At 71.0% G+C, this 115343-nt stretch carries 96 protein-coding genes and 6 pseudogenes (2 of these 102 only partly in view); 51 read left to right on the forward strand and 51 right to left on the reverse strand.

The window, feature by feature from the left end:
- Positions 1 to 134, forward strand: partial view of a helix-turn-helix transcriptional regulator gene (locus tag K9S39_RS34115; protein WP_248867168.1) — the 3' end only. Its footprint begins 823 nt before the window's first position; the window shows 134 of its 957 coding nt (coding positions 824-957); the start codon falls outside the window, past its left edge; the stop codon is at positions 132 to 134.
- Here K9S39_RS34115 and ctaD read toward each other — a convergent pair.
- Positions 103 to 1782: an aa3-type cytochrome oxidase subunit I gene (ctaD, locus tag K9S39_RS34120; RefSeq protein ID WP_248867169.1), complete on the reverse strand. Its 1680-nt coding sequence runs from the start codon at positions 1780 to 1782 to the stop codon at positions 103 to 105. The two genes, K9S39_RS34115 and ctaD, sit on opposite strands and share 32 nt — an antisense overlap.
- A 546-nt stretch (positions 1783 to 2328) precedes the next feature.
- On the opposite strand from ctaD, the gene K9S39_RS34125 reads away from it, so the two are divergent.
- A complete protein-coding gene (locus tag K9S39_RS34125) occupies positions 2329 to 2544 on the forward strand; it encodes an I78 family peptidase inhibitor (RefSeq protein ID WP_248867170.1) in 216 nt (71 codons plus the stop codon).
- Positions 2545 to 2643: 99 nt separating this feature from the next.
- Here the strand turns inward: K9S39_RS34125 and K9S39_RS34130 are convergent, their stop codons facing one another.
- The gene (locus K9S39_RS34130) at positions 2644 to 3672 is read right to left on the reverse strand and encodes a phosphatase PAP2 family protein (RefSeq protein WP_248867171.1); all 1029 of its coding nucleotides are present in this window, start codon (positions 3670 to 3672) and stop codon (positions 2644 to 2646) included.
- Positions 3673 to 3950: 278 nt separating this feature from the next.
- Entirely contained in the window at positions 3951 to 5144 is a 1194-nt protein-coding gene (locus K9S39_RS34135; RefSeq protein WP_248867172.1) for a glycosyltransferase family 39 protein, read from the reverse strand.
- A gap of 211 nt (positions 5145 to 5355) precedes the next feature.
- Between K9S39_RS34135 and K9S39_RS34140 the strand changes: the two genes are divergently transcribed.
- Together K9S39_RS34140 and K9S39_RS34145 are read left to right on the forward strand one after the other, a co-directional pair.
- Positions 5356 to 6999 (forward strand): MFS transporter, encoded by a 1644-nt coding sequence (locus K9S39_RS34140; protein WP_248867173.1) that lies wholly within the window; start codon positions 5356 to 5358, stop codon positions 6997 to 6999.
- A 140-nt stretch (positions 7000 to 7139) separates the two neighbouring features.
- A complete protein-coding gene (locus K9S39_RS34145) occupies positions 7140 to 8348 on the forward strand; it encodes an acyl-CoA dehydrogenase family protein (protein ID WP_248867174.1) in 1209 nt (402 codons plus the stop codon).
- 116 nt (positions 8349 to 8464) lie between these two features.
- Here K9S39_RS34145 and K9S39_RS34150 read toward each other — a convergent pair whose 3' ends face one another.
- Positions 8465 to 8905: a cell division protein SepF gene (locus tag K9S39_RS34150; protein WP_248867175.1), complete on the reverse strand. Its 441-nt coding sequence runs from the start codon at positions 8903 to 8905 to the stop codon at positions 8465 to 8467.
- A gap of 306 nt (positions 8906 to 9211) precedes the next feature.
- Here K9S39_RS34150 and K9S39_RS34155 point away from each other — a divergent pair, with 306 nt between their 5' ends.
- The 4 genes from K9S39_RS34155 (at position 9212) to K9S39_RS34170 (ending at position 13294) form a co-directional block, all read left to right on the forward strand.
- Positions 9212 to 9478 (forward strand): hypothetical protein, encoded by a 267-nt coding sequence (locus tag K9S39_RS34155; RefSeq protein ID WP_248867176.1) that lies wholly within the window; start codon positions 9212 to 9214, stop codon positions 9476 to 9478.
- Between the two features lie 199 nt (positions 9479 to 9677).
- Positions 9678 to 10586, forward strand: a complete 909-nt coding sequence (locus K9S39_RS34160; RefSeq protein ID WP_248867177.1) for a S1 family peptidase — start codon at positions 9678 to 9680, stop codon at positions 10584 to 10586.
- Between the two features lie 211 nt (positions 10587 to 10797).
- Complete coding sequence (locus tag K9S39_RS34165) at positions 10798 to 11748, forward strand: slipin family protein (protein WP_248867178.1); 951 nt, start codon at positions 10798 to 10800, stop codon at positions 11746 to 11748.
- A gap of 478 nt (positions 11749 to 12226) precedes the next feature.
- Complete coding sequence (locus K9S39_RS34170; protein ID WP_248867179.1) at positions 12227 to 13294, forward strand: S1 family peptidase; 1068 nt, start codon at positions 12227 to 12229, stop codon at positions 13292 to 13294.
- A 186-nt stretch (positions 13295 to 13480) separates the two neighbouring features.
- Here K9S39_RS34170 and K9S39_RS34175 read toward each other — a convergent pair whose 3' ends face one another.
- On the reverse strand, positions 13481 to 13921 hold the full coding sequence (locus K9S39_RS34175; RefSeq protein WP_248867180.1) for a subtilase-type protease inhibitor: 441 nt from the start codon (positions 13919 to 13921) through the stop codon (positions 13481 to 13483).
- A gap of 496 nt (positions 13922 to 14417) precedes the next feature.
- Complete coding sequence (locus K9S39_RS34180) at positions 14418 to 15491, reverse strand: YhgE/Pip domain-containing protein (RefSeq protein ID WP_248867181.1); 1074 nt, start codon at positions 15489 to 15491, stop codon at positions 14418 to 14420.
- 226 nt (positions 15492 to 15717) lie between these two features.
- Here K9S39_RS34180 and K9S39_RS34185 point away from each other — a divergent pair, with 226 nt between their 5' ends.
- On the forward strand, positions 15718 to 19722 hold the full coding sequence (locus K9S39_RS34185) for a DNA polymerase III subunit alpha (RefSeq protein ID WP_248867182.1): 4005 nt from the start codon (positions 15718 to 15720) through the stop codon (positions 19720 to 19722).
- On the forward strand, positions 19719 to 20840 hold the full coding sequence (locus K9S39_RS34190) for a DNA polymerase Y family protein (protein ID WP_248867183.1): 1122 nt from the start codon (positions 19719 to 19721) through the stop codon (positions 20838 to 20840). The genes K9S39_RS34185 and K9S39_RS34190 overlap by 4 nt, the downstream gene beginning before the upstream one ends.
- Before the next feature lie 129 nt (positions 20841 to 20969).
- Here the strand turns inward: K9S39_RS34190 and K9S39_RS34195 are convergent, their stop codons facing one another.
- A complete protein-coding gene (locus K9S39_RS34195; protein ID WP_248869088.1) occupies positions 20970 to 21599 on the reverse strand; it encodes a pyridoxamine 5'-phosphate oxidase family protein in 630 nt (209 codons plus the stop codon).
- Between the two features lie 385 nt (positions 21600 to 21984).
- On the opposite strand from K9S39_RS34195, the gene K9S39_RS34200 reads away from it, so the two are divergent.
- Positions 21985 to 22977, forward strand: coding sequence for an esterase/lipase family protein (locus tag K9S39_RS34200; RefSeq protein WP_248867184.1), 993 nt, complete (start codon positions 21985 to 21987; stop codon positions 22975 to 22977).
- Between the two features lie 447 nt (positions 22978 to 23424).
- On the opposite strand, the gene K9S39_RS34205 is transcribed toward K9S39_RS34200, so the two are convergent.
- Positions 23425 to 24009: a TetR/AcrR family transcriptional regulator gene (locus K9S39_RS34205; protein ID WP_248867185.1), complete on the reverse strand. Its 585-nt coding sequence runs from the start codon at positions 24007 to 24009 to the stop codon at positions 23425 to 23427.
- Between the two features lie 204 nt (positions 24010 to 24213).
- Between K9S39_RS34205 and K9S39_RS34210 the strand changes: the two genes are divergently transcribed.
- Positions 24214 to 24696: an SRPBCC family protein gene (locus tag K9S39_RS34210; RefSeq protein WP_248867186.1), complete on the forward strand. Its 483-nt coding sequence runs from the start codon at positions 24214 to 24216 to the stop codon at positions 24694 to 24696.
- A 55-nt stretch (positions 24697 to 24751) separates the two neighbouring features.
- Here the strand turns inward: K9S39_RS34210 and K9S39_RS34215 are convergent, their stop codons facing one another.
- Positions 24752 to 26035: an APC family permease gene (locus K9S39_RS34215; protein ID WP_248867187.1), complete on the reverse strand. Its 1284-nt coding sequence runs from the start codon at positions 26033 to 26035 to the stop codon at positions 24752 to 24754.
- A gap of 80 nt (positions 26036 to 26115) precedes the next feature.
- Here K9S39_RS34215 and K9S39_RS34220 point away from each other — a divergent pair, with 80 nt between their 5' ends.
- Positions 26116 to 26583, forward strand: coding sequence for an Lrp/AsnC family transcriptional regulator (locus tag K9S39_RS34220; protein WP_248867188.1), 468 nt, complete (start codon positions 26116 to 26118; stop codon positions 26581 to 26583).
- Between the two features lie 148 nt (positions 26584 to 26731).
- On the opposite strand, the gene K9S39_RS34225 is transcribed toward K9S39_RS34220, so the two are convergent.
- Positions 26732 to 27796, reverse strand: coding sequence for a lytic polysaccharide monooxygenase auxiliary activity family 9 protein (locus K9S39_RS34225; protein WP_248867189.1), 1065 nt, complete (start codon positions 27794 to 27796; stop codon positions 26732 to 26734).
- A 503-nt stretch (positions 27797 to 28299) separates the two neighbouring features.
- Between K9S39_RS34225 and K9S39_RS43405 the strand changes: the two are divergent.
- Positions 28300 to 28497: pseudogene (locus K9S39_RS43405) on the forward strand (IS630 family transposase); the annotation flags it as partial.
- Between the two features lie 299 nt (positions 28498 to 28796).
- On the opposite strand, the gene K9S39_RS34235 reads toward K9S39_RS43405, so the two are convergent.
- Genes K9S39_RS34235 through K9S39_RS43160 form a run of 3 tightly spaced genes read right to left on the reverse strand, consistent with a single transcriptional unit; the run spans position 28797 to position 30777 of the window.
- Positions 28797 to 29894: an SPFH domain-containing protein gene (locus tag K9S39_RS34235; protein ID WP_248867191.1), complete on the reverse strand. Its 1098-nt coding sequence runs from the start codon at positions 29892 to 29894 to the stop codon at positions 28797 to 28799.
- A gap of 29 nt (positions 29895 to 29923) precedes the next feature.
- Positions 29924 to 30361 carry an NfeD family protein gene (locus K9S39_RS34240; protein WP_248869089.1) on the reverse strand — a complete coding sequence of 146 codons (438 nt, stop codon included), beginning with the start codon at positions 30359 to 30361 and terminating at the stop codon, positions 29924 to 29926.
- Between the two features lie 14 nt (positions 30362 to 30375).
- Entirely contained in the window at positions 30376 to 30777 is a 402-nt protein-coding gene (locus tag K9S39_RS43160; protein ID WP_406708065.1) for a helix-turn-helix domain-containing protein, read from the reverse strand.
- 417 nt (positions 30778 to 31194) lie between these two features.
- Between K9S39_RS43160 and K9S39_RS34245 the strand changes: the two genes are divergently transcribed.
- A complete protein-coding gene (locus tag K9S39_RS34245) occupies positions 31195 to 31671 on the forward strand; it encodes a GntR family transcriptional regulator (RefSeq protein ID WP_248867192.1) in 477 nt (158 codons plus the stop codon).
- 217 nt (positions 31672 to 31888) lie between these two features.
- On the opposite strand, the gene K9S39_RS34250 is transcribed toward K9S39_RS34245, so the two are convergent.
- Positions 31889 to 32818: a GNAT family N-acetyltransferase gene (locus tag K9S39_RS34250; protein ID WP_248867193.1), complete on the reverse strand. Its 930-nt coding sequence runs from the start codon at positions 32816 to 32818 to the stop codon at positions 31889 to 31891.
- A gap of 200 nt (positions 32819 to 33018) precedes the next feature.
- Here K9S39_RS34250 and asnB point away from each other — a divergent pair, with 200 nt between their 5' ends.
- The 5 genes from asnB to K9S39_RS34275 all read left to right on the forward strand — a co-directional run bounded on the left by asnB (position 33019) and on the right by K9S39_RS34275 (position 38142).
- A complete protein-coding gene (gene asnB / locus K9S39_RS34255) occupies positions 33019 to 34869 on the forward strand; it encodes an asparagine synthase (glutamine-hydrolyzing) (RefSeq protein WP_248867194.1) in 1851 nt (616 codons plus the stop codon).
- Between the two features lie 211 nt (positions 34870 to 35080).
- Positions 35081 to 35470 (forward strand): GntR family transcriptional regulator, encoded by a 390-nt coding sequence (locus K9S39_RS34260; RefSeq protein WP_248867195.1) that lies wholly within the window; start codon positions 35081 to 35083, stop codon positions 35468 to 35470.
- Positions 35471 to 35527: 57 nt separating this feature from the next.
- On the forward strand, positions 35528 to 36304 hold the full coding sequence (gene ddaH / locus K9S39_RS34265; RefSeq protein ID WP_248867196.1) for a dimethylargininase: 777 nt from the start codon (positions 35528 to 35530) through the stop codon (positions 36302 to 36304).
- 114 nt (positions 36305 to 36418) lie between these two features.
- Positions 36419 to 36892 (forward strand): hypothetical protein, encoded by a 474-nt coding sequence (locus K9S39_RS34270; RefSeq protein ID WP_248867197.1) that lies wholly within the window; start codon positions 36419 to 36421, stop codon positions 36890 to 36892.
- Positions 36893 to 37017: 125 nt separating this feature from the next.
- A complete protein-coding gene (locus K9S39_RS34275) occupies positions 37018 to 38142 on the forward strand; it encodes a baeRF2 domain-containing protein (RefSeq protein WP_248867198.1) in 1125 nt (374 codons plus the stop codon).
- 10 nt (positions 38143 to 38152) lie between these two features.
- Here the strand turns inward: K9S39_RS34275 and K9S39_RS34280 are convergent, their stop codons facing one another.
- The 6 genes and pseudogenes from K9S39_RS34280 to K9S39_RS34305 all read right to left on the reverse strand — a co-directional run bounded on the left by K9S39_RS34280 (position 38153) and on the right by K9S39_RS34305 (position 45246).
- Positions 38153 to 39265 carry a DUF5925 domain-containing protein gene (locus K9S39_RS34280; RefSeq protein WP_248867199.1) on the reverse strand — a complete coding sequence of 371 codons (1113 nt, stop codon included), beginning with the start codon at positions 39263 to 39265 and terminating at the stop codon, positions 38153 to 38155.
- A gap of 1027 nt (positions 39266 to 40292) precedes the next feature.
- Positions 40293 to 42888, reverse strand: a pseudogene (locus K9S39_RS34285) (lipopolysaccharide biosynthesis protein); the annotation flags it as partial.
- Positions 42889 to 42931: 43 nt separating this feature from the next.
- Positions 42932 to 43390 (reverse strand): annotated as a pseudogene (locus K9S39_RS34290) (polysaccharide deacetylase family protein); the annotation flags it as partial.
- 167 nt (positions 43391 to 43557) lie between these two features.
- The gene (locus tag K9S39_RS34295) at positions 43558 to 44532 is read right to left on the reverse strand and encodes a glycosyltransferase (RefSeq protein ID WP_248867200.1); all 975 of its coding nucleotides are present in this window, start codon (positions 44530 to 44532) and stop codon (positions 43558 to 43560) included.
- Positions 44529 to 44684 (reverse strand): annotated as a pseudogene (locus tag K9S39_RS34300) (glycosyltransferase family 2 protein); the annotation flags it as partial. The pseudogene K9S39_RS34300 and the gene K9S39_RS34295, both read right to left, overlap by 4 nt.
- A gap of 88 nt (positions 44685 to 44772) precedes the next feature.
- Positions 44773 to 45246 (reverse strand): hypothetical protein, encoded by a 474-nt coding sequence (locus tag K9S39_RS34305; RefSeq protein WP_248867201.1) that lies wholly within the window; start codon positions 45244 to 45246, stop codon positions 44773 to 44775.
- A gap of 266 nt (positions 45247 to 45512) precedes the next feature.
- On the opposite strand from K9S39_RS34305, the gene K9S39_RS34310 reads away from it, so the two are divergent.
- Both K9S39_RS34310 and K9S39_RS34315 read left to right on the forward strand, forming a co-directional pair.
- Entirely contained in the window at positions 45513 to 46319 is an 807-nt protein-coding gene (locus tag K9S39_RS34310) for an SGNH/GDSL hydrolase family protein (protein ID WP_248867202.1), read from the forward strand.
- Positions 46320 to 46587: 268 nt separating this feature from the next.
- Positions 46588 to 46851, forward strand: a complete 264-nt coding sequence (locus K9S39_RS34315) for a hypothetical protein (RefSeq protein WP_248867203.1) — start codon at positions 46588 to 46590, stop codon at positions 46849 to 46851.
- 299 nt (positions 46852 to 47150) lie between these two features.
- On the opposite strand, the gene K9S39_RS34320 is transcribed toward K9S39_RS34315, so the two are convergent.
- Positions 47151 to 48392 carry a type ISP restriction/modification enzyme gene (locus K9S39_RS34320; RefSeq protein ID WP_319949598.1) on the reverse strand — a complete coding sequence of 414 codons (1242 nt, stop codon included), beginning with the start codon at positions 48390 to 48392 and terminating at the stop codon, positions 47151 to 47153.
- A 276-nt stretch (positions 48393 to 48668) separates the two neighbouring features.
- Between K9S39_RS34320 and K9S39_RS43410 the strand changes: the two genes are divergently transcribed.
- Positions 48669 to 48740, forward strand: a complete 72-nt coding sequence (locus tag K9S39_RS43410; protein ID WP_454896497.1) for a hypothetical protein — start codon at positions 48669 to 48671, stop codon at positions 48738 to 48740.
- Between the two features lie 88 nt (positions 48741 to 48828).
- Here K9S39_RS43410 and K9S39_RS34325 read toward each other — a convergent pair whose 3' ends face one another.
- Positions 48829 to 49614 (reverse strand): GntR family transcriptional regulator, encoded by a 786-nt coding sequence (locus K9S39_RS34325; protein WP_248867204.1) that lies wholly within the window; start codon positions 49612 to 49614, stop codon positions 48829 to 48831.
- Between the two features lie 41 nt (positions 49615 to 49655).
- A complete protein-coding gene (hmgA, locus tag K9S39_RS34330) occupies positions 49656 to 50981 on the reverse strand; it encodes a homogentisate 1,2-dioxygenase (RefSeq protein ID WP_248867205.1) in 1326 nt (441 codons plus the stop codon).
- 369 nt (positions 50982 to 51350) lie between these two features.
- Between hmgA and K9S39_RS34335 the strand changes: the two genes are divergently transcribed.
- The 4 genes from K9S39_RS34335 to K9S39_RS34350 all read left to right on the forward strand — a co-directional run bounded on the left by K9S39_RS34335 (position 51351) and on the right by K9S39_RS34350 (position 58735).
- On the forward strand, positions 51351 to 53576 hold the full coding sequence (locus K9S39_RS34335) for a molybdopterin-dependent oxidoreductase (protein WP_248867206.1): 2226 nt from the start codon (positions 51351 to 51353) through the stop codon (positions 53574 to 53576).
- A gap of 132 nt (positions 53577 to 53708) precedes the next feature.
- The gene (locus tag K9S39_RS34340; protein ID WP_248867207.1) at positions 53709 to 55265 is read left to right on the forward strand and encodes a citrate:proton symporter; all 1557 of its coding nucleotides are present in this window, start codon (positions 53709 to 53711) and stop codon (positions 55263 to 55265) included.
- Between the two features lie 798 nt (positions 55266 to 56063).
- Entirely contained in the window at positions 56064 to 57506 is a 1443-nt protein-coding gene (locus K9S39_RS34345) for an aldehyde dehydrogenase family protein (RefSeq protein ID WP_248867208.1), read from the forward strand.
- Between the two features lie 128 nt (positions 57507 to 57634).
- Positions 57635 to 58735, forward strand: coding sequence for a Zn-dependent alcohol dehydrogenase (locus K9S39_RS34350; protein WP_248867209.1), 1101 nt, complete (start codon positions 57635 to 57637; stop codon positions 58733 to 58735).
- Between the two features lie 245 nt (positions 58736 to 58980).
- On the opposite strand, the gene K9S39_RS34355 is transcribed toward K9S39_RS34350, so the two are convergent.
- Positions 58981 to 59634 (reverse strand): TetR/AcrR family transcriptional regulator, encoded by a 654-nt coding sequence (locus K9S39_RS34355; RefSeq protein ID WP_248867210.1) that lies wholly within the window; start codon positions 59632 to 59634, stop codon positions 58981 to 58983.
- A 152-nt stretch (positions 59635 to 59786) separates the two neighbouring features.
- Between K9S39_RS34355 and K9S39_RS34360 the strand changes: the two genes are divergently transcribed.
- Together K9S39_RS34360 and K9S39_RS34365 are read left to right on the forward strand one after the other, a co-directional pair.
- Positions 59787 to 60938 carry an acyl-CoA dehydrogenase family protein gene (locus K9S39_RS34360; protein ID WP_248867211.1) on the forward strand — a complete coding sequence of 384 codons (1152 nt, stop codon included), beginning with the start codon at positions 59787 to 59789 and terminating at the stop codon, positions 60936 to 60938.
- A gap of 129 nt (positions 60939 to 61067) precedes the next feature.
- Positions 61068 to 61697 carry a TetR/AcrR family transcriptional regulator gene (locus K9S39_RS34365; protein WP_248867212.1) on the forward strand — a complete coding sequence of 210 codons (630 nt, stop codon included), beginning with the start codon at positions 61068 to 61070 and terminating at the stop codon, positions 61695 to 61697.
- Positions 61698 to 61983: 286 nt separating this feature from the next.
- On the opposite strand, the gene K9S39_RS34370 is transcribed toward K9S39_RS34365, so the two are convergent.
- A complete protein-coding gene (locus K9S39_RS34370) occupies positions 61984 to 62445 on the reverse strand; it encodes a MaoC family dehydratase (protein WP_248867213.1) in 462 nt (153 codons plus the stop codon).
- Between the two features lie 117 nt (positions 62446 to 62562).
- Here K9S39_RS34370 and soxR point away from each other — a divergent pair, with 117 nt between their 5' ends.
- Positions 62563 to 63021, forward strand: coding sequence for a redox-sensitive transcriptional activator SoxR (gene soxR, locus K9S39_RS34375; RefSeq protein ID WP_248867214.1), 459 nt, complete (start codon positions 62563 to 62565; stop codon positions 63019 to 63021).
- 133 nt (positions 63022 to 63154) lie between these two features.
- Here the strand turns inward: soxR and K9S39_RS34380 are convergent, their stop codons facing one another.
- The 3 genes from K9S39_RS34380 to K9S39_RS34390 form a co-directional block, all read right to left on the reverse strand.
- The gene (locus tag K9S39_RS34380; protein WP_248867215.1) at positions 63155 to 64615 is read right to left on the reverse strand and encodes an amidase; all 1461 of its coding nucleotides are present in this window, start codon (positions 64613 to 64615) and stop codon (positions 63155 to 63157) included.
- A 298-nt stretch (positions 64616 to 64913) separates the two neighbouring features.
- The gene (locus K9S39_RS34385) at positions 64914 to 65645 is read right to left on the reverse strand and encodes a 3-keto-5-aminohexanoate cleavage protein (RefSeq protein ID WP_248867216.1); all 732 of its coding nucleotides are present in this window, start codon (positions 65643 to 65645) and stop codon (positions 64914 to 64916) included.
- Between the two features lie 293 nt (positions 65646 to 65938).
- Entirely contained in the window at positions 65939 to 66553 is a 615-nt protein-coding gene (locus K9S39_RS34390) for a hypothetical protein (protein ID WP_248867217.1), read from the reverse strand.
- A gap of 304 nt (positions 66554 to 66857) precedes the next feature.
- Here K9S39_RS34390 and K9S39_RS34395 point away from each other — a divergent pair, with 304 nt between their 5' ends.
- The 4 genes from K9S39_RS34395 to K9S39_RS34410 all read left to right on the forward strand — a co-directional run bounded on the left by K9S39_RS34395 (position 66858) and on the right by K9S39_RS34410 (position 73131).
- Positions 66858 to 69740: a penicillin acylase family protein gene (locus K9S39_RS34395; protein WP_248867218.1), complete on the forward strand. Its 2883-nt coding sequence runs from the start codon at positions 66858 to 66860 to the stop codon at positions 69738 to 69740.
- A gap of 189 nt (positions 69741 to 69929) precedes the next feature.
- Positions 69930 to 70949 carry a LysR family transcriptional regulator gene (locus K9S39_RS34400; protein WP_248867219.1) on the forward strand — a complete coding sequence of 340 codons (1020 nt, stop codon included), beginning with the start codon at positions 69930 to 69932 and terminating at the stop codon, positions 70947 to 70949.
- Positions 70950 to 71368: 419 nt separating this feature from the next.
- A complete protein-coding gene (locus K9S39_RS34405; protein ID WP_248867220.1) occupies positions 71369 to 72283 on the forward strand; it encodes an ABC transporter ATP-binding protein in 915 nt (304 codons plus the stop codon).
- Positions 72280 to 73131 (forward strand): ABC transporter permease, encoded by an 852-nt coding sequence (locus K9S39_RS34410; RefSeq protein ID WP_248867221.1) that lies wholly within the window; start codon positions 72280 to 72282, stop codon positions 73129 to 73131. The genes K9S39_RS34405 and K9S39_RS34410 overlap by 4 nt, the downstream gene beginning before the upstream one ends.
- A 198-nt stretch (positions 73132 to 73329) precedes the next feature.
- On the opposite strand, the gene K9S39_RS34415 is transcribed toward K9S39_RS34410, so the two are convergent.
- Positions 73330 to 74604 carry an exo-beta-N-acetylmuramidase NamZ family protein gene (locus K9S39_RS34415; protein ID WP_248867222.1) on the reverse strand — a complete coding sequence of 425 codons (1275 nt, stop codon included), beginning with the start codon at positions 74602 to 74604 and terminating at the stop codon, positions 73330 to 73332.
- Positions 74605 to 74915: 311 nt separating this feature from the next.
- Between K9S39_RS34415 and K9S39_RS34420 the strand changes: the two genes are divergently transcribed.
- The 3 genes from K9S39_RS34420 to K9S39_RS34430 all read left to right on the forward strand — a co-directional run bounded on the left by K9S39_RS34420 (position 74916) and on the right by K9S39_RS34430 (position 78140).
- Entirely contained in the window at positions 74916 to 75689 is a 774-nt protein-coding gene (locus K9S39_RS34420) for an SDR family oxidoreductase (protein ID WP_248867223.1), read from the forward strand.
- Between the two features lie 107 nt (positions 75690 to 75796).
- Positions 75797 to 77497 carry an AMP-binding protein gene (locus tag K9S39_RS34425; RefSeq protein ID WP_248869091.1) on the forward strand — a complete coding sequence of 567 codons (1701 nt, stop codon included), beginning with the start codon at positions 75797 to 75799 and terminating at the stop codon, positions 77495 to 77497.
- Positions 77498 to 77534: 37 nt separating this feature from the next.
- Complete coding sequence (locus K9S39_RS34430; RefSeq protein ID WP_248867224.1) at positions 77535 to 78140, forward strand: TetR/AcrR family transcriptional regulator; 606 nt, start codon at positions 77535 to 77537, stop codon at positions 78138 to 78140.
- Positions 78141 to 78152: 12 nt separating this feature from the next.
- Here K9S39_RS34430 and K9S39_RS34435 read toward each other — a convergent pair whose 3' ends face one another.
- The 7 genes from K9S39_RS34435 to K9S39_RS34465 all read right to left on the reverse strand — a co-directional run bounded on the left by K9S39_RS34435 (position 78153) and on the right by K9S39_RS34465 (position 84348).
- Positions 78153 to 79367 (reverse strand): acyl-CoA dehydrogenase family protein, encoded by a 1215-nt coding sequence (locus tag K9S39_RS34435; protein ID WP_248867225.1) that lies wholly within the window; start codon positions 79365 to 79367, stop codon positions 78153 to 78155.
- Between the two features lie 9 nt (positions 79368 to 79376).
- Complete coding sequence (locus tag K9S39_RS34440) at positions 79377 to 80429, reverse strand: phosphotransferase family protein (protein ID WP_248867226.1); 1053 nt, start codon at positions 80427 to 80429, stop codon at positions 79377 to 79379.
- A 211-nt stretch (positions 80430 to 80640) separates the two neighbouring features.
- A complete protein-coding gene (locus tag K9S39_RS34445) occupies positions 80641 to 81654 on the reverse strand; it encodes an MBL fold metallo-hydrolase (RefSeq protein ID WP_248867227.1) in 1014 nt (337 codons plus the stop codon).
- A gap of 276 nt (positions 81655 to 81930) precedes the next feature.
- Entirely contained in the window at positions 81931 to 82284 is a 354-nt protein-coding gene (locus K9S39_RS34450; RefSeq protein ID WP_248867228.1) for a DUF202 domain-containing protein, read from the reverse strand.
- A gap of 3 nt (positions 82285 to 82287) precedes the next feature.
- Complete coding sequence (locus K9S39_RS34455) at positions 82288 to 82698, reverse strand: YidH family protein (RefSeq protein WP_248867229.1); 411 nt, start codon at positions 82696 to 82698, stop codon at positions 82288 to 82290.
- Positions 82695 to 83309, reverse strand: a complete 615-nt coding sequence (locus tag K9S39_RS34460) for an NUDIX domain-containing protein (protein WP_248867230.1) — start codon at positions 83307 to 83309, stop codon at positions 82695 to 82697. The genes K9S39_RS34455 and K9S39_RS34460 overlap by 4 nt, the downstream gene beginning before the upstream one ends.
- A gap of 145 nt (positions 83310 to 83454) precedes the next feature.
- On the reverse strand, positions 83455 to 84348 hold the full coding sequence (locus K9S39_RS34465; RefSeq protein ID WP_248869092.1) for a DMT family transporter: 894 nt from the start codon (positions 84346 to 84348) through the stop codon (positions 83455 to 83457).
- Between the two features lie 202 nt (positions 84349 to 84550).
- On the opposite strand from K9S39_RS34465, the gene K9S39_RS34470 reads away from it, so the two are divergent.
- The 6 genes from K9S39_RS34470 to K9S39_RS34495 all read left to right on the forward strand — a co-directional run bounded on the left by K9S39_RS34470 (position 84551) and on the right by K9S39_RS34495 (position 92837).
- Positions 84551 to 86206 (forward strand): FAD-binding dehydrogenase, encoded by a 1656-nt coding sequence (locus K9S39_RS34470; protein WP_248867231.1) that lies wholly within the window; start codon positions 84551 to 84553, stop codon positions 86204 to 86206.
- A 253-nt stretch (positions 86207 to 86459) separates the two neighbouring features.
- Complete coding sequence (locus tag K9S39_RS34475) at positions 86460 to 87425, forward strand: hypothetical protein (RefSeq protein ID WP_248867232.1); 966 nt, start codon at positions 86460 to 86462, stop codon at positions 87423 to 87425.
- Between the two features lie 72 nt (positions 87426 to 87497).
- Positions 87498 to 89129 carry an APC family permease gene (locus K9S39_RS34480; protein WP_248867233.1) on the forward strand — a complete coding sequence of 544 codons (1632 nt, stop codon included), beginning with the start codon at positions 87498 to 87500 and terminating at the stop codon, positions 89127 to 89129.
- A gap of 2 nt (positions 89130 to 89131) precedes the next feature.
- Positions 89132 to 91084 (forward strand): primary-amine oxidase, encoded by a 1953-nt coding sequence (locus K9S39_RS34485; RefSeq protein ID WP_248867234.1) that lies wholly within the window; start codon positions 89132 to 89134, stop codon positions 91082 to 91084.
- A 255-nt stretch (positions 91085 to 91339) separates the two neighbouring features.
- Positions 91340 to 92101 (forward strand): molybdopterin-dependent oxidoreductase, encoded by a 762-nt coding sequence (locus K9S39_RS34490; RefSeq protein ID WP_406708066.1) that lies wholly within the window; start codon positions 91340 to 91342, stop codon positions 92099 to 92101.
- Positions 92085 to 92837, forward strand: coding sequence for a cytochrome b/b6 domain-containing protein (locus K9S39_RS34495; protein WP_248867235.1), 753 nt, complete (start codon positions 92085 to 92087; stop codon positions 92835 to 92837). Before K9S39_RS34490 ends, K9S39_RS34495 begins: the two co-directional genes overlap by 17 nt.
- An 84-nt stretch (positions 92838 to 92921) precedes the next feature.
- Here the strand turns inward: K9S39_RS34495 and K9S39_RS34500 are convergent, their stop codons facing one another.
- The 3 genes from K9S39_RS34500 to K9S39_RS34510 all read right to left on the reverse strand — a co-directional run bounded on the left by K9S39_RS34500 (position 92922) and on the right by K9S39_RS34510 (position 95616).
- Positions 92922 to 94055 (reverse strand): sensor histidine kinase, encoded by a 1134-nt coding sequence (locus tag K9S39_RS34500; protein ID WP_248867236.1) that lies wholly within the window; start codon positions 94053 to 94055, stop codon positions 92922 to 92924.
- A complete protein-coding gene (locus tag K9S39_RS34505; protein WP_248867237.1) occupies positions 94052 to 95008 on the reverse strand; it encodes a response regulator transcription factor in 957 nt (318 codons plus the stop codon). Before K9S39_RS34505 ends, K9S39_RS34500 begins: the two co-directional genes overlap by 4 nt.
- Before the next feature lie 203 nt (positions 95009 to 95211).
- Positions 95212 to 95616 carry a (2Fe-2S) ferredoxin domain-containing protein gene (locus K9S39_RS34510; protein ID WP_248867238.1) on the reverse strand — a complete coding sequence of 135 codons (405 nt, stop codon included), beginning with the start codon at positions 95614 to 95616 and terminating at the stop codon, positions 95212 to 95214.
- A gap of 294 nt (positions 95617 to 95910) precedes the next feature.
- Here K9S39_RS34510 and K9S39_RS34515 point away from each other — a divergent pair, with 294 nt between their 5' ends.
- Positions 95911 to 97266 (forward strand): cytochrome P450, encoded by a 1356-nt coding sequence (locus K9S39_RS34515; RefSeq protein ID WP_248869094.1) that lies wholly within the window; start codon positions 95911 to 95913, stop codon positions 97264 to 97266.
- A gap of 322 nt (positions 97267 to 97588) precedes the next feature.
- Positions 97589 to 99289 (forward strand): ABC-F family ATP-binding cassette domain-containing protein, encoded by a 1701-nt coding sequence (locus tag K9S39_RS34520; protein WP_248867239.1) that lies wholly within the window; start codon positions 97589 to 97591, stop codon positions 99287 to 99289.
- A 139-nt stretch (positions 99290 to 99428) separates the two neighbouring features.
- On the opposite strand, the gene K9S39_RS34525 is transcribed toward K9S39_RS34520, so the two are convergent.
- A complete protein-coding gene (locus tag K9S39_RS34525) occupies positions 99429 to 99875 on the reverse strand; it encodes an NUDIX hydrolase (RefSeq protein WP_248867240.1) in 447 nt (148 codons plus the stop codon).
- Positions 99876 to 100009: 134 nt separating this feature from the next.
- Positions 100010 to 100429, reverse strand: coding sequence for an HAD family hydrolase (locus K9S39_RS34530; protein WP_319949599.1), 420 nt, complete (start codon positions 100427 to 100429; stop codon positions 100010 to 100012).
- Positions 100430 to 100732: 303 nt separating this feature from the next.
- On the opposite strand from K9S39_RS34530, the gene K9S39_RS34535 reads away from it, so the two are divergent.
- Positions 100733 to 101566 carry an MFS transporter gene (locus K9S39_RS34535; protein ID WP_406708067.1) on the forward strand — a complete coding sequence of 278 codons (834 nt, stop codon included), beginning with the start codon at positions 100733 to 100735 and terminating at the stop codon, positions 101564 to 101566.
- 148 nt (positions 101567 to 101714) lie between these two features.
- Here K9S39_RS34535 and K9S39_RS34540 read toward each other — a convergent pair whose 3' ends face one another.
- From K9S39_RS34540 to K9S39_RS34555, 4 genes and pseudogenes are all read right to left on the reverse strand, one after another.
- On the reverse strand, positions 101715 to 102020 hold the full coding sequence (locus K9S39_RS34540; protein ID WP_248867242.1) for a hypothetical protein: 306 nt from the start codon (positions 102018 to 102020) through the stop codon (positions 101715 to 101717).
- 250 nt (positions 102021 to 102270) lie between these two features.
- A pseudogene (locus tag K9S39_RS34545) lies at positions 102271 to 102525 on the reverse strand (peptidoglycan bridge formation glycyltransferase FemA/FemB family protein); the annotation flags it as partial.
- A gap of 50 nt (positions 102526 to 102575) precedes the next feature.
- Positions 102576 to 103754 (reverse strand): MFS transporter, encoded by a 1179-nt coding sequence (locus K9S39_RS34550; protein WP_248867243.1) that lies wholly within the window; start codon positions 103752 to 103754, stop codon positions 102576 to 102578.
- 365 nt (positions 103755 to 104119) lie between these two features.
- Complete coding sequence (locus K9S39_RS34555; protein ID WP_248867244.1) at positions 104120 to 105622, reverse strand: SulP family inorganic anion transporter; 1503 nt, start codon at positions 105620 to 105622, stop codon at positions 104120 to 104122.
- A gap of 398 nt (positions 105623 to 106020) precedes the next feature.
- Here K9S39_RS34555 and K9S39_RS34560 point away from each other — a divergent pair, with 398 nt between their 5' ends.
- A complete protein-coding gene (locus tag K9S39_RS34560) occupies positions 106021 to 106422 on the forward strand; it encodes a MerR family transcriptional regulator (RefSeq protein ID WP_248867245.1) in 402 nt (133 codons plus the stop codon).
- A 49-nt stretch (positions 106423 to 106471) separates the two neighbouring features.
- On the opposite strand, the gene K9S39_RS34565 is transcribed toward K9S39_RS34560, so the two are convergent.
- From K9S39_RS34565 to K9S39_RS34590, 6 genes are all read right to left on the reverse strand, one after another.
- On the reverse strand, positions 106472 to 106711 hold the full coding sequence (locus tag K9S39_RS34565) for a hypothetical protein (protein WP_248867246.1): 240 nt from the start codon (positions 106709 to 106711) through the stop codon (positions 106472 to 106474).
- 104 nt (positions 106712 to 106815) lie between these two features.
- Positions 106816 to 107055, reverse strand: coding sequence for a hypothetical protein (locus K9S39_RS34570; RefSeq protein WP_248867247.1), 240 nt, complete (start codon positions 107053 to 107055; stop codon positions 106816 to 106818).
- 19 nt (positions 107056 to 107074) lie between these two features.
- Positions 107075 to 107284, reverse strand: a complete 210-nt coding sequence (locus K9S39_RS34575) for a hypothetical protein (protein WP_248867248.1) — start codon at positions 107282 to 107284, stop codon at positions 107075 to 107077.
- A gap of 859 nt (positions 107285 to 108143) precedes the next feature.
- Positions 108144 to 108953, reverse strand: a complete 810-nt coding sequence (locus tag K9S39_RS34580) for a hypothetical protein (RefSeq protein ID WP_248867249.1) — start codon at positions 108951 to 108953, stop codon at positions 108144 to 108146.
- A gap of 146 nt (positions 108954 to 109099) precedes the next feature.
- A complete protein-coding gene (locus K9S39_RS34585; RefSeq protein ID WP_248862758.1) occupies positions 109100 to 110698 on the reverse strand; it encodes a peptide chain release factor 3 in 1599 nt (532 codons plus the stop codon).
- Positions 110699 to 110736: 38 nt separating this feature from the next.
- Positions 110737 to 111180, reverse strand: coding sequence for a MerR family transcriptional regulator (locus K9S39_RS34590; protein ID WP_248862757.1), 444 nt, complete (start codon positions 111178 to 111180; stop codon positions 110737 to 110739).
- A 315-nt stretch (positions 111181 to 111495) separates the two neighbouring features.
- Here K9S39_RS34590 and K9S39_RS43165 point away from each other — a divergent pair.
- From K9S39_RS43165 to K9S39_RS34610, 4 genes and pseudogenes are all read left to right on the forward strand, one after another.
- A pseudogene (locus K9S39_RS43165) lies at positions 111496 to 111624 on the forward strand (6-phosphofructokinase); the annotation flags it as partial.
- 231 nt (positions 111625 to 111855) lie between these two features.
- Positions 111856 to 113541, forward strand: coding sequence for a ribonuclease J (locus K9S39_RS34600; protein WP_248862756.1), 1686 nt, complete (start codon positions 111856 to 111858; stop codon positions 113539 to 113541).
- Between the two features lie 34 nt (positions 113542 to 113575).
- On the forward strand, positions 113576 to 113731 hold the full coding sequence (locus K9S39_RS34605) for a hypothetical protein (RefSeq protein WP_319949600.1): 156 nt from the start codon (positions 113576 to 113578) through the stop codon (positions 113729 to 113731).
- A 96-nt stretch (positions 113732 to 113827) separates the two neighbouring features.
- Positions 113828 to 115343, forward strand: the 5' portion of a protein-coding gene (locus tag K9S39_RS34610; protein ID WP_248867250.1) for a HelD family protein. It continues 488 nt past the right edge of the window; 1516 of the gene's 2004 nt are visible here — the first part of the coding sequence; the start codon lies at positions 113828 to 113830; its stop codon lies beyond the right edge, outside the window.

Consider the following 115343-nt stretch of genomic DNA (forward strand, 5'->3'; position numbering starts at 1 on the left):
CGGGGGCGCACGGCCTCGATGTGCTGGTGATCCATATCGTGCTGATGGGCTACGACTTCGAGGTCCGCGAGCCGCCGGAACTGCGCGACCGGGTACGGGAGATCAGGGACCGGCTCTCCCGGGCCCTGGGATGACGGCGGGCCCCTTGGTCGCTTCCGGGTGGTGCAGATCGAACGCGGGCGACTCGGTGCGGACCCTGGGAATGGTGGTGAAGTTGTGCCGCGGCGGCGGCGAGGAGGTGGCCCACTCCAGGGAGCGGCCGAAGCCCCAGGGGTCGTCCAGCCCGATCCGGGTGCCGTAGCGCGCTGTTTTCCAGACGTTGTAGAGGAACGGCAGCGTGGAGGTGCCGAGCAGGAACGACCCGATGGTGGAGACGGTGTTCAGGGTCGTGAAGCCGTCGGCGGCCAGATAGTCGGCGTAGCGGCGCGGCATGCCCTCCACCCCCAGCCAGTGATGGACGAGGAAGGTGGTCTGGAAGCCGACGAACAGCGTCCAGAAGTGGATCTTCCCCAGCCGTTCGTCGAGCAGCTTGCCGGTGAACTTCGGCCACCAGAAGTAGAAGCCCGCGAACGTCGCGAAGGTCACCGTTCCGAAGACGGTGTAGTGGAAGTGGGCGACGACGAAGTACGTGTCGGTGACATGGAAGTCCAGCGGCGGTGAGGCCAGGACGACGCCGGTCAGGCCGCCGAACAGAAAGGTCACCAGGAAGCCGGTCGACCACAGCATCGGTGTCTCGAAGGACACCGAGCCGTGCCACATGGTGCCGATCCAGTTGAAGAACTTCACCCCCGTCGGTGCCGCGATCAGGAACGACAGCAGCGAGAAGAAGGGCAGCAGCACCGCCCCGGTCGCGAACATGTGGTGCGCCCAGACCACCACCGACAGGGCTGTGATGGCCATCGTCGCGCCGATCAGCATGATGTAGCCGAAGATCGGCTTGCGGGAGAAGACCGGGATGATCTCCGTGATGATCCCGAAGAACGGCAGCGCGATGATGTAGACCTCGGGATGCCCGAAGAACCAGAACAGGTGCTGCCACAGCAGCGCACCGCCCCACTGCGGTTGGAAGACCACCGACCCGAACTCCCGGTCCGACTCCAGCACCAGCAGGGCGGCCGCCAGGACCGGGAACGCCATCAGCACCAGGATGGACGTGAAGAGGATGTTCCAGGTGAAGACCGGCATCCGGAACATCGTCATCCCGGGCGCCCGCATCGCGATGATGGTGGTGATGAAGTTGACGGCACCGAGGATGGTGCCGAAGCCGGCCAGCGCCAGTCCCATGATCCACATATCGGCGCCGATGCCGGGGGAGCGGACCATCGAGTTGAGCGGGGCGTACGCCGTCCATCCGAAGTTCGGGCCGCCGGTCGGGGTGAGGAAGCTGCCCACCACGATCAGGCCGCCGAAGAGGAAGAGCCAGTACGAGAGCATGTTCAGCCGCGGGAAGGCGACGTCGGGCGAACCGATCTGCAGCGGCATGATCTCGTTCGCGAAACCGGCGAACGCGGGGGTGGCGAACAGCAGCAGCATGATCGTGCCGTGCATGGTGAACGACTGGTTGAACCGCTCGGCGGTCACGATCTGCATTCCGGGACGGGCCAGCTCGGCCCGCATCAGCAGCGCCAGCAGTCCGCCGATCAGGAAGAACCCGAACGACGTGGTCAGGTAGAGGTGCCCGATCTTCTTGTGGTCGGTCGTCGTCAGCCAGTCGACCAGCACCGTCCCACGGCGCCGCGCCGTAGGCGGCCGGCTGCTCGCCTCGGTGCTGTCCGTGACCATCCGCTGCACCTCGTTCGTCGCGGGAGTACTGGGGCGGGGGCTGGGTGGGAACGTGCTGCCGGGGCTGGGCGGGGACATGGGGTGCCGGGGCCATGATGCTCGCGGGCCGGGCCCGGTGCGAGGGGACGCTCCGGTCCGTTCCGGTGCTCTCCGGGGCGCGCCGGCCGCGCGGCGCGATGGGGTACGGCGTGCCGGGCGATGTGCGGGAAATGTGTGTGGTGTGTGTCGCACCGGGCAATTAGCGGCTGGCTGATAAAGGGCTTCGATTACCGGGTTTTCACGGCCGGCCGGGATTAATTTCCGGTACCTGTCCGGATTTGCCCATGGCGTATCCGGCTGTTTTCGGAGGTGATCAAGGGGGAATTTCGCCGCTCTGTTTTTACACCCGGTTGCGGCAGGATTCGGCACGTTCGGGTGACCGGAGTTACCGCAAACGCACGAGCCCGCGCTGTGACACAAGTGTGACCAAGGAAAGACCGGGCGGATACCGACGTGTGCGCCGGAAGGGCCTTCCGTGTACTGGTGCGGACACCTACGGTGGCTGTCATGGCACCCGATCCCCTTCTCCCGAACGACCCCGCGGACGACCCCGAGACCTATACCGGTCTCGCGCGGCAGGACGCCGAGGAACAGGCCCGCGCACGCGGCTGGACCACCGTCCGCTCACTGGCGCCGGGCACGGTCATCACCATGGAGTATCTCAGCGGCCGGCTCAATTTCGAGGTCGAGGACGGGCGGGTGCGGCGCGCCTGGAAAGGCTGACGGGCCTGCGCACGGACGAAGGCCCCGGCCCCTCCGGAAGGAGCGGCCGGGGCCTTCCGCGCGGGGGAGGAGGTGTACGTACCGTCCGCGCCCGTGGGGTCAGCCGGAGCCGTTGCGTCCGCGCCCGGACGTCGGGCTGAGCGGCGTGCTGCGCGCGGCCCGGTCCGCGTGCGGCGGCCGGCGGCTGCCCGCCGGGGTGACCGGCGAGCGCTCCGAGCGGGAGGTGTGCGGGCGTGGCGGGTGGTGCGGCCAGCCGTCCGGGGCGCGGGTGGCGGCGACGCGGCCCGCGCCGATGGTCTCGCGTACGAGCACCTCGCCGTCCGGTGCGATCCGCTGCCGGGAGACCCCGGGCGCCAGCGCGTCGGCCGGCAGCGGGCCGCGCAGCGAATCGGGGCGCAGCCGCAGCCACAGCCGCAGCAGCATGCCCATCAGGCGGTCCTCCACCCAGGTGATGCCGGGCTCCAGCCAGGGCAGGGACAGCATCACCAGCAGACCGGCGGCCCAGCCGAGCAGCACATCGCTGACCCAGTGCGTACCGAGGTAGACGGTGGTCATGCCGACGCCGAGCGCGCCCAGCGCGGCGATCACCGACAGTGTGCGACGGCGCAGCGGCGTGGTCGCCAGATAGGCCAGGACACCCCAGGTGACCACGGCGTTCGCGGTGTGGCCCGAGGGGAATATATCGCCGCCCAGCCACATCTCGGTGGAGCCGACCTGCGTCGCGTAGTGCGGGCCGAGCCTGCCCATGCCGAGCTTGGCGGCGCCCACGGTGATGTTCAGCAGCAGCAGGGAGGCGCCGAGCACCAGCAGCGGGTGGAGGTTGTGCTGCCGCCAGCAGCGCCAGCCCAGCCAGGCCGCCACGGCCACCGCGGTCGGTCCGCGCTGCCCGAGCACGACGAAGTAGTCGAGGAAGGCATGGATCTCCGGCCATTGCTTGTACGGCCTGAAGAACATGACTTGCCAGTCGAATGTGACCAGCCATGAAGTCGTCAGCACTCCGACCACGATCGCCGCATACACCGCCAGCGTGCCGCCGAACAGCCACAGGCGGGTCCGGGTCATCAGGGGTGGTCGGGCGCGATCGGCCGGGCGCTCCTCCATCTGGTCGAGCTTGTCATCGGTACGCACTCAATCGACGTTACCGCGTGTGATGTAGCGGCTTGGTCAAACTGTGCGCTTTGTAATGACGATGTGATGTGGAATGGGTCTCAAACAGGGCGCCGGCCCGCGGATTTGCAAGGGAATTCCCGGCGATTCGGATTCCCGTGCCAGGCGTCCGCGTGTCGGCGCCGCGAGTGCTTTATCTGCTTTTCGCGGGCGGAGTTTATCCCGGATTCGCCCGGAGACTGCGCGGAGTTCCCCGGAGCGGCACCGACGATGAAGATCATCCGATGATGGGTGCCCGGTCACGGCGGGCCCGAACCGTTCAGCCAGAACGCCCCGTAGACCGCCGAGCCGGCCGCGATCAGCCCGATGACCAGCCAGGCTCGCGTACGGGGCCACCGCGCGACGCCCACCGCGAGCGGCAGCAGCAGCGGGTACGCCGGCAGCATCAGCCGTGGTTTCGAGCCGAAATAGCCCTTCGCGGTGAGCGCCAGCAGCAGCACCGCACCGCCGTACACCGGCAACGGCGGCGGCTGGCCCTGCCGTACGCCGCGCACATACAGCCAGACGACCAGCGCGACGCCGACGACGAGCCCGATCCCGGCGGGGAACGCGGGCCCGGACAGCTGGTGCCAGATGAAGGCGCCGAACGCGATACCGCCGTCGAAGCCGTTGCCCCACCCGCCCTGGACGTCCAGATAGCCGGTGAGGCTGCCCTGCCGTGCCGCCACCCACAGGACGTAGCCGAGCCAGCCGAGCGGCGCGAGCAGCACACCCGTCAGCATCCCCCGGTGCCGGCCCCGGAAGACCGCCCGCGGGCTCGCGCCGCCGGCCCGTTCGTCGCGTACGGTCAGCACGGCGGTGACCCACAGAGCCGCCACCACCGCGGCGCCCACCGGCCGGGTCAGACCGGCCAGCGAGGCCAGCACCCCCGCCCACACCCAGCGTCCGGTCAGTACGCAGTACAGGCTCCAGGCCGCGAGTGCGGTGAACAACGACTCGGAATACGCCATCGACTGCACGATCCCGACCGGCAGCACCGCCCACAGCGCCACCAGCGCCATCCCCGCGCGCGGCCCGTGCAGCCGCTCACCGGTCGCGTACAGCGCCCACGCCGCGCCCAGTGACGCCGACCAGGCCACCACCATCCCGGCATCGGCGGCGGACAGTGGTGAGACCGCGGACAGCCCGCGCTCCAGCCACGGCAGCAGCGGAAAGAACGCCAGGTCGGAATGGAGATCGCCGTTGGCCAGCTGGACGCTGTAGCCGTAGCCCTGCTCGGCGACCCGGGTGTACCAGAGCGAGTCCCAGCGGGCGGTGAGCAGCGTGTGCCAGTTCTTGCCGTTCGCCGCCGACCAGACCGCGAGCACCGTGACGCCGAGCAGCCGGACCGCCGCGTACGCCGCGAGCGCGGGAGCGGCACGGCGCAGCGCGGCGCGGACGGCCGGCGCGTACGGCGTCCGGCCGGGGGCGGCGGTGGAGGCAAGATCGTTCATCCGGACGATTATCCAGGTGGCCGAAGTACGACCGTCGACCGGCGGGTGACGCAACGGCAACCGCTGCGATGCGCGTCTCATCGTGAGGTGAGCCACGCGGGACCTCGGGCGACTCGCGTAGTCTGACGTCTCAACTCGCCCGTGCCGCCGGTTTCCCCGGGGCGTTTTCGCGCCCTGATCCGCGGCCGCGAGAGCATGACAGGAGGTTTGCATGTCCGGGACGACCACGTCCGGCAGTGGACGGACGACTGGTGTTCCCCGGCTTTCAGGCGGCGGCGTCAACCGCTGGACCGTGCTCATCGTGCTCTGTGTCAGCCTGCTCTTCGTCGCGCTGGACACCACGATCCTTTATGTGGCCGTGCCCTCCGTCACCGAGGACCTGCGGCCGGGGCCGGTCGAGCTGCTCTGGATCGTCGATGTCTATCCGCTGATAGCGGCATCGCTGCTGATCCTCTTCGGCACCCTCGGCGACCGCGTCGGCCGCCGTCGCATCCTCCTCCTCGGCTACGGCCTCTTCGGGCTGGCCTCCGCCGTCGCCGCGCTCGCGCCCAACCCGCAGGTCCTGATGGTGGCGCGGGCCCTGCTCGGCATCGGCGGCGCGATGATCATGCCCGCGACGCTCTCGATCCTGCGGCAGGTCTTCCCCGACCGCCGCGAGCGTGCCGTCGCCATCGGCGTGTGGAGCGCGGTGGCCGCGGTCGGCGCCGCCGTCGGCCCGGTCCTCGGCGGCTTCCTCGTGGAGAACTTCTGGTGGGGCTCGGTCTTCCTCATCAACATTCCGATGATGGCCGCGATGCTCCTGATAGGCCGCTGGCTGCTGCCGGAGTCCCGGGGCGAGCGCAACGGCCCGTGGGATGTGGTCGGCGCGATGATCGCGGCGCTCGGCGTCCTCGGCATCGTCCTCGGTGTCAAGCGGATCGGCAGCGGGATGGCGGTGTTCGGCCCGACCACGCTCCTGCCCATCGCCGTCGGCGCGCTGCTGCTCATCGTCTTCGTACGCCGCCAGCGCAGGCGGGAGCACCCGCTGATCGACATGCGGCTGTTCGCCCGGCCCGCGTTCGGCACCTCCGTCGGCTGCATCGTGCTGGCGATGCTCGCCCTGGTGGGCCTTCAGCTGATCGCCGTCCAGTACCTCCAGCTCGTCCTCGGACTGAACCCCCTGGAGACCGGACTGCGGATGCTGCCGCTGGTCTTGTCCGCGATGGCCGCCGGTCTCACCGGCTCACGGATGCTGCAGACCCTCGGCCCGCGCGCCATGGTCTCCCTGGGCTTCGTTCTCACCGCCTCCGCGGTGCTCTGTCTGACCGCGATGAACGACCAGGACACCCCCTGGCTGCTCGGCGCCGGCTTCGTGCTGCTCGGCTTCGGCTTCCAGTCCACGCTCTTCGGGGCGTACGAGTCCATGCTCAGCGAGGCCCCCGCGGAGCAGTCGGGCGGCGCCGCGGCCATCGGGGAGACCTCCTACCAGCTGGGCGCCGGCATCGGTGTCGCGCTGCTCGGCAGCGTCATGAACGCCGCCTACGCACCGGGCCTGGCGCATGTCGGCGGCGTCCCGGAGAAGGCCGCCGCATCGGCGTCGCATTCGCTCGGCGAGGCGTACAAGGTGGCCGCCGGGCTGGGCCCGTCCGCCGGGGCCGCGCTGCGCGAGGCCGCCCGGGACTCCTTCGTCCGCGGACTGCACATCACCCTGATCGCCAGCGCCTTGCTGCTGCTGGTCGGTGCGACGATCGCGCTGCGGCTGCCGCGCCGGGCGGCGGACTCCTCGGAGCGGGCCGAGAGCGGCACGGCCGTGGGGGAGCGCAGGGCGGGTGCCGGGTGCGAGACCGAACCGGCGCCGGCGAGCTCCGGCCGCTGACGGCATACGAGGGGACGGCGCCGATGGCCCAGGGCTGCCGGCGGTGACCCTTGCCCCGGCGGGCGGGCGGACCGTACCGTCGGACGCGCATAACTACCACTGCTAGTTTGCGCAGCGCCGCACCCGCCGGAGGCACCGTCATGTCAGCCGCCACCCCAGCACCGTCGTCCTCCTCGCTTCCGCCGTTCGACCCCGACGACCCGCTGGGCATCGACGACCTGCTCACCGACGAGGACCGCGCGGTGCGCGACACCGTCCGCCGGTGGGCCGCCGACCGCGTCCTGCCGGACATCGCCGACTGGTACGAGCGCGGCGAACTCCCCGGCATCCGCGAACTGGCCCGCGAGCTCGGCTCCCTCGGCGCGCTCGGTATGTCCCTGACCGGCTACGGCTGCGCGGGCGCCTCCGCCGTCCAGTACGGCCTGGCCTGCCTGGAGCTGGAGGCCGCCGACTCCGGCATCCGCTCGCTGGTCTCCGTCCAGGGATCGCTCGCCATGTACGCCCTGCACCGTTTCGGGTCCGAGGAACAGAAGCAGCGGTGGCTGCCGCGGATGGCGTCCGGCGAGATCATCGGCTGCTTCGGCCTCACCGAGCCCGATCACGGCTCCGACCCCGCCGGGATGCGGACCCACGCAAAGAAGGACGGCACGGACTGGGTGCTGACCGGACGCAAGATGTGGATCACCAATGGCTCGGTGGCCGGCGTCGCGGTGGTCTGGGCCCGTACGGACGACGGCATCCGCGGGTTTGTCGTCCCCACCGACAGCCCCGGGTTCACCGCCCCCGAGATCAAGCACAAGTGGTCCCTGCGCGCCTCGGTGACCAGCGAACTCGTGATGGACGAGGTCCGGTTGCCGGCCGACGCGGTGCTCCCCGGGGTCACCGGCCTGCGCGGCCCGCTCAGCTGTCTGAGCCACGCCCGCTACGGCATCGTCTGGGGCTCCATGGGCGCGGCGCGCGCCAGCTTCCAGGCGGCGCTGGAGTACGCGAAGACCCGGGAACAGTTCGACCGCCCCATCGGCGGCTTCCAGCTCACCCAGGCCAAGCTCGCCGACATGGCCGTCGAACTGCACAAGGGGATTCTGCTGGCCCATCATCTGGGGCTGCGGATGGACGCGGGGCGGCTGCGCCCCGAGCAGATCAGCTTCGGCAAGCTGAACAACGTCCGCGAGGCGATCGAGATCTGCCGCACCGCCCGGACGATCCTGGGCGCCAACGGGATCTCCCTGGAGTACCCCGTCATGCGGCATGCGACCAACCTGGAATCGGTGCTCACCTACGAGGGCACCGTCGAGATGCACCAGCTGGTGCTGGGCAAGGCGCTCACCGGTCTCGACGCGTTCCGGTGAGCCGGAGCGCCGGGTGGGTGAGGAGGGGCATCCGGTGAGCGCCTGGCTCGGCTCTGGTTGCTGCATCACCCCGGGGCAACCCCCGGACCCCCTGCGCGGAGCGCGTGTGGAGCCGCTCAGCTCTGGTTGAAAAATCCGCCGGTGCGGCGGCCTTCGCCGCTGACCACCTTGTAGTCGGCGGGGGTGAGCAGGAACACCCGGGTGGCGACCCGCTCGATCGAACCGCGCAGGCCGAAGGTCAGACCGGCCGCGAAGTCCACCACACGCTTGGCGTCGGCGGGCTCCATGGACGTCAGATTGACGATCACCGGGACACCCTCCCGGAAGAGCTCGCCGATACCACGGGCGTCACGGAACCCGTCCGGGGTGACCGTGGCGATGCGGGTGCCCTGGTCCTGGGCGGCCTCGTCGGCCACCCGGACCCGGGGGTCGGTCACCCAGGAGTTGCCCGGGTTTCCGGCCTCGGGGCCCTCGGCGTAGTCGTCGTCGTAATAGCGCTCGTCATCGTTGTCGTCGACGAGGCCAAGCCAGGCACTCGCCTTGCGTACCGATCCCATTGACGCCTCCTCTCACCCGTGGTGTGTCTGTGTTCCGCCTCTCTATGGTCGTCCATGATGCGGAGGGTGTGCCAAGTGGATAGCCGCCGCACGGGGGGTTCGTGACACATCTGGTGCAAACAGGTTGGCGTGTCATCAGATCCCGTGTCTTGGGCGGGAACTGACAGTGCGATGGGCGTCACAGTCGGTACGCGTCCGGCATGTCGACAGGTGGTCAGCGGAGTCAAGATCGTACCGTGAGGTCGGTTCACGCATGGGACCAGGGCATATGTCCGCGACCCGGATTGACGCCGACGCTATAGGCCGATGATCGGGCGAACGCCGGGATCGATGGTGGCCGGGGGCGGATGGCGCGGCGCGGTGGCGGCCCGGGCGGCCCACTGCGGCCCGCCTGGCCGCACCGGAGGCACCGGAGGCACCGGAGGCACCGTCCCGCGCCGCCGCACCGGCCCGTCGGTGACGGCCTCCGGCGTTCTCGTCCTGATGGCATCTCCGTCGTCAACTCCCTTCTCCGTGACGTCCTGGCAGGCCCCGCCGGCCGAACGGGGCCGCTGGGCGGTGAGTTGGGCGTAGGGGGTGACGTCCCGCGCTGTTGTGGGCGTCCGGCGAAAGACCTTGGTGTACGCCTCTTGCGCTGCGGGGCGGCGGGTCCGACACTCCCGACAGCGCTTGTCAGGGACACGCAGAAGCGAACGTGCGGATTTCCGCGTGTCCTTCGGCTGCGCCTCACGGGCCGCCCACCGGCAGGCCCCCGATCCCCTCGGAGGAATCAGTGAGGAACGAGCGCACCACCCCCCACAGCGGCGTAGCGAGACGCACCCGGCTGATCGCCACAGCGTCCGGACTGGCGGCCATCGGAGCCATCGCCATCCCCACCGCCCATGCCCAGAACCCCGCCCCCACACCCACGCTCAGCGCCACCCAGCTCGCCGCCGCCGGCAACGCGGTACGCGCCGCGGACATCGCGGGCACCGCATGGCACGTCGACAAGGCCACCAACACCCTTGTCGTCACGGCCGACCGCACCGTCTCGCAGGACGAGATAGCCACCCTCGAACGGGCCGCGGGCGCCAACTCCCGTGCGATACGCGTCGAGCGCACCGCGGGCACCTTCCGTAAGCTCATCTCCGGCGGCGACGCCATCCACGCGCCCAGCTGGCGCTGCTCGCTCGGCTTCAACGTCCGCAGAGGCAACACCTATTACCTCCTGACGGCCGGCCACTGCACCGACGGCAACCCGCCCTGGTACACCAACTCCGCGCGCACCACGAGCATCGGCCCGACCGCGGGATCCAGCTTCCCCGGTGACGACTACGGCATCGTGAAGTACACCAACACGTCCCTGTCGCACCCCGGAACGGTCGGCGGCCAGGACATCACCAGCGCCGGCACCCCGAGCGTCGGGCAGACGGTCATCCGCCGAGGCTCCACCACCGGTACCCACCGCGGCCGGGTCACCGCCCTGAACGCCACCGTCAACTACGGCAACGGCGACGTCGTCTCCGGACTCATCCGGACCACCGTCTGCGCCGAGCCCGGCGACAGCGGCGGCCCGCTCTACTCCGGGACCACGGCCCTCGGGCTCACCTCCGGCGGCAGCGGCAACTGCTCCTCCGGCGGTACGACGTTCTTCCAGCCGGTCACCGAGGCGCTCAGCGCGTACGGCGTGCGCGTGTACTGAACCGCGTACCGAACCGCGCGGTGACCGTGTGAGCGCCTGTTCCGCCGGGCGCACGGGCCCCCGTCCGCCGATGGGCGGGGGCCCGGACGGGGCGCGCGGGCCCGTCGTGCACCTCGACCGCCCTCCGAACCGGGCATACCATGATAAGTAACAGAGACTCGGGCGACGGACGCGGCGGACAGCGGCGGACGGCAGACGTCAGGGGGCCGTGATGGTCGAAGAACTGGTGGCGGCCGGAGTGGGGCTCGCCTGCGCCGGCAGCGTGTACCTCATGGCGGCGGTGCGGGTGGTCAAACAGTACGAACGAGGCGTGGTGCTCCGCCTCGGACGGCTGATGTCCCCGGTGCGCGAGCCGGGATTCAACATGATCGTTCCGATCATCGACCATATGCGCAAGGTCAATATGCAGATCGTCACGATGCCGGTGCCCGCCCAGGAAGGCATCACCCGCGACAACGTCACGGTCCGGGTCGATGCCGTCGTCTATTTCAAGGTCGTGGACGCCGCCGACGCGGTCATCCGGGTCGAGGACTACCGCTACGCGGTCTCGCAGATGGCGCAGACCTCGCTCCGGTCGATCATCGGCAAGAGCGAACTGGACGATCTGCTGTCGAACCGGGAGAAGCTCAACCAGGGCCTGGAGCTGATGATGGACAGCCCGGCCATCGGCTGGGGCGTGAGCGTCGACCGGGTGGAGATCAAGGACGTTTCGCTGCCGGAGACGATGAAGCGGTCGATGGCCCGCCAGGCGGAGGCGACGCGTGACCGGCGCGCCCGCGTGATCAACGCCGATGCCGAGCTGCAGGCGTCGAAGAAGCTGTCCGAGGCGGCCCAGACCATGTCCGGCCAGCCCGCCGCGCTGCAACTGCGGCTGCTGCAGACCGTGGTGGCGGTCGCCGCCGAGAAGAACTCCACGCTCGTCCTGCCCTTCCCCGTCGAGCTGCTGCGGTTCCTGGAGCGCTCCGGGCTCCAGGCCAAGGCGGAGACCGCGAAGGCCGAGGCGGAGCTGGGGCTCACGCGGGAGCCCGTGGTCACCGGGGCCGAACTGGGGCACCTGGAGGAGTCCGCGGCCGCCGAGGTGCCGCTGCCTCCTGTGGCCGTCAAGGAGGCCGATCTGCCGCCGGAGCTGGAGGACCGCCCCGAGGCGGAGAACCTGGCGTAGCCGTCTGCTGCCTCTGACTGATCGCCGTATATACCGGTAAATCCGGGCGTATACGGCGATCTTTGCTGTCCGGGGTCGGGGTGGGGTGGGGGAGTGCGGGAGCGGCCCGGAGGCCGGGAGTCGTACGCGGGCGGCATTTGTCCGGATCCCCGGGGACGGTTTCCGGACAGATGCCGCCCTCACATCGTGCGCACCGTCCGCCCTGCCGCGTGGTCGCCGGTTCCCGTACCGGGGGACAACGTGCGCGGATATCAGTGTGACCGTTGTGTGATGAATTGGTGAACTCCCGTACCCGAGACCGGAACTCGGTCTTGTGCACGAGTGAGAGGGATGGGAATACTCGGCTCCGCACGGTTGGCATGGACGCGTCTCTCCAAGGTGCCGCTACGCGGGGCGGATTCGTCCGTGCTCTTTTCTCACACTCTCAGGGTCCGTCTCTCCCCACAGAGCGGGCCCGTCCCCCACGGGAGGCTCTGAGTTGAAGCACCGACGCATATCCAAGCGACGCGCTGTTCTGGCCGGCGCGGGAGCGCTGGCCCTCGCGGCCACCGGCACCCTCACCCTGGCCAACGCCAACGCGGCCCCGGCCCCCACCCCCCTCGCCAAGCTCTCCGGCACCGCCGCGAGCACCCTGGCGTCCCAGTTCAAGACCGGCACGGCCGGTGCGTTCTATGACGCCAAGGCCAAGAAGCTCGTGGTCAACGTCGTGAACGAGGCGGCGGCCAAGACCGTCCGGGCGAAGGGGGCGGAGGCGAGACTCGTCAAGCACACGCTCGCCCAGCTCGACTCGGCCCGGCAGACGCTGAAGTCGAAGGCGACCATCCCCGGCACCTCCTGGGGTGTCGACCCGGTCAGCAACAAGGTCGTGGTCACCGCCGACCGCACGGTCAAGGGCGCCAAGCTCGACCGGCTCAGCAAGGTCACCAAGAGCCTCGGCGACAAGGTCGAACTCCGGCACACCAAGGGGGAGTTCAAGCCCTTCATCGCCGGTGGCGACGCGATCTGGGGGAGCAGCGCCCGCTGCTCGCTCGGCTTCAACGTCGTCAAGGACGGCCAGCCGTACTTCCTGACCGCCGGGCACTGCGGCAACGCCGTCCGGAGCTGGTCCGACCGGCGGGGCGGCTCGGAGATCGCGGTCACCGAGAACTCCTCGTTCCCGGGCGACGACTACGCCATCGCCAAGTACACGGCGAACACCCCGCACCCGAGCGAGGTCAATCTCTACAACGGCAGCACCCAGAAGATCACCAAGGCGGCCGAGGCGACCGTCGGCGAGCGGGTGCAGCGCAGCGGCAGCACCACCCAGCTGCACGACGGTCAGGTCACCGGTCTGAACGAGACCGTCAACTACCAGGAGGGCACGGTCTCTGGCCTGATCAAGACCACCGTCTGCGCCGAGCCCGGCGACAGCGGCGGCGCGCTCTTCGACGGCGATTCCGCGCTGGGTCTCACCTCCGGCGGCAGCGGCAACTGCTCCTCCGGCGGTGTGACCTTCTTCCAGCCGGTGCCGGAGGCCCTTGAGGCCTACGGCGCGCAGATCGGCTGACGTATCGCGCGGATCGGCTGAAGTGAACAGCACGGTGCACGGCGCCGGCCCCGGACATCCCGATGTCCGGGGCCGGCGGCCGTTTTGGAGCGGTCGGCTCGGTGGGATCCGCGTTCGGTGGGAATCCCGGCCTGTTCGGAAGCCGCGTCCGGTCAGAATCCGAACCTGTTCGGAAACCGGACGGGGTCAGAATTCGAAGACCTGCCCCTTGCCGTCCGTCATCGTGCACGCGTTGGAGAAGGTGTAGGTGTACGAGACCCGGCGGCCTTCGTAGACGCCGTCCGCGGTGACCACGATGGGGTTCCACTCCTTGGTGCACATCCGGTCCGTCACCACTCCGGTCACCTTGGTGAGGTCACCGGACACCGTGCGCAGTTGGGCGCAGGCGGCTTTCGGGTCCGGGTGGGTCCCGGTCGCGGTCGGTCGGCAGCTGAGCGTCACCGCCCGCTGGACCGTGGAGGTGGCACGGCTCTCACCCTTGCCGACGGTCAGCACCAGCTCCGTCGGGGCGTAGAGCCCAGCCGTTCGCGTGGGCTGCGTTGGTGCGGCGGTGGCCTGTGTGGTGGTGGCCAGCGTGCCGAGAACCAGCGCCGCGCCGAGCGCGATCCCCCCAGTGATGTACCGCATGACGAACAACTCCCTTGCTTGAAGGTGCAGATGCCGGACGGGAGTCTGGCCCAACTGCACTTCAAACGCACCCCGGCCGATCACTTTGAGTCGATAGCTTAAAGCTTTGAGTAATGGCGGGATCGGGTGCGGCGATTTTGTGGGGAAGCGGTGTGTCTACAGTGTGCGGCCAGCGGGGATGCGGTGCACGGGGTGGCCCGGTAGGGCAGCCGCCCATGCCCGGAAGGGCGTAATCCAGCCACCGACCGTCCGTTCGGAAGGGGATCGACCTCCGGTGATTGGCTGAAGAGTGCGGAGGACGACGCCTCCGGATCGATGACGGTGTGGCTGAGTTGTTAACGGATCGATGGCTCGGCGGGGCGACTGCGAAGGGATCCTCGGCTGGAAAGGAAATGTGCGGGCCTGCGGTGCCGTCCGTGTGGCGCGGCGTCGGGCCGATGGCCGCCGTGCGTTCCCGCCATGCGTCACTCCGTCGTCCGTGCGCTCCGTCCCTCGTCTACGCTTCCCTCGCTTCCTCGCCCCCGTTTCCCCGTTGTTTCGTCTCCGTGTCGTTGGTCTTGCGGAGCATCGCGAGGACGACGGTGAGCAGGGTGCCGCCCGCCGCCCAGGCGGAGAGGACCAGCAGCGGGCCGGTCGTCGCGTTGCCCCGGAAGTACGCGATGGAGCGCGCGACCCAGGTGCCCGCGCCCGGCGGCAGCGCGGGCCCGATCTCCCGCCAGAACGGCGGCAGCAGCGGATACGGATAGGCGCCGCCCGCGCTCGGATTGCCCAGCACCACGATCAGCAGGATCGCCAGGCCGATGCCGATGATGCCCATGAGGGCCTGGAGGGCGAGGGTCGTGGCACCCACCGCGAAGACGGTCAGGGCGCCCAGCCCCCACAGCCCGGCGAAGCTGCCGGGCACCGCGCCGAGGACCGGGCCCACGATGATCGCCCCCCCAAGCCCCGCGGCGATCGAGAAGAGCGTGAGCGCGGCCAGTCGGATGACCGCCCGCGCTCCGTTGGCGGGGCGCGCCCCGGCGCTGATCGCGAGGATCGCGGCGCAGAGATAGCCGCCCACGCACCAGCCCACGACGAGGTAGAAGGACGACAGGCTGCGGTTGTCTCCGCGGTCCGCCGGGACCACGTCCACCGTGCGGACGGTGCGCTCCTGCTCCTTCTCCGTGGCCGTGACGACCAGCTCGACCGCCTGTGAGAGCGAGGCGCCACCGCCGCTCGCGACGAGCAGCCGGTCGGTGGTGCCGCGTGGATCGACGATCAGCGCGGCATCGATCGTCCGGTCGTTGATCTGCCGTCGCGCCTTGCGTTCCGAGGGCACCGCGCGCGGATCCAGTGGCGAGCCGGGCAGGCGGTCCAGCCTGTCCACCAGCTGCTCGCCGGCCGGGCCGGGGGCGACCACGGCGATCGGCACATCGGTCGGCTTGGGGTGGTGGAAGGCGCCGGTGTACGACGTGATGAACGCGATCACCAGGCCCAGCACCCCGATCACCAGCAGCGCGGCCCGGGTCGTCACCGCGCTCTTCACCTCCCCGAGGAAGGTGGTGCGGGTGCTGCTGTCCAGCTCGGCCATGCGCCGCTCCTCGCCCCCTCGGGCTTTTCGTTCCGTATCTTCCGGTTGCCCCACATCTTCCGGTGGGTGGCGGGCTCGCGCAGATCGGGCGGGCCGATCGGCGGACGGGGCGTGCCATTGAGGTGCCCACGCCTTCCCGTTCGTTCGTACGAATGTTCGACATGGGGGTATGGTGAAACGAGGGGCTCAGGATCAACTGGGGGCGGATGAGGTGCAGGAGGTGCGGATGCCAGGGTTCACGCATCTGCACACCGCTTCGGGTTTCTCCCTGCGCTACGGCGCCTCCCATCCGGAGCGGCTCGCCGAGCGTGCCGCCGAACGAGGCATGGACGCCCTCGCACTGACCGACCGGGACGGCCTCTCCGGAGCCATCCGGTTCGCCAAGGCCGCCGTCGCGGCCGGTGTCCGCCCGCTGTTCGGCACCGAACTGGCCGTGGCGGGGCACGGGACGGCGCCCGTGGCACCGGTGCGACGGCGCACCCCGGTGCGCGGCGGCGCCTTCCTCGACGAGTCCGCCGCCCGCGCCGTCTTCCTGGCCCGCGACGGAGCGGCCGGCTGGGCCGCCCTGTGCCGGCTGGTCTCGGCCGCCCACGCGGACCGGGCCGGCAACCCGGCCCACGCCGGGCAGCCCGTCCTCCCGTGGAGCGCCCTGGAGACCGCCACGGACGGGCTGCACGTGCTGCTCGGGCCGGACTCCGAAGTCGGCCGGGCGCTGGCCGAGGGACGCCCGGACCGCGCCGCCCGGCTGCTCGCCCCCTGGCGCGAGCTGTACGGCGACGCGCTGCGCCTGGAGGTCGTCGACCACGGGCGGACCGACAGCGGCCCCGGCTCCCGGCGGCTGGCCGCCCATACCCTCGGCTTCGCCGTCGACCAGGGCATCCGCGCCGTCCTGACCAACGCGGTCCGCTATGCCGACCCCGGCCAGGGGCCGGTCGCCGACATCCTGGACTCCGCCCGCCGCCTGGTGCCGCTGGACCGGCATCACCCCGAGGCATGGGACACCGGCGAACGCTGGCTCAAGGACACCGCCGCGATGAGCCGCACCGCCGAGCGGATCGCCGAGGCGGCCGGATTCCGGCGTGACCTCGCCCACCGGCTGCTCACCATGACCGAGGAGACCGCCGCCGGATGCCTGGTCGACCCGGAGGACGACATCGGGCTCGGCCACATCCACTTCCCCGAATCCCGGCTGGTCGGCGCCGGACACCGCACCGCCGCACGGGTGCTGCGCTCACGCTGCGCCGCCGGGATGGTGCTGCGCGGCTACGACCGCGACCGCGAGCGCTGGGCGCGGCTGCACGACGAACTCCGTACGATCGAACGGCTCGGCTACCCCTCGTACTTCCTGACGGTCGCCCAAGTCGTCGACGATGTGCGGAAGATGGGCATCCGCGTCGCGGCCCGCGGATCCGGCGCCGGGTCCCTGGTCAACCACCTCCTGGGCATCGCCCACGCCGACCCCGTCGAACACGGGCTGCTGATGGAACGCTTCCTGTCCGAGCGGCGGGCGGCGCTGCCGGACATCGACATCGACGTGGAGTCCGCCCGCCGGCTGGAGGTCTACCGCGCGATCTTCGACCGCTTCGGCGCGGAGCGGGTCGCGACGGTCTCGATGCCCGAGACCTACCGGGTGCGGCACGCCGTACGGGACGTCGGCGCCGCCCTCGGCATGGACCCGGCCCATGTGGACCGCCTCGCCAAGTCCTTCCCGCACATCCGGGCCCGCGACGCGCGCGCGGCACTGGCCGAACTCCCGGAGCTGCGTGGCGTACGGGAGGCCGGCGGCGAGCGGCTGTGGCAGCTGGTCGAGGCGCTGGACGCGCTGCCCCGCGGCATCGCCATGCACCCGTGCGGGGTGCTGCTCTCGGACGCCACGCTGCGAGGCCGTACGCCCGTCGTACCGACCAGCGGTGAGGGCTTCCCGATGTCCCAGTTCGACAAGGACGACGTGGAGGACCTGGGGCTGCTCAAGCTCGATGTGCTGGGCGTACGGATGCAGTCCGCGATGGCGCACGCGGTCGCCGAGATCGGCCGGGCCACCGGGCGCCGGATCGATCTCGACGACCCCGCGCAGGTGCCGCCCGGCGACCCGGCCACCTACCACCTGATCCGTTCGACCGAGACGCTCGGCTGCTTCCAGATCGAATCGCCGGGCCAGCGCGACCTGATCGGCCGGCTGCAGCCGGCCACCTTCCACGACCTGGTCGTCGACATCTCCCTCTTCCGTCCGGGGCCGGTCGCCGCCGACATGGTGCGACCCTTCATCGAGGCCCGGCACGGCCGGAAGCCGGCCCGCTATCCGCACCCCGATTTGGAGGAACCGCTGCGCGAGACCTACGGGGTGGTGGTGTTCCACGAGCAGATCATCGAGACGCTGCGCATCATGACCGGCTGCGCGCGGGACGAGGCGGACGAGAAGCGACGTGCGCTGTCGGATCCGGAGGGCCAGGACGGGGTGCACGCCTGGTTCGCGGAGCACGCCGAGCGGCGCGGGTACCCGCCCGAAGCGATCGCGCGCACCTGGGAGATCGTCGAGGCCTTCGGCGCGTACGGCTTCTGCAAGGCGCACGCGGTGGCTTTCGCGGTGCCCACCTACCAGTCCGCCTGGCTCAAGGCACACCACCCCGCGGCCTTCTACGCCGGGCTGCTCACCCACGACCCCGGCATGTACCCGAAGCGCCTGCTGCTCGCGGACGCGCGGCGGCGCGGGGTGCCGGTGCTGCCGCTGGATGTGAACCGTTCAGGGGTGGAACATCGAATCGAACTGGTGTCTGATGGTGGGGTGGGTCCTGGTGAGGGCCGTCGTGGGGGCGCTGCTGGTGCTGGCGTTTCGAGTGTTGGCGCTGCTGGTGCTGGTGCTGGTGCTGGTGCTGATGCTGGGGCTGCTGGTGCTGGTAGTTCGGGTGTTGGCGCTCCCCGTTCCCGTGCCGGTGTCTCGGATGGTTCCGGTGGTTCCGGTGGTTCGGGTGCCGGTGATCCTGGTGCCGATGCTCCTGGTGTCGGTGAGTGGACGGGGGTGATGGAGGGTAGAGCTGGAGTGGGGGATGTGGAACCCCTAAGGGTCGAGGGCGGTGTTCCCCTAGGGGATGGCAGCGCCGCTCCCGGAGTTTGGGGGCTGCGGCTCGCGCTCTCCGATGTGCACGGGATGAGTGAGGCCGAGGCGCGGCGGATCGAGGCCGGACAGCCCTACCACTCGCTCCAGGACCTGTGGCAGCGGGCCCATCCGAGCCGTCCGGTGGCCGAACGCCTCGCCAAAGTGGGGGCGTTGGACGCCTTCGGCGCGAACCGCCGGGATCTGCTGCTGCACATCGCCGAGCTGCACCACCGTCAGCGGCATGCGCCGGGTGGACAGTTGACGCTGCCCGGCCGGGCCGTCGGCGCCGGCCGCGACGGATCCGCCGGTCGGGGGGCGATCGGCCAGGAGACGGTGACCGATGTGGTCGAGCCGGTGGGCCTTCCGGACCTCAGCGACGTCGAACGGCTCAGCGCCGAACTGGGTGTCCTCGGGATGGACGCCTCCCGGCATCTGATGGCCGACCACCGGGAGTTCCTCGCGGAGCTGGGCGCCCTGCCGGCCCGGATGCTGCGTGACGCCAGGAACGGCGAGACGGTGCTGGTGGCCGGGGCCAAGGCGGCCACCCAGACACCGCCGATCCGCTCCGGCCGCCGGGTCATCTTCACCACCCTCGACGACAGCACGGGACTGGTCGACTGCGCCTTTTTCGACGCTCCCCCGGGCCCTGGGGGCCCGGGAGGTACCCCCAGTCCCCTTGCGGCTTGCGCGCACACCGTCTTCCACTCCTGGCTGCTGCTGGTGCGCGGTACGGTCCAGCGGCGCGGGCCGCGTAGCCTCAGCGTGGTCGGCGAGGCCGCCTGGAACCTCGCCGAGCTGGCCGAACTGCGCCGTGAGGGCGGCCTGGAGGCGGTCACCGCCCGCCTCGCGGAAGGCCCGGAACGGACGGTCGGACGGCCGGGCGAGGGGGCCGGGGAGCCGGATGGTTCCGGCGACGGTTCCTGCGGTGCGGACGGCTCTGGTGAGGGCTCCGGCGGGCTCGACGCCTCCGGTGACCGCTCCGGTGAGGCGGAGAAGGCGGAGGATGCCGCTGCGGGGCGCACCATCCGGTTGGAGACCGGCTATGAAATGCACCCGTGGGCCGACCTCCAGCCTCCGGGCGAACGCGCCGCCACCGGCCGCAAGCTGTGGCACTCCAGCCCCGGGAGCGCGGGATGACCCCCACACCGCGCCCGCCCGCCACGCCGCCGGAGCCCCCCGACGGGCCGCGGCCGCCCGGCATGCTCTTCGTACGCTTCCGGGCCGCCGACGGCACTCCCGTCAGCGCCGAGGAATACGAGCAACTGGTACGGCTGCTGGCGCAGTTCACGCCGATGATCGAGGAGCTGCCGCCCGAGGCCGCGCTGGCCGATGTCCGCGGGGCGCTGCGCTACTTCGACCGGGACGCGACGGGCATCGCCGAGCTGATACGGCTGCGCGCGCTGGTCTGGCACGGCGTACGGTGCACGATCGGGATCGGCACCAACCCGCTGCTCGCGCGGATGGCGGCCCAGGAGGCCAAGCCAGGAGAGATCCGGGCCGTCCCCGGGGACACCGGATCCATCGCCGCGTTCCTCGGCCGCCGGCCGGCCTCGGCACTGTACGGCGTCGGGCCCGCGACCGTGCGCACCCTGCGCGTGTACGGGCTCGACAACATCGACCGGATCGCCGCCGCACCGCCCGCGACCCTGCAACGGATCCTCGGCGCGAAGACGGGCCGCGCGGTCTACGAGCGGGCGCACGGCATCGACCCGACGCCGGTCTCGCCCCATGCGTCCGCCCGCTCGATGGGCGCCGAACACCGCTTCGCCCACGACGAACTGGATCCGGTCAGACGACGCCGGGCACTGCTCTCGCTCGCCGACGACCTCGGGGCCCGGATGCGCGGAAGCGGGCAGGTGGCCCGCGCGCTCACCCTCACCGTCCGCTACGCCGACCGCTCCACGACGACCCGCACCCGACGGCTGGCCGAACCGACCGCGCACGGCCCCGCGCTGACCGAAGCGGCCTACGCGCTGCACGCCGCGCTCGGGCTGCAGCGGGCACGGGTGCGGTCCGTCGCGCTGCGCGCGGAGGACCTGTGCCGCGCCGAACGCGCCGCGCGGCAGCTGACATTCGATCCGGTCGATGACAAGGCGCATCGCATCGAGACCGCCGTCGACCGTGCCAGGGCGCGCTTCGGAACGACAGCGGCACAGCCGGCGTCGAAGCTCGGCGGCGCCGTTCGTCGGCCGCAGTGGTCGGCCGTGAACCCAAGCCCCAGGCCCGTGCCCGGGGGCAAGGGCAGGCGACGGTAAGAGCAGGCGAGCGTGAGAGCAGCCCAGAAGGTGCCGGCCCGTCGGCCCGTCGGCCCGTCGGCCGGTCGTGCCCGTCAGTGCCTCCGCTGCTGTCGGGGCCCTGCGAAGACCTTCCCTTCCCCCTTCCTCTCACCCGTAGAGCCGCTCCATATACCTCGGGCCGTAGTGCTCCTCCAGGGCTTCCAGGGGTATGTCCTTGGCCTCAAGGCCCTTGACTATCCGGGCGCGTGAGGGCAGGGCGTCCGGATCCCAGGTCTCCGGCTTCCACAGATCGGAGCGCAGGAAAGCCTTGGAGCAGTGGTAGAAGACCTCCTCGATCTCGACCAGCAGCGCGAGCCGCGGTCGATTGCCCTTGACGACCAGATCATCGAAGAACGGGGCATCACGCAGCAGCCGGGCGCGGCCATTGATGCGCAGGGTGTCGCCGCGCCCCGGCAGGACGTAATTCAGCCCGACATGCGGATTGCTGAGGACGTTCATCAACCCGTCCACGCGCTTGTTGCCGGGGCGGTCCGGGATCACGAGGGTGGTGTCGTCCAGGACGCGGGTGAAGCCCGCGGGGTCGCCCTTGGGCGAGACATCGCAGCGGCCGTCGGAGTCCGAAGTGGCTATCAGACAGAACGGCGACCGCGACAGCCACTGGCGGTCGAGATCGTGCAACCGGTCGCGGGTCTTGTTCGCGGCATGCGCGGTGGGCTCGCCGATCAGCTCACGCAGTTCCGCCTCGGAAGAAACCTCCGTGACCTCCACCAGATCCATCGTCTCCACCGGTCTCTCCCTTCCGTGCGTTTCCCTGGTCAGCGCACTGCCGACAGGGCTGCCAACCGGACCGTCGAACGGCCTGTCGACGGGCCATTGACACGTCACCGACTGTACGGGACACCTCTGACAATCCAGCCGGCTGTGACGCATGGGAGCCGGCCGTGACGCGTGGGGGCGGCGAGCTAGCACAGTTCGAGCGCGTCATATCCCGGACGTCCGGTGAGAGTTGTGTGTTGCTTCCTTCACCGTCACGCTGCTGGCCCGTACTGCTTACCCGGCCGTAACTTAACAAGTAGTCAACATCTCTGCCCTTGCGATCCGGATCGCAGGTGAACGGCTCACCGAGCTCTTCGGAGTCCCCTCACCCCGCAAGGAGCATCGTATGCAGCTGCGTTGGTCGCGTACGCTCACCGTCCTTCCCGCACTCGTCCTGGCCGTCGTTGCTACCACGCCCGCGTCCGCCGGCCCGTCGCCAGCCACCACCGAGGCCGGCGAGGCCTCGCGCGGCACCGCTCGGCCCGCCGACGCCCGCCCGTCGCGCGCCACCGCCCCGACCGGAGACTCCCCCAAACTCCGCCCGGGGGGACCCCCGCCGCGTCGTCCCGCTCAGACTGCCGTCAGCAGCGGCTGGAACAACTTCGACTGCAAACCGTCCGCCGCACACCCCCGGCCGGTGATCCTGGTCCACGGCACGTTCGGCAATTCCCTCGACAACTGGCTCGGCCTCGCGCCCTACTTGGTGGCCCGTGGCTACTGCGTCTTCTCCCTGGACTACGGCCAGCTGCCCGGCGTACCGCTCTTCCACGGCCTGGGCCCGGTCGACGCGTCGGCACGGCAACTCGCCTCGTACGTGGACCGGGTGCTGGCCGCCACCGGGGCGCGGAAGACCGATATCGTCGGCCATTCGCAGGGCGGCATGATGCCCCGGGTGTACCTGAAGTTCTACGGGGGAGCGGCAAAGGTCAACGCGCTGATCGGGCTGGCCCCCGACAACCACGGCACCGATGTGAACGGCCTGACCCGGTTGCTGGGCCTGTTGCCCGGTGCCAAGGACCACATCGACAAATTCACCCCGGGGCTGACGGACCAGATCGTCGGCTCCGACCTCCTCAACCGTCTCAACGAGGGCGGCGACACCGTCCCCGGCGTGCACTACACCGTCATCGCGACCCGGTACGACGAGGTCGTCACGCCGTACAAGAGCCAGTTCCTCGACGGTCCTGACGTGCGCAACGTCCTGGTCCAGGATCTGTGCCCGCTCGACATCTCGGAGCATCTGGCCATCGGGCTCGCCGACCCGGTCGCCTTCCACGAGACGGCCAATGCCCTCGACCCGGCCCATGCCACGCCGACGACCTGCATGCCGAGGGGCTGACGGGCGGTGACGCGGTGAGGGGTCCGGTCCGGGCCTGGCCTGGATCGGCCTGGGTCGGCCTGGCCTTGGATCGGCCTGCGTCGACCTGGCCCTGGATCGGACCGGATCGGATCCGTCCGGATTCGCCCGGGTCGGCCTGGCCAGGGCCCCTGCCGCCCACCCGCCCCTTACTTTGTTTTTCCCCGCCGCCCACCCCCCTTCGGGGGGTGGGCGGGTGTAGTGGGTCGGTTTTCCCTAGGAGGGGACGGGCGGCGGTAGGGCGCGCCTTCAATGGGGCCGTCGGGCACGGATGGGGCCGTGGGCCTTCCGGAAGCCAGTCGGCTGCGGATCGGGGCCGTGGGCTTCCCGGGGGCTTCCGGCTGTGGGCGGGGCCGTGGGCTCTCCGGGACGCTGTCGGCTACGATCGGGCCGTAGGTTTTCCGGCACCGTCGACTGGTGGCCCACCCCTCACCCGCCCAGCAGGGCCGCCGTGCACTGTTCCGCGAGTTCTTCCGCGTGTGGGGGCAATGGGGAGCCGCCCCGTAGGTGGCGGCGGACCAGTGACAGCGGGACGTCGATGAGGGCGAGGGTGATGCGCTCGATGTCCTGTGGGGCCTTCGCTCCCACGGTGTCGGCGAGTTCCCTGACGGCCGTGAGGACCCGCTGATTCCCCTCGGCCGCGCGTCGCCGATGCTCGTCCGACCAGTCCTCCTGGCCGAAGTCCCGGGCGCCGTACAGGAGCAGCGCGGCCTCCTCGGGGTGTGCGCGGCTCCACGCCACGATGTGCCGGGCCGCCGCCCGTCCCGCCGTGCGCGGGTCCTCGGAGGACTTCAGCGCCACGAAGTAGCCCTCCTGGAAGCCCTCGACGGTCCGCAGCCACACCTCGGCGAGCAGAGCGGAGCGGCCCGCGAACCGGTGATAGAGCGAGCCGCTGGGTGCGCCGGCGGACGCGGCGACCGCGGACATGGTGACGCCGGCGGGGCCCGACTCGGCGGCCAGCCGGACAGCGGCGTCGAGAAGCCGCGCAGTATCGAATCGGGGTGGCCTGGCCATGTTCTAGAGGGTACCCTCCAATTGTATTGGAGAGAGCTCTCTAGATGCAGGTCTCTAGTTGCAGTCCATTAGATGGCCGTTCTCTGGGCGGCCTCCTCTCCAGCGGTCTGCTCCGGAGCGGTTCGTCTGGAGTGTTCTCTGGAGAGTTTCTCTGGAACGTGGCCAGTCCTGCTCCGGGCTCGGCCCTTGGGAATGGAGCGTGTGATGGGCGTCTACAACGTGCACGAAAGAGTGCTGCCGGTACCGCCGGCAGATGTCGGGCGGCTGGTCGACGGCCTGTCCGGCAGCGCCGATCCGCTGTGGCCGCATGGTGACTGGCCTCCGATGGTGCTCGACGGGCCACTCGCGCGAGGGGCCCGAGGCGGTCACGGCCCGGTCCGCTACACCGTGGCGGCGTATGTCCCGGGCCAGTGGGTGCGGTTCACCTTCAGCGGCCCGCGTGGTTTCCACGGCTTCCACGAGTACACCGTGCATCCGCTCGACGGGGATCGCGCCCTGCTGCGCCACACCCTCGCGATGCGCGTCCGGGGCGCGGCCCGGTTCACCTGGCCGCTGGCCTACCGGGCGTTCCATGACGCGGTCCTGGAGGACAGCCTGGACCGCGCCGAACGCGCCTGTACGGGCACCGTCGCGCGCCCGTCCCGCTGGAGCACATACGTCCGCCTGCTGCGCCGGTTCGCCCGGTGACGGCCGCTTCGGCGGGTGGTCGTGCCCCGGACGGTCGGGTCGGAGACGGTCCGTTTCACCGCACGAACCGACGCAGCGTCAGGAAGCAGAAGGAGGCGAGCGCCAGCACCAACGGAATCAGCAACAGCCATCCGGAGAAGGCGAGTACGGCCGCCGTCAGCATGGAGCCGACGACCACGCCGCACCACAGGGGAGTGCGGCGCGGGAGCAGCACCAGCGCGGCGGCCAGTCCGGCGAGGGTCACCGCCGCCAGACAGGTGGCGGTCGCCCGCATCAGCAGATCCAGATCGGCGCCGCCGAGGCCGGCCGCCACGGCCAGGAGGACGGCCACCCCGCCCAGCACCGCGAGGGAGCGGCGCGGCACCTCGCCCGCCCCGCCGCCCTTGGCCAGCCAGCGGGGCGCCGCCCCGTCCCGGCCGAGGGCGGCGCCGAGCCGGGAGGCGCCGGCCAGATAGGAGTTGACCGCGCCGAAGGTGAGAAAGAGCGCCGCCGCGGCGGCCACCGGGCGGGCGGCGACGCCCACGCTCTGGGTGAGCAGTGCGGTCAGCGGGGTCTCGGTGTCCGCCGCGGCCGGCCCCAGCGCGCCGATCGTGGCCACCGCGAGGCCCAGGTAGAGCACGGTGATGACGATGAGCGTGTAACGGGTCACCCGGGGCAAGTCCCGTCGCGGATCCGCGAATTCGCCGGACAGATGGCTCGCCGCCTCCCAGCCCGCGAACGCGAAGAACAGCACCGCGGCCGCCGAACCGACCGACGACCAGCCGCCGGGCATGAAGGGCGTGAAGTGTGCGGCGGTCACATGCGGAGCGGCGGCCAGGACCGCGCACAGCAGCACAGCCGCCAGCAGACCGCCGAGCAGCAGCTGCACCCCTCCCGACAACCGCAGGCCGACCGCGTTGGACGCCAGTGCCCCGACGAGGACCAGCCCGCCGACGACCGCCGCGCCGGTGTTCCCCCAACCGACCGCGTCGGCCACGTACTTCCCGCCGATCCAGGCCGCCGAGACCACGCCGATCGGCACCGCCCCGTAGAACCACCACCCCACGACGGCCGCCGCCCGTGGCCCCATCGCCCGGTGCACGAACGTGGCCACGCCCCCGCCGTCCGGGAATCGCGCGCCCAGCGCGGCGAAGGCGGCGGCCACCGGCACACACATGGCCAGCAGTACGGCCCAGGCCAGGATTGAGGCGGGACCGGCCGCCGAGGCGGCCAGGGACGGCAGGGTCAGGACGCCGGGGCCCAGGACGGCGCCGGCGCACAGCGCGGTGCCGCTGCCGATGCCCAGCCGTCGTACATCCGGCCGTGCGGAAGCAGTGAGGGTTGTCTGTTGTACGGTCACAGTTGCCGAAGGTAACCGTAAGGTTGATCCATTTGGAGCTTGCCCGAATGAAATTCGGTGGCTGCGGCACCATGGAGGCCATGGACGACATTGATTCGGCGATTGTCCGCGAACTGCAGCGCGATGCACGGCAGACCAACCGCGAGCTGGCCCGCATGCTGAACATCGCCCCTTCCACCTGCCTGGAGCGGGTCCGCGCGCTGCGCGCCCGCGGTGTGATCACCGGCTACCGCGCGACCGTGGACCTGCGTGCCCTGAACCGCCCCGTACAGGCGCTGCTCACGGTCCGCATCCGTCCCATGAACCGCGAGGTCATCGAGCGCTTCAAGGCGTTCCTGACCTCCTTGCCCGAGGTCCTCAACGTCTTCGTCGTCGCGGGCGGCGACGACTTCCTCGTCCACGTGGCCGTCCCGGACGTCGACCGGCTGCACGCGCTCCTGATGGACCAGGTCTTCAAGCGCCGCGAGGTCGTCGACTGCCGTAGCTCGGTGATCTATCAGCATGTCGCCAACGACATCATCGAGGCGCTGCCGCCCAATGGGGCGTGAGGCCGCCATGCCCGCCCCGGGGAAGCCGCTACGCCGCCCCTGGGCGAAGAGGGGCGGCGTAACGGGCGGCGGGGGGATGGCGCGGTCGGCCCGGCGGAAGCCCTGTCGGCCGGACCGGCGGTGAGCGCGGTCCGGCCGGTGGACCCGATCAACCGCGCTGTCGGGTGGCCTTGCGGCGGGCGGTGGTGAACAGGAACGCGGCGCCCAGGGCCAGCACGGCGGCGCCACCGATGGCGATCGGGGCGGTGGAGCCGTCGCCGCCGGTCTCGGCCAGCCGCTGACCGTCCACCGGCTTGGCACCGCCGTCGGGGTGCGGGCCCTCGGCGCCCGAACCGCCGCCCGGCGCCGGGGCGTCCGCACCGGCCGCCTGGGCCGCGTCGGTGTGCTTGGCGCCGCCGTCGTGGCCGCCACCGTGGTCGTGCCGGCCCGTGCCGATGGAGGACTTGTCGGCGCCCTCGGCTATCTGGGTGTCGGTCGGGGCGGACGCCTCCGGGGCGGGCGCGTCGGCGGAACCGCTGTCCGAACCGGCGCTGTCTGAACCGCTGCCGTCTGAACCGCTGCCGCCCGAACCGCCGTTGTCCTTGCCGAAGACGACGTCGGAGCAGGTGTAGAACGCCTCGGGGCTGTCCGAGCGCTGCCAGATGCTGTAGACCAGATGACGTCCGGACTTGGCCGGGACCTTGCCGTCGAAGACATAGTCACCGTTGGTGAGCTTCGGGTCGGTGACCTTCGCGAACGGCTTGGACTCCAGGTCGGACCACTTCAGCGGCTTGGTCGGGTCGTAGCCGTCCTTGGTGATGTAGAGCTCGAAGGAACCCTTGTGCGGGGCGGTGGCCTTGTAGTGGAACGTGTGGTTGCCGGCCGTCATCTTGGTGGACGGCCAGTCGGCGCGCGGCAGGTCCAGGCCCTTGTACGTGGCGTCGTTGGCGCTGCAGAGCTTGCCGTCCGGGATCCTCTCCTTGGACCGGCCGCCGGCGTTGCCGTCGCGGACCCCGTTCCAGTCGTAGAGCGCCTGTGTGCCACCGGCGGCCACGGCGGCCTTGCACGCCGCGGACCGGGGGCTCTCCGGGCCCTCCGCGTAACAGGCCGAGACCCGGCTGACCGGGTCCGTCATCGAACCGTGCGCGGCGGCCGGGCTCGTGGCGAGAGCGGTGAGCGCGAGCGGGGCGATGCCGACCAGTGCGATCCCGGTGGCCTTGCGACGAGCGGTCATCGTGGGGGACTCCTTCATCGGGTACGTCGAACGGGGCGGGGGAGTGGGAGGCGGTGGTGGGGGGTCGGGCAGGCGCGACGGTGCCGCCCCCCGTTGAGCGGCGCCGACGGCACGCGAACCCGCCTTGCCAGACGCACGCTAGCCGCGCTGAACAGCGGATTTGAGGGCCGAAGGGGGATCCTGCGGATCTTTATGGTGCGGTTAAGGCGCTGCTAAGTGCGGGCACAGGTACGGGCGACGAACCCCGGCGCCCAGACCTGGTGTTGGGCCGTTGGTCGTCCGTTACAGTCCGCGCCGGTTCACCTGGATTCGCGTCCAGTGGCTCCCTGTCTGGCTCCCCGACGGCTCCCCGGGCGTCTCGCTAACGCCCCCTCCTGCCAACCGAGATGAGAGGCCCGGACAGTCCGTCCGGGCCTCTTCGTACTGGGCCCTTCACTCTCGACTCGGCGGAACCGACCGGTTCACCGGCCACGGGGGTTGACGGCGGCCAACACGAATTCCCCCTGCCACCGTATGCGCCGGATCTGAACCCGGCGGAGGGGATCTGGACGAATCTGAAGAACGGTCTGGGCAACCTCGCCCCGAGCACCCTCGACAGCCTCGCGGGCCTGGCCCGCAGCCGCCTCAAGGCAATGCAGTACCGGCCCGACATGCTCGACGGCTTCATCGCCGAGATCGGCCTTACCCTCGAACCGCCATGACGTCGGCCCCAGGCGAAAGCCTCAGTACCGGGATCGGATGGGATCTTGCCATCCTCGGCTTGGCGACTCATCCGGCGACCGGTGCGGCCCAGGATCCCAACGAAAGCATGGCGTGGTCGGCGACTGACGACGGCAAGAAGTGCATCACGCGCAGCAGTTGGCTATGAGCGGGGCGAGCATCGATGCCGGCACGGACCCGGCCGAGGCGCAGGGTGCTGCCGAACGGACGACGGCCTTCTACACCGCTGCCTGACCTGGTCCTGGCCGCCCAACGTCCCTGGCGACAGTCGAGGGTAGGCTCAATCGCCGGACGTCTGCCCCCGGCCCGGCGCCTGGGGCGCTTTCGCGGCCTCGGCCTCGGCCTTGGCCTCGCTCACCGCGGCGGCGGCCTGCTTCGCGGCCTCGTCAGCGCCGAGCGAAAGCGTCGAGCCTTCCTCGAGCTCCGGAGTCCCGCCTTCGTCCGACGTGTCGTCAGTTTCGGTAGTGGCTGCTTCCTCAGATTGCGCAGGTTTGGGAAGACCCATGGTTGACTGATCGCCGAACGCGCTGGTGACGGTGCGAACTGCCTCGGTCAGCTCCCCCGGGATCACCCAGAACGTGTTGTTGTCGCTCTTCGCCAAGTGCGGGAGCGTCTCGAGGTACTTGTAGGCCAGGATCTTCGGGTCGGCATTGTTGCGATGGACGGCCTGGAAGACGCGCTCCACCGCCTTTGCCTCGCCGTCCGCCCGCAAGATCATGGCTTGTTGCGTGCCCTGTGCTTCCAGGATGTCCTTCTGCTTCGTGCCTTCCGCGGTAAGGACCTTGGCTTGCCGCTCCCCTTCGGCGTGCAGGATGGCCGCGCGCTTGTCACGCTCGGCCCGCATCTGCTTCTCCATCGCCTCTTTGATGGTGTGCGGTGGGTCGATGGCCTTGATCTCGACGCGGTTGACCCGGATGCCCCACTTGCCGGTGGCGTCGTCGAGGACGGCGCGGAGCCGGTTGTTGATCTCCTCACGTGAGGTGAGCGTCCCCTCCAGGTCCATGCTGCCGATGACGTTCCGCAGCGTGGTCACGGTGAGCTGATCGATCGCCTGCAGGTAACTGGCGACCTCGTAGGCCGCCGCCCGCGGGTCGGTGATCTGGTAGTAGAGCACGGTGTCGATATTCACCACGAGGTTGTCCTGGGTGATCACCGGTTGGGGGTCGGACGAATAGACCTGCTCGCGCACATCGAGTTTGCTGTTGATGCGGTCCGCCACCGGCAGGACCAAGTTCAGGCCGGGTTGCAGCGTCCGGCGATATCGGCCGAACCGCTCGATGTTGTAGCGGCGCGCCTGCGGGACGATCCGCACAGTGGAAGCCACGAGGAAGACGACAATAATCGCCGCCACAAGAATGGGGATGACAACTGGATCCACAGTGCCTCCATTGCTCTGTGTTCAGCCGTTCATGGAAGGAGTTCGCGGGGGTAGACGATGGCTGTAGCGCCTTCGATCTCCATGACATCCACCAGCGCTCCCACCGGGATCACAAGGCTTTCGTCGAGGGCGCGGGCGGACCAATCTTCGCCGGAGAGTTTGATCAGGCCGTGAGTCGCGGTGACCTCCTGCATGACCTCGGCCCGCTTGCCGATCAGCGCATCACTGCCCTCTCGTGTGAGGGGTGGCTGTGCCATATGCCGCAGCGCGACAGGACGGACGATGAGAAGGCCCGCTGCCGCTGCCACTCCGAGGGCCACGAGCTGGCCAAGAATACCGACGCCCACACCGGCGACTACGGCGGCGACCAATGCGGCGCCCGCCAGCAATCCGAAGACCAGCGTCAGGGTGAAGAACTCCGCGGCACCTAGCGCCGCGGCGGCGATCAGCCATACGAACCACGGGATAGAATCGGCCTCCCTCAGAGGGACTCATTCACCAACCTACCTCCCGGAACGCCGAACAGAACAGATTTGACCCGCCCGGTTGCTTGGAGCGCATCCCACCGGACGAGACGAGGAAGCTGCAGGAACCCGCTTGGTCTGCGAGGGCGCCTGGACGGCGACAAGGAGATCCCACCCGCGTTGCCGGTGCTGGTCGCCGCCCTCCGCCAGACGGCCGCCTGCTTGTCGTCCCGCTCGGCCGCCCGGTGCACCACCACCTGCACGGAGAAGTCCATCTGCCGCAGGATCCGGCTCAACCGCCGGCTGAAGCAGACATGACAGTGCCGCGCCGCCAGCACCGAGATCCGCACCAACGTCCACCGTTGATCCTCCCCCAGCCGTGCGCTGCCGGACCGTGCCCCAACCCGGTCGCCGGCCACGCCCGCCAGGACGGCTTCATCCGCAACGCCCCCCGATAGCCCCTACGCGCGCACCCCCTCCGTGCCGCCCTCACACCAGGCAGACCGCCAGCCATAGGGACTACCGCGAGACCCGGAGGGCCCTCGCCACCTGCGTTCGCCTATGCACACCGCGAACATCTCAGCGGCCTGCACCGCACCCCCTCCCGCGGCCCCGCTGCACCGCGGTCAGGCCACCCCCATCGGGAAACCGCATGACACCGACGTACACCCGCCCGCGACCGGTGCGTCACCCCGAGGCGAAAGGCTCAGTAGCGGGGTCCGTCGGCCGGGTGAGGCCGACGTGCGAAGTTGGATGGGGTGATGAATCGCAGGGGCGATCAGCAAGGTCAGTGAAGGGGAGACTACGTGCCGCAGTCCAGTCCGCGAGGAACGTACTTGCAGATCTCGGAGTCTCTCCGTCAGAAGATCGAGAAAGGCAAGATCAGTGAGGCGCTGCCCTCTGAGGCGGAGCTGATGCGCACCTACGGTGTGGGGCGAAGCACGGTCGGTCGGGCGCTGAAAGTGCTGAAGGCCGACGGTGTCATTGAGTCGGTACAGGGCGCCGGGTGGTACGTGGCCGGCACGGGTGACCGTCGCCCGCTCGTCGAGAAGGTGCTCGACCTCCTGCGGGCCGAGGGAGCAAAGGTCGGCGACACCTTCCCCTCCGAGAGCCAGCTGTGTGACACGTTCGAAGTCTCCCGCACGGCCGTCCGGGCCGACACGACAGGCATCCCGGCGAGCGAACTTGCCTCCCTCACCGCGCCGTTGGCGAAGCGTACGTGTCTGGAGCGGCTGTCCCATGACGCCGCCCTCTGGGGGAGGGAGGTCAATGACGAGCGATACGCCATGGTCGTGCAGGGCGTTGCCTCATGAACCTCCGTGTGGGGTAAGCCTCGTGATGGTGCACGGTGTGCTGCGCCGAGATCGTCGCGCCCCACCACGCGCCGCTCGCCCCATGCTGTGTGTGCACTGTGATCGCTGTGGTGTGCGTGCACCGTGACCATCCGTGATGTGCGTGCACCGTGATCGTCCACGGCGAGTTCGCGCGGAGCCCCGCCCGTCGAGGTCGGCGAACGGTTCGCCACACGCCTCACTCTTGCCCGAGCTCGCGTACGCACCGCCATTCGCCGGCGGACGGCCGGTAGCCGAGGGCGAGGTTGATCGCGAGCATCGGGGCGTTGGCGGCGTCGTTTCCGGTGAAGGCTTCGGTGCAGCCGGCGTCCCGGGCGCGGTGGAGGGAGTCCGTCTTGGCGAGGCGGGCCAGCCCTTTGCCCCGATAGGCGCGGCGGGTGCCGGTCATGGCCGAGTAGTAGCGGCCGAGGCCGTCGGTCGCGGCCAGGGTGTAGGCCGCGAGCTCGCCGTCGACGGTCACCACCGAGGTGAGGCCCAGATCGGTATCGGGATGTTCCCAGGTGTGCAGCAGCCAGTCCTCGTAGGTCATCGCGTCGCTCGCCACATCACCCGGCTCGTCCGCGGTGGCCTCGGCGTCGGCCAGGAACAGCGGATGGGGGTCGGCGCCGAAGTCCGCGCCGGTGCACAGCCGGACGCCGGGCGGGAGGGCGGAGGGGAGCGGCCGCGGACCGGCGGCCGTGAGGTCGAGCCGCAGAATGCGCCCCGGGCGGGTACGTCGGTAGCCGCGGTGCTCCGCGAAGGAGAGTGCACCGGGCTCGTCGGCCACCCAGGCGAAGAGATGGGTGGCGCCGACCGCGTACAGATGTTCCTCGGCCGCCGTCAGCAGCGCGCCGCCGAAGCCCCGGCCCCGGTGGTCCGGGTGCACCTGAGGCGTGGCCGCGGCCTGGCCCGGGACGGTGCTGTCGTGCAGCATATGACTGTGCGCCGCGCCGACGACCCAGCCGTCTAGCTCGGCGACGAACAGCCGGTGGCGTTGCGCCGCCGGGGCGGTCCTGACCCGCCAGGCCACGCCCCGCGGAGTGGAGATCAGCCACGGCACCGCGGCGCGCCGCAGGTCGGCGACGGCCTTGGCGTCGGCGGGCCGGAAGTCGCGCACAGTGATCGTCATGGTCACGGACGGTACGCCGCCGGCTGCCTCGCCGCCTGCCCATTTCCGCTCCCCGTTTCCGCGGAGCGGTGTCCCGGTGACTCATTCCGGACGGCCCGCCACCAGCATACGTGGCATCTGCATCTATTTAGGCGTACGGTGATCCCCGCAGGCCACCGCCGCAGCGGCGGCCCGCCGTACAAGAAGGAGGAGCCGCCAGCATGTGCGGAATCACCGGATGGATCGCCTACGACAACGACCTCACCACACAGCGCCACACGCTTGACGCGATGACCGGCACGATGGCCTGCCGAGGCCCGGACGCCGCGGGCATATGGCTCGGCGCCCACGCCGCGTTCGGCCACCGCCGCCTCGCCGTCATCGACATCGACGGCGGCAAACAGCCCATGAGCGTCGAACACGACGGCCGCACCCTGGTCGTCACCACCTACAGCGGCGAGGTCTACAACTACCGCGAACTGCGGGCCGAGTTGGAGAAGCTGGGCCACGTGTTCCGTACGCAGAGCGACACCGAAGTCGTGCTGCACGCCTACCTGGAATGGGGCGAAGCGCTCGCCGAGCGCCTCAACGGCATGTACGCCTTCGCGCTCTGGGACCCGCGGACCGAAGAACTTTTGCTGGTCCGCGACCGGATGGGCATCAAGCCGCTCTACTACTACCCCACCCCCGACGGCGTGCTCTTCGGCTCCGAGCCGAAGGCGATCCTCGCCCACCCGGCGGTGCGGCCCGTCGTCGACGCCGAGGGCCTCGCCGAGCTGATCACCTTCACCAAGACCCCCGGCCACGCCGTCTACAAGGGCATGCACGAGGTGCGTCCGGGCCACCTCATCCGGGTCAGCCGCGGCGGCCTGACCGCCAAGCGCTACTGGGCGCTTGAGGCCCGCGAGCACACCGACGACCTCGACACCACCGTCGCGCACATCCGTGAGCTGCTGGACGACATCGTCGCCCGTCAGCTGATCGCCGACGTACCGCTGTGCACCCTGCTCTCCGGCGGCCTGGACTCGTCCGCCATCACCGCGCTCTCCGCCCGCGCGCTCACCGCAGCGGGCGCCGGCCCGGTGCGCTCCTTCGCCGTCGACTTCACCGGCTATACCGAGAACTTCAAGGCCGACGACCTGCGCGGCACCCCCGACGGCCCGTACGCCCACGCACTCGCCGAGCACGTACGCTCCGACCACCACGACATCGTGCTGGACACCGCCGCGCTGATGGACCCGGGCCACCGCGCCGCCGTCCTGGCCGCCCGCGATCTGCCCAACGGCTTCGGTGACGGTGACACCTCCCTCTATCTCCTCTTCAAGGCGATCCGCGAACAGTCGACGGTCGCCCTGTCCGGGGAGTCCGCCGACGAGGTCTTCGGCGGCTACAGCTGGTTCCACAACCCCGAAGCCGTGCACGCGGATACGTTCCCCTGGGCCGCGGCGGGCATCGCCGGCCGGTTCGCCGGCGGCGAGGCCACCCGCGAGGCGCTGCTGGACCCCGGGCTGCTCGGCAAGCTCGATCTGTCCGGCTACGAGGACGACCGCTACCGCGAGGCGCTCACCGAAGTCCCGTACCTGGACAGCGACGCCGGACTCCAGCGCCGGATGCGCGAGATCAGCTATCTCCACCTCACCCGATTCGTGCAGATCCTGCTGGACCGCAAGGACCGGGCCAGCATGGCCGTCGGCCTGGAGGTCCGCGTTCCGTTCTGCGACCACCGCCTGGTCGAGTATGTCTTCAACACCCCCTGGTCGATGAAGACCTTCGACGGCCGGGAGAAGTCGCTGCTGCGTGCCGCCACCCGCGACGTACTGCCCGATCTGGTCGCCGACCGGGTCAAGAGCCCCTACCCCAGCACCCAGGACCCGCGTTATGCCGAGGCGCTGCGCGCGGAGCTCAAGGAGCTGGTCGCGGACCGTGACGCCCCCGTGCGACCGCTGCTGGACGTCGGCGCCGCCACCGAAGCCACCAGCGACGGCGCGACGTCCGACATCCGACCCGGTGCCGAGCTCGTCCTCGGGATGGACGCCTGGCTGCGGACGACGGGGACGACGCTGGAGCTGTGACCACAAGGAACTGACCACAGCAATCTGACCCCAGCGGTCCGAGAGGTCTGACCACAGAGTTCTGTCGGCAAAGCCGCACGGCAGAGCTTGTGGCCCGGCTTCCGGCACGGTGGGCGCTCCTGGCGCACAATGGGTGCGACAAACCGCGCGCCGACGGGTGCGTGCATCTCGCGCACCCGCCCGCCCCACCACCAGCACCAGGAGCACCACCGTGTCCCCGCAGACCCTCACGATCAGTATCGACCCGGATGCGGCCGACGCGCCGTTCGAGCAGGTACGCACCCAGATCGCCGACCAGGCCCGGGACGGCGGGCTGCCGGTCGGCTACAAACTGCCCACCGTTCGCGGCCTCGCCGAAGAACTCGGCCTCGCCGCCAACACCGTCGCCAAGGCCTACCGCGCTCTGGAGACCGACGGTGTGATCGAGACCCGGGGCCGTCACGGCAGCTTTATCGCGGCGGCGGGCGACGCCGCGGCCAAGGAGGCCGCCGCAGCAGCCGAGAGCTACGCGCGCCGTGCCCACCGCCTCGGCCTGGACCGGCGCGCCGCCCTCGCCGCCGTCGAGGATGCGCTGCGCGCGACGTACGGAGCGGACGACTGAACCCTGACCCCCCGACCCCGGCCTCTGAGCCCACCCTCCCGCACTCCGAAAAGGCACATGCCCAGCCAGTACGCCCTCGTCCGCCGCCCCAGCCCCCGCCTCGCCGAGGGACTGGTCAGCCATATCGACCGGCAGCCGGTGGACCCCGGGCGTGCGTTGCGGCAGTGGGAGACCTACGTCCAGGTGCTGTGCGACCACGGCTGGCGGACCACCGAGGTGGCCCCCGCCGACGACTGCCCGGACGCGGCCTTCGTCGAGGACACCATGGTCGTCTTCCGCAATGTCGCGCTGATCGCCCGCCCCGGCGCCGCGCCGCGCAGGCCGGAGACCAGCGGCGCTCGCGCGGCGGCGGAGGCGCTCGGCTGCTCCGTCAACGAGGTCCGGGCGCCCGGGACGCTCGACGGCGGCGACGTCCTGAAGGTCGGGGACACCGTCTACGTCGGGCGCGGCGGCCGTACCAACGCGGACGGGGTACGCCAACTCCGCGCCGCCTTCGAACCGTTGGGTGCCCGCGTCATCGCCGTACCGGTGAGCCGGGTGCTGCACCTGAAGTCCGCGGTCACCGCCCTTCCGGACGGCACCGTCATCGGCTACCCACCGGTCGTCGACGACCCCGCCGTGTTCCCGCGCTTCCTGGCCGTCCCGGAGGAGGCCGGCGCGCATGTCCTGCTGCTCGGTGGCGGCAGACTGCTGATGTCCACCAGCGCGCCCAAGAGTGCGGAACTCATCGCCGACCTGGGGTATCAGCCGGTGCCGGTGGACATCGGGGAGTTCGAGAAGCTGGAGGGCTGTGTGACCTGCCTGTCCGTACGCCTGCGCGAGCTGTACGCCTGACCGGGCGGCCCCGGCCGTTCCGTGGCCCTGGCGTAGGGGCCATCGGCATGTTGTTTCGTGGGACGGGCGAGCCGGACACCCGTGGCCCGGGGCGGGGCGGAGTACAAAGTCCGGATGTACGACAGCGACGAATCAGGCGCCGCAGAGTTCGATTCCGGTTTCTGTGACCTGTGCGGCGCGCCCCTCTCTCCCACCTCGCAGATGTTCAGCCTCGTCCCGGACTCCTCCGTCATCCATCCGGACGATCCGGACCAGGACGGCCAACGACTCCTGGCCGCCTGCACCCCCGAGCACCTCGGTGAGCTCAGGGAGCGGCATCGGCAGCGGCCCTACGTCAAGGAAGAGCTCTGGGCCGGCAAGATCGACCGTGCCCTGCGCGCGCATCCCGAAGGACTCGACGAAGAACAGCTCGCCGAAGCCACCGGCCTGAACTTCATCCAGATCGAACACACCCTGTCCTGGGAGAGCGAACGCTTCCTCCGCCGCCAGGCATCGCTGGGTGACGTCGATACACCACTCGGCGACCTCGAAGGCCCGGAAGGCGACGCCGGTGCCGACGGTGACGACAGCCCAGGTGACAGCGATTAGCCGAGGCCGGGCCGTCAGCGCTGCCTGAGCCGATGTGCCAGCGGTTGCCCGCCCCGTGGCCGAGGATCACAGTGAGAAAGGGAAAGCCTCGCGGTGAGCGTCGATGACCGCCCCAGGGAGTGGCAATGCGACTTTCCTTCCTCGAACCCGTCTACAAAGAACCCGGCCCGTTCGCCTCGGTATATCTGGATACCTCGCGCGACGCCGCCATCGAGGATCCCGACGCCGCGATCGCGCTGCGCTGGCGGCGTCTGCGGGATGCTCTGGAATCCGAAGGCGCGGACGCGGACTCCGTGGCCGCCGTGGCGGGCACCGTGGGTGACGACGCGGATGTACCCGGTACGCACGGCCAGGCCCTGTTCACCGCGCACGGAAAGCTGGCCCTGCAGGACGAATTGCCCGCCCCGCCGGCACATGACACCGCCCACTACGGGACGCTGCCCGACACCATGCCGCTCGTCGTCCAGCATGCGCCCGAGATCCCCTACCTGGCCGTACGCGTCCGCTACACGGGCCGTCACACCACCGACGCGCCCGGCACCGTGCGTATCGACGCGGAGGCCGGGACATGGCCGCTGACCAAGGTCACGCCCGGCGAACGCCTCCAGAACGAGGTCCCGGTGGCCGAGTGGCCGCAGGCCGCCGAGCGCTTGGGACGGCAGCTGGAGGCGGTGGCGCGGCGTCTCGGTACCGAAATGCTGGTGCTCGCCGGGGACGTCTGGGCGCGGGGCATCCTGGCCCGTCGGCTCCCCAAGTACCTGCGCGGCCAGATCACCACCGTCGGGGGAAGCACCGCCCCACAACCGGGGCGCGCCCTCATGGAGCAGCAGCTCGACGATCTCTTCCGCGGACGCATGGCCGCACACGACCGCGAGCTCCTGGGGTCCTTCCTCGCCCAGCGGGCGCACGACGGTGCGTCCGCGGAAGGGCTGGCGGCGACCGTGTCGGCCCTGCAGCGCGGCCAGGTCAGAGCGCTCTTCCTCAACAACCACCCGGAGTCGGCGCTCCGCCTGTGGGTCGGTCCCGAACCCGGCCGGCTCGCACTCACGGAGGACGAGCTGCGCTCCTACGGCGTGCGCACCGTCCGCGAGGAACGGGCCGACGCGGCCCTGGTCCGTGCCCTGGTGGGGACGGGAGCGGAACTCGTCCTCGTGCCGGCGCGGCAAGTGCGGCTGCTCGAAGGGGTGGGGGTGCTGCTGCGCTACGCCGATCCTTCCGGCCTTTCCGCTCCTTCCGCGCAGTCGACCTGACCCGCGTCCTTCACAAGTACAGTCCCGCGTCCGCGCTCGGTTCCTGGGCCGGGACCGAGGCCGGGCGGGTGCCGCGGCGCAGCGCGTACAGCTCGGCGAGCGAGGCGCCCTCGCGGCCGATGCCCTCTTCCGTGCCGAGCCAGTTCACCGCTTCCGTGCGGGTCAGCGGGCCGACCTCGATACGGGCCAGACAGCGGCCGGGGCGGACCACCGCGGGGTGCATCCGCTCCAGATCCTCGTTGGTGGTGACACCGACCAGGACGTTGCGCCCCTGCCCCAGCAGTCCGTCCGTCAGATTGAGCAGCCGCGACAGCGCCTGGCCCGCGGTGTGCTTGGCCTCGCCGCGGATGAGTTCGTCGCAGTCCTCCAGGAGCAGCAGCCGCCAGCGGCCGTTGCCGGCGCTGTCGTCCTCGCCGATGGCGATGTCCATGAGATAGCCGACGTCGTTGAAGAGCCGCTCCGGGTCCAGTACGCAATCGACCTGGCACCAGTCCCGCCAGGAGCGGGCGAGGGTGCGCAGGGCGGAGGTCTTGCCGGTGCCGGGCGGGCCGTGCAGCAACAGCAGCCGGCCGGCGATCTCGTCCGGTGCCACCTTCATCAGCCGGTCCAGCGCATCGGCCACCGGGGCGGTGTAGTTGGGCCGGATCTCCTCCCAGGTGCCGGCCGTGATCTGCCGGGACGTACGGTGCGGGCCGCGCCGGGGCGAGTAGTACCAGAAGCCCATGGAGACGTTGTCCGGCTGCGGTTCCGGCGCGTCCTCGGCGCCGTCCGCCGACTGCCGCAGCACCTTCTCGGCCAGCTCCTCGTTGACGGCGGTGACCGTCACATCGGCGCCGCGGTTCCACCGGGAGATCAGCAGGGTGAAGCCGTCGCCCTCGGCCAGGGTGGCGCTGCGGTCGTCGTCGCGCGCGGAGCGCAGGGTCCGCGCGCCGGGCGGCAGCAGTGTCAGTCCGGACTTCACCCGCTCCACGGAGCGGCTGCGGGCGTACGGCTGGTCGCCCTTGGCGAAGCGCCCGAGGAAGAGCGCGTCGACGACATCGGAGGGGGAATCGCTGTCGTCCAGGTTCAGACGGATGGGAAGGGACTCCTCGGCGGCGGACGGCTGGACATGATCGGCACACATGCGACCATGATCCGTCACACCGGCCCACCGCGTACACGGATTATCCCGGCTAATCTTGTCCGCTGTGCGACGTCCGGGTGGGGAACGTCTGCGTGAGTGGGTCGGGGAACGGGCGCGTCGGCGTGGGGCCGTGGCGGTCGCGGTCCGGGGCGGGGGCATCGTCGGGGTGGGGTCCTGGCGATGGTGCTGGTGTGCCGATTTCTTGTTGACTCGGGGACACCGCATAGGGGTGGCCATGCCGCGCCGGACGGTATCGGCTGGGGTTTCACACACCCAATTCAGCACGGACCGTGGTACGGACCGTGCCGTCAAAAGGGCCGAACTACCGTTGTCCGCCCGTCCGATGCCGCGGAATCAGCACATCATGGGGGTGGGGGCACGTAATCCCGAACCGAGCGCTGGGACCACGAGGGATATACCCGCCACGATGTGGGGCGCTGGATCCGCCGGGAGACCGGGCTGCCGTTGTGGTGGGCCGAGTGGTACGTCGAGGTCGCGAACGAGAACGACAGGCGCGACGGGTGGAGCGAGCGGAAACGGATCGCCGCGCAGGCCACCGCGCTCATCGAGATGACGGCGGGCGGCGCCACCACCAGGTCGTCAACACCGGGAGCGGGCGGAGCTCGGTGACCGTCGACGGGCGGGTGTGGTGCGTGATCGCTATGAGGTGCGGTGGCTCACGCGGGGCTGATTCCTCCGCATGCCCGAATACCGTCGCTCCTGACTCCTCCACACGCCCGAATCCACTCGCTCCTGATTCACCCTCGCTTCCGACTCCTGCTCGTTCTCGACTGCTCCTCACGACATCGTCATGAATCGATGCATCAGGGAGAAGAGCAATGTGAGGAGCAGCGGTATCGACAGATGGAGCGAGACGCTCAGCCAGCGGCGTTGGCGCGCGCTGGGCACGCCGGTGACGCAAGAGACCCGAAGCGCCTCGCGGGCCGCCAGCAGCAGCATCGCCGCCACTGCCGCCAGCGCGCCGATCACCGACCAGGGCGTCCAGGTCACGTTCGGCCCGGCCGGGCCCGGACGCGGCCGAGGAGACATTGCCGCCGATGCCCCCGAGGCCGCCGAACAGCTCGTCGAAGTGGCCGGACCAGTACGGCTCGGCCAGAAATCCCACCCAGGACACCACCATGACGCCCAGCAGCAGCGGCAGACCGCGGAGGGTGCAGCGGCGGACCAGCACCAGGAGTGTCAGCACGCCGAGCATCACGAACGGGGTGAGCTGGTGACCCGCCACCGATGCGGCGAACAGGGCGATCAGGACGGCCAGGAGGAGGGTGCGCAGGGCGCGGTCGGTGCGCGGTGTCGCGGTGTGCGCCGGCCGGCGGAACCACGCCAGCAGGATCGCCACGAACGCCAGATGGAGGAGATGGGCCAAGCCCTGGGGCGAGAAGTAGTCCTGGCCCACCCAGCCGCACAGAACGAACAGCCAGGCCGCGCACCACTGTGCCTGCCAGCTCGCCCGCAGCCCCTTGGCGAGGAGGAACAACGGGGGCAGGGAAAGAAGTTGGAGGAAAATTGGCCACCAGCGCAGGACCTCGGTGAGGTCGGTGACGCCGCACGCCTCGGCGACGAACTGCGCTGCCGCGAAGAACCCCGGCCAGCTCCAGCGTGCGTCCAGGTCCGGCACCGCGGAGCCGGTTCTGCCGAGGTGTTCGAGGAAGCCCAGATGCTGCCAGGCCGTCGGGAAGCGCGGCTCGGTTTCGAGTACGGCGGGCAGGGCGTGCAGCGACACCAGCGTCAGCAGCGGAACGATGGTCAGCAGGGCGCGTCGCGGCCGGGGCAGCCACAGGGCGCAGCCGAACGCGGTGACCAGCAGGGCGAGGCCGGCCAGGGTGGCCGGGGGGGACGGAGATCAGGCCGAGGCCGGTCATCCGGTCCAGGGCCGTGTCGTTGAGGGGGCGGAGCGGTAGCCAGAAGAGCGACGCGGCGATGGGGGGTAGGGCCCATAGAGCGGGTCCGCCGCGCATTGCCTGCGCTGATCGGGTTCCCGCCCGTTGCCGGGTGCGGCGCCGTCGTGGTGGGGGTGGTTTCGGCGCTGCGCGGCTTGCGGGTGCGGTGTCGGGCCTCCGGACTCCGTCCTGCGGCCCTCCCCCATAGCCCGAAGGGCATGGGAGGTGCTCCCATCCTCCCGTGGGTTGGGTGTCGAAGGTGGGTCGGGGCTCGCCGTGTAGGTCGGCTTTCCCGTGCGGGACCGCACAGTCGTCCCCCAGGCCCCATGCACCGCCAGGTCCGCCAGATCGCCGTCCGGGGCCAGGTTCTCCGCCGGGACGCGGGTGACGGGTGCGTACGGATGGCCGTGCAGCACTCGGCGGAGGCGTACCGCGGTGATCGAGACGATCACCGTCAGGGCGCAGACCTCGGCGAGCCCGGCCCCCGCCAGCCCTATGCGCGGCAGCAGCATCAGCGTGAGCCCGAGGCCGAGGGCGCACAACAGGCCCTGCATACACGCGAGTCCGCTGGTACGGCTCTGTGCGTGCAGTACCGCGAAGTGGACCTCCATCACGACCCGCAGCGCCGCGCCCACGGCCAGCAAGCGCAGGAGTGGCGTCGCCGCGTCCGCGTACTCCGGGCCGAAGACGCCGAGGAGGTGCGGCGCGAGGACGACCAGGAGGAGGCAGGCCGGGATCATGATGCGGGCCATCCGCCGCAGCGCGGCCCGGGTGTGCCGGGCCAGTCGCGCCGGATCGTGCGCTCCCTCGACGGTCAGCGAGGCGCCCATGTTGATGGCGAGCAGATTGACCGTTCCGCTGATGGTGGCGGTGACATAGAAGTACGCGTTGTCCGACGAGCTGACCTGCGAAGCCACCAGCACCGGGACGAGATGGACCACGGCGAGCGAGAACAGCGAGCCGGTGCAGTCGCCCGCCAGGAAGCGGCCGATCTCGCGCAGGGACGGCGGCCGGGCGGTGCGTTCCGTGGCCCGCGCATGCAGGGGGACCAGCCGCCGGAACACCAGGATGCCCAGCGGGATCACGGACACCGCGATGGCCGCGACCCAGGACACGAACACACCCAGCGTGGGGATCGCGGCGGCGAACACCACCAGCAGCCCCAGCTTAACCGCCGAGAAGAGAGCGTTGCCGACCGGCACCCACAGCGCCCTGCGCAGCCCGGTCAGCACGCCGTCCTGAAGGGTGAGGAGCGACCAGGCGATCACGGCCACGACGAAGACGAGGCCGGTGAGCGGGCCCTGGAGAAAGTGGTACGAGGGGCCCCAGAGGTCGAGGGTGAGCAGGAATGAAGATCGCGACTACCGCGACCAGGGCCGAACTGCCCGCGTAGGTACGCAGGATCAGCCGTCCGGTGGCACGGCCGGCCACTGGGAGGAAGCGGGCCAGCGCGCCGGTCAGGGTCAGCGATGTCAGCCCGGCCAGCAGCTTCATCGCGGCGATGGCCGCCGAGCCCTGGCCGACCGCCGCCTCTGTGTAGTAGCGGGCCGCGACCAGCCAGAACCCCAGGCCGAGCAGCCCGGACAGGCCGGTGTTCAGCATCAGTGCGTAGGCGTTGCGGAACAGCGGGACACCCGCCGCCCGGCTGCGCTTCGCCCCGTCGTGGTGCCGCTCCTGTCGCGTGTACGTGCGTTCATCGGGCTGTGTGGTCGTGTCGGTCACGGGCTCCGCTGCCCTCCCTCCGGCGGAGGCGTCGGTACGGGGCTCAACCGGGCAGCACACACCGCCGGGCCGCCTGCCGCGTCCTGCGGACCATCGCGTACCCCTTGGTCAGCACCCGGTCCCGGGCGTAGACGCGGGAGATGCCGCGGCCCTCGACGATCCGTGCGAACTCCTCGGTGCGCACACTCCGTCGTACCGTCAGTCCGGCCAGGGCGTACGGCCCCTGGTGGGGGTCCGCGAGCGCGTTGCCCACCGCGACCGCCTGCCGGAAGCCCGGCCCCCGCACCATCCGCCGCACCCGCCGGGTGGAGTAGCCGAAGGGATACGCGAAGGACCGCGGTACCGTCCCGGTCTCCTTGCCGATGATCTCCTTGCAGCGCAGCACCTCCTGCCGCAGCCGCTCGTCGCCGAGCCTGTCCCGCCGCGGATGGCGGTGGCTGTGCCCGCCGATCTCCACACCGGCCGCGGCCAGTTCCCGCACCTGGGCCCAGTCGTGCAGCGTGATACATCAGGATCGGCACCCGGCGCCGGCCCCCGGTCATCCGGTCAACTTCCTGCCGAAGGTTCCCGGTCCGTCCTCAATGGCTTTGACGGATAAGGGTGTTCGCCTCAAATGGGCCTCTGCCGTGCCCCATAGATGGCCGCCGGCCGCGCAGGCCGCGCCCGCCACTATCGCGCCCGCCCGTCCGGCGCCGCCCGGCCGCCCCAGCAGCGCGTCCCGGACCCCGCGCAGCACACCCGCCGGCAGTACCCGCGCCGTATAGCGCCGTTCCGCCGCCAGCCCGTCCCGCGCACCGACACGGCGCGCCACCCGCGCCTTCGAGAGCCCTCCGCGTATGTACGTCTCCGGAAGTAGTCGAAGCGCTGCCGGGCCGCCGGGACCCGGTGGTGGACGACCGACCGGTCGTCGATCAGCAGCACCGCGCCCGGTCGCGCACGGCCGATCCGGATGCACAGCTCGGTTTCCTCGCCGCCCAGCGGCCGCCGGTCGCCGTCCCGGCCGATGCCGTGGGTGAACCCGCCGACGAGGTCGAACGCCGCCCTGCGGAACGAGGCGTTGCCGCCCAGGACATTGCGGACCCGCGTCTTCCCCACCGGCAGGCCCCGATACGTACAGCCCACCACCCAGTCGAACTCGGCGGGGAACCACACCGGTCTGCGGCCCGACTGCCACACCGGTTCGGTGCGCCCGCCGACCGCCAGTACCGCCGGGTCCGCGTATCCCTCGGCGAAGTGCCGCAGCCAGTCCCGCTCGGCCACCGCATCGTCGTCGAGGAAGGCGATGATCTCGCCGCTCGCTGCCGCGATACCGGTGTTACGGCCGGCGGACAGTCCGCGAGGGCCCGAATTGGCCAGTATGTGCAGACGAGTTGATGCCAGGGGAGTTGAAGTCAGGTGAGGTGGTGCCGAGTGAGGTGGATCCAGGCGAGTTGGATCCGGGTGGGTTGGCGGGGTCGGGGCCGGAAGGCTCTCCCTTGCGAAATGGTTTCGCAGCCGAGCTTGCAGCGCCGGGTGGTGGTCCACCACCAGCAACAGTTCATGGGCGGGATACGACTGGCCGGACACCGAGTCCACCGCGGCCAGGATGTCGGTCCAGCGCTCCTCGGTGTGGACGCAGATGATCACGGAGATCCGAAGGCTCACCGCGCGTCCCCGGTGATCGGCGCGGGCCGGGCCGTCCGCTTCGGCCTGCCGCCCCGCTCGCGCAGGATCACCTTCAGTACCCGCAGCCCGTCGCGCACCGCCCGCAGATTGCTGACGCCGTGGATGCGGTGGTACTCGTGGTTCGCCAACTGCGCCGCTCCCTGGGCCGGAGCCGGTGACTGGAGGGCGGCCCGGTCGGCCCCGGTCGGCTCGCCGGGGCGGTGCACCGTGATGTCCACGTCAGTCCGCCCGGTTCGCCGTTGCCTGGCCGGTCCGTCCGGTCCGAGGGCGGCCGGACGCCGCCGCCCCGGCCCGCCGCGCTCGTTTCCGGATGGCCGTCAGCAGGAGCACGGCACCGCTGAACGCCGTCACCGCGACCACTCCACCTCGCACCGACCACATGTGCAGCGCCAGCATCGTCTGTGCCACCAGCAGATTGAGGGCCGGCGCCGTGGCCGCCGCGACGACGGCGCGGCCGAGCGGAGCCATCCGGGGGAGCGCCGCTCCGATCGCGAGGGCCGGCGCCACCAGGAGAAGAAAGAGGGTGCACGGCGCGCGCAGCGGTGAGTCGACGTCAGCCAGCGCCAGCACGGCCCCCGTCGCGGCGATACCGTACGCCGCTCCCGTGAGCAGCCGTACGGGCCCGTTCGGCGGCCGGTCATCGGACAGCGGCATGCCCTCCGGACCGTCGCTGTCGAGGGTCTTGGGGTGCATTGGCGGCGTTGCCTCCCATAGGCGCCGGATGCCGGCCGCCTCAATGTCACGCAGTGCTCAGACGCCCGTCAAGACGCCCCGGGAGGGTGGACGCAGGGCGGCGATCCGCGGTGCCGCCCGGCACCGTCAAGGGTTATGCGTCGTGAAGATTCATGCACAATGGTGGATTTGCCGTGAACTCTCCATCAGTTCTGGCATGGACACTTCCAGCTACTGGCGGGTTTTGCTACGACAGATGAGGCAGAGATCCTGCTATGGGAGGTTCCATGAGACTGTCCCGTTTCGCGGCCATCACATCCGCTTTCTCCCTCGCTTCGGCGCTCGCGCTCACCGGCGCGAGCGCCGCCGCATCCGCCCAACTCACCGCCGCCACCGGCTATGTGGCCCTCGGCGACTCCTACTCCTCAGGCGTCGGAGCCGGCAGCTACGACGGGGGCAGCGGTTCCTGCAAGCGCAGCACCAGGGCCTACCCGGCTCTCTGGAGCGCCGCTCACGCCCCCTCCTCCTTCTCCTTCACCGCCTGTTCGGGGGCCCGTACGGGTGATGTCCTGAACGGGCAGCTCGGCCCGCTCAACGACTCCACCGGACTGGTGAGCATCACCGTCGGCGGCAACGACGCAGGGTTCGCCGACACCATGACGACCTGTGCGTTGCAGGGCGAGAGCGCCTGCCTGGCCCGCGTCGCCCAGGCCGTCGACTACATCCACACCACACTGCCCGGCAAGCTCGACACGGTGTACCGCACGATCGCCGGGAAGGCCCCGAACGCAGATGTCGTCGTGCTGGGCTATCCGCGCTTCTACAAACTCAACGGCAGCTGTGCCGCCGGCCTCAGCGAGAAGTCGCGCGCCGCGATCAACGGCGCCGCCGACGAGATCAACGGCGTCACCGAGAAGCGCGCCGCCGAGCACGGCTTCCTCTTCGCCGATGTCAACCGCACCTTCGCCGGCCATGAGCTGTGCTCCGGATCCCCCTGGCTGCACAGCGTGACCTGGCCCGTCGAAGAGTCCTACCACCCCACCGCCGCCGGTCAGTCCGGCGGCTATTTCCCCGTGCTCGATTCCGCTGCGTGACGCACCACACTTCCGGCGCCGGGGAGGGGCCGAACCGGGCCCTCCCCGCACCGTCCACCGGCCCATCAGACGCCCCGAAGGCCCTCCGGCCGGTGCCGACGCGTGGTCAACTCGCCCTGGTCTACGCCGTGTACGCGACGTTCCGTATGGTGTTCGACAACATCAAGGCGAGGCAGGTGAATCCGTTGACCGGTCTGCACGCGTGTCCTCCGAGAGAGATAGGGTTACCCTGCCCGGGGCCGGTGCCCTCGTACGGGTGGGGAGAGTCATGGAACAGATAACAGTGCGCAGCAGGGCGCGAGTCCCTGCGATCAACTGCGGGAGCGGCGCGTCCGGCGCGCGTCTGGAGCGTCATCTCTCGGTGCTGGGCGGTCCGGCCGTCCCGCAGCGTGAGGTGGAGGGCGCGACCTCGCTCATGCAGGAGCTCACCGCTCGTGACCACTCGCACACGAGGAAGAGCCGCGGCGCCCGGGTGTCGCTGTTCGCGCCGCTGCGCAGGCTGCGGCGTTCGCTGTTCGGCGGCCGCGACTGACACTTCCCGAAGCGGTACCTCAGGCGACCACACCGTCCCGGCGCGGCGCTGTGATCCGATCGCCCATCAGCTTCCGGGCGTCGGCAGCGCGTCGGTGTGCTCGCCGGAGGCAGGGATTCCTGCCTCCGGGCCCCGGCCCGACTCTCTTGCCCGGTGCGTGCTCCGCCCACGGCCGACCGGGGCCCTCACCGCCCGGTGCGTGCTCCGCCACGGCCGACCGGGCCCTCACTGCCACCCGTCCTTCGCGGCGGGTGGTTTCTTGTGTTCCGCGACCGTTCCATGACGGGGACCCGCACCGCTCACAGGAGCGCGAACTGGCCCTCCGGCCCCTCTTCGTGATGGTCGAGGACGGACGCCGGCCGGCGCGCGGCGGACGGCGCCGGGACGATGCCCGCCGCGCGCAGCTCCACTGCCCCGATCGCCGGCCTCTCCGCCGTCCGCTGCCTCAACCCCTCGGACTGCGGCTCCAGTTCGGCCAGCAGTGCCAGTACGGTGATCAGCTCCAACAGCTCCGACGTCCACTGCCGGGGCCAGGCCGTGGGACGCAGCGCCGCCAGCGAACCGGGCTCCGGCGGCTCCGTTCCCACGCCGGTCCGCTGCGCGAACCATGCCTCCAGGACGCGGCCCCCGCTCGCGTGGAAGTCCCAGGCACCCGGCGGCACCGGCGAGATCCGGCCGCTGCCCAGCAGCAGCGCCTCGTCCTCGGCGTCGTAGCCGATCGTCTCCGGCAGGCCACGGGCGGGCAGTGCGGCACGCACGTACGGACGGCGGCCGCCCGGCATCCGCGGCCGCTCACCCGTGTGTTCGCGGGGACGGAATCGGCCATGGGTGTGCAGCCACAGCAGCCGTTCGCCGAGCGCGACGCCGGTGTCCCAGAGCGCGGGGTCGGCGGTGAGCGGCACCGTGCAGCCGTCGGGGGAGTGGTGGGCGTTCGCCACGATCCAGGCGAGGACGTGCACCGGTTCCACCGGACGGTCCAGGCGGCGGGCGAGCAGGCCGAGCAGGCCCGGCGCGAGGTTCGGTTCACCGCCGCCCGGCCGCCGGTAGAGCGGATGGATCCGGCCGGGGCGCCCGGCCGGCGACCGTCCGTCGGGCAGCAGCGCGGAGCACACCACCGCGGGGCCCGGCACCTGCGGCACCTGACCCAGCTCCACCGCGAACAGCTGCTCCTCGTCGGCCACCCGCCACAGCTCCGGCCGCGCCGCATCGATCAGCCGGTGATCGGGCAGCAGCCACTGCCGGTCGAAGGGGCCGTGCAGCATCCGCACCGGCTCGGGGCAGGGGCCGCCCGCGCGGGACAGCCGCCCGGTGGGCGTCGCCTGCCCCGGCAGCTGTCCGACGGCGGAGTGCAGGGTCCTGGACCGGGACGGCCCGAACAGCCGCTCGCGCACCGCCGTGTCCTCGGCACCCACCAGCGCGTTCCAGCGGGCGCGCAGCACCTCCGGATCCGGCCCCCGCACCCAGGAACGGCCGAGCCGCAGCGGCGCCACGGACCACGGCATCAGATCGGACAGCCGTGGCGCGTCCAGCTTCGCCGTCACGTGCAGTTCCTCCCCGGACCGTTCGGTTGCCCCCGGCATGGTAACCACGGGCCGCGCGGCGGTACCGCGGCCCGGGTGCCGGGCCTCGGGCCCTGCCGGGGCAGGCGGTCGAGGTCCGCAAGCTCAGCCGGAATCGGGCCGAGGACATGACCAAGAGCGCCGAAGGCACGGCTGACGCCTCCCGGCCACAAGGTTGCCCAGAAGGCCGCGCCGAACCGGTCGATCCTGGACAACGCCCCGGGCGGGCGGCGGCGTCGGCTCGAGTACAAGTGCCGCATGTACGGGGCGGAGCTGATCGCGGTTCCCGCGTTCCACACCTCCCAGACGTGCGCCGCCTACGCGCGCTGAAGGGAATCTCCCGGTTTCGGCCGGAAGAGAATCGTCAACAGACAGAGATCTTCCCGACCGGCCCGCGCAGCGCGTGCCCCCGGACGCCTCAGATCCCGTCCTCCGGAGCAGGGCCGGAAAAGCCCTGGTCCGCGTCGAGCGTCACCGTGAAGGAGAACCGGTCGCCGCGGTAGTGGATCCGGGCGACATCGACCACCCGGCCGGACTCGTCGTAGGTGATGCCCGTGTAGTGCAGGATCGGGCTGAGCAGTGGGACCTGGAGGAGCCTGGCGGTCTCCGGGTCCGCCAGCCGCGCCTCGACGGTATCGGTGATCCGGCTGATCCGTACGCCCACCGCGTCCCGCAGCACCTTGGTCATCGGCCAGCGCTCCAGGTCCGCCGGGTCGATCCGGGCGGCGACATCGGGCCGGACGTAGTTGTGTGCGTGGTTGGTCGGCTCGCCCGTCTCCTCGTCGCTGCGCAGCCGCCGGAAACCGGTCACTTCCGTCAGCTCCGGGAAATTCAGGGACAGTTCGGCGGGTACCGGCACCGGCCCGTGGTCCAGCAGCTGCGTGCTCATCCCGGACTGCTGGGCCACGATCGCGTCCACCGAACCGAGCAGCCGCACCGGCGCCCCGCGTCGCGCGCCGGGCTCGATAAAGGTGCCCCGCCGCCGGTGCCGGCTGATCAGTCCCTCCGCCTCCAGCTCCTTGAGGGCCTGGCGCATGGTCAGCACGCTCACGCCGTAGTGCGTGGCGAGCGCGTCCTCGGTGGGCAGCCGCAGCGGCGCGTCCGGGGAGCGGCCCAGTATGGAGGCGCGCAACGACTGCGAGACCTGGTACCACAGCGGCAGCTTGCGGTTGAGGGCGAGCGAGTCGGGAGCGAAGGTGGTCACAGAGCGTCCCCCGGGGCTGAATGTGCAGGGCGGGCCCGGTGTCACGGGCGGAAGTGGCGCTGGAGACCCTGCCATACGTCGTCGTAGCCGCGCTGCAGATGTCCGGCATCGCGGGCTTGCGCGGTGAGCGTCAGCGGCCAGCGGGTCTCGAACATGAAGGCCAGCCCGTCCTCGATCTTCTGCGGCCGCAGCTCGGCGGCGCTCGCCTTGTCGAAGGTCTCCCGGTCGGGGCCGTGCGCCGACATCATGTTGTGCAGCGAGCCGCCGCCCGGCAGGAATCCCTCGGCTTTCGCGTCGTAGGCGCCCTCGATCAGTCCCATGTACTCGGTCATCACATTGCGGTGGAAGTACGGCGGCCGGAAGGTGTCCTCGCCGACCAGCCAGCGCGGCGCGAAGACCACGAAGTCCACGCCGGCGAGGCCCGGGGTGTCGGAGGGGGAGGTGAGGACGGTGAAGATGGACGGGTCGGGGTGGTCGTAGCTGATCGAGCCGATGACGTTGAAGCGGTGCAGGTCGTAGACGTAGGGCACGTGGTTGCCGTGCCAGGCGACGACGTCCAGCGGTGAGTGGTCGTAGGTCGCCTGCCAGAGGTTGCCGCAGAACTTGTTGACGACTTCGCAGGGCCCCTCGATGTCCTCGTAGGCGGCGACCGGGGCGAGGAAGTCCCGTGCGTTGGCCAGGCCGTTGGCGCCGATCGGGCCGAGGTCGGGCAGCTGGAAGGGCTGGCCGTAGTTCTCGCAGACATAGCCGCGGGCGTCCGCGTCCAGCAGCTCGACGCGGAACCGGATGCCGCGCGGGATCAGCGCGATATGGCCGGGCCTGGCGCGCAGCAGGCCCAGTTCGGTACGGAGCAGTAGTCCGCCGCGCTCCGGGACGATCAGCAGTTCGCCGTCCGCGTCGCTGAACACCCGCCTGTTCATGGGGGAGTTGGCGTAATAGAGGTGTACGGCCATACCGGTGCGCTGGGTGGCGTCGCCGTTGCCGCCCAGCGTCCACAGGCCGTCCAGGAAGTCGACCGGACCGGTGGGCTCGGGGAGCGGGTTCCAGCGCAGCCGGTTGGGGTCGGGGACGCACTCGGTGAACGGCGCCGAGCGGATCGCGCCCTGCTCGGCGCGGACGAACGGCGGATGCGCGGCCGACGGGCGGATGCGGTAGAGCCAGGAGCGGCGGTTGTGGTGGCGCGGCTCGGTGAACGCCGTGCCGCTGAGCTGTTCCGCGTACAGTCCGAGGGGGGCGAGCTGGGGGGAATTGCGGCCCACCGGGAGCGCGCCTATGACCGCCTCCGAGCTGTGTTCGTTGCCGAAGCCGGAGGAATAGCTCAGCCCTTCCGCCGTCTTCCTTGCCTGCTCGTTGCCCGTGGCCGTCATCGCGTGCTCCCGCCGCTCAAGGAATCCTATGCAAGACCTTAGGATTGCGGCTGCGGTGCGTCAATGATGGGGGTACCTCCCTGTTCATGGGAGTCCCCCGCCGAGCGAAGTCGAGAGCGGGGGAGAAGCCGAGAACTTGGGGGATCCCGGCCGCGGTGGCCGGATCGCCCCGCCCGGCGTATACGGGCCATCGTCGCCGAGAGCAAGGTGCTGTTGCGGGCCTGTCCGGCGCGGTATCTGGACGGGGCGGGACAGCGGTGTCGGGACGGTGCGGGACAAGGGGCTGCCCTCCATGCGTACTGGTCGGTATGGTCGGTCCCGTACGCGTACCGCCGCCACCGGCACCGTCCCCGTCCCCGGGAGAGACCGATGAGTCGTACCGCCCTGCGTATCTGCCCGCTCTGCGAGGCCACCTGCGGTCTGAGCGTCACCGTGGACGGAGACCGGGTGACCGCCGCCCGCGGCGACCGTGACGATGTCTTCAGCAAGGGGTTCATCTGTCCCAAAGGCGCCGCGTTCGGCCAGCTCGACGCGGACCCCGACCGGCTGACGCGCCCGCTGGTGCGCCGGGACGGGGTGCTCCGGGAGGCCACCTGGGACGAGGCGTTCGCCGCCGTGCAGGCCGGGCTGCGGCCGGTGATCGAGAAACACGCCCCGGACGCCGTGGGCGTCGTCCTCGGCAACCCCAATGTGCACACCGTCGCCGGCGCCCTCTACCCGCCCGTCCTGCTCTCCGCCCTCCGCACCCGCAATGTCTTCACCGCCTCCACTGTCGACCAGATGCCCAAGCACGTCTCCAGCGGACTGCTCTACGGCGACGCCCTGGCCATCCCCGTACCGGATCTGGACCGCACCGACCACCTCGTCGTGATCGGCGCCAACCCGCTGGACTCCAACGGCAGTCTGTGCACCGCCCCCGACTTCCCCGGCCGCATCAGGGCGCTGCGCCGCCGCGGTGGACGGCTGACCGTCATCGATCCACGGCGCACCCGTACCGCCCGGCTGGCCGACGAGCATCTCGCCATCCGGCCCGGGACCGACGCGCTGCTGCTCTTCGCGATGGTGCGGGTCCTCTTCGAGGAGGGCCTGGTGGACCTGGGGGAACGGGCCGAACACATCGGCCGGACCGATGAGGTGGCACGGCTGGCCGAGGACTTCCCGCCGGAGGTGGTCGCCCCGGTGTGCGAGGTGCCCGCCGAGCGGATCCGGGGGCTGGCCCGCGAACTGGCCGCCGCGCGGACCGCCGCGGTATACGGGCGGATCGGTTCGACGACCGTCGAGTTCGGCACCCTCACCAGCTGGCTGATCGATGTGCTGAACATCCTCACCGGGAACGTCGACCGGCCCGGCGGCATCATGTTCCCGCTCTCCGCGACCGGCGCCGCGCCCCGCCCGCCGAGGCCCGGCCGCGGCTTCGCCCTGGGCCGCTGGCGCAGCCGGGTCTCCGGCCACCCCGAGGCCAAGTCCGAACTGCCCATCGTCGCCCTGGCCGAGGAAATCGACACCCCCGGAGAGGGCCGCATCCGGGCGGCCGTCGCCATCGCCGCCAATCCCGTGCTCTCCGTCCCGGACGGTGACCGCCTCGACGCCGCGCTCGCCTCCCTGGACTTCATGGTCAGCGTCGACCCGTATCTCAACGAGACCTCGCGGCACGCCGATGTCGTCCTGCCGCCGCCCCCGCCGTCCCGCAGCGCCCACTTCGACTTCGCCTTCAACGCGCTCGCCGTCCGCAACCAGGTCCGCTACACCAGGCCCGTGCTGCCGCTCGCGGACGGGCGGCCCGACGAGTGCGAGATCCACGCCCGGCTGATTCTGTGCGCCGGCGGCCAGGACGGCGCGGACCCCGGCCTGGTCGACACCATGGTGATCGACACGGCGCTCGGCAAGGCCGTCGCCGACCCGCACTCCCCGGTCCACGGGCTTCAACCATCGGACTTGTCAGGGGAGTTGACCGGCCAGACCGGCGCCGAACGCCGACTCGACATGATGCTGCGGCTCGGCCCGTACGGCGACGGCTTCGGCGCCGACCCCGAGGGGCTGACCCTGGCCCGGCTGCTGGACCATCCGCACGGCATCGACCTCGGCCCGCTCACCCCACGGATCCCCGGCGTCCTCAAAACCCGCAGCGGCACCGTCGAACTGTGCCCGGAGCCGATCGCCGCCGAAGTCGCCCGGCTGCGATCGACCCTCACGGCCCGCCCGGACGAGCTGCTGCTGATCGGGCGTCGGCATCTGCGCTCCAACAACAGCTGGATGCACAACGTCCCCGCACTGACCGGCGGCAGCAACCGCTGCACGGTCCAGGTGCACCCCGACGACGCGACACGGCTCGGCCTGACCGACGGTGGCCTGGCACGACTGAAGGGGGACGGCGGCGAGCTGGAGGTGCCGGTGGAGATCACCGACACGGTGCGCCCCGGCGTGGTGAGCATGCCGCACGGCTGGGGGCACGACCGGCCCGGAACACGCACCGGGCACGCCGCCGCCGACCCCGGCGTGAACGTCAACCAGCTCAACGACGGATCCCGGCTGGACGTCCTCTCCGGCACCGCGGTGCTCAACGCCCTGCCCATTCTCCTCACGCCCGTCCCCTGAGACCGTTTTGACCAGGGGTTTTGCTCGTATTGCTCGCGCGTCAAGACCTTGTTGACGAAACTTCGCGGCACCTAACGTCACCCCGACCGCCACTCCCGGCAGATGTTCAAGGGCGAACGTGAGGTACCCGTCATGCTGACAGTCCTCGGATTTGTCATGATCGCCACCTTCCTGGCGCTGATCATGACGAAGAAGATGTCACCGATGGCAGCGCTCGTGCTCATCCCCGCGCTGTTCTGCGTCCTGGTCGGACAGGGTGCGCATCTGGGCGACCATGTCCTCAAGGGCATCGGCGACCTGGCCCCCACGGCCGCGATGCTGATGTTCGCCATCATCTACTTCGGGGTGATGATCGACGTCGGGCTCTTCGACCCGGTTGTCCGCGGCATCCTGAAGTTCTGCAAGGCCGATCCGGTCCGTGTGGTGGTCGGTACGGCGCTGCTCGCCACGATCGTCTCCCTCGACGGCGACGGCTCCACCACCTTCATGATCACCGTCTCGGCGCTCTACCCGCTCTACAAGCGGCTGAAGATGAGCCTGGTCGTGATGACCGGTGTCGCCGCCACCGCCAACGGCGTGATGAACACGCTGCCTTGGGGCGGCCCGACCGCCCGCGCCGCCACCGCGCTCAAGCTCGACGCCGGCGACATCTTCATCCCGATGATCCCGGCACTGGCCGTCGGCCTGGTCGCGGTCTTCGCCCTCGCGTACGTCCTCGGGCGGCGCGAGCGCAAGCGGCTCGGCGCACTGACCCTTGGCGAGGCGCGGACGGTGACCGGGACCATCAAGCGGACGGACACGGATACGGAGGCGGCGACCGAGACGGACACGGTCCTGGTCGGCGCCGACACCGGCGCCGAGGGCGGCGCCCAGACCGCCGGGCAGTCCGCCAAGGGCGCCCCGGCCGCCACCGGCTCCTCCGACGACAACCAGGGACCGCCCTTAGAGGGACGCGCTTCCGAGGGACCGTCCTCCCCGGGACCGGCTTCCGAGGGACCGTCCTCCCAGGGACCGGCTTCCGACGGGCCGGCCTCCCAGGACCTGGGGATTCAGGTCCTGGACCCCCGGCGCGCCACCCTGCGCCCCAAGCTCTACTGGTTCAACGCCGCGCTCACCCTCGCCCTGCTCACCCTCCTCATCCTCCAGACCCTCCCCATCCCGGTCCTCTTCCTCCTCGGCGCGGCCATCGCCCTCACCGTCAACTTCCCGCACATGAAGGATCAGAAGGCCCGTATCGCGGCACACGCCGAGAACGTCCTCAACGTCTCCGGCATGGTCTTCGCCGCCGCCGTCTTCACCGGTGTGCTCACCGGCACCGGCATGGTCGAGCACATGGCCCGCTGGCTGGTCTCCGGCATCCCCGACACCCTCGGCCCGCACATGGGCATCGTCACCGGCGTCCTCAGCATCCCGCTGACCTACTTCATGTCCAACGACGGCTTCTACTTCGGCATCGTCCCGATCCTCTCCGAGGCGGGCGCGGCGCACGGCGTGGCCCCGGTCGAGATCGCCCGCGCGTCCCTCGTGGGCCAGGCCCTGCACATGTCCAGCCCGCTGGTCCCGGCCGTCTACGTCCTGGTCGGCATGGCGAAGGTCGAGTTCGGCGACCACACGAGGTTCACGGTGAAGTGGGCGGCGCTGACGTCACTGGTGGTGCTGGGGGCGAGCCTGGTCTTCGGCATCGTGTAGCGGGGCGCTGCGCGTTCGCTGCGCTTTGCCTGGGCCGGCTTGGGTCTTCGCTGCGCTTTGCCCGGGCCGGCTTGGTTGCTCGCCGTCGTCGGCTGGCCCGCCGTGGGGCGCGCCTGCGGCGGGCGGTCCGGTTCTGGCTTTCCCGCCGCTGTGCGTGTCCGCTGCGCTACTGGCGCTGTGTTTTGGCTCTCTCGCCGTTGTGCCTGCGGCGCTGTGGTCGCTGCGCGGCTTTCGGGTGCGGTGACCGGCCTGCGGACTCCGTCCTCCGGCCGGTCACCTCCCGTTGGTTGGGTGGGAGGGCCGGTGGGTGGCGTGCCTTGTGGCCCCCCGCTGCCGGGTTGGTGGCGTCCTGCCGACTACGTGGCGTGTTCCGGGAATAGCGGCCCGTACCCGCGCCGGACGTCGGAACAAAACGACCGGACACCCCGCCCCTCAGGGCGTCCTCACACAACGGATGGGCGAAAACCGGCCGAAACCACATCTCACCTCCTTCCCACCCCCAACGGGAGGTGACGGGCCGCAGGACGGAGTCCGGAGGCCCGTCACCGCACCCGAAAGCCCCGCGCAGCGGCAACAGCCCGCCGCAGGCGACACGGCGCCGCACTCGGCAACGTACGGAACCGAATCGGCCCAGGCCGAGCGCAGCGGACAGCCCAGGCCGAGCGCAGCGGACAGCTACCGTGACTGAGGGCACGTGACGGCGCCCTGGCGCCTGCAAAACTACCGTCGCTAGTTTAGGTCCTCCCCCAGGGCTGTCCCCGAGGGGACGACTGCCCCGCCCGGTCAGGAGGACACGACGTGAAGCCGCACAACGCGCTCTACATCGGCGGACGCTGGCACCCCGCCGAGGGGGCCACCGCCGAGGGGACCACCCCTGAAGGGACCACCCCCGAGGGGACGACCAGCACCATCGACGTCATGAACCCGGCCACCGGCCAGATCATCACCACCGTCCCGGCCGGTTCGCCGAAAGACGTCGATGCCGCCGTGTGTGCCGCCCGTGCCGCGCTGCCCGGCTGGGCCGGCACCCCGCCCGAGGAGCGTGCCGGTCTGCTGGCCGCGCTGCGTGACCAACTCGTGGCGCGCACCGAGGAGATCGCCGAGACGGTCACCGCCGAGCTGGGTGCGCCCCTCCCGTTCAGCAGGACGGTGCACGCCGGTGTGCCGATCGCGGTCTGTGGCGCATACGCCGAACTGACCCGCTCGTACCCGTTCGAGGAGAAGATCGACAACTCCACGGTGCTGCTCGAACCGGTCGGCGTGGTGGGCGCGATCACGCCCTGGAACTACCCGCTGCACCAGATCGTCGCCAAGGTCGCGCCGGCGCTCGCGGCGGGCTGCACGGTCGTCCTCAAGCCGGCCGAGGACACCCCGCTGGTCGCCCAGCTGTTCGCCGAGGGTGTCGACGCGGCCGGCATCCCGGCCGGTGTGTTCAATCTCGTCACCGGTCTCGGCCCGGTCGCCGGCCAGGCGCTCGCCGAGCACGAGGGTGTCGATCTGGTCTCCTTCACCGGCTCGACGGCCGTCGGCAGGAAGATCGGTGCCATCGCGGGCGCCCAGGTCAAGCGGGTGGCGCTGGAGCTGGGCGGCAAGTCCGCCAATGTCATCCTGCCCGGCGCCGACCTCGCCAGGGCGGTCGGCGTCGGCGTCGCGAACGTCATGGCCAACTCCGGCCAGACCTGTAGCGCGTGGACCCGGATGCTGGTCCACAAGGACCAGTACGCCGAGGCCGTGGACCTTGCGGTGGCCGCCGTCGCCAAGTACGTCCCCGGGGAGAGGATCGGGCCGTTGGCCAGTGCCAAGCAGCAGGACCGGGTGCGCGGCTATATCGAGCAGGGCATCGCCGAGGGCGCGAAGGTCGTGGCGGGCGGTCCGCAAGCGCCCCGCGACACCGGTTACTACGTCACCCCGACCGTCTTCGCGGACGTCACGCCGGAGATGACCATCGCCCAGGAGGAGATCTTCGGCCCGGTGCTGTCGCTGCTGCGCTACGAGGACGAGGAGGACGCGGTCCGGATCGCCAACGGCACCGTCTACGGTCTCGCGGGCGCGGTCTGGGCGGGCGACGAGGACGAGGCGGTGGCCTTCGCCCGCCGCCTCGACACCGGGCAGGTCGACATCAACGGCGGCCGTTTCAACCCCCTTGCCCCGTTCGGCGGTTACAAGCAGTCCGGCGTCGGCCGCGAGCTGGGCGCACACGGTCTGGCCGAGTACCTGCAGACCAAGTCGCTGCAGTTCTGATGGGGGACCGGGCTGACGGGCGGCTTCCCCGTCCACCCCCAGCCGTCCACCCCCTCAGCCCCGTCGCCCCGCCCCCGCCCCCGCCCCTCCCGTCCCTCTCCCGTCCGCCCCCGCCCCGAGGAGACCCCGTGGTCCGCGCCGCCGTACTCCCCGCCGTCAACGCCCCGCTCCAGGTCACCGAGATCGACCTGCCGGAGCCCGGCCCCGGCCAGGTCCGTATCCGCCTGGCCGCCGCCGGCGTCTGTCACTCCGACCTGTCGCTGTCCAACGGCACCCTGCGCCAGCCCGTCCCCGCCGTCCTCGGACACGAGGGCGCGGGCACCGTCACCTCCGTCGGCCCCGGTGTCACCGATGTGGCCCCCGGCGACCAGGTCATCCTCAACTGGGCGCCGTCCTGCGGCGATTGCCACTTCTGCGGCCTGGCGGAGCCCTGGCTGTGCACCCGTGCGGGACGTGCCGGGAACGCCCCGTACGCCAAGCTCGCCGCCGACGGCAGTGCCCTCTACCCCGCCCTGGGCACCGCCGTCTTCGCCGAGGAGACCGTGGTGCCGGCGCACGCCGTGCTGCCGCTGCCGGACGGGGTACCGCTGACCGACGCGGCACTGCTCGGCTGTGCGGTGCTCACCGGCTGGGGCGCCGTGCACCACAGTGCCCGGGTGCGGGCGGGGGAGTCCGTGGTGGTCTTCGGGGCCGGCGGCGTCGGCCTGGCCACGCTGCAGGCGGCGCGCATCGCGGGGGCGGGCCCGATCGTCGCCGTGGACGTCTCACCGGAGAAGGAGGAGCTGGCCCGCGCGTCCGGCGCCACCGAGTTCCTGGTGGCCGATGACGCCGCGTTCTTCGAGAAGGCGGGCGCCCAGCGGATCCGCGAGCTGACCGGTGGCGTCGGCGCCGATGTCGCGGTGGAATGCGTGGGCCGTGCCGACACGATCCGTACGGCCTGGTCGTCCACCCGGCGCGGCGGCCGGACGACGGTCGTCGGAATCGGCGGCCAGGACCAGCGGGTGACCTTCTCCGCCCTGGAACTCTTCTACTTCGGCCGGACCCTCTCCGGCTGCGTCTACGGCAACAGCGATCCCGCGCGCGACCTCCCCGTCATCGCCGGGCACGTCCGTTCCGGCGCGCTCGACCTGTCCGCACTGGTCACCGGACGGATCGGCCTGGACGGCATCCCGGCCGCCTTCGACGCGATGCTCGCGGGCAGGGGAGGGCGGGCGCTGATCGTGTTCTGAGCGGCGCGCCGTCCAGCGGGGGAGCGCGCGGTGGACGGCCGGGGTGCGGGGAGGCCCCGGCCCTGGTGCGTCCGGAACAGTAGAAACCGATGGTGCGCGCGATCCGTTGACGACGTGCTGGCTGGTCGTCAGGGGTTCGTCGCGCTCTTTGGGTGGGCTGACAAGGGGAGGTGACGTCCAGTCGGCAATGACGGACGCGGTGCCTCGGTCCCGCCCAGCACACGCGACCGGGTGGCTCGTCCTCGTCAGCCCTCAGGCGGTACGCGTTCCGGATGCTGCAGCGCCAGCCCGTCGATCAGGGCACGCAGCCCGGTTTCGAACGCGCCCTCGTCCACCTGTCGTTGATGCTCCGCCAGGAGGTGGGCCTGCCCCAGGTGCGGGTAGTCGGCAGGGTCGTACGCGCTGGGGTCGTCCACGAAACCGCGGGCGAACGAGCCCAGCGCGGAGCCCGCCACGAAGTAGCGGACCATCGCACAGACCCGGGTCGCCTGCGCGGGCGGCCAGCCCGCCTCGACCATGCCGCCGAACGCCGCGTCGGCCATCTTCAGCCCGGCCGGCCGGCGGCCCGGTCCCTGCGCGAGGAACGGCACGATGTGCGGGTGCGCGGCCAGCGCCGCGCGGTAGGAGCGGGCCCAGTCGCGCAGGCCCGCCCGCCAGTCGCCGCCCGCCTCCAACGTCGAGACATCGACCTTGGCGATGACCATGTCGGCGACCGCGTCGAGGATCTCGTCCTTCGTCGTGAAGTGGTTGTAGAGAGACGGCCCGCTCACCCCCAGCTCCGCCGCCAGACGCCGGGTGGAGAGCGCCGGCAGCCCTTCCGCGTCGATGAGCGCCAGTGCCGTGGCGACGATGCGCTCGCGGCTGAGCAGGGGCTTGCGGGGGCGGGCCATGAGGCACATAGTAGAGCCGACAACAGAAAACTAGCAGTGGTAGTTAATGGAGACGCGTGGGCGGCGAGGACGTCACCCCGGCGAGGGCCGCGCCGACCCGACCCGCCCCCAACCGACCCCCGACATTCCATGAGATTCCACGACATTCCCGAGAGGCCGAGATGAACCTGGAACTCAGCGAGGAACAGGCCGCCGCACGGCAGCTCACCAAGGACTTCGTCGACCGTGAGATCACCCCGCACGTCACCGCCTGGGACCGCGCGGAACAGGTCGACCGTGGCATCGTGAAGAAGCTCGGCGAGGTCGGCTTCCTCGGGCTGACCGTCCCGGAGGAATACGGCGGCTCCGGCGGAGACCATCTCTCCTACGTCCTGGTCACCGAGGAGCTGGGCCGCGCCGACTCCTCGGTGCGCGGCATCGTCTCCGTCTCCCTGGGCCTGGTGGCCAAAACCATCGCCTCCTGGGGCAACGAGGCACAGAAGCGCGCCTGGCTGCCCCGTCTCACCTCCGGCGACGCGGTCGGCTGCTTCGGCCTCACCGAACCCGGCACCGGCTCCGACGCCGGCAGCCTGACCACCCGGGCGGTGCGCGACGGAGACCACTTCGTCATCGACGGCGCCAAGACGTTCATCACCAACGGCACCTGGGCCGATGTCGTGCTGCTCTTCGCCCGCACCGGCGGCGCGCCCGGCCACCAGGGCATCAGTGCCTTCCTCATACCGACCGACACCCCCGGCCTGGAACGCCGCGAGATCCACGGAAAGCTGGGGCTGCGCGGCCAGGCCACCGCCGCGCTGGTCCTGGAAGGCGTACGGGTCCCCGCCGGCGCCATGCTGGGCCCCGAAGGCAAGGGATTCTCCGTCGCGATGTCCGCGCTGGCGAAAGGCCGGATGTCGGTCGCGGCCGGCTGTGTGGGCATCGCCCAGGCCGCCCTGGACGCCGCGCTCGGCTACGCCGGTGAGCGCGAGCAGTTCGGCAAGCCCATCGCCCGGCATCAGCTGGTGCAGGAGCTGATCAGCGACATCGCGGTGGATGTGGACGCCGCGCGCCTGCTCACCTGGCGGGTCGCCGATCTGATCGAGCGCGGCGAACCGTTCGCCACCGAGGCGTCCAAGGCCAAGCTGTTCGCCTCCGAGGCCGCGGTGCGCGCGGCCAGCAACGCCCTCCAGGTCTTCGGCGGCTACGGCTACATCGACGAGTACCCGGTCGGCAAGCTGCTGCGGGACGCCCGGGTGATGACGCTGTACGAGGGCACCAGCCAGGTCCAGAAACTGCTCATCGGCCGCGCCCTGACGGGGGTCTCCGCCTTCTGATCCGCGCCGGCCGATGGCTCGGCCGGGCGCCCGGCCGCCGCCCACGCCCCTAAGCGCTTGCTCAGCAGCGCGGTATGGTGTTCGATCCGTCAGAGGAAGGTCCCTGGCGGTCGAGGAGCGGGGTACGCGATGGGTGCGGCGGCTGAGCGGGCGGCGGAGGAGAGCGAGGAATGGGGCGGCGTGAGCCCGGACGCCGCGCGACGGCTGGTCCGCGCCGCCGTCGAGGCGTTCGCCGAGCGCGGCTACCACGCCACCACCACCCGCGACATCGCGGGCCGCGCCGGCATGAGCCCCGCCGCGCTCTACATCCACTACAAGACCAAGGAAGAACTGCTCTACCGCATCAGCGGCATCGGCCACGAGAAAGCGCTGCGCATCATGGGCGCCGCCGCCGAGGCCGAGGGCAGCGCCACCGAGCGGCTCCGCGACGCCGTGCGGACCTTCGCCCGCTGGCACGCCGAGCACCACACCACCGCCCGGGTCATCCAGTACGAACTCCAGGCCCTGAGCCCGGAGCACTACGCCGAGATCACCGGCCTGCGCCGCCGGACCGACCGGTTGCTGCGCCAGATCATCCAGGACGGCCAGGACACCGGCGAGTTCCGGACCGACGATGTGCCGGGCACCACCCTCGCGGTGCTGTCCCTGTGTGTGGACGTCGCCCGGTGGTTCACCGCGGACGGCCCGCGCACCCCCGACGAGGTCGGCGCGCTCTACGCCGGACTGGTGCTGCGGATGGTGGGGGTGGAGGCGGACTGAGCCGGCCGCTTTCCCCTGGAGGTGGGCCGGGGGTCCCTGTGGGGTGGGGGATTGTCCCCTAGGGGTAGGCGAACAGAACCCTTAAGGGTTGCGCGTCCCCCCTTGTGGCCCACAACGCCCTGGGCGTGGGCGGGTATTCCCGCGGCTCGGGATCCGAGGGTGACGGATTGCGCGCGCAGCCACGCACGCTGTGCGCCTGGCCTCAGAGACGGATCCGTGACGGATCCGGAGTGACGGATCCGCAGTAACCGGTTCCTCATAGACCGAGCCCCTCGGAGACGGCCCCTCAGAGATGGAAACGGCTGACCGCCTCCGCCACGCAGACCGGCTTCTCGCCGCCCTCGCGCTCCACGGTCACCGTCGTCGTGAGCTGCACACCGCCGGACACCTCGGTGACCTCCGCGATCCTGGCCGTGGCGCGCAGCCGGGAGCCGACCGGGACGGCGGCGGGGAAGCGCACCTTGTTCGTGCCGTAGTTTATGCCCATCTTCACGTTCTCGACGCGTATCAGCTGCGGTACGAGAGCGGGCAGCAGCGACAGCGTCAGATAGCCGTGCGCGATGGTCGTGCCGAAGGGGCCGGCCGCGGCCTTCTCCGGGTCCACATGGATCCACTGGTGGTCGCCGGTGGCCTCCGCGAACAGGTCGATCCGCTTCTGGTCGATCTCCAGCCAGTCGCTGGTGCCCAGGTCCTCGCCGACCGCGGTCCGCAGCTCGTCGAGCGATCGAAACACTCGGGGCTCTGCCATCTCCGTCTGCCTCCTCGGGATCCGGGCATTACTAAGCGCTTGCTCAGCATATGACGAGGGTGTCCGCTGTCAACGCCTCCGAAGGTCCCGCGATGCGGTGCGATTAGGGTTGTAGTCGTGCCTCAGCTTCCGTACAAGGTTCATGAACTCACCGTCGGCCAGCTCTCCGCGCGCAGCGGCGCCGCGGTCTCCGCGCTGCACTTCTACGAGTCCAAGGGGCTGATCAGCAGCACCAGGACAGCCGGCAACCAGCGCCGCTACACCCGTGACGCGCTACGCAGGGTCGCCTTCGTCCGGGCGGGCCAGCGGGTCGGGATCCCGCTCGCGGTCATCCGTGACGCGCTGGCGGAGCTGCCGGACGAGCGCACCCCCAACCGCGCCGACTGGGCCAGGCTCTCCGAGGTCTGGCGCTCCGAGCTCGATGAGCGGATCAGTCAACTCGTCGACCTGCGCGACCGGTTGACCGACTGCATCGGCTGCGGCTGTCTCTCGCTGGAGAGGTGCGCGCTGTCCAACCCGTACGACACTCTGGGTGAACAGGGCCCCGGCGCACGGCGGCTACGCGTCGACCGGTGATCCGCTGCGCTTTGCGTGGGCCGGCTTGGTGCTCGTCGTTGTCGGCTTTCCCGCCGTGGGGGTTTCTCGCCGTGGCTCCCCCACGCCCTTCAGGCAGTGGGGGAGCCACGGCGGGACAGTCAAAGACATCGGCTCAGGCCGAGCGCAGCGACCCCCACACCGACGGCTTGCGTGCCGCCCACGGGCGGGCCTGCTCCAGTTGCGCGGAGAGCGAGATCAAGGTGGCCTCGTCGCCGTACCGGCCGCCGAACATCACGCCGATCGGCAGCCCCTCGGCGTTCCAGTGCAGTGGGACGCTCACCGCGGGCTGGCCGGTGGCGTTGTAGAGCGCGGTGAACGGAGTGAACGCGCCGATGGCCGCGAACTCCGCCTGGGGATCGGCGTTGTTGCGCAGTCCGCCGACCGGAAACGGCGGCTGGGCGAGGGTCGGGGAGAGGATCACGTCATAGCCGCCGGCCGTCGGCATCAGACCGTCCGCGATGGTCTGGGCGAGCGCCCGGAACGCGTACATCCCGCCCGCGAAGTCCATAGCGGAGACCTCGGCGCCGCGCCTCCGGAGATAGCGGGTGAGCGGCATCAGCAGCTCCTCGCCGTCCTCCGGCACCGGGCGGTTCGCGGCCATCACCGACCAGACGCGGGTGAAGGCGTAGCGGATGCCGTCGTCCGGGGGGAGCGTCAACTCGTCTGTCTGGTGGCCGAGTTCACGGAGAAGGGCGGCGGTCTCCTCGACCGCGGTGCGGCAGTCGGCGTGGACGTCGACGTCCGGGATGGGCGCGCCGGTGAGGCAGGCGATACGCAGCCGCCCGGGAGTGCGGCGGGCGTGGTCGGCGAAGGTCTCGCCGGGCGGCAGCGGGGGCGCCGTGTACGGATCGCCGGGCATCGGACCCGCCATGGCGTCCAGCAGCGTCGCGGCGTCGGCGACCGTACGGGCCAGCGGCCCCGACGTGCTCAGGCCCGTGACGTCGTGCAACAGCGGGCCAACGCTGATCCGGCCGCGGCTGGGCTTGATGCCGAACAGCCCGCAGAGCGAGGCCGGGATGCGGATCGAGCCCCCGCCGTCGCTGGCATGCGCGAGGGGCGCCAGGCCGCCGGCGACGGCGGCGGCCGCCCCACCGCTCGAACCGCCCGCCGACCGCTCCAGATCCCACGGGGTGCGGGCGGGCGGTGCGATCGCGTTCTCGGTGTAGCAGGGCAACCCGAATTCGGGGGTGTTGGTCTTGCCGAGCATGATCGTGCCGGCCGCGCGCAGCTTGTCGACCACATGGTCGTCGACGGTGGGCACATACGCGGTCAGCGCGCCCGATCCCATCGTGCAGCGCACACCGGCGACCTGGTTGAGGTCCTTCACCGGGACCGGGACGCCGTGCAGCGGCGGGAGCTCGCGGCCCTCGCGACGGGCCGCGACGGCCTCGCTCTCGGCGTCCGCGGCCTGCTTGCGGGCGATCTCCGGGGTACGGGTGATGAAGGCGCCCAGCGTGTCGTCCAGCCGGTCCATCCGCGCCAGATAGTGGTCGGTGAGCTCGACGGGGGAGAGCTCACCGGACCGGATCCCCTCGGCCTGTTCGAGCGCGGTCAGATCGTGCAGTTCGGCCATGGACGTGCACCCTCTCGTGTGGCGTCCCGCGGCCCTGCTGCCGCACGGACGGGAGGAGCTGACGCCGGCGCGGGTTGGTGTGCTCCCTTACGCCTGAACGGCGTGGGTGCCCACACGTGGTCAGCCCGTGAACAGTTGTTTCACTTCCAGCGCGCGTGCGTAAAGAGCGTAGAGGGTCGGCATGCCGACACGGAGCACGCGGACGCGGGGCCGGACGGGTAGGAGGAGCGCGCTGCGGCGGGCGGTCGCCGCGGCCGCCGCCCCCTGGCGCGCGAGCATGCGACGGAAGGTCCACCGTTCAACCACCTCCGGGGATATGTGCTGACAAAGCCCTTGCCGCGCTGACCAGTTCGGCATTGCCGGCAGCCGTGGTGCCGTCGGGGAGCAGCAACGTGTCCTCGATGCCGATGCGGGTGGCCAGCCCCAGCTCGGCGGCCAGTCGCAGTACCGGCCAGGCTCCGCCGTCCACGCCGTGCAGCAGCACCGGCCGGCCGTGTGGCGCGGTGGTCACCTCGGCGAGCAGTGCGCGTGCGGCGGCCGGGGCCGACCGGGCGTCGGTGTCCATCACCTCGGCCAGCACCCGCAGCACCCCCGGTGCCAGCGGCGAGCGGGCGAACCGCGCGGCGCCGTCCGTTCCGGACCATATGCCGGCCTCGACGCCGATGCCGCGCTCCAGCAACGCGGCGGCGACGGTCTCGGCCCCCGGCTCATGCCAGTTGACGGAGGCGTGATCGGGCAGCACCGGCCAGGCCCTGATCTGCTTCGCACGGACCCCCGGCTCCGGCTCGGCCCACGCACCGGTCGTCACCCCGACGGTCACGTCCACCGCGGCCCGGATCGCCTCCAGGACCGGGGCCACCACGCGCGGCGAGAGCGAGTCCCGGCCGCAGGGGGTCTTGGGATGGACGTGGATATCGTCGGCCCCGGTCGCGACCGCCTCCCGCGCGGCGTCGGCGAGCGCGGCCGGTGACATCGGCACCGCCCCGGAATCGGCCGCCGTCCGAGCACCGTTGAGACATACCTGCATCATGCTTCGATGATGACAGGGGGGGCTGACAACGCCCTGCGCGCGGGAAGTTCGCAGGTTGCGTCCGTCCCGACTCCGCCAGGATCCTGGCCATGCTCGGCTCGCGGGGAGTCCGCAGGCCGCGCCCCGGCCCTGCCAGGCCCCCGGCCCCCGGCCCCCGCCAGGACTGGCCCCCGCCAGGACCCCGGCCGCAACCGGCCTGCGGGCAGTCCCCAGCCCGCGGTCACGCCCGGCCCAACGGGGATCGGCCGCGCCCTCCCCTCGGATCCGGCCGCGCCCCGCCCTCGGAGCGCCGCTCACGCCGCCGCGAACGCTCCGTCCCCCCGGACCTGTTCCGCGCTCGCCAGCGCCTCGGGCGTCAGCACCGACGCCGGGGCCAGCACCCCGCACTCCCGGCACGCGGGCCCGGACGCCGGGCAGCCCGTCCGCTCCGCGACCCAGGCGAAGCGGGTCCCGCCGCACACCGGGCAGTCCCGGCGCGGACGTCCCGACTCCATGGCAGCGATCATCCGACGGAGCACCACCGCGAGCCGGGCCGCCGGATGCCGATGCGGTGACTCACAGGGCACGATGTCGCAGCCGCCCCACGTACGCCGGTGCCAGTCGTCGATCGCGCTGGGCTGCCGGATGCCGTGGTGCTTCTCTTGGCGACGCCGGGCGGCGAACTCCTCCTCGTACGCCAGCCAGACGGTGCGGGCCTCCTCCAGCTCGGCCAGCGCGGCCACCAGCCGCTCCGGGTCCGGGTCGCGGTCATGGGTCGCGATCCCGACCCGGGTGCACAGATGGTGCCAGGTCGCCCGGTGCCCGTACGGGGCGAAGCGTTCCAGGCACTTGCGCAGGGCGGTACGGCGCTGAGCTGTGACGAGTCGTGGATTGCGGACCTGTTCGGCGAGGGCTCTGAAACCGGCCATGTTCTACCACCTCCGGGGGGAGGACCCGACTGGACACCGAAGGGACGTAGCCGATCACCGCATGGATCCATCGAATTTTCTTGCGGTTCGGGGCGCTTCTCTCGTGAGGTGCCGTGGCGCTGTCGTAGCGGTGCCGAATGCGCGACCGCGGTGCCGAGTACGCGATCCCGGCCGACCGCCTGCGGGGAAGCGGGAACGGTGACTGCTGTTCATCTTCCGGTAGCACGTAACCGCCGGTAACGTCCCGCCTGTCCGCCCTCCCTCACGTTCTCAAGGAGCGAGGGGCCCCCATCGAGGAGCAGGAATGCGACGACGTACCGGAAGACTCAGGACCGCCGCCGCGGCAGCCCTGTTCGCCTTGGGTGCCACGGTGCTGGCACCGCCCCCCACCGCGGCCGCCGGATCCTCCTCCGCTCTCGACTTCGCGCGAGCGGGAGGTGCCCCCGTGGCCCCCGACTACTGCCAGAGCCAGTGCGCCGACATCCTGCCGCCGGGCACCAACGGCAACGCGACCCTGATGGAGATCCTCGCCCACAAGCTGTTCGGCACCCGGCCCGCGCACGCCTCCGACCAACTCGCCCCGTACGGCGCGCTGGCGAGCGGCTATCAGTCGCTCACCGACGACACCCTCAGCACCTTCTTCAACGACGCCTCGTTCGGCGTCCCGAAGGACCAGATAGCCCAGGTCACCGCCCCGCGTGACGATGTCACCATCACCCGCGACAGGAAGACCGGCGTCCCGCACATCAAGGGCACCACCCGTTACGGCACCGAGTTCGGCGTCGGCTACGCCGCGGGTCAGGACCGGCTCTGGCTGATGGACCTCTTCCGTCACATCGGACGCGGCGAGCTGACCTCCTTCGCGGGCGGCGCACTCGCCAACCAGGGCCTGGAGCAGCAGTTCTGGCCGCAGGCCCCGTACACCGAGAAGGACCTCCAAGAGCAGGTCGACTACATCGAGGACCACAACGGGGCGCGCGGCAAGCAGGCCATGGCGGACGCCCGGGCGTACGTGGACGGCATCAACGCCTACATCCGGAAGGCCGAGGAAGGCCGCTACTTCCCGGGCGAGTACGTGCTCACCGGGCATGTCGACGCCGTCACCAACGCGGGAGCCACGCGACGGACGTCGCACACCGACGGCATCAAGCCCTTCACGCTCACCGACCTGATCGCGCTGGCCTCCGTCGTCGGCGGTCTCTTCGGCAACGGCGGGGGAGGGGAAGTCCCCAACGCGCTGTCCCTGCTCGCCGCGCAGCAGAAGTACGGCGTGGAGAAGGGCACCAAAGTCTGGGAGTCCTTCCGCGAGCGCGACGACCCCGAGGCCGTGAAGACCCTGCACGACGGCAGCAGCTTCCCGTACGCCGTCAAACCGGCCCGCGCCAAGGGCACCGCGCTGCCCGACCGGGGCTCGGTCACCCCCGAACCACTCGTCTTCGACCGCACGGGCGCCGCCGCCTCCAAGGGCGTGGCACCGCCACAGGACCCGGTCAAGGCCCCGAAGAAGTACCGGAAGCTGGAAGGGCTGTTCAAGAACGGGGTGCTGCCCGAGGGCAGCTTCAACCCGACGCGGCACCGCGGGATGTCCAATGCCCTGCTCGTCTCCGGCAAGCACACCGCCAGCGGCAACCCGGTCGCCGTCTTCGGCCCGCAGACCGGCTACTTCGCGCCGCAGCTGCTGATGCTCCAGGAGATCCAGGGGCCGGGCATCAGCGCCCGCGGCGCCTCCTTCGCGGGCGTCGGCATGTACGTCCAGCTCGGCCGTGGCCAGGACTACTCCTGGAGCGCCACCTCCGCCGGCCAGGACATCACCGACACCTACGCCGTCGACCTGTGCAACGCGGACGGCTCCGAGCCCACCAAGGACGCCACCTCCTACCGCTACCACGGCGCCTGCGTCCCCATGGAGAAGCTGGAGCGCACCAACTCCTGGAAACCCACCATCGCCGACCCGACGGCGGCAGGCTCGTACCGGATGCAGGTCTTCCGCACCAAGTACGGGACCGTCACCCACCGCGCCACCATCGGCGGCAAGCCCGTCGCCTACACCGCGCTGCGCTCCACCTACCGCCACGAGGCCGACTCCATCATCGGCTTCCAGATGCTCAACGACCCCGCGTACGTCCGCGACGCCACGTCCTTCCAGAAGGCCACCCGGCACATCGGCTACGCCTTCAACTGGTTCTATGCCGACTCCCGCGACATCGCCTACTACAACAGCGGCCTCAACCCGGTCCGCAACCCCCAAGTCGACCCCACGCTGCCCGTCAAGGCGGCCGCGGCCCACGAATGGCGGGGCTACGACCCCAGGACCAATACCAGCGACTACACCCCGCCCGCCCAGCACCCGCAGTCCGTCAACCAGGACTACTACATCTCCTGGAACAACAAGCAGGCCACCAACTACGACTCGGCCGGCTTCGGCAACGGCTCCGTCCACCGCGGCAGTCTGCTGGACGACCGGGTACGCGCGCTGACCGAGGAGGGCGGGGTGACCCGCGCGTCGCTGACCCGGGCGATGTCCGAGGCCGCCGTCACCGACCTGCGCGGCGAGGACGTCCTGCCCGAACTCCTGCGGGTACTGCGCAGCAAGCCCCTCGCCGATCCCACGCTCCGCGCCGCCGTCCAGCGACTGGAGGCATGGCAAGAGGAGGGCGCACAGCGCCGGGAGACCGCCGCGGGCTCGCACACCTACACCCACCCCGACGCCGTACGGCTGATGGACGCCTGGTGGCCGCTGCTGATCGAGGGCGTCTTCAAGCCGGGCCTGGGCGGCGAGCTCTACGACGCACTGCGCACCAACCTCGCCATCGACGAGGCGCCGTCGGCCGGTCACGGCCCGACCGGTTCGCACGCCGGATCCGCGTTCCAGTACGGCTGGTGGAGCTACGCCGACAAGGACCTCCGCGCGGTGCTCGGCGACCGGGTCGACGGCCCGCTCGCGGCCCCGTACTGCGGCAACGGCCGGCTGTCGGCCTGCCGTGACACCCTGCTCGCCACGCTCCGGCAGGCGAACGGGAAGACGGCCGAGCGGGTCTACCCGGGCGACGACAGCTGCCGGGCCGGCGACCAGTGGTGCGCGGACGCGATCATCCACCGTGCGGTGGGCGGTCTGACGCACGACACCGTCAGCTGGCAGAACCGGCCGACGTATCAGCAGGTCGTGGAGTTCCCCGCACATCGGTGAACGGCGCAACGACCGATGCCGGCCCCGGGCGTGTGCCCGGGGCCGGCCCGCGTCCGCGGTGCGCGGACCGACGGGAACCTGTCGCTGGGCGCCTGCTGCGTTCCCGGCTGGCCTCGGGGACGTCTCGGGCCGCGGGTTATGCTGCACAGTCCTGAATTCCAGGGGGAGTTGGAAAGCGAGTAGGGGCGCATGGCCTTGTTGGGTCCGCAGCAGTATCCGGCCGAGCTGCTTGACACGACCATGGACCAGTTGCGCACGCTGATCGTGGTGCGGGAGACGGGCACGGCGCTGGGCGCTGCCCGCCGACTGGGCCGCGAGCAGTCCAGCGTGCAAAAGCAACTGGACACCATGAACCGCACCTTCGCCGCGCTGTGCGGCGAGGAACTCGTCCTCAAGCAGGGGCGTGGGAGGGACGCCCTGTTCACCGCCACCGGCGAGGCGATGGTCGATCTGGCGCGGCGCACGCTCGGGGAGTGGTCGGACGGGGTGCACGACGCCCGCCGCCGGCTGGGCCGGACGCTGTCCGTCGGCACCACCCGCTACACACTCGGCTTCCTTCTGGACGCGGTGGAACGTGTCAGCGAGGACTACGAGCGCGACGACGTCGACCTGAAGGTCACCCACGTCCGCACCGGTGACCTCTTCACCAAGCTGCGCGGTAAGGAGCTCGATCTCGTCTGCGGCAGTGTGGTCGTCACGGAGGGCGAGGAGGCGGAACTGCTGGCGCCGTACGAGGTCATGGAATGGCGGCGCAGCGGGCTGTCCCTGCTGACGAACCTGCCGCCGGACCGGCTCCCCGGCTCCTCGTTCCGGGCCCGCGATCTGCGCCGGCTGTCCCTGGTGGTCTCGGGCGGCGTGATCGGCCGGGTGCTGAAGGCGTGGTACGGCCCCGACTACCGCCAGAAGCTCACCGTCGGCGCGGAGATAGAGGCCGCGCACTACGGCTTCGAGCTGCTGCGCTCGGGTGTGGTGAGCGGTGCCATGCTCGTCACCCGTGGCATAGGGGAGGCGGCGGCGGACGGCCGTCTCCCGGAGGCCGGGGGGCTGCGGACCCTGGAGATCGTCGGGGATGTGGGGCCCACGACCGAGGTGCTGGTCGGGGTGTTCACGCGGAGCGGAGAGCGGGACGCGTACGGACCGGGCCATCCGCTCAACCTCCTCTGGGAGGCGCTGTCGGCGGAGAGCGAGCGGTGGTGGCTCCGGCCCTAGGGCGGTGGCGGCGGCTCAGCGGGTGGGCAAAGTCCCCGCGCTGGGCCCCTTGCGGCCACGACGCGGCGGGCGCGGGGCGTGTTCCCGCGGCCCGCCACGCGAGCTGGTGGCACCGCAGGTACTGCCGGCGACAGCACCTGGTGATACGCCTAGCGCTGTGACCGGGACGTTCGGCTGGTCGATGGAGGGGCATGAGCACCTGAACCGTTCGGTAATGTGTTCGTCCGGGGAGAGCTCGAACGGCTGCCGCCAGGCGGCAGCGGTCAGCCGTAGCCGAAGACGCGTCCCATGACCACGGACGTCGGCGCGGTCTCCGGCCCCTCATCCCAGAGGACGACCACGAGATGGACGGGGGAAAACCGATGACGACCGCTCACGCCATATCCGGGGTTGGGAGCAGCCCACCACCGGAGAGAGACATGGTCATCGACGTACGGGATCTGCGGATGCGCTACCGCGGCCAGGATGTGCTAAACGGGCTGGGCTTCACGGTCCGGCGAGGTGAAGTCGTCGTGCTGCTCGGCCCGAACGGCGCGGGTAAGACCACCACGATCGAGGTCTTGGAGGGCTTCCGGATGCGCTCGGCCGGTGATGTGACCGTCCTCGGCACCGATCCGGCTCGCGGGGACGAGCGGTGGCGTGCACGCCTGGGCATCGTGTTGCAGTCCTGGCGCGACCACGGCAAGTGGCGGGTGCGGGAACTGCTGGCCCAGCTTGGTTCGTACTACGCGCCGTACTCCACCGCCCTCGTTCGGCGGCCGTGGGACGTCGACGAGCTCATCGCCTCCGTGGGGCTGACCGAGCAGGCGGACAAGCGGGTCGGAACCCTGTCGGGCGGGCAGCGCAGGCGTTTCGACGTGGCCGTCGGCATCGTGGGCAGACCCGAGCTGCTGTTCCTGGACGAGCCGACGGCCGGTCTGGACCCGGAGGCCAGGAACGAGTTCCACGGTCTGGTACGTGGGCTCGCGGACGAGAGCACCACCGTTCTGATGACCACGCACGACCTGGCCGAGGCGGAGAAGCTCGCCGACCGGATCCTCGTTCTGGCCGGTGGCCGGATCGTGGCCGATGGTGCGGCAGAGGAGCTGTCCCGGCAGGCGTCGGCCGAGGCCACCGTGCGCTGGACGCGGGACGGGCTGCCCTTCGAGGAGGCGACGGCCGAGCCCACCCGGTTCGTCCGTCGGCTGTTCGAGGAGCACGGCGAGGCGATCGGCGGGCTGGAGGTGCGCCGGGCGAGCCTGGAGGACACCTACTTGACGATGGTGCGGGAGCTGGAGGCGGGGAGCGTCCCCGGCGAGCGGGCGGCACACGGTTTCGGGGAGGGATCGCGATGAGTCCGGTGTGGTACGCGGCGAGAACAGGAGTGCGGCGCGGCTGGACGGAGCTTCGGCATACCTTCACCACCGGCCAGGACGTGTTCGGGTACGTGCTCTGGACGGTCCTGCTCATCGTGCCGCTGTTCCTGGTCAGGGACGATCCGCTGAAGGGCGCAGGCATCTCGGCCGGCGCGTTCATGCTGCCGAGCATGCTGGGGATGACGCTCGCGTTCACCGGGATGATGACCACGGCGCAGCTGCTCGCGACCGAGCGCGAGGACGGCACGTTGCTGCGGGCCAAGGCGGTGCCTCACGGCATGGTCGGCCACCTGGTCGGCAAGATCATTATGGTGTCGGGTACGGCTCTCGTCTCCATGGCCCTCCCCTTCGCCGCCGGTGTGTTCCTGGTGGACGGGGTCGCCCGGCAGGGCGGCGGAGCGTTGCTGACGCTGGTGTGGGGGGTGCCGCTGGGTCTCCTGGCAACCCTGCCGATGGGCGCCGTCATCGGCTCACTCGTCGCCAGTCCGCGCACCGTCGGGTTGCTGATGCTTCCGGTGATGGGACTCGTCGTGATCTCCGGGATCTACTTCCCGCTGTCGAAGCTGCCCGAGTTGCTGCAGACCGTAGGACAGATCTTCCCCGTGTACTGGCTCGGCCTCGGTCTGAGGTCTGCGCTGCTGCCGGCCGACGCGGTCGCCGCCGAGATCGGCGAATCCTGGCGGCACCTGGAGACAGCGGGCGTGCTGGGTGCCTGGGCGGTCGCCGGGCTGCTCCTCGCACCGTCCGTCCTTCGCAGGATGGCCCGCCGCGAGTCCGGAGCCGCGATGGCGGAACGGCACCGGAAGGCGATGCAGCGGGTCGGTTAGTGAGGTGCAGGGGACTCGGCCCGGTTTCAGGCCAGGCCGCGTTGGGCAGAGGGCGTCCGCTCCAGCGGATGCCTTTCTCGCTGCGGATGCGAGCGCGTCCCGGTCGGGGGCAGGCGGGGACGGCCTCCCGCCCATCAGGACGTCACCACCCATCCCACCGCTCCAACCCCCAACCCGGCGAATCTATGCGGTCACGCACTAGCGATACCGCAGATACCGCCGCCGCACCGCGCGGAAGCGCTCCAGACCCTCCCGCCAGGCGCCCACCACCTCGTCCGTCCCCGCGCCCTTGTCGATCATCTTCCGTACCGTCGACGAGCCGGTGAGCTTGTCGATGCCGTGGTCCGGCCGCCAGGCGAAGCCGTCCCAGACCCGCTTCGCGGTCACCAGCAGGCCGATGCCGGTGCGTACCGGGTCGAACAGCTCGCGATCGTGGACGTGCAGCTGGACGCCGCCGATCGTCTTGCCCTGGAACTTGGAGAAGGTGGGGGCGAAGTACGCCTCCCTGAAGTGCACGCCGGGCAGGCCGAGTTCGCCGGCCGCCTCGGCCCACCGCCGGTCGATGCCGTCCGCGCCCAGCAGTTCGAAGGGCCGGGTGGTGCCGCGCCCCTCGGAGAGACTGGTGCCTTCGAACAGGCAGGTGCCCGCGTAGACCAGCGCGGTGTCGGCGGTGGGCATATTGGGGCTCGGCGGCACCCATGGCAGGCTCGTCGCGTCGAAGAAGTCCGCCCGCCGCCAGCCGCTCATCCGGACGGTCTCCAGCTCCACCGGCCGCCCGGCGGCCTTCGGTACGAACTCGCCGTTGAACAGCAGCGCCAGCTCCACCACCGTCATCCCGTGCGCCTGCGGGATCGGTTCCCGGCCGAGGAACGACGCATACGCCTTGTCCAGTACCGGGCCGGTGGCCGAGCGGCCGGTGACCGGATTCGGGCGGTCGAGGACGAGGAAGCGCTTGCCGGCCAGGACGGCCGCCACCATGCAGTCGTAGAGCGTCCAGATGTAGGTGTAGAAGCGCGCGCCGACGTCCTGGATGTCGAAGACGATGGTGTCGACACCGGAGGTCGTGAAGATCTCGGCGAGTTCCTTGCCGCTCTTCTGGTAAATGTCGTACACCGGCAGCCCGGTGGCCGGATCGTCGTAGCGGCCCTCGGAGCCGCCCGCCTGGGCGGTGCCGCGGAAGCCGTGCTCGGGTCCGAAGACGGCGGTCAGCCGCACCCGGTCGTCGGCGTGCAGGACGTCGACGATGTGGTCCAGCCCGCTGGTGACGCCGGTGGGGTTGGTGACGATGCCGATCCGGCGGCCGTCCAGGAGGCGGTAGCCGTCGGCGGCCAGCATGTCGAAGCCGGTGCGCACCGGTCGACCACCGCCGTGCGGGGGCCGCGCCGCGTGAGCGGGACCGGCCGCGGTGACCGCGGCCCCGGCCGCTCCGGTCGCCGCCAGATGCCCGAGAAGAACGCGTCTCGACAGGGCCATGCGCACACCTCCGTGATCGGGGCAGTGATCCAGGTTGAGCGGGTGATGTGGAGCTGGTTCGTGTTGCGGCGGGATTCAGCACGGTTCCCTGGTGTTCGTCTGTCGTGCGCACGCTAGCCGTAGCCGGAGCATTACGGAACGCACCCCGCCCGTGAGCCCCGCGCATGGGGGCCCGCGCATAGGGGTCCCCATGCGCGCGAGCGAAGCCGAGCGTGGAGGGGAGCCGAGCGGGGACGGACTCTTCCGCTCGGACATACCGACTGGTTAGTCTGCTCGCTAGCCATGTCGGCGCTACCCAGGGAGCAATCAGCGTGGAAGCTGTACGGGACAAGGCCGTAGTCGTGACCGGGGCGGGCGGGGGAATCGGCGCCGCGCTGGCCCGCCGGTTCGCCGCCGAAGGCGCCCGGGTCGTGGTCAACGACCTGGACGAGGCCAAGGCCGAGCGGACGGCCGACGAGATAGGCGCCCTCGCCGTCCCCGGCGACGCCTCCGCCGTCGTCCCGGCCGCCCGCGACGCGCTCGGCGGCGCCATCGACGTCTTCTGCGCCAACGCGGGCGTCGGCACCGGCGGCGGCCCCGACGCCCCCGAGGACGACTGGGCGCTGGCCTGGGACGTCAACGTGATGGCGCATGTCCGGGCCACCCGCGACCTGGTGCCCGAGTGGCTGGAGCGCGGCAGCGGCCGGTTCATCTCGACCGTGTCCGCCGCGGGGCTGCTCACCATGGTCGCCGCCGCCCCGTACAGCGTCACCAAGCACGGCGCGTACGCCTTCGCCGAGTGGCTCTCGCTGACCTACCGGCACCGCGGGATCCACGTCCACGCCATCTGCCCCCAGGGCGTCCGCACCGACATGCTGGACGCCACCGGGACCGCCGGTGACCTGGTCCTCGCCCCGGGGGCCATCGAACCCGCCGCCGTCGCCGACGCGCTGTGCGCCGCGATCGAGGAGGACCGCTTCCTGGTCCTGCCGCACCCGGAGGTGGCCGGCTACTACACCGCGCGGGCCGCCGAGCCCGACCGCTGGCTGGGCAGCATGAACCGCCTGCAGCGGAAGCTGGAGCAGGCCGAAGGTAGCGCGTCGTAGGAAAACCCCTGGTGGCGGGCGTGCCGAGGCCGGCCCGCCACCCCCACGGCACCCCAGGTGTTCCCTCCATGGATGATCAGGCGATCAGGAAGAAAGGGCCGCACCCGATGACCTCCTACCAGGACATGCCGTGGCTGGCGCAGCTCAACGAGGCCCAGCGCGCCCCGGTCCAGCCGCCCCCCTCGACACTGCACGCCTTCCGGGCCGCGGTCCGCCGCGCCCCCGACCGTACGGCGCTCGCCTACTTCGACGCCCGGCTGTCCTACGCCGAGACCGACGCGCTGTCCGACGGCATCGCCGCCCACCTCGCCGGCCACGGCTTCCGGCGCGGCGACCGGGCCGCGGTCATGCTGCAGAACACCCCGCACTTCGTGCTCGCGCTGCTCGGCGTCTGGAAGGCGGGCGGTGTGGCGGTGCCCGTCAATCCCATGTACAAGTCCTGGGAGCTGCGGCACATCCTGCACGACGCCGAGGTCGCCGCCGTCTGCTGCGCCGACCGCACCTGGGACGCCCACCTGCGTGCCACCGCCGCCGAGACCCCGTCCGTACGGATCGCGCTGACCGCCTCCGAGTGGGATCTGCAGACTCGTGACGACCCGCGGGTGCTCGGCGCAGGGCAGACCCCCATCGCGCCGCGCCTCGGTGCAGCGGGGACCTCGATCGGGCCGCGCGAGCGCGCCGACGACCTGCTGACCGTCGCACGCACCGCCGGCCGCATACGGGCCGTGCCGGACGACCCGGAGCTGACCGCCGACGATCTCGCACTGATCAGCTACACCTCCGGCACCAGCGGCACCCCCAAGGGCGCCACCAACACCCACGGCAACATCAGCTACAACGCCGAGCGGCAGCGCACCGGCCACGACCTGCCCGAAGGCGCCACCTACTTCGCGCTCGCCCCGCTCTTCCACATCACCGGCATGGTCTGCGAGCTGGCCGCCTGCATCGTCAACGCCGGCACCCTCGCGCTCGCCCACCGCTTCGAGGCGGGCGTCGTCCTGGACGCGTTCCTGGAGCACCGGCCCGCCTACACGGTCGGCCCCTCCACCGCGTATATGGCGCTGATGTCCCACCCCGACGTCACCCGTGACCACTTCGCGTCCTTCCAGGTGATGTCCTCCGGCGGGGCACCGCTGCCGCCCGCCCTCGTCGAGACGTTCCGCAGCCGCTGCGGAACGTACCTCCACAACGGCTACGGCCTGACCGAATGCACCGCCCCCTGCGCCAGCGTCCCGCCCGGCAAAGAGGCGCCGGTCGACACGCTCTCCGGCACCCTCGCCGTCGGTGTGCCGGGCGCCGACGCCGTCGTGCGGATCATCGACGAGCAGGGCCGGGACCTGCCGTTCGGCGAACAGGGCGAGATCGCGGTTCGCGGACCGCAGGTCGTGCCCGGCTACTGGCGGCGCCCCGACGCCACCGCGAAGGCCCTCCCGGACGGCGAACTGCGCACCGGTGACATCGGCTTCATGGACGCCGGCGGCTGGCTGTACGTCGTCGACCGCAAGAAGGACATGATCAACGCCTCCGGCTTCAAGGTGTGGCCGCGGGAGGTCGAGGACGTCCTCTACACCCACCCGGCGGTGCGCGAGGCCGCCGTCGTCGGGGTGCCGGACGCCTACCGGGGCGAGTCGGTGAAGGCGTACGTCAGCCTGCGGCCCGGGGCCGAGCCGGCGCCGGCGGAGCTGGCCGCCTACTGCAAGGAACGGCTCGCCGCGTACAAATATCCCCGGGTGGTGGAGATCCTGCCCGAGCTTCCCAAGACGACCAGTGGCAAGATCCTCCGACGGGAGCTGCGCCACCGCGCATGACCCGCAGGCGCGTACGCACGAAGGACAGGTGAGGGCGATGGCCGGTACGAGGGTCGGCAACGGCAACGGGAGCGCGAAGCCCGTGGCGCAGCGGCTGCTGGCCACCGCCACCAGGCTCTTCGCGGAGCAGGGCTACGACCGCACCTCCGTCCAGGAGATCGTCGACGCGGCCGGTGTCACCAAGGGGGCCCTCTACCACTACTTCGGCTCCAAGGACGATCTGCTGCACGAGGTCTACGGCCGGGTGCTGCGGCTCCAGCAGGAGCGCCTGGACCACTTCGCGGACGCCGACGCCCCGGTGGAGCAGCGGCTGCGGGACGCCGCCGCGGACGTCGTCGTCACCACCATCGAGAACCTCGACGACACCAAGATCTTCTTCCGTTCGATGCACCACCTCAGCCCCGAGAAGGACAAGCAGGTACGGGCCGAACGGCGGCGCTACCACGAGCGCTTCCGGGCGCTGATCGAAGAGGGCCAGCGGGCCGGGGTGTTCACCGCCGACATCCCGGCCGACCTCGTCGTGGACTACCACTTCGGCTCGGTGCACCACCTCGGCACGTGGTACCGCGAGGACGGGCCGCTCAGCCCGCAGCGCGTCGCCGATCATCTGGCGGATCTGCTGCTGCGGGCGTTGCGGCCGTAGCCCGTAACGCCGTTACAGGTACTTCTTGATCTCACGGCGTGCCAGCGACCGCTGGTGCACCTCGTCCGGGCCGTCCGCCAGGCGCAGCGTCCGGGCCGCCGCCCACAGCTCGGCCAGCGGGAAGTCCTGGCTCACCCCGCCCGCGCCGTGCAGCTGCACCGCCCGGTCGAGGATGTCCACGACGGTACGCGGCGTGGCGATCTTGATGGCCTGGATCTCGGTGTGCGCGCCCTTGTTGCCGACGGTGTCCATCAGCCAGGCGGTCTTCAGCAGCAGCAGCCGCAGCTGCTCCACCGCCACCCGCGCGTCCGCGATCCACTGCTGGACCACGCCCTGCTGCGCCAGCGGCTTGCCGAACGCCGTACGGCTCACCGCGCGGCGGCACATCAGCTCGATGGCGCGCTCGGCCATGCCGATCAGCCGCATGCAGTGGTGGATCCGGCCGGGGCCGAGCCGGGCCTGGGCGATGCCGAAGCCGCCGCCCTCCTCGCCGATCAGATTGCCCGCCGGGACCCGGACATCGTCGAAGACCACCTCGGCGTGCCCGCCGTGCCAGTGGTCCTCGTAGCCGTACACCTGCATGGCCCGCTTCACCACCAGGCCGGGGGTGTCCCGCGGCACCAGCACCATCGACTGCTGGCGGCGCGGATCGGCGCCGTCCGGGTCGGTCTTGCCCATCACGATGAAGATCCGGCAGAGCGGGTTCATCGCCCCGGAGATGTACCACTTGCGCCCGTTGATGACGTAATCGTCGCCGTGCCGCTCGATGCGGGTCTCGATGTTCGTCGCGTCCGACGACGCCACCTCGGGCTCGGTCATCGCGAACGCCGACCGGATCTCGCCCGCCAGCAGCGGCTCCAGCCACTGCTTCCGCTGCGCCTCGCTGCCGAACTGCGCCAGCACCTCCATGTTGCCGGTGTCCGGGGCCGCGCAGTTCAGCGCGGTCGGGGCCAGCTGCGGGCTGCGGCCGGTGATCTCCGCCAGCGGCGCGTACTGAAGGTTCGTCAGCCCCGCGCCGTACTCCTCGTCGGGCAGGAACACGTTCCACAGGCCCTGTCGTCGCGCCTCGGCCTTGAGCTCCTCGACGACCGCGGGGGTGTCCCACGGGGAGGCGAGCGCGGCCCGCTGCTCACGGGCGGTCTCCTCGGCCGGCAGCACATGCTCGTCCATGAACGTCAGGAGCTTCTCGCGCAGCTCCTCCGTACGGGCGTCGAATGCGAAGTCCATGCGGGTGCCTCAGCCTTCCTTGAGGGTGGTGAGTCCGTGGTCGATGAATACGGGCACCAGCTCGCCGATCCGGTCGAAGCCCGCGCCGATGGTCTGGCCGAGGGTGAAGCGGTAGTGGATGCCTTCGAGGATCACCGCGAGCTTGAACCAGGCGAACGCCGTGTACCAGGCGACGGCGGAGGTGTCCCGGCCGGACCGTGCGGCATAGCGCTCGATCAGCTCGGCCGGGGCGGGGTGGCCCGGGGCGCCGCTGGTGGTGCTCACCGGCGATTCGGCCAGGCCCAGGTCGGAGCTGTACATCACCAGCAGACCGAGGTCGGTCAGCGGATCGCCGAGCGTCGACATCTCCCAGTCGAGTACGGCGTTGAGGGTGCCGTCGGCCCCGATCAGGACGTTGTCCAGCCGGTAGTCCCCGTGCACGACGGCCGGTGCGGGCGAGGCGGGCAGCGCCCGGCCCAGGGCCTCGTGCAGCTCGTCGATGCCCGGCAGTTCACGGTTCTTCGAGGCGTTCAACTGCTTTCCCCAGCGACGCAGTTGACGCTCCAGGAAGCCCTCCGGCCGGCCGAAGTCACCGAGCCCGGCCGCCTCCGGGTCCACGGCGTGCAGCTCGACGAGCGTGTCCACCAGGGAGAGGACCACGGCGCGGGTGCGCTCGGGGCCGAGCGGCGCGAGCTGGGCGGCCGTGCGGTACGGCGTGCCCTCGACCAGCTCCATGACGTAGAAAGGCGCACCGATGACCGACTCGTCCTCGCAGAGCAGCAGCGTCTCGGGGACCGGCACCGGGGTGTCGTGCAGCGCGCTGATCACCCGGTGCTCGCGCCGCATGTCGTGCGCGGTGGCCAGGACATGGCCGAGCGGCGGGCGGCGGACGACCCAGGAGGCGGTGCCGTCGGTGACGCGGTAGGTGAGGTTGGACCGCCCGCCCTCGACCAGCCGCGCGCGCAGCGGCCCGCCGGCCAGGCCCGGCCGCTCCCGGTCCAGATGCTCGCGCAGTCGCTCCAGGTCGAGGCCGGGGGGTACCTCCCGGGCCGCGGCCTGCGGGGGAGGGGTGCCCTTGCTCATCGTGCTCCTCCGTAGGGAGTGGACGGGTCGACGAGCACGATCATGCCGACTAGTCGGTATGGCGTCCAGTGGTGTGCCGTGGGGCGTCCGTCACGCGACGCTGTGCCGCCGCGTCACACCGGGCGGGCGTCGCCCGTGACGCAGGGCGGGCATCGCCCCGTGACGCTGACGCCGGGCGGGCATCGCCCCTCACGCCTGGCGTGCATCGCCGTCACGCATGGCACGCCGGCGGGACCCCGCCGTTCAAGGCCGCCATGTCGCCGAAGGCGGTCAACGGGTCGAGCGGGGCGCCCGGCTCGGCGCCCGCCAGCTCCGCGTAAGCGCGATGCAGGTTCGCCACCAGCCGCTCGCTCTCGGCCAGCGCCGCGAACGGGCCGAGATCCGCCTCCTGGGCCACCTCCAGCGGCGTACGGCCCTCCCCCGGCCCTCGGCCGGGGGGACCGCCAGCCCGGCCCTCCCGCGCCAGCCCGTCGACGAACCGCAGATAACGCTCGATGCCGTCATACACCTCGGGCCCCGCCACCGGACCGTGCCCGGGGACCACCGTGACCGCGTCCAGCGCCCGCAGCACATCCAGCGCACGCAGCGAACCGGTCAGCGAGCCCATGAAGACGAACGGGGTGCCGCCGTGGAAGACCAGGTCCCCGGTGAAGACGATGCGCTGCTCGGGCAGCCAGACGATGGTGTCCCCGGGAGTATGCGCGACGCCCGGATGGATCAGTCGTACCTCGATATCGCCGATGTGCAGCGTCAGCTCGTCGGTGAAGGTGACGGCCGGCGCGGTGACGCGGATCTCGCCGTACTCCACCTCCGGCCACACCAGGTGCAGCTGAAGCCCGGCGGCCAGCAGTTCACGGCGGCAGGCGGCATGCCCGACGACCGTCGCCTCGGGCGCGAAGACGCCGTTGCCGTAGGTGTGGTCGCCGTGGTGGTGGGTGTTGACCACCATACGGGGCACCGGCGCGCCGCTCTCCGCGATCCGGCGGCGCAGCAGGCGCGCCCGGCGCTCGGTGGCGGCGGTGTCCACGACGAGGGTGGCGTCCCCGTCGGTGACGAAGCCCGCGTTGTTCAGGCACCAGCCGCCGTCCGGCTGGATGAACGCATGGACACCGGCGGCCAGCTCGGTGAGATAGGGCTCGGGGACGGCCGGCTCCGCGGCGGGCGTCCCGGCGGGCACGGGCTCGCCGTCGTACGGATCCGTGGTCTGCGGGCCCTCTCCGGTCATGCGGCTTCTCCTTGGGTGGGGATGACGGGGCATCACACGCCCTTGCCGGGGCGGGCGTTGGGTTCGTCGTACGCTTCCCGCCCGTCCTGCGAGTGTCGCGTCACGGTACCTCTCGGGCGCCGGGACCTGGGGGAGCGGGGCGTGTTGCCCTGCCGCGGTCACCGGGACCGGGGGGCGGGGCTCGCCCCCTGCCGCGCTCACCGGGAGCTGCGCCACGGGGCCCGAGGCCCTGCCGCACTCTCCGGACCGGGGCAGGAGCCCGCCGCCCCGCCGCGCTCACGGCGGCACGACCGCCGCCCCGAGAACCGCCAGTACGAGGGTGCAGCCGGCCAGCACCCAGGCAAGCCGACGCCGCAGCTCCGGCGGGCGGCCGGTGGCCATCGACCGGATCCGGCGGTCCGAGGCCGCGACGAAGACCGCCCACACCAGCCCCATCAGCGCCGCCAGGACCACCACCACGGGGCCCGGCGCGCCGCTCCGCAGCAGCGCCCGCTCGCCCAGCGCCACCACGGCCGAACAGGTCAGCGTGGTACGCCGCCAGGCCAGCCGGGTCCGCTCCGGCTGCAGCCCGGGATCCCGGTCCGGCACCGGAATCCGCGGCCGCGCGCCCGGCCGGTGACCGTCGCCCATCGGCTAGCCGCTCCAGCCCATGAGGACCACCACGACCATCACCACCGCCAGCACACCGATCACCAGCGCCAGGGCCGAGGGGAAACGCGTGGCCGGCAGATCCTCGCCGCGCCGCATCGCGCGCTCACAGCGCATCCAGTGGCTGACCGCCCGCAGCGCGCACACGGCCCCGCTCACCAGCAGTGCGACGGTGAACGCCGCCCGCACCACGTCATGCAGATCGGGCAGGAACTGATCCACCGCGAAGCCGCCGCCGATCAGCGCCAGACCGGTCCGCAGCCAGGCGAGAAAGGTACGCTCATTGGCGAGCGAGAAGCGGTAGTCGGGGGTCGTGCCCTCCTCGCGGACCCGCGAGGGCGAGAACCACAGCCGCACGGTCGTGCGGATCGACCGCAGTCCGTCGGTGAGGATCATGGCCTGAACTCTATCGGCTGGTCCGGCCCCGTCCCATGGCGCTGGGGCCTTTCCCGACCCTGGCCCATCGGACCGGCCCCAGCGCTCCCCGGAGCCCGCCACTCGGTCAGCCGCCGGTACGCGGCCAGCCCGTCCGGCGTCCACGGCCACGCGTCGAGCCGCCGGGTCAGTTCCTCCTCGGTCAGGAAGGCGTACCAGTCGATCTCCGACTCCTGCGGGGCGACCGGCAGCGTGCAGCGCACCTCGTAGACCGCGGACCACCAGGTGTGCTCGGGCGTCTCGTAGAGAAAGGTGAGGCGTCGCTCCGGCCGCGGCAGCCCGGTCACGCCCAGTTCCTCCTCCGCCTCCCGCAGCGCCGCCTCGTCGTACGACTCGCCCGCGCCGACCACGCCGCCCACGAACATGTCGTAGTGCGAGGGGAAGACGAGCTTGTGCGCCGTACGGCGGTGCACGAAGATCCGGTCCCGGTCGTCCCGGGCGAGGACGAAGGCGCACCGGGTGCGCAGCCTGCGGGCGTAGGTCTCACCGCGCGGGGCCTGCCCCACGACCTGATCGTTCTCGTCGACGACATCGAGGATCTCGTCCGCGTTGAGCGGTTGTTGATCGGCCATGGGGCCATGCAATCACCCGGGACACGGCCGGCGGTGCGGGGGATACGGGCCGCCGGAGCGGCCCCGGTGCGTGGGGTCCCGATGCGGCCTTTCGTGCGTACGCGCCCCAGTGCGGCCTTTCGTGCGTACGGCCCCCGGTGCGGCCTCAGTGCGGCTGCAGCTCCCGTAAGTTCTCGGTCCGGCCGGCGCCCGGCGGCATCGCCGGATGGCTGCCGATCAGCACAATGCCCGTGACGATGGCCGCGACCCCGGCCGCCTCCCAGGCCAGCGCCCCCGTCGTCACCACCAGCCGGTCGCCGAGGAAGCCCACCCCGCAGGCGATCCCGGCCAACGGCTGGGCGGCGGTCAGCGCGGGCAGCGACATCCGCAGCGGCGCCGACTCGAACGCGCTCTGCACCATCACCAGTGCCAGCACACCCAGCAGCACGATCGCGTACGGCTGCCAGCCGCTGAGCAGCGTGCCCCAGCCGCCCCGCGAAAAACGGTCACCGCTGATCCGCGTCAGCGCGTCCTGCAGCCCGTACAGCAATCCGGCCGCGATACCCAGGAGCGCGGCCTCCAGGCTGACATGCACCCGTTCGCGTTTGGCGACGGCCGCCAGCAGCAGGGCGGTGCCCAGCACCATGCCCATGATCAGCCACTGGGTCGGCTCGCCGACATCGCTGCTGCCGCCCTGCGGCTGCCCGGCCACGATGAACGCGGTCACCCCGCCCGCCAGCAGCCACAGCCCGCCCCAGCCGGTCCGGCCGAGCCGCTGCCGGGTCAGCCGCCGCGCCAGCGCCATCGCGAACAGCAGATTCGTCGCCAGCAGCGGCTCCACCAGAGTGATGTCACCTATCGCCAGCGCCACCGCGCCGAGCGCCATCCCCGCCACCATCAGAGCGATCCCGGCCACCCAGCGCGGCATCCGCACCAGATCGAGCAGCAGGCGCAGGGAGAGGTAGTCCTGCTTGGGCGCGTGCTGGGCCGCGGCCTGCTGGAACACGAAGCCGAGTCCGAGACAGCAGGCCGCGCCCAGGGCGAGCAGAATCACCGTCACGTCGCACACCTCATGGGTCGGGCGGGCGGGATGAGCGTAATCACCGGGCAGCGGCCGGGTGGTGGCGTCCGCCACGCCCCATTCTTCCGCGCACTCCCGGGTACCACCCGGTAACAATGGGTTGACGGCCGGGGTGCGCGGACTGAGGATCGTTCCACCACGGCGGCCAGAGCGTCCGGCGTGCCCGGTGAGGAGAACAGAGATGGCGTACGACGCTGATGTGATCGTGATCGGTGCGGGGCTGGCGGGGCTGGCGGCCACCGCGGAGCTCGTGGACGCCGGGCGCACGGTGATCCTCCTGGACCAGGAGCCCGAACACTCCCTCGGCGGGCAGGCCCACTGGTCCTTCGGCGGCCTCTTCCTGGTGGACTCGCCCGAACAGCGCAGGCTGCGGATCCGCGACAGCCGGGAGCTGGCCTGGCAGGACTGGCTGGGCACGGCCGGTTTCGACCGCCCCGAGGACCACTGGCCGCGCAAGTGGGCCGAGGCGTACGTGGACTTCGCGGCGGGCGAGAAGCGCTCCTGGCTGCACCGGCAGGGCACACGGCTCTTCCCCGTCGTCGGCTGGGCGGAGCGGGGCGGCTATGACGCCACCGGGCACGGCAACTCCGTCCCCCGCTTCCACGTCACCTGGGGCACCGGACCGGGCCTCGTCGCCCCGTTCGAGCGCCGGGTGCGGGCCGGCGCCGCGCGCGGCCTGGTGGACCTGCGCTTCCGGCACCGTGTCACCGGCCTGTCCCGCAGCGCGGGCAGCGTGGACACCGTCAGCGGGGAGATCCTGGAGCCGTCCGACGCCGAGCGGGGCAGGGCCAGCAGCCGCGAGGTGACCGGCGCCTTCGAGCTCAGGGCGCAGGCGGTGATCGTCACCTCCGGCGGCATCGGCGGCAACCACGATCTGGTGCGTGCCAACTGGCCCGAGCGGCTGGGCACGGCACCGCAACGGATGCTGTCCGGGGTGCCGGCGCATGTGGACGGCAAGATGCTGGGCATCACCGAGGCCGCCGGCGGGCGGGCCATCAACCGCGACCGGATGTGGCACTACACGGAAGGCATCGACAACTGGAACCCCATCTGGCCGCGGCACGGCATCCGGATCCTCTCCGGGCCGTCCCCGCTGTGGCTGGACGCCCGGGGCAAGCGGCTGCCGGTGCCGCTGTTCCCCGGCTTCGACACCCTCGGCACCCTCGAACACATCGTGAGGTCCGGCCATGACCACACCTGGTTCGTGCTCACCCGGAAGATCATCGAGAAGGAGTTCACCCTCTCCGGCTCCGAGCAGAACCCCGACCTGACCGGCAAGAGCGTCCGCCAGGTCCTGGGCCGGGCCCGGGCCGGCGCACCCGGCCCCGTCCAGGCGTTCATGGATCACGGCGCGGACTTCATCGTCGAGCGCTCACTGACCGGCCTGGTACGCCGGATGAACGCACTCACCAAGGAGCCGCTGATCGACGAGGCTGCGCTGCACCGCGAGATCGTCGCCCGGGACCGGGAGATCGCCAACCCCTTCACCAAGGACCTTCAGGTGACGGCGATGCGCGGCGCCCGTAAATACCTCGGCGACCGGTTCATCCGCACCGCCGCACCACACCGGCTGCTGGACCCCAAGGCCGGCCCGCTGATCGCCGTACGGCTGAACATCCTGACCCGCAAGACGCTCGGTGGCCTGGAGACCGACCTCTCGTCGCGGGTCCTCACCGAGGGCGGCGAGCCCTTGCCGGGCGTCTACGCGGCGGGTGAGGTGGCCGGCTTCGGCGGCGGCGGAGTCCACGGCTACCGTTCGCTGGAGGGAACATTCCTCGGTGGCTGCCTCTTCTCGGGGCGGACGGCGGGGCGGGCGGCGGCCGAGGCGGTGGCGTGAGCGGGCGGGTCCGGCGGGGCGGGCGCCCGCGCGGACCCGCAGTCCTCGTGCAGCCCCGACCCCGCCCGTAACGCCCGCCCGCGCAAGGCCAGTTGATGATTCCGGCCATTCCGTTTGCAACCTTGACGCGGAGCACTGCCTGCCGCTTTGCTGTCCGTGATGATTTTGTGTGGGCCACGCCACCGCAGCCACGCAGGTGGGAAACGTCAGTGAGGTGAAGACCGGTGCAGCGTGCCATGGAGTCCGCTGGCCCATGACTCCTCCGCCGCCCCCACCTCCGCCGCCTCCCCTGGGACGTTCCCGCCGCAAGGACGCACCCGTCCTCACCCCGGCCCTCGACGACACCGAACTCGTCGCCGCCACCGACGCGTTGGCGCACGGCCGATGGGCACACGTCCGTGCCCTGCTCACCGAGACCGGCGCGGACTGGGACCGCCGCGGCCACCGACTGACCGTCCTGGCCCGGTGCCCCGGAGCCGCCGCCTGGGCCGGCGACTGGCAGCTCGCCGAGCCGGAGAGCGGCGACGCCGCCACCCTGCTCGCCTTCGCCGCCGTCCGGCGCGCATTACGCGGCAAGGACAGCGTCCAGGCCGCCGAGACCGCCTGCCGGGCCGCCGCCCAGATGCTGCCCCACGACCCCACCCCCTGGCTCGGTGTACTGACCCTCGCCCGCCGCACCGGCACCATCGACGAACGCGAGCACGCCTTCGACCAGATCCGGGCCCGCCACCCCGAGCACCACCACGCGCACCACCTGATGACGGCCTGCCTCGCCGAGCACCAGGAAGGCGACACGGACGACCCGTTGCACCAGGTCTACGACTTCGCCGCCTGGGCCGCCGAACAGGCACCCGCCGACTCCCCGCTGGCCGTCCTCCCCGTCGTCGCGCACGCCGAGCGCTACCGCGTACTGGCCGCCGCCGGCCTCGAACCGCCCGACCCCGCCGCCTCCGGCCACTGGTCCACCCGCCGCGCCCGCCAGGTCATGAAGGCCGCCTTCGACTGGTGGCTGGAGTGGGAGGGCGAGGACCACCCGCGCAACAAGGTCGACCTCAACTTCCTCGCGCACGCCAAGTTCCACGAGGGGAGGATGGCCGAGGCCGCGGCGCTCTTCCACCGCATCGGCCCGTACGTCACGCCCGCGCCCTGGGCCTACACGGGCCGCGACGCCAGGAAGGCCTTCAAGGCCGCCCGCAACATCGCGTTCCGCACCACCTGACCCAAGGTCAGCTCCGTTCCGCCACCCCACCGGACCTGTTCCTCCATCCCCACTGGAAAGGACGACCACGCCATGCCGACGGGCAGCCCGCGAAGTACCAGCAGCAACCTCCGCACCGGCAGTGCAGCGCCGTACACCGCCCGGACCGGCCCCGGCATCAGCACCTTCAAGGGCCAGGAACGCGCGCTGCGGGCCGACCGCATCGGCACACCGGGCCTGCTCCTGTCCGTCCTGGCCGCCAGCGCCCCGCTGATGGTCGTGGCCGGCGTCATGGTCACCACGTACCAGGTCATGGGAATCGTCGGACAGCCGCTGCTGTTCGTCATCCTGGGAGCGGTCATGGCGCTGTTCAGCGTCGGCTACGCCGAGATGAGCCGGCACGTCCACAACGCCGGCGCCTTCTACGCCTACATCGCCCGCGGCCTGGGCGGCACCATCGGCGCCGGCGCCTCCTTCGTCGCACTCGCCGCCTACAGCGCCCTCCAGGTCGGCATCTACGGCATCTTCGGCTTCGAGATCGCGGGCCTGCTCGACCGGCATCTGTCGCTGCACGTCGCCTGGTGGCTCCCGGCCCTGCTCGGCGTCCTGGTGACCGGGCTGCTCGGCGCCCTGAAGATCGACCTCAACGCCAAGGTGCTCGGCGTGCTGCTCGTCATCGAGGTCGCCCTGATCGCCGTCCTCGACCTGGCGTTCGCCGCCGCCCCCGGACCACAGGGCCTGTCGCTGCACGCCTTCGATCCCACCACCCTCGGCGGCGCCGGCCTCGGCACCGCCCTCTGCTTCGCGGTCGCCGCCTTCGTCGGCTTCGAACAGGCCCCCGTCTACGCCGAGGAGACCAGCCGCCCGCAGACCGTCGTGGCCCGCGTGATGTACCTCGCCGTCGGCTTCGTCGCCGTCTTCTTCGCCCTCAGCTCCTGGCTGATAGGCGTCGCCACCGGCCCGGACAAGGTCGTCGCCAGCGCCGGCGAACAGGGCCCGGGGCTGCTCTTCGCGCTCACCGGTCCACGCCTGGGCACCACCTTCACCGACATCCTGCACCTGTTCTTCGTCACCGGGATCTTCGCGTCCATGCTCAGCTTCCACAACGTCGTGGCACGCTACGCCTTCGCCATGGGCCGCGAGGGCCTGCTGCCCAAGGCCCTCGGCCGGACCGCGAAGTCCAGCGGCGCGCCCGCGCTCGGCTCGCTGCTGCAGACCGTCATCGCCCTGCTCGTCGTCACCGGCTTCACCCTCGGCGACGACAAGCCCGCCGGCGACCCCACCGCCCCCGTCCTGCAGCTGTTCACCTGGGGCGGCAACGTCGGCGCGCTCGGCGTGATCCTCCTGATGGCCACCGCCTCCCTCGCCGTCATCGCCTTCTTCGTCCGCCGCGGCGCCGGCCGCGCACAGGCCGGCCGGCTCACCGCCGCCGGACTCGCCGCCCTCGCCCTGCTCACCGTCCTCGGCTACGCCGTCACCGACTTCGACGTCCTGGTGGCGGCCCGGCAGGGCTCCGTCCTGCGCTGGCTGCTGCCCGCCCTGATCGCCATCGCCGCCGTGACCGGCCTCGTCCACGGCCGCGTACTGCGCGCCACCCGGCCGGAGACCCACGCGAGGATCGGACTCGGCAACGAGGCGTTCCAACTGGAGAAGCTGGACCAGGCCGCCGCCCCGCCGCCGTCGGACACGGAACACGCCACCCCCGCCCCGCACAAGGAGAGCTGACGATGGCCCGGCACCCCCTCGACCCGCTGACCGCCGACGAGATCACCACCGCCCGCGCCGTCCTCACCGAAGCCGGCAAGGCGACGACCGGCACCCGCTTCCCGCTGGTCCTCCTCGACGAACCGGACCGGCACACCGTCAGCGCACACCGCCCCGGCACCCCCGTCACCCGACGCTTACGGGTCACCCTGCTCGACCCCGCCACCGGCAGCGGCCACGAAGCCCTCGTCGACGTCACCGCCCGCACCCTGCTCGCGTACCGGCCGCTGGACCCGGACACCGACGGGCAGCCACCGGTCCTCTTCGAGGAGAACGAACGCTGCGACGCCATCGTCAAAGCCGACCAGGGCTGGCGCAAGGCCATGGCCGAACGCGGCATCACCGACACCGAACTGGCCATCTGCGCCCCGCTCGCGGCCGGCAACTTCGGCATCGAGGACGAGCGCGGCCGGCGGATGCTGCGCTCACTGACCTTCCTGCGCTGCGACGCCACCGACAACCCCTTCGCCCACCCCGTGGGCGGCCTGGTCGCCGACGTCGACCTCACCGCCGGCCGCGTCATCCGCCTCCTCGACACCGGCGCGGTCCCGATACCCGCCGAATGCGGCCGCTACGAGGGCGAGTTCACCGGACCGCCCCGTAACGACCTCAAACCGCTGACGGTCAGCCAGCCCGACGGCCCCTCCTTCACCCTCGACGGCCCCCTCCTGACCTGGCAGAACTGGCAGCTACGGGTGGACTTCAACGCCCGCGAAGGGCTGGTCCTGCACCAGCTGGCACACCACGACGGCGGCCGCCCGCGCCCCGTCCTGCACCGCGCCTCCCTCGCCGAAATGGCCGTCCCGTACGCCGAACCCGACCCCGCCCGCAACTGGGTCTGCTACCTCGACGTCGGCGAATACACCCTCGGCCGCAACGCCAACGCCCTCCGCCTCGGCTGCGACTGCCTCGGCGAGATCCGCTACCTCGACGCCGTCGTCGCCGACGACCTCGGCAACCCGCAGACCCTCCCCAACGCCATCTGCATCCACGAGGAGGACCACGGCCTCCTCTGGAAACACTCCGACATGTTCAACGACCTCGCCGCCGAGAGCCGCCGCTCCCGCCGCCTGGTCCTCTCCTGCATCGCGACCCTCGGCAACTACGACTACGGCTTCTACTGGTACCTCTACCAGGACGGCACCGTCGAGTTCGAGGTCAAGTCCACCGGCCTGGTGCAGACGTCCGCCACCGTCCCCGGCACCCGCACCCCGTACGCCACCGAGATCGCGCCGGGCCTCCAGGCCCCCTTCCACCAGCACCTCTTCTGCGCCCGGCTGGACCCGGCGGTGGACGGCCACGCCAACACCGTCGAGGAGCTCGACGTCGTCCCGCTGCCGATGGGCCCGGACAACCCCCACGGCAACGCCTTCACCACCCAGGTCACCCCGATAGCCGACTCCGCCGAAGCGGGCCGCTTCGCCGACCCGGCCGCCGGCCGCCGCTGGCGGATCACCAACCCCGCCTCGTACAACCGCATGGGCCAGCCCGTCGCCTACACCCTGACCCCGCAGCCCGGCCCCACCCTCCTCGCCCGGCCCGGCTCACCGGTCTCCCGCCGCGCCGCCTACGCCACCCGCCACCTCTGGGTCACCCGCGGCCGCCCCGAACGCCGCTTCCCCGTCGGCGACTACCCCAACCAGCACCCCGGCGGGGCGGGCGTCCCCCGCTGGTCACGCCCCGGCGAATCGCTCCTCAAGACCGACCTCACCCTCTGGCACACCTTCGGCCCCACCCACCTGCCGCGCCTGGAGGACTGGCCGGTCATGCCCGTCGACCGCTGCGGCTTCACCCTCCGCCCGACCGGCTTCTTCGACCGCAATCCGGCGCTTGACCTGCCGCGGGAGAGTGGTGGGCACGGCACGGAAAGCGGGGAGCATTGCAGCGGTGGACGTGGCAGCGGCAGCAAGGGGTAGACAATGGCCTGGGGCGACACTACTCAACGCGGTGCGGGAGTATTCCCCTGCCGGCCGAGGAGCGCCAGGTGGCGCGATCGGCGGGGAACGGCTCGAAGGTCTTGCTGTTGCCACCGTGCCGGTTCCCGTGTGTCAACTGCCGCAGCCAGGGCCGCCAGTAGCCCTGGATCCCTCGCGATCGGCCCCTGATGACGAAAGTCTGACGCCGGGGCCGGGACACTGGCCCCGGCCGCCGTACGGTGCTCGAATTCAACGGTGACCACAGACGCGAACCCGGCCCGAGCGGCGGACGACGATCGCGGCGGCGGGGACGGGAACGGCACCCCCGTCGGCCGCCGCGTCGTCCTCGGCATGCTGGCCGCGGGCGCCGCCGGCGTCGCCGCGGCCCCCGCCCTCCAACGCGCCTGGGACAGCACCCTCGGCGCTGCCGCCCAGAACGACCCCACCGGCCTGACCGGCCTGCTCCCCGTCGGCGGCGGCTTCCGCTACTACTCCGTGACGAGCTCCGTCCCGCACAAGGACGAGCGGACCTACCGCCTCACCATCGACGGCCTGGTACGCCACCACACCACCTACCGCCTCGCCGACCTGCGCGCACTCCCGCAGACCCGGCTCGTCCGCGACGTCCAGTGCGTCACCGGCTGGCGCGTGCCCGGCACCCCCTTCGAAGGTGTACGCCTGGCCACCCTCCTCGACGCCGCCGGCATCCGCCCCGAGGCCAAGGCCGTCCGCTTCACCTGCTTCGACGGCGCCTACAGCGAGTCCCTCACCCTCGAACAGGCCCGCCGCGACGACGTCCTGGTGGCGCTGCGCATGCAGGACAAGCCCCTCAAGCACGCACACGGCGGTCCGGTGCGCCTGTACGTGGCGCCCATGTACTTCTACAAATCGGCGAAGTGGCTCTCCGGGATCACTCTCACCGAACGCGTCGAGCCCGGATACTGGGAGGAACGCGGATATGACGTCGACGCCTGGGTCGGCCGGTCGAACGGACGCGACGATGCCCCGACGACCTGAAGCGATGCCGCGACGACGTGAGCGCCCGGCGGGCGGCCCCCGCCTGGTCCGGTTCACACCCGCCGAGCGCTGGGTGCACCGCACCACCGCCGCCCTGATGGCCGTCTGCGTGCTCACCGCGGCCTGCCTCTACCTCCCCTTCCTGGCCGAACTCGTCGGCCGCCGCGCCCTCATGGTCACCGTTCACGAGTGGTCCGGCATCCTGCTGCCCGCCCCGCTCCTCCTCGGCTTGGCCTCCCGCGCTCTGCGCGCCGACCTCACCCGTCTCAACCGCTACGGCCCCCACGACCGCCGATGGCTGCGCGCCGCACTGCGCCGCCGAGGCAGCCGCCCGGCCGGAAAGTTCAACGCGGGACAGAAGCTCTACGCCGCCTGGCTCGCCGGCGCGGTCCTCGTCATGCTCGGCACCGGCCTGCTGATGTGGTTCACGCACCTCGCCCCCTTGGTGTGGCGCACCGGCGCCACCTTCGTCCACGACTGGCTCGCCCTCGCCGTGGTCATCGCGATCGCCGGCCACGTCGGGAAGGCGTACGGCGACTCCGAGGCGCGGCGCGGGATGCGCACCGGTTCGGTGGATGCGGAGTGGGCCAGGCGTCACCATCCGCTGTGGAAGCCCGAGGCCGAGGACGGGCACGGGAACGGGGCCCAGGACGGGCACGGGGATGCGGCCGAGGACGGGCACGGGAATGGGGCCGACGACAGGCACATGGATCGGGCCGGGGACAGGGGCGCGTAAGCCCCTCACCTGCTGGCGCCTCCGCGGCCCTTCACCCGCCGGCGCCTCCGCGGTCCCTCACTCCGTCGGCGCCTCCGCAGTCCCTCACCCAGCCGGCGCCCCCGCCGCCGGCAGTTCGACCTCGAACCGGCAGCCGGCCCCCGCGTTGCGCACCGTGGCCCGGCCCTCGTGGGCCTCCACGATGCCGCGGACGATGGCGAGCCCGAGCCCCGCGCCGCTCTCGCCGTCCGCACGCGGCGTACGGGCCGCACCCCCGCGCCAGCCGGTGTCGAAGACCCGCGCCAGATCGTCCGCCGGAATGCCACCACAGCCGTCCTCGACCGCCAGCACCACCCGCCCCGACTCATCCCGCGCGCTGACCGCGACGGTGCCGTTCGCCGGTGTCGCACGGATCGCGTTGACCAGCAGATTGCTCAGTACGCGGGTGATCTGCTGGGCATCGACCCGGACCGGCAGCGGCGCCACTCCGCCGTCCACCAGCCGCACCCCGCGCGCCCGCGCCAGCGGCCGGGCCCCCGCCAGGGCGTCGTCCACCAGGTCGTACACCGACACCCGCGACAGGGTCAGCGCCAGCGCACCCGCCTCGATACGGGCGAGTTCGAAGAGGTCGTCGACCATCGCGGCCAACCGCTCCACCTCGACCCGCATCCGGGAGTGATAGCGCTCGGTGTCCTCGGCGACACCGTCCTCCAGCGCCTCGGCCATCGCCCGCAGCCCGGCGAGCGGGGTGCGCAGATCGTGCGAGATCCCGGCGATCAGCTCACGCCGCGAGGCGTCCAGCGCCCGCTCCCGTTCGCGGGCCTCCGCGAGCCGTCCGCTGGTCTCCTCCAACGCCCTTGACAGCGCGGCCAGTTCGGCCGTCGGCGGCTCGGTGGGCGCCGCGAACCCGCCCTCGCTGCCGACCGTACGGGCGGACCGCGCCAGCTCCCGGCTGCCCGCCGCGATCCGCCGCCCGAACAGCAGCGCGGCGGCCAGCGACACCACCCCGGAGACCCCGACCACGGCCATCACCACACCCAGGTCGTGCCCGGACAGGAACATCGCCTGCGCGACCGCCACCGTTCCCGCCGCCATCGCGGCCACCGCCAGCGCCGCCACCGCGAACAGGGAGAGCGCGACCGACCGCCGCCGCAGCACACGTACGGCGGGCGCGGCGCACAGCCCCACCACCGCCGCCCCGAGCGCTGCCAGCCCCACGATGACCAGGAGATCCGTCATGGCCGCGCCTCGCCTCCCGCCGGGTCGTGCTCAGTCGGTCCCGCCGGGTCGTCCTCGGCCGGCTCGCGTACGACCGGGCCACCTTCGGACACGTCACCTTCACCCCGGCCGGCTTCCCCCGGTCCGCTTCCCCGCGGCCCGCCCGCCACCCGCTCACGAGCGGCCAAGTCGCCTTCTCGCGCCCCGTCTTCATCCGGGCCGTCTTCTCCCGGCCCGCCTTCCTCTGGGTCCACCGGGTCGAAGCGATAGCCCGCGCCCCAGACCGTCGTCACCAGCCGCGGCGCCGCCGGATCGTCCTCGATCTTCTCCCGCAGCCGCCGCACATGCACCGTGACGGTCGACAGATCACCGAACTCCCACCCCCACACCCGATGCAGCAGTTCCTCCCGCGAAAAGACCCGTCCCGGGTGCCGCATCAGAAAGGCCAGCAGGTCGAACTCCCGGGCGGTGAGGGCCAGTTCGCGCCCCGCGCGATCCGCCCGTCGCCCGCCCGGGTCGGCGCTGAGGTCCCCGGCCCGCAGTACGGGGACGGGCGCCGCGGCCGGCGGCGAGGACTCCGCCCGCCGCAGCACCGAGCCGATCCGCAGCACCAGCTCGCGCGGGCTGAACGGCTTGGTCACATAGTCGTCCGCGCCCAGCTCCAGCCCCAGGATGCGGTCCGCCTCCTCACCACGGGCGGTCAGCATCACCACCGGGACCGCGGGCCCGTCCTCGGCACGCCGCAGCCGACGGCACACCTCCAGGCCGTCGATGCCCGGCAGCATCAGATCGAGTACGACGAGGTGCGGGCGGAATTCCGCGGCCCGGTCGAGCGCGGCGAAACCGTCGGCGGCATGGTCCGTGGCGTACCCGGCGCGGGCGAGATAGCCGGTGACGACCTCGGCGACGGTCGGGTCGTCCTCGACGACCAGGACCCGACGGGGCGGCCCGGGGGAGGGGACGAAGTGCGTCATACCTCCAGCCAACACCAGCCGAGGTCACGGAGGGCGCCAGGGTCCGTCCCGTAAGATTCCGGTAACCGACAGAATCCTGGTGAGCGGGCAGAAATCCGGACAGGGGATTGGGCGGGAATCCAGACAGCCGAACGGGCAGCCAGACAGCTGACCTGGCGGAAATCCGGACAGCCGACCCCTACCCCGGTTATCCCCCAGCCCTCCTACCCCTCCCGCTCCAACCCTTCCCGCACCCGCCGCGACACGGTCATCGCGTACAGGTCGAGCACCCCGGGCGGTTCGGCGATCCCCGGGCCGCCGGCGCGGATCCAGGCCGCGATATCCGCCAGCGCGTCGTCATCGTTGACCAGCCCCAGCCAGACCGGCCGCCCGCCCGCGGCCCGGCCCGCCGCAGACGGCTGGACCACGACCACATTCGCCTGGTCGCAGACGTCCAGACACTCCGAGGCGCGTACGGCAACCCCGGGGAGCGCCGCGCGCAGGCGCGGTATCTGCCCAGCGTGGTCGACGCCCGGGATCTTGGCCGCGTCGCCGCAGCAGCAACCGCGGCAGACGGTGACGCGGCACGGGGTTTCGGCGGCCGCCCGGCCGGAGCGCTTCGTGATCATCCGGCCCATGCTACGCACCGGGCCCCGGCCGCCTTGTCGAGGCCCGGGCAGGATCAACGCACCGACCCGCTATGGGCCGCACGCTTCCGGGATAGAAATCCCACCATGACCCTCACCACTCCCGACAATCCCGATGCCCACGCCCACGCCCACGCCCACGCCCACGCCGCCCAAGCCCACGGGCATGCCCAAGCCCGTCCCGACGCGGAGTCCCACACCCACCCCGACGCCAACCCGCCCGCCCACGCCCGCACCGAGATACCCGGCCCGTCCGGCCTCCCCGTCCTCGGCTCGATGCTCGACCTCCGCCGCGACTCGCTGGCCGCCTTCTTACGCGCCCATCGCGAACACGGCGAGGTGGTCCGCCTCCAGGCCGGCCCGCCCGGCCTGCGCAGCGTGTTCCACGCCGTGTTCGCGCCGCAGGGCGTGCAGCAGATCCTGGCCTCCGAAGCCGCCAACTTCCGCAAGGACCATCCGCTCTACGAGGAGGTCCGGCAGTCCTTCGGAAACGGCCTGCTGACCAGCCAGGACGCCGACTACCTCAGGCAACGCCGGCTGGTGCAGCCGCTGTTCACCAAGCGCCGGGTCGACGGCTACGCGGCGGCCGTGGCGACCGAGGCCGGCATCATCGCCGAACGCTGGCGGACAGCGGACGACGCCACCGTCGACCTCGTCAGCGAGATGAACCGTTTCGCGCTGCGCACCGTCGCCCGGATCCTCTTCGGCACGGATGTGGAGGCGGCCGTGGACGTCATCCACCGGTGCGCGCCGGTCATCAGCGACTATGTCGTGCGGCGCGCCTACGTACCCCTGAAGGTCCCCCGCGAGTGGCCCACCCCGGGCAACCGGCGTGCTCGGGAAGCCACCGCGGAAGTGACCGCCGTCTGCGACCGCATCGTCGCCGAACGGCGCGCGGCGGCCGACACCCCGACCGGGCGGATGGTCGACCCGCGGACGGCGGGGGAGCGCAGCCCGTCCGCCGACGATCTGCTCTCGCTTCTCGCCGACGCGGGCAACGAGGAGGACGGCTCTCTCGACGCGACCGAGGTCCGCGAACAGGTACTGATCTTCCTGCTGGCCGGCCATGAAACCACCGCGATCTCTCTGGCCTTCACCCTTCATCTCCTCGCCCGACACCCCGAGGAGCAGGCCCGGGTCCGCGAGGAGATCGACCAGGTGCTGGCCGACGGCCCGCCCACGGCCGCTGACCTGGATCGTCTTCCGCGAGTGACCCGGGCTCTCAAGGAGGCCATGCGGCTGTATCCGCCGGCGCCGGTCGTCAGCCGCCGGGCCGTGGCGGCCACCGAGATCGGCGGATTCCGCATCCCGGCCGGGGCGGATGTCGTCGTCGCGCCATGGGTCACGCACCGCTCTCCGGAACTCTGGGCAGACCCGGAACGCTTTGATCCGGACCGCTTCACCCCCGAGCGCGAGGCGGGCCGGCACCGTTACGCCTGGTTCCCGTTCGGTGGCGGTCCGCGCGCCTGCATCGGCCAGCACTTCTCGATGCTGGAGTCGGTGCTGGCACTGGCGACACTCCTGCGCTCATACGAACTGGACGCGGTGGACGAGGAGGTGCCGGTCTCCGCCGGCATCACCCTCCAGGCGACCGGCCCGGCACGCGTACGCCTCCGACCGCACCCCCTGTAAACGCAACAAAAATAGTGTTTGTGTTTTGGTGGCGGCCCCGGCACCGTCGATACCGGTCCACGGCCGCCAGGCCGCCACCGCCCCGACAGGAGAAGGCCGTTGCTCGTCTGAGGTCTTGAGGCACCGCGCCCGCGTCATGCCCTTCGCTCTGCGATTCGATCGTTCCGCGATTCTGATCGCTTCGCGATTCCGGCATCACGCGGCCGCCCGTCCGCGACCTCGGCGTACCCCCACGGCGTACTCCGACGCACCCCGGTGTTCCGACGCGGTGTCTCCCAGCGCATTGCCCCGCTCACCCTTCTCGCGCGCCAAGGAGACCCCTATGTCCAAGCCACCCACCCGCGCCGCAACACCCACCGGCCCCGCCGCCGCTGCCTCCATCGTCTGCACCGGCCTCGGCTTCGCCTGGCCCGACGGCACCCCCGTCCTGGACGGCTTCCATCTCGCCGTGGGCCCCGGCCGCACCGGCCTCATCGGCCTCAACGGAACAGGAAAATCAACCCTGTTGAAGCTCATCGCGGGCGAACTGACCCCCACAGCGGGCGGCGTCAAGGTCGTCGGCGAGGTCGGCCACCTCCCGCAGCGCGCCGCGCTCGACACCCACCTACCGGTCGACGAGGCGCTCGGCATCGCCGCCACACGCTCCGCCCTGCACGCCATCGAAGGCGGCGACGCGAGCGAGGAACACTTCACCGCCATCGGCGACGACTGGGACGTCGAGGAGCGCGCCCGCGCCACCCTCGACCAGCTCGGGCTGCACGGCATCGACCTCGACCGCACCGTCGGCGAGGTGTCCGGCGGCGAGTCCGTACTGCTGCGGCTGGCCGCGCTGCTGCTGCGCCGCCCGGACGTACTGCTGCTGGACGAGCCCACCAACAACCTCGACCGTGCGGCACGCCAGCGGCTGTACGACGCCGTCACGGGCTGGTCCGGTGTACTCGTCGTCGTCAGCCACGACCGGGAACTCCTCGAACGCGTCGACCGGATCGCAGACTTCCGAAACGGCGAGATCCACTGGTACGGCGGCAATTTCAGCGTGTACGAGCAGGCGCTGGCCGTCGAACAGGAAGCGGCCGAGCGGATGGTGCGGGTCGCCGAGGCCGATGTGCGGCGTCAGAAGCGCGAACTGGCCGACGCCCACGTCACGTTGGCCCGACGGGTCCGCTACGGCAACAAGATGTACGCCAACAAGCGTGAACCGAAGATCGTCATGAACGCGCGCAAGGGGGAGGCCCAGGTCTCCGCGGGCAAGCACCGCATCATGCACACCGAACGCCTCAAGGAGGCCAGAGAACGGCTCGACGACGCCGCCGAGGCCATCCGCGACGACGACGAGATCCGCATCGACCTGCCGCACACCGCGGTACCGCCGGGCCGCACCGTCCTCACCCTGCGCGACCTGCGGATCCAGTGCGGCGCGCACGCCCATCTGGAGGTCCGCGGCCCCGAACGCATCGCCCTGACCGGCCGCAACGGCTCCGGCAAGACGACCCTGCTGCGGACGATCGCGGGCGAGCTCCCGCCGCTGGACGGTGGGGGTGCCTCCGGACGAGCACAGCCGAGACCGGGGGAGGAGTCGAGACCGGGGGAAGCCGAGACGCACGTTCCGTACCGCTTCCTCCCGCAGCGCCTGGAGGTGCTCGACAGCACGCTCACCGTCGCCGAGAACGTCGCCCGCTTCGCCCCGGACGCCACCAACAACCGCATCCGGGCCCGACTCGCCCGCTTCCTGTTCAAGGGCGCCCGCGCCGACCAGCAGGCCGGCACGCTCTCCGGCGGTGAACGCTTCCGCGCCTCACTCGCCGCGCTGATGCTGGCCGAACCGGCCCCACAGCTCCTGATGCTCGACGAGCCCACGAACAACCTCGACATGGCGTCGGTCCGCCGGCTCGTCACGGCCCTGGAATCCTACGAGGGCGCGCTCATCGTCGTCAGCCATGATCTGACGTTCCTGCGGGAACTCGGCATCACGCGCTGGCTGGCGCTGGAGGACGGTGAACTGACCGACATCGAACCGCTGTAGGCGTCGGCGACGGCTTGACCGGACGATGCACGGCCCGGCCCGCCCTGGACGCCCCGCCGGCGGTGCGGTAGCTGCCGGCGGGGCAGCGCCAGCCTGTCTGTCTCCGGCCGGCGCCCTCACCCTCAACCCACCCCACGACTCACGCCCCAACCCGCCCCCGACCCGGCCCTTGCTCCACCCCTGCCGCCGCGAACAGCGCCAGACTCTCCCCGCACTGCGAATGCAGCGGCGACGGCAGCGCGTCGGGCGCGAACCATTCCAGCGCGTCGAACTTGTGTGGCTCGCCGATCGCCACCGCGTCCGGCGCCACCCGTACGGCGAAGACCAGCGCGACCCAGTGCGAGACGACCGGATCGCCGCGCAGCACATTGCGCACCCCGATCCGCTCGATGTCGAGCGGCCGCACCCCGTACTCCTCGCGCACCTCTCGCATCACAGCCGCCTCAAACGTCTCGCCGAACTCCAGAGCCCCGGCGCCGCAGTCCCAGGTCCCGGGCTCGTCCCGGGCCCCCGCGCTCCGCCGCGCCAGCAGCACCCGCCCGTCCCCGTCATGGCACACGAACACACAGGACACCTGTGGCCTCATCCCCACACACCCTTCCCAACCATCTCAGCCATCTCCGCTACCGGGGTCGGACTGGCCACGTGCATAGAGGCCCCAGCCATCTCCACCGCCCCAGCCATCTCCACCACCCCACTCATCTCAGCCACCCACTCATCTCAGAAGTGCCGCGTCAGCCCCGACGCCGTCACCTTCCGCTCCTGCTCCTCCGTGTCGCCCTTGGTCAGCAGCAGCAATGCATGCCGCCGGGCCAGCTCGGCCAGCGTCTCCGCCACCCCGGGAATCAGCTCCACCCGGTGCCCGTCGAACGCCGCCGCCCACCGGGAGATGCGCGCGGACTCCTCGGCCGTCACCGTCCGCCCCCGCAGCCGCGCGACACACTCCCCGAGGCTGCGCAGAAACACCTTGCTGCCATACCCGTGCGTCACGGCATTCGCCGCCTCGATCTCGTCGAGCACGGCCCGTACCCCGCCCCGGTCGAGCCCGGGACGCGTCATCCACTCCAGAAACTCGTCGATGACCCGCTCGAAGATCACGTTGTTCTCCCACAACGTGTCGTCAGCATCGAAGATCAGCACCCGCCGCCCCTCTCGCACTCCGTAAAACCACGCGCACCCTACGCAGGGGCAGCGCTGGGGCGCATCGCAAATATGGGGCGGTGGCGGGAGCACGGAACGGCGCCGGGAGGCGGCGCGCAGACACGAAAGAGGCCCCCGCGAGGTCTTCGCGAGGGCCTTCCTGGTGTCCGAGGGGGGACAACACGCACCATACGCACATGCCGGTGATGCGGGGCGAATTGCGATTGCCGTAGCCACCGGTTCGAAGCTTAGGCAGGAGCCACAGAACATGGCTGGTCGTGCGCACGGCGCTGACCTGAGCATTTGCGCCACGGTTGCCGTCGAGGGGCGAAGTCGGCTGGTGCCGCTTGCTCCGAACGTGAACGAGGTCTGTACCGGGGTGAGATGCGGGACAAGGTGATGGGCTGGCGCATCGCGGCCACCACCGCGGGCGGCTTCGCCTACCCGCTCGCTGCCGGCGCGCTGGGCAACCACTCATGGCGCGCACCGTTCGTCATCTACCTCATCGGCCTGCCGCTGGGCGCCGCCACCCTGCTCGCCCTCCCCCAGGCCACCCCGGCAAGCGAGAACAGCCGCCAACCCAACGGGGCTCGGGGCGGTGCGGTGCGGCTGCTGCGCGAGCATCCCCTCGTACTGGCCTTATGCGGGCTGTGGGTGACGACTGCTGGGCTGATGATGGTGCTGGCGGTCTCGCTGCCGCGCCGCCTGGATCAGCTCGGCATCCACGACACCCTCATCGTCGCGCTGTACGGCACTGTGCTGTCCTCCGGTGCCGCCAGCCTGATCGGCCTCACCTACGCCAAGCTCACGGCCCGATGTGGCCATGTGACGTTGATGCGGATCGCGGCCGGAGCGTGGACGGCTGCGCTGTTGCTGTTCGCTGTTGCCGGGCACTGGGCGGTATTGCCGCTCGTGCCGGTGCTGACCGGGATCGGCAGCGGCATCACGATGCCCACGCTGACCGTCCTGGTCGATCGTGCGGCGCCCGCCGAAAAGCGAGGCACCGCAACCTCGTTGCAGGCCACCGCGCTGTTCGGTGGGCAGTTCGCCTCGCCCTTGGTGTTCGGGCCGCTGATCGACGCCACGTCGATCGCCACCGGCGCCCTGGTCGCCGCCACTGGCACCGGGGAATCCTGACCGTGCTGTTTCGGCTGCGGGAGCCGGATGCGCCGAGTGACGCAGCGGAGCAGGGCAAGGACGGTCCGCGCGAGGCTCCGGTCGGCGAACAGGCGTGACGTGGCGCCTGATGGCGCGGCACTCCGTGAATGAGGGGACGCACTCGCGCTCACTTTCCCGGTGCGTCGGCTGCCTCTCGGTGGTGCGGGGCGGGCAGTGTGAAGGCGGCCGTGCAGACGACCGCGATGGCCACGAACACCGCCCGGTAGGAGGCGGCCGTGCCGGCTGTAGTCGCGGCGACGGTGACCAGGGCGGCCAGGCCGACGGCGCCGCCGATCTGCCGGGTGGTGTTCATCAGCCCCGACGCCGCGCCGGCGTCCCGCTCGCTGATGCCGGAGGTGACCGTGGTGATGGGGGTGATCAGCAGGCCACCGCGGACGCCGCCATGGCCATCCTGTGCGCCTGCCTTGACCACTTGCCGCGCCGTACTTGCGGTGGGTACCACCAGTTGTCCGTGTCGTTGATCTGGACCGGGGCATCAGCCTCGCCGGCGAGCTCGGCCACGACCGCGTGACCTGGTCCGAAGGGGCCGCGCACCGCATCGTGAGGATCAGCAGTCCCGAAGGGCTGACCTTCCAGATCCGTGGCCCCGGCCAATGAAGTGGTGACGGATCGCGTCCTCATGTGGCCTGCGCCGCACGCAGGGGGCGGTCAAGCGGGTTCATTCAGCGCCGAGTCATGTAGAGGCCGAGTGCCTTGTGCAGGAATGTGTTGAGCGGGAAGTCCCATTCGCCGAGGTATTCGGCTGCCTGTCCGCCGGTGCCCGCCTTGAAGCGGAGCAGGCCGAGCAGGTGGTTGCTCTCGTCGAGGGTGTCGGTGATGCCCCGCAGGTCGTAGACGTGTGCGCCCAGCTCGTGGGCGTCGTTCATCATTCTCCACTGGATGGCGTTGCTGGGCTGGACTTCGCGGCTGCGGCTGGTCCGGTCGCGGACGGCAATTTCCTCGGGCGGCGTTGTCCACCCGCCTGGACTCAGCCTGTTGGGCCGGAAGCGGCGGGGCGGGGCTCACGGGTCATCAGGACAGCGAGGGCTGCTGCTGCGGGGAGTGCCGCGAGGGCGGTCAGCGCAGGGCCGTAGTGTCCGGTGAGGTCGTGGCCCATTGAGACCGCGAGAGGGCCGAAGGCGCTGGCGGCGATGGTGATGGTGTGGGCGCTGCCGCGGATGGCGCCGAGGTGGGCGGTGCCGAAGTAGCGGGGGTAGGTGGCGGATTCGACGGCGCGGAGCAGGCCGTTGGAGGTGCCGAGGAGCACGCCGTATCCGATGGCCGCCCAGCCGGGTGTGACGAGCCGGGCGGAGAGTACGCCGCAGGCCAGAACGGTCATGGCGACCAGCAGGATGACCTTGGGCGGCAGTCGGTCGATGAGGGCGCCTGCGGCGAGGGTGGCCAGCAGGGCCGCCGCGGTCTGCGGCAGGAAGTTGGCGGCGGCCTCGGCCGGGGTGAGTCCGCGTTCGCCAAGCAGGGCTATCTGGTGGAAGTTCAGGCCGGTGGTGAGCATGCTGCTGGCGGCAAGGCAGGCGGCTACCGCCCAGAAGGCTCCGGTGCGCAGTGCCTTGCGCAGGGGCCAGCCGGTGAGTGGGGCGTCGGTGGGGGCGCCGTCAGTGGGGGTGACGCCGTCGACGTGCTGGCCGAGGTCGGCGGGCCGGTTGCGGATGCCGAACAGGGCGAGGGGGATGACGATCAGCCAGACGGCGATGCCTTCGATCGCCCATGCCTGGCGCCAGCCGTAGTCGGAGACCAGGCGTTCGATGAGGACCGGGGCGAGGGAGATTCCGGCGGTGCCGATGGCGCTGGTGATACCGAGGGCCAGGCCGCGGCGCTTGTCGAACCAGTAGGCGACCGTGGTAGTGGCGACCAGGGACAGTGCTCCCTGTCCGGCCATACGGATGCCGATGAACCCGGCGGTCAGGCCGACGACGCCGGTCACGAAGGACAGGGCGAGCAGGATCGCGCCGAAGACGGCGCCTATGGCGGCGATCACCCGTCGGGGGCCGTAGCGGTCGATGGCGCGGCCGACGAGAGGCATCGCGCAGGCGCCGACGAGCGTGCCGACGAGATACGCGGTGGAGACCTGAGTGCGGTTGATGCCGAGGTCCGCGATGAGCGGGTCGATGAAGACCGAGACACCGGTGGTCTGGCCCGGCGCCGTCATCGCCGTGGCCAGTGCGCTGTAGGCAACGATGCGCCAGCCGTGGAAACGTCGGCCGGTGGCGTGCGCGACGGGCGGCGGGTGTGGAGTGTTGGCAGCGGGAGTGGTCTTCGCGTGCCGGCTCAGTGTTCCTCCTACCGAATGCCCCGTCGTCCCAGCGGGGCAGGTGGCGCGGCCGGACTCCGGGCTCGTCAGGGCATTGTCCCGAACTCGGCCCGCGCGCTGAAGACCGCCCACCCTCAAGAGGGCTGCGGGAAGCGCGCGGGCGGGGAGGGGGCTTGTCAGGGCATGATCCCCGGGCCCGGCCCGCGCGCTGAAGACCGCCCCTTCCCGCCATCCGTGGTCGGCGGTAAGGGGCGGCCGGTCTGTCAGTGGCCGGCGGTGAGCTGGCCGGCGAGCTTGTCGTGCATCTCGGCGCTGGGCTCGTTGAGGCCGATGATCGTGACCTTCTTGCCGCGTTCCTTGTACTTCGTCTCTATCGCGTCCAGGGCCGCGACGGAGGAGGCATCCCAGATGTGGGCGTCGGTCAGGTCGATGACGACGTCGTCCGGGTCGTCCTTGTAGTTGAACTGGTAGACGAGGTCGTTGGACGAGGCGAAGAACAGCTCGCCGGTGACCGCGTAGACGACCTGGTTGCCGTCGGGGTCGAGGACGCCCGAGACGTTGGCGAGGTGGGCGACGCGCTTGGCGAAGATGACCATCGCCACGATGCAGCCGACGACGACGCCGATGGCGAGGTTGTGGGTGGCGACCACGCAGGCGACAGTGAGGACCATGACGGTGGTCTCGCCGATGGGCATCCGCTTCAGCGTCTTCGGCTGGATGGAGTGCCAGTCGAAGGTGCCGACCGAGACCAGGATCATCACGGCGACCAGCGCGGCCATCGGGATGTCGGAGACGACCGGACCGAACACCACGACGAGGATGATCAGGAAGACACCGGCGAGGAAGGTAGAGAGCCGGGTGCGGGCACCGGCGGTCTTCACGTTGATCATCGTCTGGCCGATCATGGCGCAGCCGCCCATGCCGCCGAAGAAGCCGGTGACGATGTTGGCGACGCCCTGGCCGATCGACTCACGGGTCTTGTTGGAGTGGGTGTCGGTGATGTCGTCGACCAGCTTGGCGGTCATCAGCGACTCCATCAGCCCGACCAGCGCGAAGGCGAAGGCGTACGGGGCGATGGTGGTCAGGGTGTCGAGGGTGAAGGGCACGTCGGGCAGGCCCGGGACCGGCAGCGAGGAGGGCAGCTTGCCCTTGTCGCCCACGGTCGGCACGGCGATCCCGGCGGCCACGGTGATGACGGTCAGGATGACGATGGAGACCAGCGGGGCCGGCACGGCCTTGGTGATCTTCGGGAAGAACACCATCAGTGCCAGACCGCCGATGATCAGCGGGTAGACGGGCCAGGGAACGTCGTGCATCTCGGGCACCTGGGCCATGAAGATCAGGATGGCGAGGGCGTTGACGAAGCCGACCATCACCGACCGGGGCACGAACCGCATCAATTTGGCCACGCCCAGCGCACCGAGTGCGACCTGGATGAGGCCGCCGAGGATGACGGCGGCGATGAGGTAGCCGAGCCCGTACTCATGGTTGAGAGGGGCGATGACCAGGGCCATCGCGCCGGTGGCGGCGGAGATCATGGCCTTGCGACCGCCCACCACGGATATCACCACGGCCATGGTGAAGGACGCGAAGAGGCCGATGGCCGGGTCCACGCCGGCGATGATCGAGAAGGAGATGGCCTCGGGGATCAGTGCCAGGGCCACCACCAGGCCGGCCAGCACCTCGGTACGGAAGACCTTGGGAGAGGCGAGCCAGTCGGGCTTGGACATGCGCAGCTTGGGGACAGCGGACAGCGGTGAAGACATGCAACCGTTTCTGTTCGGGCACACGCATCCACCTGCGGGATGCACGCGCGTCGTACTCGACTCCACAAGGGGGTGGAATCCCCGGCGGCCCGGCCTCAACGGGGGCCCTGCCGGTGGGAGTGGCAGCCACTGCGGCTGCCGGTCGGGCATCATTACCCGGAAGTCTGCGGGCGCCTGCAAGCCCCGTCGGGGCCCGCATTGGCGGGGGCGGCCCTGGCTGCGCCTTTACAGTGTGGCTGCCCTCGTCAAAGACTCTACCCTGACGTGAAGGCAGGGTGCGACCTGCGGCTTGTGAAATGCAGGTAAAGAAGCCCACGGATCATGTGATTCCAGACACGTATGCTGGAGCACTTCGACTGGTGGACATGCGGCGGAACGCAGAAGGAGAAGGCGCGACGATGGGTGAGCGGCAGATGCAGATCGGGGAAGTTGCCGAGCGGACCGGTTTGTCGCTGCGTACGATCCGCCACTACGAGGAAGTCGGCCTTGTGGCCCCGTCCGCGCGGAGCAAGGGCGGCTTCCGCCTCTACACCGAAGCCGACGTCGAGCGTTTGATGGTCATTCGGCGCATGAAGCCGCTGGACTTCTCGCTGGAGGAGACGCGGGACCTGCTGGAGATCACAGACCGCATCGCCGCCACCGACGACCCGCCCACGGGAGAGGAGCGGGAGCGGCTGCGCGAGCGTCTCGACTCCTATCGCAAGGTGGCCGACGCGCGCTGCGAGACGCTGCGCGCCCAGCTGATGGCCGCCGAGGACTTCGCCGCCACCCTCCGCCGTCGGCTCGGCACAGAGAGCTGACGACGGAGGGGGAGGAGCGATCCTGGCCCTCCGTGGGTGGGCGCCCCCTTCAGTAGGCCCACCAGCGGCCCGAGTCGCTTTGCCGCGCCCATCGTGTGATGCCGTCCTCGCCGATCGTGCGCACGTGGGCGCTGTCGAGTCGGTGGGCTTTGATGAGGCAGATGCGGGACCAATTGCCGCGGGCGTCCACGTCCTCGAAGGCCACGTCCCCCTCGTCGGTGCGGGTGGCTCGCCCGGCGGTGAGGATCATCTCGGAGCCGTCGGTCAGTTTCACCATGAACGTTCCCATCGGCGTTCTCATCCTTCTTGGCGTGGGCTGCCCCTGGTCGTGATCTTGGCGTGGGCTGTCTCTGGTTGTGCGACGCATCCTGCCCCGACGGGCAGAGGGCTGCTTCAGTAGCACCACCAGGTGCCATCGGGCGGCTGTGGAATCCAGTGATAGCCGCCGCCGTCGGCGGGGCCGCGCCGGAAGACGGCCGTCACCACATCCGCCCGATACGTCTGCACCCGCTCGGACTTGCCTTGCTGATCGGTGCGTTCCAGCACGATCTCGCCGGACGCCGTGCGCCCGAGGGCGTCCGCCTCCAGCACGGCGTCCTCGCCGTGAGCGAGTTGCAGCATGAAGAGGGCCATTGCCTGTGCTCCGTGCCGCTCAGAGTCCGACGGGGATCGCGGGGAGGTCCTCCCAGACCTGCCGCAGTTCCGTGTAGCGGCGGTCGGGCGGCAGCTGTTCGAGCACCTTGCGGACCTCGGGGCGGGCGCCGGACGCCCCGAGGAGCAGATCGTGTGTGCTCAACGCGCTGTTCGCGAAGAGCGGGGACAGGTGGTCGGCGATTTCCCTACGGGTGACGTCATCAGTCATGAAAAGACTCCCAGTTGGCGAGTGCGCGCCTGAACGGTTGGCTGCGCGGGCGAAGGTCACGGCAGCCCCGACGGGCGGCTCCTTCACCGGCCCCGGGCGGTGGCGAGGGAATGGATCCGCCGGTGCCCGGGAACGGCTTGGAAGCAGGCCGACCAGGTCGGCGAGCAACGTTACTCTAACGCAAGGGTAGAGTGGGAATGCAAGTCTCGCTTTCCGTGACCAACACCCCTGCACTCTCACGTGCTGGTAAGTCGCAGCGGAACCCTCTCCGGCTAGGCACTCTCACGCCACGTGAGGATAGGCTGGGGGCCGTCGGCGCAGTGGAGTGGACCGGTGAGGCGTCGACGCGGCGGTCCCGGTGCGTTCTCCGGTCGGGCCGGGGCCGCGCCTCTCGGTCGTCGCCTGTTGCCTCGTTTCAGGGGTGGAGCAGGTGCAGGCGGCCGGGCATCGGCTCCAGGCGCAGCGGGGCGCGCACAGAAAGCGGGTGCCCCGACTCGGAGGGACGGCGAGGCCGCGCTTCTGCAGAGTTGGAAGAGGGGCCCGCGAGACCGGAACGGGGTCAGGGCAGGACGCCGGTCTCGCGGGCGGCGGCGACGTGACCGCCCCGGGTGTGCCGCAACGCGCCGCCCAGGTGGCCCGGGGCGGGACGCCTGGCAGCTCTCCCGACCTCGCATCCCTAACCTAGCGCGAGAGTTGGCAACTTGTGAATTCCGCCCTGAGCAAGGCTGTTGGAATTCAGACCCTTACGTTGCCCTAGAGTTATTTTCTGTGTCGGTCGATCCACTGGACAGGTTCGTCGGCGCGGCGGCCCCGGTAGGTCCTCCACCCGACGATGGCCGGGGCCGCCTCCCTTGCTGTCTCAGTCGCCCGTTCGGCGGAGTTTCGCGGCGGGGTCGGAGGTGAGCCAGCCGCGGGCGCCCCAGAAGTCGACGGCCCGCAGGATGGTGTCCAGGGCGCGCTGCGCGCCTGCGCTGTCGCGGTCGTTCCAGTGTCCGTCGCACCAGGCGGCCAGTGCGTCGGCGGCGTCGGGTGCGTCCAGGACGCCGAGCCGGTTGTAGGAGCCGAGGTGGGTGCCGAGCAGCAGCATGGCGGTGTGGTCGACCTCGCCGGAGGCTTCGGCGAGGAAGGCGGCGATCGCCTGCCGCACGGTGGGCACGGCGGAGGGGGCCGGGCGGGGGCGGCTGCGCGCCGCCCGGGGCTGCGTGGGCGGGGTGGTGGGCTGCGCAGGGCGCTTGGGCGGTTTCGGTGCCGGGGGCGGTGTCGGGGCGGGTGGTGCGGCGGGCTGCGGGGGCGGTGTGGTGGTGGGTGCCGGATGCGGCTTGGGCTGCACCGTGGGCCGCTCGCCGCGTCCGTAGAGGCAGATGGAGACGTAGTCGCCGGGGACCGGTGTGTTCTGGGCGATGGAGGTCTCCAGGGCCTCGGCGTCGCAGGTGCGGCACAGCGGTACCTCGCGCCAGCCGATGATGGACAGCTGGGTGCCGCGCGAGTGGCGGGTCATCGCCTGCGGCCGTTCCATGATGTCCTGGCCGCCGCAGCCCGCACAGCGGGGAGCGCCCCGCATCCACTGGGCGCCGCACGACAGGCAGGTGACCCGGATGTCGCCCTCGCAGGGCTCTCCGCGCAGCTCCTCCCCCTCCCCGCACGACGGACACTGCGCCACACCCGTCATGGGCCCTTCCCTCCCGGCTGCCTTGTCCGAGCCTCATCCGACTGAGCGAGCCACTCAAGTCTACCCTAACGTTAGAGGAGGCTCCGGGTGGCTCCGTGGCGGTCGCCGCTCGGCCTTGCGCGGCCTGCCCTATTCGTGTGCGGCCCCTATTCGTGTGCGGCGAGGAGTGGTTCGAGGCGGGCGTCGGGGAATTCCCGCTCGAAGGAGTTGGTCTGCCAGCGGTCCGGGAACAGCGCGAGGAGCGCCTTGTCGCGGATGCGGGTCAGCGCCTCGCCCCTGACGAGCCGGGAGCGGTTGAGGGCTTCGGCCCCGGCCGCGTCGGTGGCCCGTGCCAGGCGGTACGGAAGGGTCTCCAGTCGTACGGGGGCGGAGAATTCGCCCGCCATCCGCGCGGAGACGACATCGAACTGCATCGGTCCCACCGCGGCGAGCACCGGCGCCTGGTCCCCGCGGACGTCGGACACCAGGACCTGCACCACGCCCTCCTCGTCCAGCTGGGCGATGCCGCGCCGGAACTGTTTGGAGCGGCCGATGTCGACCGGGCGTACGACGGCGAAGTGCTCGGGCGCGAAGGTGGGCATGGGCGGGAAGAGGGCCGGCTTTCCGTCGTAGAGGGTGTCGCCGACGCGCAGGGCGGTGGCGTTGACCAGGCCGACCACATCCCCGGGGTAGGCGGTGTCGACCATGGAGCGGTCCTGCCCGAAGACGCTGTGTGCGTACTTGGTGGCGAACGGCTTGCCGGAGGCGGCGCGGGTGACGGTCGCGCCGCGTTCGAAGACGCCCGAGCACACGCGCAGGAACGCGATCCGGTCGCGGTGGGAGGGGTCCATGTTCGCCTGCACCTTGAACACCAGGCCGGAGAAGGGCGCGTCGACCGGGCGGCTGCCGCCGCCCTCCACTTCGCGCGCACCCGGCGGTGGGGCGAGGTCGACGACGGCGTCCAGCAGCAGTCGTACGCCGATGTTGGAGATCGCCGCGCCGAAGAAGACCGGGGTGGAGGTGCCGGCGAGGAACGAGGCGCGGTCGAACTCGGCCCCGTCGGCCTGCAGCAGCTGGAGTTCCTCGGTGGCCTGCTCCCAGTCGGCTCCTTCCTCGAAGGCGGCCTGCTCGGCCGGGATCGGCTCCTCGACCGCCTCGTGTGTGCCGCCGGGGGCGCGGGTGTAGCGCAGCATCCGGCCGGGTGAGTTCACGTCGACCAGGCCGCGCAGATATCCGGCGCTGCCGACCGGCCAGGTGACCGGAGCGGGCTTGAGGCGGAACTCCCGCTCGATCTCGTCCAGCAGCTCCAGCGCCTCGCGCCCCGGACGGTCCCACTTGTTGACGAACGTGATCACCGGGATGCCGCGATGCCGGCAGACGTCGAAGAGCTTGCGGGTCTGCTCCTCCAGGCCCTTGGCGGCGTCGATGAGCATGACCGCGCAGTCCACCGCCGCCAGCACCCGGTAGGTGTCCTCGGAGAAGTCGGCGTGACCGGGGGTGTCCAGCAGATTGAGCACGCAGCCACGGTGGGCGAACTGCAGGACAGCGGAGGTGACGGAGATGCCGCGGGCCTTCTCCATCTCCATCCAGTCCGAGGACACCCCGCGCCGCCCGGACTTGCCGTGCACCGCGCCCGCCGACGTGATCGCGTGCGCGTGCAGAGCCAGGGCCTCGGTGAGTGTGGACTTGCCCGCGTCCGGGTGGCTGATCACGGCGAAGGTGCGCCGTCGGGCCGCCTCGCTCGCCGCCCGTCCCCAAGCTCTCAACTCCGTTCGAGCAGGGGAGCCCCCAATGCCCGTGGCGTTCACCGTGCCGCCTTCGAGACCACGACGGGGGCATCCAGCAGCTGGGCCAGATGTCCGTGCAGGGAACGGGCGAACTCCTCGGCCGCCCCCAGCTCCCGGCGCAGGTCCTCACACCGCGCATCGGCCTGCACCCAGTACTTCCGCAACCTCGTCACCAGCTCCTCGTACGCCTGCTCATCGGTCTCCGGCAACGGTCCGCCCGCGTCGGGCAGCTGCTCCAGGACGTCCAGCAGCGCCCGCACGTCCTCCAGACAGAAGCCGAGCGGACGCATCCTGCGCACCAGCGCCAGCCGTCGCACCTCCGCCTCCGTATAGAGCCGGAAGCCGCCCATGCTGCGTTCACTGGGGGCCACCACACCGACATCCTCGTAGTGGCGGATCGTGCGCAGGGACAGCCCCGTGCGCTCGGACACCTCGCCGATCTGCATCAGCCTTCCGCCCACGGCTCCACCGCCTCGCGTCGCTCGCCCGGCACCCTTGCCGACTACAAATCTACCGTGACGTTAGGGTAGGTTGACAATCGCTGCAACGAGGGCGGCTCCGACAGAGGCCGCCGTCGTCGTCAGGCGGCGCCGCCCCGTCGTCCCCCGAGGGGCGGCGCCGCCCCCAGACCATCACACGGGCGGGACCCGCTGCGCCGCCGACCGCCCGATACCGATCAGCAGTCCGTACCGCCGAGCCGCCGGCACCGGCATTCGGTCTTGGTGTGCCCACTTCTGGCGGCGACTGCCCCGGCTCGAACGCCGTCATCCGCTCCGGACGCGATCATCCCGACCGGGGGCGAGGGCAGGCTGAAGGCGCCCCGGCTATTCTCCGGCGCGGGGCTGCCGATCGTCGGCGTGCCGAAGATCACCGACAACGACATCACCGCGACCGATGTCACCTTTGGATCGGCACGGTCGTCGAGCTCGCACCGTCGCGATCGCCGTGAAGGGCGTCAAGCCCCGCGCGGCCACCCTGGCCTTCAGGGTGGCACGGACATCTACGGCCACGAGCGGCGAACGGGCATCGCCCGGCAGCTCTCCGTCGAGCCGGAGCAGCGCCTCGGCTGCGCAGCGTTGAGCCGGCTGGTTGTGCAAGCAGTGGATCACTTCGACACTCTTCGGTAGCGTCAGGGTATGAGTCATCCGCATCCAGAGCTGAAAGCCGCCCCGCCGCTGCCCGTCGGAGGGTTGAGGGTCGTCGCCCTTGGTGGCCTGGGTGAGATCGGCCGCAACATGACCGTCTTCGAGCACGCCGGCAAGCTGCTGATCGTCGACTGCGGGGTGCTGTTCCCCGAGGAGAATCAGCCCGGCGTGGACGTGATCCTGCCCGACTTCACCTCGATCCGGAAGCGGCTGGACGATGTCGTGGCCGTGGTGCTGACCCATGGTCACGAAGACCACATCGGCGGGGTGCCGTACCTGTTGCGTGAGCGGGCCGACATCCCCGTCGTCGGCTCGAAGCTGACGCTGGCGTTCTTGGAGGCCAAGCTCAAGGAGCACGGCATCAAGCCGCGTACGGCACGGGTACGCGAAGGGGACCGGCGCGGGTTCGGGCCCTTCGACTGCGAGTTCGTGGCGGTCAATCACTCCATCCCGGACGGTCTCGCGGTCGCCATCCGCACCGGTGCCGGGATGGTGCTGCACACCGGTGACTTCAAGATGGACCAGTTCCCCCTGGACGACCGCATCACCGACCTGCGCGCCTTCGCCCGCCTCGGCGAGGAAGGCGTCGACCTGTTCCTCACCGACTCCACCAACGCCGAGGTGCCCGGCTTCACCACATCCGAACGCGAGCTGAACCCCGCGATCGAACAGGTCCTGCGCACCGCCCCGCGACGGGTCATCGTCTCCAGTTTCGCCAGCCATGTGCACCGCATCCAGCAAGTGCTGGACGCCGCCCACCAGCACGGCCGCAAGGTCGCCTTCGTGGGCCGCTCCATGGTCCGGAACATGGGCATCGCCCGCGACCTCGGCTATCTGAACGTTCCACCCGGCCTGGTGGTCAGCGTCAAGGAACTCGAAAAGCTGCCGGAGAACAAGATCACGCTGGTGTGCACGGGTTCCCAGGGCGAGCCGATGGCCGCGCTGTCCCGTATGGCCAACCGCGACCATGTGATCCGTATCGGCAAGGGGGACACCGTCCTGCTCGCCAGCTCCCTGATCCCGGGCAACGAGACCGCCATCTACCGGGTGATCAACGGGCTGACCAGGTGGGGCGCGAACGTCGTCCACAAGGGCAACGCCAAGGTGCACGTCTCCGGGCATGCCAGCGCCGGCGAACTCGTCTACTGCTACAACATCGTCAAGCCCCGCAACGTCATGCCCGTGCACGGCGAGTGGAAGCACATGCGGGCCAACGCCGATCTGGCCGTCCGCACCGGAGTCGCCCCCGACCGGGTGGTGATCGCCGAGGACGGCGTCGTCGTCGACCTCGTCGACGGCCGCGCGTCGATCACCGGCAAGGTGCCCGCCGGCTACGTCTACGTGGACGGCATGGAGGTCGGCGGCGCCACCGAAGCGTCCCTGAAGGACCGACTGACGCTGGCGGAGGAAGGCGTGGTCACGGTCGTGGCGATCGTCGACGCCGACACGGGCGCCCTCGCCGAGACCCCCGACTTCCTGGCGCGCGGATTCGTCCACGACGACACCACCTTCGAGCCGGCCATCCCCGTGATCGAAAAGACCCTGGCCGCCGCGGCCGAGGAAGGCGTCGGCGAGGCGCACCAGCTCGAACAGCTCATCGCCCGCGCCGTGGCGGCCTGGGCGTTTCGGACCCACCGCCGCAAGCCCCTCATCATCCCCGTCATCATCGACGCCTGACCCCCGCCCGACGGTGCCCGAGAAAGGCGTACGGATGAGTGCACGCTTCGAGGAGGTCGACTGGCGCCCGACGCCCATGGGCGACCTCAACGTGCGCCGCCGGGGCCCGGTGACGTGCCGCACCGTGCACGGAGCGAAACTCGGCGACGAGTTCCTCATGTCCAGCCTGTTCACGGCGAAGGGCTGTTGACCGTGGTGCTCACCGTCGGCACCCGCCCAGGTTGCGCGTCTACTCTACTCTAACGTGACAGTAGATTCGACGCGGACAGCTGAACCGGAGAGGGCCTTGACGGACCTGCAGACGCGAGACGAGGAACAAGAGCAGCGGTACCTGGCCGAGACGGTGCGCCTGCTGAAGCGGGAGCTGGAGCGGCTCAGTGCCTCCATCGACCGGACCGCCAAGACCATCCAGGAGCAGAAGGAGTTCATGTGGGAGAACTGGCGTGACATGGACTTCGCCGAGAAGGCCGCCATGCGCACCGAGGTCAACACCTCCGTCGGTGTGGGCGACGGCGTCGTGACGGTGCGCCGGCATGTTGAGCGTCTGCTGGAATCGCCGTATTTCGGGCGCGTCGACTTCCGCAGGGCGGACGACGGGGAGGGGAAGGGCCACTACATCGGCGTCCATGACTTCTCGGACCCGGAGACCCAGGAGATCCTGATCCACGACTGGCGAGCCCCGGTCGCCAGCCTCTACTACGACTTCGAGTCGGGTGCCGCGCACTTCGAGGCCCCGACCGGGACCGTCCATGGAACGATCACGGGCAAACGCCAGTACAAGATCGTGGACGATCACCTTGAGTACATGTTCGACAGCGCGTTGACCATCGGCGACGAGGTGCTGCAGCGGGAGCTGAGCCAGTCCGCCGACGACAGGATGAAGAACATCGTCGCGACGATTCAGCGCGAGCAGAACGAGGTGATCCGCAACGAGACGGCGAAGGTGCTGATCCTTCAGGGCGTGGCGGGCTCCGGGAAGACGTCGATCGCCCTGCACCGGGTGGCGTTCCTGCTCTACCGCTTCAAGGACTCCCTGTCGTCCGACAACGTCATGATCCTTTCCCCCAACAAGGTCTTCGGCGACTACATCGCCAACGTCCTTCCCGAGCTCGGTGAGGAGCAGATCGCGGAGATCGACTTCGAGAAGATCGCCCACCGGTTTCTCGCCAAGGTGACGGAGTTCGAGACCTTCAGCGAGCAGGTGGTCAAGCTGCTCGACCGGGCGGACGACGCGGCGGCCGAGCGGATGCGCTTCAAGGCGACGCCGGAGTTCGTCACCCTGCTCGACGAGTGGCTCGACGCGCGCGGGGACGAGGACTTCACCCCGCGGCAGATCGAGCAGAGGAACAAGTGGCTGTCGGAGGAATGGGTCGCGGACGCCTTCGCGGCCTCGCGGGGCCTGCCCGTCTTCGCCCGCCTTGAGCTCCTCGCCGAGAGCGCCGCGAGCCGGCTGCGGCAGGAGGTGCTGGACAAGGGCGGCAGGTGGTCGGCGGCGGACAACAACGGCATCCGCAAGCAGGTGCGCGCCATGTTCCCGCACAAGGACGCGTTCGCCCTGTACAAGGCGTTCTACCAGGACCCTGAGCGCAAGGGCCTGTTCAAGCCGCTCGGCCGGAAGAAGATCGAGTATGCGGATGTCTTCCCGCTGGTCTACACCCTGATCAAGACGTTCCGGCAGGAGGGTTACGGTCGCATCCGGCACCTCCTGGTGGACGAGATGCAGGACTACACGCCCGTCCAGTACGCGGTGCTGCGTGAGCTGTTCTCCTGCAAGATGACGATCCTCGGGGACGCCAACCAGT

This window comes from Streptomyces halobius, from assembly GCF_023277745.1.
Lineage (GTDB): Bacteria > Actinomycetota > Actinomycetes > Streptomycetales > Streptomycetaceae > Streptomyces > Streptomyces halobius.

Coding starts and splice junctions, on each gene's coding strand:
- ctaD (WP_248867169.1), bottom strand. CDS start 1,782: ATGGTCACGGACAGCACCGAGGCGAGCAGCCGGCCGCCTACGGCGCGG.
- K9S39_RS34125 (WP_248867170.1), top strand. CDS start 2,329: ATGGCACCCGATCCCCTTCTCCCGAACGACCCCGCGGACGACCCCGAG.
- K9S39_RS34135 (WP_248867172.1), bottom strand. CDS start 5,144: ATGAACGATCTTGCCTCCACCGCCGCCCCCGGCCGGACGCCGTACGCG.
- K9S39_RS34140 (WP_248867173.1), top strand. CDS start 5,356: ATGTCCGGGACGACCACGTCCGGCAGTGGACGGACGACTGGTGTTCCC.
- K9S39_RS34145 (WP_248867174.1), top strand. CDS start 7,140: ATGTCAGCCGCCACCCCAGCACCGTCGTCCTCCTCGCTTCCGCCGTTC.
- K9S39_RS34150 (WP_248867175.1), bottom strand. CDS start 8,905: ATGGGATCGGTACGCAAGGCGAGTGCCTGGCTTGGCCTCGTCGACGAC.
- K9S39_RS34155 (WP_248867176.1), top strand. CDS start 9,212: ATGATCGGGCGAACGCCGGGATCGATGGTGGCCGGGGGCGGATGGCGC.
- K9S39_RS34165 (WP_248867178.1), top strand. CDS start 10,798: ATGGTCGAAGAACTGGTGGCGGCCGGAGTGGGGCTCGCCTGCGCCGGC.
- K9S39_RS34175 (WP_248867180.1), bottom strand. CDS start 13,921: ATGCGGTACATCACTGGGGGGATCGCGCTCGGCGCGGCGCTGGTTCTC.
- K9S39_RS34180 (WP_248867181.1), bottom strand. CDS start 15,491: ATGGCCGAGCTGGACAGCAGCACCCGCACCACCTTCCTCGGGGAGGTG.
- K9S39_RS34185 (WP_248867182.1), top strand. CDS start 15,718: ATGCCAGGGTTCACGCATCTGCACACCGCTTCGGGTTTCTCCCTGCGC.
- K9S39_RS34190 (WP_248867183.1), top strand. CDS start 19,719: ATGACCCCCACACCGCGCCCGCCCGCCACGCCGCCGGAGCCCCCCGAC.
- K9S39_RS34195 (WP_248869088.1), bottom strand. CDS start 21,599: ATGGATCTGGTGGAGGTCACGGAGGTTTCTTCCGAGGCGGAACTGCGT.
- K9S39_RS34200 (WP_248867184.1), top strand. CDS start 21,985: ATGCAGCTGCGTTGGTCGCGTACGCTCACCGTCCTTCCCGCACTCGTC.
- K9S39_RS34205 (WP_248867185.1), bottom strand. CDS start 24,009: ATGGCCAGGCCACCCCGATTCGATACTGCGCGGCTTCTCGACGCCGCT.
- K9S39_RS34210 (WP_248867186.1), top strand. CDS start 24,214: ATGGGCGTCTACAACGTGCACGAAAGAGTGCTGCCGGTACCGCCGGCA.
- K9S39_RS34220 (WP_248867188.1), top strand. CDS start 26,116: ATGGACGACATTGATTCGGCGATTGTCCGCGAACTGCAGCGCGATGCA.
- K9S39_RS34225 (WP_248867189.1), bottom strand. CDS start 27,796: ATGACCGCTCGTCGCAAGGCCACCGGGATCGCACTGGTCGGCATCGCC.
- K9S39_RS34250 (WP_248867193.1), bottom strand. CDS start 32,818: ATGACGATCACTGTGCGCGACTTCCGGCCCGCCGACGCCAAGGCCGTC.
- asnB (WP_248867194.1), top strand. CDS start 33,019: ATGTGCGGAATCACCGGATGGATCGCCTACGACAACGACCTCACCACA.
- ddaH (WP_248867196.1), top strand. CDS start 35,528: ATGCCCAGCCAGTACGCCCTCGTCCGCCGCCCCAGCCCCCGCCTCGCC.
- K9S39_RS34270 (WP_248867197.1), top strand. CDS start 36,419: ATGTACGACAGCGACGAATCAGGCGCCGCAGAGTTCGATTCCGGTTTC.
- K9S39_RS34275 (WP_248867198.1), top strand. CDS start 37,018: ATGCGACTTTCCTTCCTCGAACCCGTCTACAAAGAACCCGGCCCGTTC.
- K9S39_RS34280 (WP_248867199.1), bottom strand. CDS start 39,265: ATGTGTGCCGATCATGTCCAGCCGTCCGCCGCCGAGGAGTCCCTTCCC.
- K9S39_RS34305 (WP_248867201.1), bottom strand. CDS start 45,246: ATGCACCCCAAGACCCTCGACAGCGACGGTCCGGAGGGCATGCCGCTG.
- K9S39_RS34310 (WP_248867202.1), top strand. CDS start 45,513: ATGAGACTGTCCCGTTTCGCGGCCATCACATCCGCTTTCTCCCTCGCT.
- K9S39_RS34315 (WP_248867203.1), top strand. CDS start 46,588: ATGGAACAGATAACAGTGCGCAGCAGGGCGCGAGTCCCTGCGATCAAC.
- hmgA (WP_248867205.1), bottom strand. CDS start 50,981: ATGACGGCCACGGGCAACGAGCAGGCAAGGAAGACGGCGGAAGGGCTG.
- K9S39_RS34335 (WP_248867206.1), top strand. CDS start 51,351: ATGAGTCGTACCGCCCTGCGTATCTGCCCGCTCTGCGAGGCCACCTGC.
- K9S39_RS34340 (WP_248867207.1), top strand. CDS start 53,709: ATGCTGACAGTCCTCGGATTTGTCATGATCGCCACCTTCCTGGCGCTG.
- K9S39_RS34355 (WP_248867210.1), bottom strand. CDS start 59,634: ATGTGCCTCATGGCCCGCCCCCGCAAGCCCCTGCTCAGCCGCGAGCGC.
- K9S39_RS34360 (WP_248867211.1), top strand. CDS start 59,787: ATGAACCTGGAACTCAGCGAGGAACAGGCCGCCGCACGGCAGCTCACC.
- K9S39_RS34365 (WP_248867212.1), top strand. CDS start 61,068: ATGGGTGCGGCGGCTGAGCGGGCGGCGGAGGAGAGCGAGGAATGGGGC.
- K9S39_RS34370 (WP_248867213.1), bottom strand. CDS start 62,445: ATGGCAGAGCCCCGAGTGTTTCGATCGCTCGACGAGCTGCGGACCGCG.
- K9S39_RS34380 (WP_248867215.1), bottom strand. CDS start 64,615: ATGGCCGAACTGCACGATCTGACCGCGCTCGAACAGGCCGAGGGGATC.
- K9S39_RS34385 (WP_248867216.1), bottom strand. CDS start 65,645: ATGATGCAGGTATGTCTCAACGGTGCTCGGACGGCGGCCGATTCCGGG.
- K9S39_RS34390 (WP_248867217.1), bottom strand. CDS start 66,553: ATGGCCGGTTTCAGAGCCCTCGCCGAACAGGTCCGCAATCCACGACTC.
- K9S39_RS34395 (WP_248867218.1), top strand. CDS start 66,858: ATGCGACGACGTACCGGAAGACTCAGGACCGCCGCCGCGGCAGCCCTG.
- K9S39_RS34400 (WP_248867219.1), top strand. CDS start 69,930: ATGGCCTTGTTGGGTCCGCAGCAGTATCCGGCCGAGCTGCTTGACACG.
- K9S39_RS34405 (WP_248867220.1), top strand. CDS start 71,369: ATGGTCATCGACGTACGGGATCTGCGGATGCGCTACCGCGGCCAGGAT.
- K9S39_RS34410 (WP_248867221.1), top strand. CDS start 72,280: ATGAGTCCGGTGTGGTACGCGGCGAGAACAGGAGTGCGGCGCGGCTGG.
- K9S39_RS34415 (WP_248867222.1), bottom strand. CDS start 74,604: ATGGCCCTGTCGAGACGCGTTCTTCTCGGGCATCTGGCGGCGACCGGA.
- K9S39_RS34425 (WP_248869091.1), top strand. CDS start 75,797: ATGACCTCCTACCAGGACATGCCGTGGCTGGCGCAGCTCAACGAGGCC.
- K9S39_RS34430 (WP_248867224.1), top strand. CDS start 77,535: ATGGCCGGTACGAGGGTCGGCAACGGCAACGGGAGCGCGAAGCCCGTG.
- K9S39_RS34435 (WP_248867225.1), bottom strand. CDS start 79,367: ATGGACTTCGCATTCGACGCCCGTACGGAGGAGCTGCGCGAGAAGCTC.
- K9S39_RS34440 (WP_248867226.1), bottom strand. CDS start 80,429: ATGAGCAAGGGCACCCCTCCCCCGCAGGCCGCGGCCCGGGAGGTACCC.
- K9S39_RS34445 (WP_248867227.1), bottom strand. CDS start 81,654: ATGACCGGAGAGGGCCCGCAGACCACGGATCCGTACGACGGCGAGCCC.
- K9S39_RS34450 (WP_248867228.1), bottom strand. CDS start 82,284: ATGGGCGACGGTCACCGGCCGGGCGCGCGGCCGCGGATTCCGGTGCCG.
- K9S39_RS34455 (WP_248867229.1), bottom strand. CDS start 82,698: ATGATCCTCACCGACGGACTGCGGTCGATCCGCACGACCGTGCGGCTG.
- K9S39_RS34460 (WP_248867230.1), bottom strand. CDS start 83,309: ATGGCCGATCAACAACCGCTCAACGCGGACGAGATCCTCGATGTCGTC.
- K9S39_RS34470 (WP_248867231.1), top strand. CDS start 84,551: ATGGCGTACGACGCTGATGTGATCGTGATCGGTGCGGGGCTGGCGGGG.
- K9S39_RS34475 (WP_248867232.1), top strand. CDS start 86,460: ATGACTCCTCCGCCGCCCCCACCTCCGCCGCCTCCCCTGGGACGTTCC.
- K9S39_RS34480 (WP_248867233.1), top strand. CDS start 87,498: ATGCCGACGGGCAGCCCGCGAAGTACCAGCAGCAACCTCCGCACCGGC.
- K9S39_RS34485 (WP_248867234.1), top strand. CDS start 89,132: ATGGCCCGGCACCCCCTCGACCCGCTGACCGCCGACGAGATCACCACC.
- K9S39_RS34495 (WP_248867235.1), top strand. CDS start 92,085: ATGCCCCGACGACCTGAAGCGATGCCGCGACGACGTGAGCGCCCGGCG.
- K9S39_RS34500 (WP_248867236.1), bottom strand. CDS start 94,055: ATGACGGATCTCCTGGTCATCGTGGGGCTGGCAGCGCTCGGGGCGGCG.
- K9S39_RS34505 (WP_248867237.1), bottom strand. CDS start 95,008: ATGACGCACTTCGTCCCCTCCCCCGGGCCGCCCCGTCGGGTCCTGGTC.
- K9S39_RS34510 (WP_248867238.1), bottom strand. CDS start 95,616: ATGATCACGAAGCGCTCCGGCCGGGCGGCCGCCGAAACCCCGTGCCGC.
- K9S39_RS34515 (WP_248869094.1), top strand. CDS start 95,911: ATGCTCGACCTCCGCCGCGACTCGCTGGCCGCCTTCTTACGCGCCCAT.
- K9S39_RS34520 (WP_248867239.1), top strand. CDS start 97,589: ATGTCCAAGCCACCCACCCGCGCCGCAACACCCACCGGCCCCGCCGCC.
- K9S39_RS34525 (WP_248867240.1), bottom strand. CDS start 99,875: ATGAGGCCACAGGTGTCCTGTGTGTTCGTGTGCCATGACGGGGACGGG.
- K9S39_RS34550 (WP_248867243.1), bottom strand. CDS start 103,754: ATGACGGCGCCGGGCCAGACCACCGGTGTCTCGGTCTTCATCGACCCG.
- K9S39_RS34555 (WP_248867244.1), bottom strand. CDS start 105,622: ATGTCTTCACCGCTGTCCGCTGTCCCCAAGCTGCGCATGTCCAAGCCC.
- K9S39_RS34560 (WP_248867245.1), top strand. CDS start 106,021: ATGGGTGAGCGGCAGATGCAGATCGGGGAAGTTGCCGAGCGGACCGGT.
- K9S39_RS34565 (WP_248867246.1), bottom strand. CDS start 106,711: ATGGGAACGTTCATGGTGAAACTGACCGACGGCTCCGAGATGATCCTC.
- K9S39_RS34570 (WP_248867247.1), bottom strand. CDS start 107,055: ATGGCCCTCTTCATGCTGCAACTCGCTCACGGCGAGGACGCCGTGCTG.
- K9S39_RS34575 (WP_248867248.1), bottom strand. CDS start 107,284: ATGACTGATGACGTCACCCGTAGGGAAATCGCCGACCACCTGTCCCCG.
- K9S39_RS34580 (WP_248867249.1), bottom strand. CDS start 108,953: ATGACGGGTGTGGCGCAGTGTCCGTCGTGCGGGGAGGGGGAGGAGCTG.
- K9S39_RS34600 (WP_248862756.1), top strand. CDS start 111,856: ATGAGTCATCCGCATCCAGAGCTGAAAGCCGCCCCGCCGCTGCCCGTC.
- K9S39_RS34605 (WP_319949600.1), top strand. CDS start 113,576: ATGAGTGCACGCTTCGAGGAGGTCGACTGGCGCCCGACGCCCATGGGC.